The sequence below is a fragment of the Brevibacillus fluminis genome (genome assembly GCF_003710825.1).
Lineage (GTDB): Bacteria > Bacillota > Bacilli > Brevibacillales > Brevibacillaceae > Brevibacillus_D > Brevibacillus_D fluminis.
The window spans coordinates 576,715-692,057 of record NZ_RHHQ01000012.1; the positions used below are offsets into that span (position 1 = coordinate 576,715).

Consider the following 115,343-nt stretch of genomic DNA (forward strand, 5'->3'; position numbering starts at 1 on the left):
GCAGAAAGTGCAAATCACGAGCTCCAAAGCGGCGCTTGACAGCGGCATCTCGATGATCCATCAGGAGCTTCATCCCGTGCCGTTCCGCAATGTGATGGAAAACATCTGGCTGGGCCGTTTTCCGATCAAACAAATCGGACCGTTTCCGTTCGTCGATGAAAAGAAAATGCAGCACGACACGAATGCACTCTTAAAAGAGCTGAATCTGGATGTGAAGCCGACGGATCGGGTTGGCAGCCTATCCGTGTCCAAAATCCAGTCGATCGAGATCGCCAAGGCGGTCTCCTACCATGCGAAAGTAATCGTGATGGACGAACCGACCTCCTCCTTGACTGGCGCAGAAGTGGAGCAGCTGTTTGCCATCATTGAAAAATTAAAAAGCACCGGTGTTTCGATTATTTACATCTCCCACAAGATGGAGGAGATCTTGCGGATATCCGACGATGTGACGATCATGCGCGATGGTAAAAAAATCGGTACCTGGAACGCAGCGGAGCTGACGACGGATATCATCATTGCACGGATGGTCGGGCGCGATTTGTCGCAGCGCTTTCCCGAACGGAGCAATCAGCCGGGCGATGTGCTGCTGAAGGTGGAAGGACTCACGTCGCCATTTCCCCAATCGTTCAAAAACGTCTCATTCGAGCTGCGCGAGGGAGAAATTTTGGGGGTAGGCGGGCTGGTCGGCGCACAGCGGACCGAGCTGATCGAGGCGCTGTTCGGCTTGCGTTCAGTTGTGTCGGGTGAGATTTGGATTCGCGGGAAACGGGTGAAAATCAAGACTCCCATCGATGCAAAAAAGCAAAAAATCGCGCTTTTGACCGAGGAACGTCGCGCCACCGGTATTTTTCCCGTTTTGCCGGTATGGGAGAACACGGTTATGGCCAATCTCGCACGCTACCAGCGCCCTTATTTACTGCTCGATGAGCGGATGCAAAAGCAGCAGGTAGCCAAAAGCATCGATCTCTTGCGCGTCAAGACGCCGTCGATGAAAACGCTCATCAAAAACTTGTCAGGCGGAAACCAGCAAAAGGTGTTGCTTGCGCGATGGCTATTGACGGAGCCGGATATTCTTTTGCTCGATGAACCGACACGGGGCATCGATGTTGGCGCGAAGTATGAGATTTATTCGATCATTGCAGATCTGGCCAAACAAGGGAAAAGCATCATTATGATTTCGTCGGAAATGCCAGAGCTGCTTGGCATGTCAGACCGAATCATGGTGATGTGCGAAGGAAGGCTGACGGGCACCGTGGATGGTAAAAGCGCGACGGAGGAAGACATCATGCGGCTTGCCACTAGGCATTTGGCGTAGGAGGGGAGAAGAAACGGATGAGCAGTGTAAGCGCAAAGCAAGCCAAAGAATTTTTGTTTCAGAATGCGATCTATATCGTGCTGATCGTGCTCATTTTGGGCATCGCCGTCTATGATCCGCGCTTTTTATCGGTTACGACCTTGCGCGATATTTTGCTGCAATCGTCGACGAGAGCGATTATTGCGCTGGGGGCAGCATTCGTGCTGATCACGGGCGGTGTCGATTTGTCTGCTGGACGGGTGGTAGGGCTTACGGCAGTCTTGTCGGCGTCGATGCTGCAGATGCAGGACTACCCGCGCCGCTTCTTTCCCGATCTGCCTGACTTGCCACTTTTGGTGCCAATCGTGCTGGCCATCTTGGCTGGCTTGATCGTCGGCCTGATCAACGGGCTGATCGTCGCCAAGTTCAGCGTTCCACCGTTCATCGCCACGCTGGGCACTATGGTCATCGTCTATGGGGTCAACTCAATCTATTTCGATATGAAGCCGAACGAATCGCAGCCAATCGGCGGGCTCTCCAAGGAGTTCAGCCATTTAGGCACAGGGTTCATCGGACCCAATGGCCCCTACTCGATCCCGTATATCGTCATCATCGCGGTGGTTGTCGCGTTTTTCGTCTGGGTCATTTTCAATAAGACAAGGCTGGGCAAAAACATGTATGCAATCGGCGGCAATATACAAGCCGCGACCGTATCGGGAATCAATGTAGGGTGGAACCTGATGATCATCTATGCGATCGCAGGCGCGTTGTATGGCCTTGCAGGAGTGCTGGAAGCAGGCCGCACGGGTGGTGCCACCAATAACTACGGTAATATGTACGAGCTCGATGCTATTGCGGCGTGCGTCGTCGGGGGCGTTTCCACATCGGGGGGGATCGGCAAAGTATCCGGTATTTTGACCGGCGTGCTGATTTTCGGGGTCATTAACTACGGGCTGACGTTCATCGGTGTAAACCCATACTGGCAGCTTATCATCAAAGGGCTGATCATCATCGCTGCAGTATCGTTCGATATTCGCAAGTATTTGGCCAAAAAATAAGCCGTAAAAATCAATGGAGTGCTGACAACAAACCGTAACCACGGTGAAGAGAAAGGCGGGGGGAGAGTGGTGTGGCTCCCTCACGTCAATCCCTTTGTTGTCAGCACTCCTTCATTGTCCATCCCCTCAAACACGATGGATACTTTCTCATCCATAATTTCTTCAAGCGGCCAGGCACCTTCGCTGCGAACCCAGTCGTACAAAGCATTGTAGTAAATGTTTTCAAGCATGTTGGCAACGACGAGCGGGTTGAATTTCGTCTTGAGCCGCCCTTTATCCTGAGCTTCTTCGATGAGATCAGCAAAAAGCTGGCGCAGCTCAACATTGGCATTCTTTTCCGAATCGAAAATTTGCCGGTGCTTCATCGATGATTCCAGCAGCACCTTCATGAAGTCGTAATTCTGGATATTAACCTCGTTTAAAATTTTATAAATGCGTAGCACGCGCTGCTTGCAGCTATCGCCATAATCCCACTCATCGCGGCGCTCCTCGATTTCCTGCAGCCGGTCATAGCCCCAGTGGGCGAGGATCGCTTCCTTGGAGGCGAAATGCAAAAAAATCGTCCCTCTTGCTACGTCGGCTTCCTCCGAAATCATGTCGATGGTCGTAGATTCGAAGCCGTGTTCTTTAAACAGCTTGATCGCTGCATTGAATATCTTTTGGCGGGTTTCCCGCTTTTTCCGTTCCCGTCGTGTGGTCATTTCGCGCACCTCCATTTTTTGTATTATAGCACATTTGAAAATATCCGCAGAAAAACTGTAGACGAAAAATGCATTAGAATGTATATTTATATAAAACGGTGAATAAATATTCGAAATAGAATGATTCACTGCCCAGAATGGGAACGGGATTTAATCAAGGGGGACTGTGCCATGGCAATGACAAAAACCATTACAGTGCGTCACGCGCTGATTGAAGATTTGGATCAAATGCTGGAAATCATTAATAAGTATGCCCAACAAGGGTTGATGCTGCCGCGCACGAAGCTGTCGGTCTGTGAAAATTTGCAATGCTTCCTGGTCGCCCACGACGGCGAATCGGTCGTAGGTGTCGCTGGCTTGCATATTTTGTGGGAGGATCTCTCGGAAATCCGCTCGCTTGCCATTGCGGAAAATACGAAAGGCTTGGGCATCGGCAAGCAGCTGGTCGAGGCGCTTGTTGAGCATAGCAAACGATTAGGGATCAGACGTGTCCTGTCGCTTACGTATCAGAAAGAGTTTTTTGAAAAATGCGGTTTTACTGTTGTAGCAAAAGAAGGTTTGCCGCAAAAAGTTTGGAAGGATTGCATCAACTGCTCCAAGCTGCCGGTTTGCGACGAGATCGCAATGATCCGCGAGGCGTTCTAACTGTTGCGAGCACATCGATCCATCCATTTTTACCCATCCATATGGTATGATTGTAGAGATGAATGGAGGGATAAGGATGGCAGTACGCAATGAAAGCACTGTATTGCAAAACGGCATCAAAATGCCATGGCTCGGTTTGGGCGTCTGGAAAGTAAAAGAAGGTTCAGAAGTGGTTGATGCTGTGAAAGCGGCGATCGCAACCGGCTACCGGAGCATTGACACCGCTGCGGTTTACGGCAATGAGGACGGCGTTGGCAAAGGAATTGCAGAATCCGGAGTCGCCCGCGATGAGCTGTTCATCACCAGCAAAGTGTGGAATGCCGACCAAGGCTACGACTCTACCCTTCAAGCGTTTGATGCGAGCATGAGCAAGCTTGGCCTAGATGTGCTTGATCTCTATCTCATCCATTGGCCGGTAAAAGGCAAATACAAAGAAACATGGCGTGCGCTGGAAACGTTGTATAAAGAAGGCCGCGTTCGTGCGATTGGCGTGAGCAACTTCCACGTCCATCATCTGGAAGACTTGCTTGATGGCGCAGAGGTGGCGCCGATGGTGGATCAGGTTGAATTCCATCCGCTGCTGAGCCAGGTTGAGCTGCGCACGTTTGCCAAGCAGCACAACATCCAGCTTGAGGCATGGAGCCCGCTTATGCAAGGAAACCTCGATTTGCCACTGCTGACAGAGCTCTCTAGCAAATACGGGAAAACGGCTGCACAGATCGTCCTGCGCTGGGATATTCAGCATGAAGTGGTGACGATTCCAAAATCCATCACGCCTGCTCGTATTGCCGAAAATGCCGATATTTTTGATTTCGCGCTTTCCGCGGAGGATATGGAGAAGATCGATGGCCTCAATCAAAACAAACGATTCGGCCCCGATCCGGATAACTTCAACTTTTAATATGCTTGTACATAAAACCGGCCTAGCGCCGGTTTTTTATTTTTTCAAGGCAGTCGTATTTTTCTCTAATAGTTTCTCAAAAAAAGGGAACACTGAAAGAGAATTTGAGCTTTGACAACCAGACAACTTCTAAAGGAGGAACAGCTGTGAAAAAGTGGATTGCGAGTGCCGTCCTGCTGTGGGCGATTACAGGGAACGGAATGGTGTATGCCACGCCCGAACATGAACACCCGGACAAATCGGCAGGGCAAACGCAAGGCAAAATCGAGAGTGAGACGCAAGGGAAACGGATGGTCTCAATCTATGATGGCAGCGGCAAGGAAATCGGCAAAGCGGTCGTGTTTCAAGAAGGAAACGGCGTGCGTGTCGAAGTAAAAGTCAGCGGGCTTACTCCTGGTCAGCATGGTTTTCATATTCATGAAAAAGCTTTCACCGACTTCGATTTCAAAACGTCTGGCGAGCATTTGAATCCGGGACATCGCCAGCATGGCTTTGATAATCCGAAAGGGTTCCATATGGGCGACATGACCAATCTGGAAGTCAAGGAAGACGGCACTGGCGAAAATAGCTTCCTGATCGAAGGGGCGAATTTGGCGAAAAACAGTCCGCAATCACTGCTCGGACGGTCGATCATTATCCACGCCCAGCCAGATGATTACAAAACCGACCCTGCCGGCAATTCCGGCGAACGTATTGCGGGGGGAAATATCCAATAGCAACAATAGCAAAGCCGGCGACAAAAAAATTGTTGCCGGTTTTTCTTTTTCGATCAGCCTGCATGCATTGACAAGCGGTTTGATGGCACATACAATAAGAAGCATTGCTAGAAAAGGAACTATTTTCTGACTGAAAGGTATGGCCCGCCCTCTATGGATAGTCGTCGTGAGCAGTATATTAAAGAGTTTGAAAGCATTTTTCGAGTTTTCAACCGCAGGTTTCTGCGGGAAATGAATCAAATTTTTGGCGACCGACTGTCCTATTCGGAATTTCTTTATTTGAAATTCTTGGATCAGAAGGGCTCGCAGATGGTTTCTGCTCTGTCCGAAGAGTTTAGCGTATCCGTAAGCCATATTACGGCTGTGATGAACACACTGGTGAGCGAGGGCTATGTAAACAGAGTACGTTCCGAGCAGGATCGGCGTGTGGTGGAATTGACGATCACAGAAGAGGGAAAACGGTTAATTACCGAACTGGACAGTGTGAAAGATGTACATATGCGGAATTCGTTTGAGCCGCTCAGTACGGAAGAAATTGCACAACTACTGGCACTCTATCAAAAATTGTCCACAAAAAACCCTAGTCAGTCTTGAGGCTAGGGTTCTTCTTTTTCTCTTTTGACATGACATCCACACGCTTGTTGCAGGATATTCTTGCGAGAATGTTGAATCATAAGGGAAGGAACCTAGCTGCGGAGGGTACGCAACGTGCAAAAAATCGACTGGGACAACTATTTGCTGCCATTTGAGCAGGCTGTGGAAGAGTTAAAGGTAAAATTCAAAAATTTGCGCAATGAGCTGAAAAAGCGCGATGAACATACACCCATTGAATTCGTCACCGGAAGGGTCAAATCGCTCGCCAGCATTTACAATAAAGCGAAGCGTTTACAAGTGCCAATCAACGAGCAGATCGCTTGGGAACTGCGAGACATCGCGGGCATTCGTGTGATGTGTCAGTTCATCGATGATATTGCTGTCGTTACGGAAATGATTCGCCAACGCAAAGACATGACTGTCTTTTTGGAGAAAGACTACGTCAGCAAGCCGAAGGAAAGCGGCTACCGAGGCTACCATCTGTCCGTAGAATATCCGCTGATGACGGCGCGCGGTCAACTGACCATCCCAGTGGAAATCCAGATTAGGACGCTTGGGATGAACTTTTGGGCGACCATTGAGCATTCGCTGAACTACAAATACGAAGGCGTCATACCGAGCGACATTCGCCAGCGGTTGATCGAAGCGGCCAAGGCATCCTACAAGCTGGATAACGAAATGAACAATATCCGAGAAGAGATCAAGGAAGCGCAAGTGGCGTTTACCCGCAAGGAAGAGCTGGAGGTCGATTCCTTAATCGGCTTGGTCGAGCTTGATCTGGATGCAGACGACGATGAGGATGCGGAGCCATTGAATGTTGAACCTAAGCCAATCGAGGGGAAGGATTGATAGGATGAGCCAACCGGTGATTAACTGGCAAGAAGAGGTAAGCAAGCGGCAGGATGAGCTGCTACTGGCGACGCAGAAATTTTTGCAAATCAAAAGCGTGCTCGATTTTTCGACAGCTTCAGCTGGAGCGCCGTTCGGAAGCGAAATCCGCAAAGCATTGGATTACGTGCTCGATGTTTGTAAGGAAGCGGGCATGGAAATCAAAGATGTCGAGGGATACGCTGGCCATGCCGAATTCGGCGCGGGCGACGAACTGGTCGGGATTTTGAGCCATGTGGATGTAGTTCCAGAGGGAGACGGATGGAGCGTACCGCCGTATGAAGGCCGGATTGTGGATGGCAAGCTCATTGCGCGCGGTGCCATCGATGACAAGGGACCGACAATGGCCGCAATTTATGCCGCCAAAATCGTTAAGGAGCTGGGGCTTCCGCTCGGCAAGCGCGTTCGGCTGATTTTCGGCACCGATGAAGAGACGTCATGGCGCTGTGTAGATCGCTATTTCCAAACGGAGGAAATGCCGACGGTGGCATTTACTCCTGATGCGGACTTTCCGATCATCTATGCGGAAAAAGGCATGACCGATCTCGGTGTAAGCCAGACGCTGGCGGACTGGCAGCAGCTCGGCGTGGCGGAAGAGAATGAGCCGGAAGCGGGCTTGCGCACATTCGATTCGGGCTTGCGTGTCAACATGGTGCCGGATCATGCCAAAGCGGTTCTGCGCTGTGCGAAGCTGTCTGCAGAGAAACTGGTGGCGCGCTACAACGACTATCTCGCACAAGCGAAGCTTACGGGTGAGTCGACAGTAGGGCAAGGCGAGGTGATGTTGAAGCTGGAAGGGCACTCCGCTCACGGTAGCACGCCGGAGCTCGGGGTCAACGCTGGAACCATGCTCGCTCATTTCCTCGCCTCAGTCAAGCTGGACGCGCGGGGAGCGGCGTTCGCTCGTTTCGTAGACCAGTATTTTTATGGCCAGCATTACGGCGAAAACCTCGGCATTGCCGCAAATGACGAGGAAATCGGTCCGCTGACAGTCAATACGGGCGTGTTCCACTATGAAGCAGAGGGCGACGCGAATATGCTGGTCAACATTCGTTATCCGCATTCCGCGCCTTACGAAGCGTGGGAGCCTCGCTTTTTGGAAAAACTGAAACCAGCAGGCTATGCATTGCGTATCAATGAGCATCGCGGGCCACTGTTCGTGGATAAGGAGCATCCGCTGATCACGACACTTTCACGCGTTTGGACGGAGCAGACGGGAAAAGAAGCCGAATTGCTTTCGATTGGCGGAGCGACCTATGGCCGCGCGTTGAAGGTTGGCGTCGCATTCGGACCGCTATTCCCAGGCCGTCCTGATTCCGCGCATCAGAAGGATGAGCATATCATGGTGGAAGATTTGCTCAAGGCGACAGCCCTGTATGCGCAGGCGATTTACGAACTGGCCAAGGAGTAGGCACCAGTCGTTTAGACGAACGGGCCAGCATCAGGAAGGAAGATGTTTTTACATGACGAAATCATTCGCAGCATTCGGATTGCGCACCGAGGTTTTGAAAGGTGTGGAGGATCTTTATTACAAAGAGCCGACGCAGATTCAAACTGAGGCGATCCCGCTGATTATGGAAGGTAAGGATGTGATCGGCCAAGCGCAGACGGGCACCGGTAAAACGGCGGCGTTTGTGCTGCCGATCTTGCACAAGCTCGTACCGGGGAAAAAGGATGTGCAGGCGCTCATCTTGACGCCGACCCGCGAGCTGTCTGTGCAGATCGCTGCCGAGATCGAAAAGCTTGGCAAACACCTCGATGTCAACGTGCTTTCCCTACACGGGGGAACCGACATCGACAAACAGCTTAACCGGCTGAAGGCAAATGTGCAGATTGTTGTTGGGACGCCCGGCCGCATTCTCGATCACTTGAAGCGTGGCTCTCTCCATTTCGGCCGCATTTCGACGCTTGTGTTGGATGAGGCTGACAAAATGCTGGAGATGGGTTTTCTTGATGAGGTTGCGGAAGTGCTGTCGGGCACCCCGCAGCAAAAGCAAGTGCTTCTCTTCTCCGCTACGATGCCGGATGATGTGAAAAAGCTGTCCCAGCAATTCATGCAGCAGCCACCGCACATCAAAATCGAGAACAAGCAGAAAACGGTCGAGCAGATCGAGCAGGTGTTCTATGTCGTCAACCAAAGCGACAAGCAGGATGCACTGATGGATTTGATCGAACAAACCAAACCGTTTTTGGCAATTATCTTTGCCAATACCCAGCAACGTGTGCAACAATTGACAGGACACCTCAAGGAACAAGGATTGAGCGTGGAAGGACTTTACGGTGATTTGTCCCAGAATAAGCGGGAACAGCTGATGAAAAACTTCCGCAACATGAAGTTCCAGTTCCTGGTTGCCACTGATATCGCTGCCAGAGGTCTGGACGTGGAAGGCGTCACCCATGTATTCAACTACGATTTGCCGAATGACATGGAAAGCTATATCCACCGCGTCGGACGCACGGGCCGCGCTGGACAGTCGGGGACGGCAATCTCGCTTGTTTCTCCTCGTCAAAAAAATATCCTGGGCCGGATCGCGAAAAGCACGAAGACGACGATTGAAGAAAAAGTCTTGAGTGCGGGCCGCCATCTGGATGAAGGACGAAAAGAGCGGGCGTCAGAGCGTGAAGCGCACTTCGTGGAATTGCGTAAAGAGAAAAAACGTGAGGAATCCGTACAGCAAAAGAAAAAAGAGACGCCTGTGCTCGAAGCCCTGAAAAAAGCCAAACCAGTCAAGCCGGGCTATAAACGGAAGCTCAAGCAGGAAGTGCAGGAGCTGCAGACTGCGTATGAGCAAAAGCAAAAGCGCGAGGCAGCCAAGGCAGCGCGCAAAAGCGGAGCCAAGGCTGGTGCGGCAGGGGCAAAAGGCCCAAAAGGACCAGCAGGTAAAAACGGCAGCTCGCCTTCTAATAGAGGCACTGGCAACCCAAATCCATATGCCAAAGGACCAAACGGCAGAGGCTCGTTTGGTAAAGGTACCGGCGGCAGAGGAAAAAAATAGTTCATTTTCCAAGAAAATGGGCACCCTACCGATGAAAGGAGCGTGCAGACAGCATGGCGATGAAATGTATCACTGTCTATACAAACAGCTACGAAGCTTTTTCCGATGTATATGAGAAGGTGTTAAATGTAGATTTGGGTGAATACGAAGAGAAAGAAGTAGAAGGAATTACGGTGAGTGATGCGGGCAGCGTGCCTGAGGAGTATATCGAGCGCATGCGCAGCAAGCCGGAAGTTGCAGTTATGTCCATCAAGCGCAAGGGAATCACCATCCTTCAGCATGGCGATGTGTTTGAAATGCTGATCCCGGAAAAAGAAATTGTACATGCCTAACAACTCGTTTATCGAGTTGTTTTTTTTTTTGTCAGGCGACTAAGAACGACAGACTACGTCATTTTTCAACAATAGGACTTTCTCATCAGGAAAACTACGAGTAAAATAGAGAAAACAGTATATCTATTACATATCACCTGAAAGAAACGATTGGCGAAAGGAGTTTTTTATGAGCCAAGGTTGTCCTTATTGCGGCAATGAGCTGCAGAAGCATGAATTTTTCTGCGCGGATTGCGGGCAAGATGAATTTATTTGCTACCGTGCAGTGAAGGATTACCTGCGCAAACATCCGAATTCGAACGCGATGCAGGTTGCCAATGCGACAGGCATTTCCGTATCCAAAATCCTGCAGTATATCCGAGAAGGCTCACTCGCAGTTGTGGAGCAGGAAGGCCGACGGGCAAGGCAGTGAGAAGAGGACACAAACCAGCAACCAAAACAGTCACCATTGTCACATTCGGTTTGTTTATGCTATTCGGCCTACTGTTGCTTTCCTTTGTCACACAAAGGCCCGAAATTGATCCGCCCAAAGCCTTGAACGGTGTACTCGATGCAACGGGCTGGGATTTTGCAAGTCAAGGGAATGTAAAGCTTGAGGGCCAATGGGAGTTTTATCATAGCCAGCTGCTTAGTCCCGCTGATTTTACCCAACGAAATGGTGATGTGAAGCCTTCATTGACGGGCTACATGCCCGTACCGGCACAATGGGAAAGCTACCCGATCCCGAATTCGTCCCCATTCGGCTACGGAACGTTTCGTCTGCGGGTCAAGATGCAAAAGCAGCAAGGGACCATTTTCGGGATCAAACAGTCGATCATTCGGACGGCCCACCGGGTTTTTGTGAACGGCCAAGAAATCGGTAGCCAAGGCGTGCCGGGACGGACCATGGAGGAGACGATACCGAAGAATTTACCGTATACGCGTTTTTTCGCCATCCAGGGTGACCAAGCCGACATCATCGTGCAGATCGCCAACTATGAATACAGTTCAGGCGGATTCAATCAGCCCCTCGTGTTAGGGGTCCAAAAGAAAATCATCACTGAATGGGGAAAAAGCGTGACGTCCGAGCTTTTGATCGCCATCGGCTTTTTGCTGGCAGGAGCCTATTTCCTTGCCTTGTACCTGATGATACGAAAGGAACGCGCATGGCTGTATTTCGGTTTAATTGGTATTTTTGGCTGCATCTACCTGCTTACGCAAGGGGAAAAGCTGATCAATGTGCTGATCCCCGACATTCCGTACGTGTGGTTCACAAAGCTGCAGTGCATATCAGGACTTTGTGCCCAACATTTTATTTTGGTTTATGCCCAGGCTACCTTTCCGGGCATATGTCGAAAAGGGCTCGTGCGAGCGATCCTGCTTTTCAACTTCGTGTTGATGGGCATTGTGCTCTTCACGCCCGTTGTTATTTTTTCACAGCTGCAAAACCTCATTTTTGCAACTGGGGTCTCATGCATTCTATGTATGTTATATGTGATGATCGTCGGGGCGTTCCGGGGCCTCGAGGGCGCAATTTATATGGCGATCGGAGCCTTTTCTCTCCTTGCGATCGACTCCACCAACCTTCTGTACATTTTGGGCTACAGCATTCCGGTCGGGGTGAATCCGATCTTACTGCTTCTCTTAATTTGCTCGCAGGTACTGCTGCTCTCCAAGCGATTCACGAATACATATGTCAAGGTGGAAAAGTTGTCGGAGCAACTGATGGCGATGGACAAGCTGAAGGACGAGTTCCTCGCCAATACGTCGCATGAGTTGAAAACGCCGTTGCATGGCATCGTAAACATTGCGCAATCGCTGATGGAAGGCGCAGCGGGCGAGCTGAACGGCAAGCAGGAAGAAAACATGGCCATTATCGTGTCGGCAGGAAGAAGGATGGCGAACCTCGTCAACGATATTTTGGATCTGGCGAAGCTAAAAAACGATGAGATCGTACTGAAACGCAAGCTGGTTGAGTTACAGCCAGTCGTTCAGGTGATCTTTGAGATGTTCCGACATTTGATTGGACCCAAACCGCTTCGGTTCGTCAGCATGCTGCCGGAATCCCCGTTGCTTGTGTTTGCCGATGAAGATCGGCTTACCCAAATATTGTACAATTTGCTGGGCAATGCGCTTCGCTTCACGGCGGAAGGGGAGATAGTCATCTCCGCCGTACAAAAAAACGGATGGCTGGAAATCTCCGTCCGCGATACAGGAATCGGCATTCCGGAAGAAAACTGGCAGCTGATCTTTAATTCGTTTGAGCAAACGGGAAGTTCTGTAGCGCGGGAATACGGCGGCACTGGGCTTGGGCTGAGCATCACGCGCAGGCTTGTCGAATTGCACGGAGGCAGCATCTGGGTCCATTCGGAAGTAGGGGTAGGCTCGGTCTTCACCTTTACGCTGCCCGTCACGGCGGGGCGCAAGGAAGTACGGGAGGAGCAGCGCAACAAATGGAGCGGGCGGGAAACCGCACTCATTCCGGCGCCGCTGCCAGCTGCTACGCAGATGCATAGCGACGGCTTTACTGTCTTGGTAGTCGACGACGATGCCGCCAATCTGCAAGTGCTGCGGAACATTTTATCGATGGAGCGGTACAACGTCATTGCCGTTTCGAACGGGGAAGAGGCGCTGCGGCAGTTGGAAGAGCGGGGCACGATCGATCTTGTGATTACGGACTTGATGATGCCGGGATTATCGGGAATCGAACTGTGCAAACGGATACGCGAGCACTATTCCCTCTCCGAATTGCCGGTAGTAATGTTGACGGCACGTAATTGGCAGGATGATATTTTGGCCGGATTCGCTGCCGGTGTGAACGATTATCTCGGCAAGCCGGTTGATGCGGGTGAAATGAAGGCACGCATCCGCACGCTGGTGGAGCTGAAAAAATCGGTGCAAGAGCGGATCGGCTCAGAAATCGCCTTTTTGCAGGCGCAAATCAAGCCGCATTTTTTGTTCAATACGTTGAACACGATTTTGGCTGTCAGCGAGAAAAGCTTACCGGAAGCACAGGATCTATTGGCGGAGCTTGGCCACTATTTGCGCGGAAGCTTTGATTTCGAAAACCGGCAGCAGCGCATTCCCATCCGTAAAGAGCTTGAATTGGTCATGTCGTATTTGACCATCGAAAAAGCGAGATTCGGTGAACGGCTGAAGATCATCTATGAGATTGATCCGACGCTCAATACACTGATACCGCCGTTGGTTATCCAGCCGCTTGTGGAGAATGCGGTGCGTCATGGCGTCACCAAAAAAACGGAAGGCGGCACGGTGAAGGTGTCGGTGCAAAGTACCGCTGAGCATGTCGTCATCTCGGTGCAAGATGATGGAGTGGGCATGGATTTGAAAAATCGGCATGCTCAGCCGGTAGAGCGCGGGGCCAAAGCGGGTGTTGGGCTGTACAATGTGGAGCGCCGTCTCAAGGCGATGTACGGCTGCGGCCTTGAAATCAACAGTACCTCTGGAAAGGGGACCAGCGTGACCATGAGACTGAGGAAGGAGGGATTGGATGCTGCGAGCAATGCTGGTGGATGACGAATTGCCATCCCTTACTTGGTTAGAAAAACGGCTGCACGGATTGGACAATGTGGTCATTGTCGGGACGTTCATAAACCCCCACGAGGCATTAGATTCGTTGGCAGACTCTCAACCGGATGTCGTCTTTTTGGATATCGACATGCCGGGCATGAATGGCCTTGAGATGGCGGAGCGAATGATAGAGACCGACCCGCATGTCCATATCGTCTTTGTCACCGCTTATAATTATTACGCCACGGAAGCGTTCGAGCTCAGTGCCATCGACTACGTGCTGAAACCCGTTACGACGGCCCGACTGGAAAAAACGATCAGCCGGATGGCAACCCGGCAGCAGCCAACGAAAGACTTGCAGGAGACGTCTGGGAATGTGGCAATTCACTGCTTTGGTCGCTTCGACGTAGTCGTGGACCAGCAAACGAGCGGAATGAAATGGCGCACCTCGAAGGAACGTGAACTTCTTGCCTTCCTCGTGCACAATCGGAACGAGCTAATTGCCAAGGAGAAAATTTTGGATGAGCTGTGGCCGGAAACACCTCATGAGCAAGCCAAAGCTTACTTGCATACCTGCGTATACAACTTGCGCAAAAAATGGCTCGATCTCGGCTACAAGGAAATTTTGGAATATACGAACGGTTGCTATCGATTGAACACCAGCGGGATTGATTGCGATGTGGATGGTTTTAAGCAGCTGATGTCCGCATGTGCGCAAGTCAATGCGGAAACGATCATGGTGTGCGAACGGATCGTCAAGTTGTACAAAGGCAACTATTTGGAGGAAGACGGGTTCCTCTGGTCGATTGCCATTCAGGAGGATTACAAGGAAAAATACATGAAGCTGGTTATGAAGATGGCCGAATATTACGTAAGGGCAGGGCAGTATCCGCAAGCGGCTTCCAGTTACCGCCAAATCGTCAAGCTCAACCCGTTTCTCGATCACGTCAATGAAATGCTGCTCAAGGTATATGCGCAAATGGGAGATCGGCTCTCCATGGTGCGCCATTACAATGAGTTCACTCAGTTGCTGAAAGATGAACTGGGTATAGCCCCGATGCAATCCACGACACTTTTATACAGCCAGCTTTGCGACGGCTTCATCGACGGCCGGTTGTCCTAATCAGCGTGTTACTAAAACAAAGAGCGGCCTACCAGAGAACGTATTCACTGGTGGGACCGCTCTTTGTTGTTTTTTCCTTAAATAGGGTACTATAGCCAGCGCAGCCCTTTTGGATAATGGTTTTTCAGCTGTTCATCCACCTGCTTGCCCCAGCCCAGGGCAAAACCGTCCACTGTGACGATCGTCCATCCGTTTTGTCCGGAGTGAGTCAAGGATTCACCCTTCAGGTAACGCAAAACCGCTGAATCGGACGATGTGAAATTGGCAGTCCGTGCCGCATCGGTAGGGCGGCAGCCGAGCGCTAACGCATGCGAAGGTTCAAAACGGCCTTTTTTCACGGTGCCCAGATGCCAGCCGGCACGCGCGACTTTGATTCCGGCAAGGTCGATGTAACCTTGCGGAAGCACGTACAGCTGCTCACCAAACAGGATGTAGGCGGAAGGATCTGTTGAAGCTAGGGACAGCCCCGGCAGCGCTTCACGTGCAAACTCGTTCCAGAGGCCAATCGCTTCAGCAAGGCCTGCAGCAGGCTTGGCTGGTTTATTTTTCTTTTTCGCTGCAACCTGCACAGGGGCTATTTCGTCTATACCCTGGATGCCTTCTTGTGACTGCTTTCTGATCCTCGCGATGTAATGTCCTTCCCCATGCAACCGATGTGGCCACAGCCGTGCTGTCTGATGCAAAGCAGGCAGAGCTGGCTCTGCCCAATCCGCTTCTCCAGGCGAGTAGAGCGCATGATGCTTAATCGATTCTACAGTAAACTCGGGATGACGCAGAAGAAAGCTTGCGATCGATTGTTCATTTTCCAAAGGCGCAAAGGTACAGGTGGAGTAAACCAGTACACCACCTGGCTTCAGCATGCGCGCGGCCGCTTCGAGAATGTCCTGCTGCATGCGGCCGCATTCCGCGACCTTATCCTCGGACCAATCTTCAATGGCCTCTGGCAGCTTGCGGAACATACCTTCACCCGAGCAGGGCGCGTCTACAAGAATATGGTCAAAAAACAGTGGAAACCGCTCCATCAGCCGCTCCGGCGTTTCATTGGTCACGATCGCATTGGTGATGCCCAACCGCTCGATGTTTTCTGATAGCGCTTTGACACGGGCGGGATGAATCTCATTCGTGACCAAGAGCCCTTTGCCTTGCATCATGCCACCGATTTGTGTCGATTTACCGCCGGGCGCGGCACACAGATCGAGAATGGTTTCGCCGGGAAGCACATCCAGCGCTTCCGCAGCGGCCATGGCGCTCGGCTCTTGCAGATAGTACAGCCCGCATGCATGGTAAGGATGCTTCCCCGGGCGTTCCTCACCAGCGTACGTGAATCCGGTCGGGCACCACGAAACAGGTGTCAATGAAAAGGGGAGTGACTGTTGCAGGCGCTCTCTGTCTTGAGAAAGCTTTAATGGATTTACCCGCAAACCTTGCCAGGCAGGAAGGGTATAGCTATGGATAAATGCGTCGAATTGATTGTCTAAAAGCGACTCCATCCGTTGGATAAAGCGCTGCGGCAAAGCTTTCATGGAATCGAAAATCCCCCTATGTAATTAAATTGTGAAACGACAGGAAAATGGCGAAATATGGCGAATGAAAGAAAGGAGTGAGGTGAACTGGCATTGAGTAGGTCACGTGCTGAAAAGTATCGCTCACGACGTCGAGTCGACTCGGAAGTTGGCCGATTTTGGGTTCTTGGGCTATTATTCTCCCTGTTGGTATTAGCCGTCGAATTCTTTATCGAAATTCCTTCCAATGCACCATGGCTGCAGGATATGGAAATGGCCCTGTTTTCCGCTAGTTTTACGCTGCTTGCGTTTTATTTGCTGGGATTAACCTTTATCTTTTCCCGCCAGGAGGAGACTGGAAAGGTCAGTCATCAGGTCATCATCTATGTATGGTTAGGAGCAATCCTGTTTCATTTGTTCCTGCTTATCAGCAATATCAGCAATCAGCATGTTTATAAAGCGGGGATCATTCTGTTTCTCGGCCCCTTGTTTCTCACCATCTATCATTTTATCACGTATTTGTCCGCTTTGCGCGAAGCGCAGCGGGAGAGCCAGCTGGCAGCGGCCGTCTCCAATGAGCGGGTCGCCTATCAACTGATTCTCGAAGCGACAAAGGTACATAGTGAGATCAAAAGGCTCGGGGAGTTCTATCCGGAAGTGGAGCAGATGCTAAAGGCCAACGATTTTTATGGCAAAATGGAGCGATACATCTTAGAAATGCAGCAGCATTTGCATGCTGAACGATTTGAGCGCAAAGAAATGGAAATGCTGGAAGGGCATTACTATTATTTGGAAAATCTGCTGACACTGGTGAAACAGCATCCTGGCATTGTGGAATCGCGGCTGTTTACCCATCGTGAGGAGCAGGGGAAATAAAGGGGGATTTACATGTTCTGGAAGAAGAAGGGGAACCAAGAAGCATCTCATGTAGCTGTTATGGATACGCCTGCTGTCGCACAGCAGGAAACCGCAGCGACAAAGCAAGCTTTAGAGCATGAGCTTGCATCACTGTACGAAAAATTGGGACATGTGATTTCGCAGCAGGGTGTTGTGGACAACAAGCATGGAGAACTGGCGAAGCTTGCCGGCAATTTGAAAAACGTCGTGGACACGATTCAAGGCTTGGGCCAGAAATCGGATGATGTCACGGAAAAGCTGCAGGGCCATGGCGAACGTTTGGACCAAATGTCCAAGCAATCGGCAAGCCGGCTGCTCGACGGCAAAAAATCGCTGGAAAACGTCGTGAACGTCGTATCCTTGCTGGAACGCGAATCGGCGAATACTGCTGTTTCCATGAGCCGCTTGGAAGAGCGCTCGTCGGAAATCACCAGCATCGTGCAAGTAATCAGCGACATTGCGAACCAAACCAACCTGTTGGCATTGAACGCGGCTATCGAAGCAGCGCGTGCCGGCGAGCAAGGCAGAGGCTTCGCAGTTGTTGCGGATGAAGTGCGCAAGTTGGCTGAAATGACGGCGAATTCAACCAAAAACATCGCTGCGCTGATCGAGAAAATTCAAGAAGAGACAAAAGAAGCGTTGGCAAACAGCGAAAAGAGCACCAAAGCGATTCATGAGGGCTTGGCTGCCAGCCAAGATGCTGCAGGGAAAATGGAAGCGATCGCAGGTTCTTTCCAAGAAGTTTCCGTGGAAATGCAGCAGGTCGTGGGCGCGATCCAGCAGCAGCGTAACCTGTCCAACAGCTTGGCTGCACAATCCCAGCAAGCAAACGAAGTGTTGGGACAAATGCATGATGGCGTCTTGGCATTTGAGCGTGAGGCGCACGTTGTCAAACAGGACCTTGAAGCGACGCATAAAGGTTTCAAAACGCTTTTGCAATCATAGTATATCAATCGGACAAATCATTGAATGCAAAAAGGGCTCTGCCAGCATGTTTGGCGGAGCCCTGCTGTTTACTGCAGCACGTAGCGTTTAATTCATACGAGACGAACCCCCCTTAGCACCTATAGCGTGCGGAGGGGGTTTTTGCATGGGATATGTTACATTCAGCCTGTTAACAGGAAAGGGGCGGGTCGCTATGCCTTCTTCAGCACGAACAGCGTCATAAAGCTTACCGCCTGCTGCAAATCTTCTGGGAGGGACGCGGCAATTTCCGGGGAAATTGCCTCTTTGTACACAGGAATCATTTCTACGGTTGTAAAACCGTTTTCTTCCGCCAGTTGCTTGGCTTCCCACGGCATCATGGTGTTCTGAATAATGGATTCGTCGTACAGGCGGCGGTAACTGAAAGCACGCGGACCAGCAGTCGGACCCAAAATGCCAAGCAGCAGGTGCCCATTTCGTGGGAGCAAGCGATGGAATTCACGCAATGTTTTAAGTGGAAATGGAGTAAATTCAACTACATTGATCGAAAGAATGCCGGCAAAGGTTTCGTCCGCGAATGGAAGCGAGGAAATGTCCCCTTGCTGGAAATGCAGCTTGGCTCCATCTGTCATGTGTTTTTGCGCCCATTCAATCATTTCAGTCGAAAGGTCTACGCCCTCCACGGTATAGCCTTGAAGGGCGAGCTTCCAACTCGCGTAGCCATCCCCGCATCCCGCATCAAGCAAGGGGCCATCCTCAGGCTTGACGTACGTGGTCAGGAGCGGCAAAATCCTTTTCCGGCTCCCTTTTTCCCAGCGACCAGCACTTTCCTCGTGCCAGCTAGCCGCCCGTTTGTTCCATTCATCTGCTGCTTGTGTAATCCACTCTGAATGTGCCATCTTCTCCTCTACGCTCCTTTTTCGATTGCATCACTTTCATTTTACAGGAAAAAACACCGCCTGAGGGACGGTGTTTGCGAAAGGCACGCGACCGTTGCTGGACAGCCGCAATTGCCTTCTTTTAGTTTTGGGTAAAGGATTGATTCAGGACGCTATCCTGTGCTGCCGCATTGCTGGAAGACGTCGTTTGGTTTTGCAGCAGGGAATGACTGATTGCGGTGTTGCCGCCCTGCGGGGTGCTTGACGCATAGCTCGCATTGGCATTGTTGACATTGGCATAAACGGTTGGGTTCACGCTGCTGCGCACCGTTTCGTAGTTCGGCATGCTTGGCTGCTGCATCGGTTGGTACTGATTATGCCGGGACGCCTCAAAGCTGAGCTGTGCCGTCAGGCTGTAGAGCTGCTGGAGCATCGCGTTTGACTGGTTTTCGGAAGCTGCAAGCGTTTGCAGCTGGTTCGCGATTGCATGGAGCGTGTTGGCTGTATTGCGCTCGTTTTGTTGCAGCTGTGTAATCAGACGCTGTATCTCGTTGGTCAAGCCAGGTGACTGATAATGGTTATACATGTGGGTAAACCTCCTCGGCTTCTCAAGTCGTGTTAGAAAGAAAACAGGGTATTTCTGAACACTAGTCTTTACCTCAAATGGAAAAGTATACAGACACCATCATGAGCGCCGCATCGTACGCTATTTTTGAAACGTGAAACGGCATCATGCGAGATTTTACCCAGTTGAAGGATAAAAGCGTCACTGTTTTTAAGCGTTAGTCGGTGTTCTTGCGAGGGGAAGCGTTTCCATTGTAATCTCATGGTAATGAGCATGAATTTTCCAAATTGGGAGGCAAATCGGCATGAGCACAGATTTTTTTCCGATTCAAGATTGGGACTATGCAGAGTTTTATGTAGGCAATGCGAAGCAGGCTATGCACTACTTCACGAAAGCGTTCGGCTTTGAGGCGTATGCCTACCAAGGATTAGAAACAGGCAGCCGCGACAAAGTTTCGTATGTCGTTAAGCAAAATCACATCCGCTTTGTGCTGACCAGCTCATTGGTGCCGGACAGCCCAATCGCCGAATTCGTCAAAAAGCATGGCGACGGTGTGAAGGATATCGCACTGCGCGTCGAGGACTGTGAGCGCGCGTTCCAGGAAGCGGTTTCGCGCGGGGCAATTCCGGTGATGGAGCCAACGGTCTTCAACGATGAGTTCGGTACAGTCAAAAAGGCATCGATCGCGACGTATGGTGACAATATTCACTCCTTGATCGAGCGCAAAGATTATAAAGGTGTATTTTTCCCAGGTTTCCGCGCGTACGAGTCTGCGGTGAAAGGGGAATCGACGGCGCTGATTGGAATTGACCACATGGTCGGAAACGTGGAAGTGATGGATGAGTGGACAGCCTACTACGAAAAGGTGATGGGCTTTACCTCGCTCCAAAACTTCAGTGACGACGATATCTCTACCGAGTATTCCGCGCTGATGTCCAAAGTGATGCAAAGCGGAACCGGACGGATCAAATTCCCGATCAACGAGCCGGCAGAAGGACGTCGCAAATCGCAAATCCAGGAGTTCCTTGATTTTTACCAAGGGCCAGGGGTTCAGCACATTGCGTTGCTCACCAATGACATCGTGACGACCGTCACCAAGCTGCGTGAAAACGGCGTAGATTTCCTGCATGTGCCGGATACGTATTACGAAGATTTGAAAGAGCGAGTCGGCGATATCGATGAGGACATTGAAACATTGCGTAAGCTTCGCGTCCTGGTTGACCGGGACGATGAAGGCTACCTGCTGCAGCTGTTCAGCAAACCGATTGTCGATCGCCCTACGCTATTCGTAGAAATCATTCAGCGAAAAGGCGCACGCGGTTTTGGCAACGGAAACTTCAAGGCATTGTTTGAATCGCTGGAGCGCGAACAAGAACTGCGTGGCAATCTATAGTGAGTAAGGCAGCGGCCGTCTCTTTCAAGAGGCGGCTTTCTCGTGCAAACGCAGGTACCGCCAAATAGGACGGCGGTAGTCAGGTTTTCAAACAGAAATCAAAGCGGGAGAGCCGCTTCTTTGCTATCATAGAAAAAAATGCAACCAAGCGGCTGGAGTAAAAGAAAGGGAGTGGGCCTTAAGCAATGCGAAAAATCTGGTTTAAGCTGGCGCTGATACTGCTTGCCGTCAGTCTGGGTGGAATCATGCTTTCTACCCTTCTTTCCATTAAAGAGATGGATGATAACTTTTCGGCGTACTTGCACGATGTCAGCCGTAAGCACAATCAGGAAATCGTTCGCTTGCTTGCCGCGAGCCATACGCAGGAGCAGGGATGGGATAAACAGAGCTTTGCGCTGCTGCAGCAAATGGCTGACGTGATCGATCTGCATATTCAGCTGTATGACCAAGACCAGCGATTTTTAGGCGATTTTCACGAGCGTGACGACGGGGTGAAGCATATTTTTGACCCGCGTTCGCTTTTGCCCGTGGAAAGCGGGGGAAGGACGGTCGGCTATGTCAGCATTCAGCATAATGAACAGGCGGAGACAGAGGAGCTGGCGGGGCATTTCCGTTCAGCGCATACGTCAGCACTTGTATGGACGACGCTCTTCGTCTCGCTGCTCGTTGGGGTGATTGGCATTATGGCGGCGCGCAAGTTCGTTAAGCCGGTGGAACGAATCCGAACAGCATCGCTTGCGGCGGCGAGCGGCGATTTGCGCGTGCGCGTGCCAGTCCCGAATGGATCCGATGAGCTGTCGGATTTGGTTCATTCGTTCAATCAGCTGGTAGCGACATTGGAAACGCAAGAGCGTTTGCGCAAACAGCTCACGTCCGATATCGCACATGAGCTGCGAACGCCCCTCAATACGATTTTGGCACAGGTGGAGGGCATGATCGACGGGATTTGGCCCGCCACGCCCGCTCATCTCGAGTCGACAAGATCAGAGGTGCTGCGGTTAAGCCAAATCATTCACGATCTGGATCAGGTGATTCAAGCGGAGCTGGGAACAGGTGGCATGGAGATGGAGGAGCTGGAAGCGGGACAGGCCGTCAACATGCTCGCAGGCTCCATGAGCGCTGCATTTGCCAAAGCGCAGGTTCGCCTTTTGCTAGACATCGCTCCTGAACCGGTTTGGATCGTTGGGAATCTGCAAAAAATTGAGCAGGTTCTGACCAATCTGCTGGCGAATGCGCTGCGGCACACAGGCGTTGGGGGTGAAGTGACCGTATCGCTTGTAAAGACCGATAACCTGTTAGTAATGCAGGTAGCAGACAATGGCACAGGGATTCACCCAGATGATCTGCCGTTTGTGTTTGAACGCTTTTTCCGCGGAGACCGTGCGCGGCAACGGGGGACGGGGAGCGGCTCCGGCCTAGGACTATCAATCGTGAAGGGAATCGTGGAGGCACATGGTGGCGTGATCCACATCGAGAGCAAGCTTGAGGCGGGTACGACTGTTACGATCCGCATGCCTTTGGCAAAATAATAGATCAATCGGGAGAAGGATGGAGCCATGCTGAAAATAATCAACCAGCGTGCAAACGCGATCGTTGTTTTGCATGAAATATACGGGATCAATGCCCATATGGAGGAAGTGTGCGAGCAGTTCGCACAAACGGGATTTGATGTGTTTTGCCCCAACTTGCTTGGGCGTGAGCAGCCTTTCGGTTATGACGAAGAACAAGCTGCCTATCACAATTTCGTAGAGACGGTCGGATTCGATCATGGGTATGAACAGGTGACGGAATTGATTCGCAGCCTGCGCGACCGTTATGAGCATGTTATTGTGACAGGGTACAGCATCGGAGCTACGATCGCATGGCGCTGCAGTGAACAGGCAGGGCTTTGCGACGGGGTTGTCGGCTACTACGGCTCGCGGATCCGGCAGTATCCTGACCTTCAGCCAGCATGCCCGGTTTTGCTCTTTTTGCCGAGTGAAGAAAAGGCGTTTGATGTAAGGGAGCTGTTGGCTGTCCTTCAGCAAAAAGAGATAGTGAAGACATGGCAGCTCGAAGGTCTGCACGGATGCTGTGATCCTCATTCCGCTCATTTTGTGCCCAACGCTTATGAATTCGCATGGGAAAAAACAGCTGCCTTTATCAAAACGATTGCATCAGGACAGAAAACTAACGAGCTGTTGTAGCAGGCATGCAGAGAATGTGATCCCGCTATGTGCGACAGATCGCCTTCTCCTCGTGGGCCAGTATGTTCCTTACTTCACGCGGATGGTAAGCGAAGCTGATTTTTTCTCGAAAGTGAACTGTACTTTTGCACTGCCAGTCTTTTTCGGGGTGAGGATGATGCTGTCTCCCTCCTGTTTGACATCGATGACAGCCGGATTGCTGATGCTTTTTACGAAGGCCTGTGCTGTAACGTTGGCCGTGCTCGCGTCTTTATAGGAGGCTTTGACGATGAGTGAGGCAGGACCGTCCGCCAGCTTGAGCGACATGCTGTTCATTTTCTTTTGATCGGCGGCGTCGCGGATTTCGATCTTATCCAACGCGACAGGGACGCCGGTCGTGCCTTCATCGGCATACGCCTTCAAAGTGACGTTGGCCGTGGAATCGAGAGTCATTACGTCAATCCATCTGTCTCCATTAGCGGAGAAAAAGCTTTGATTTTTGCCGGAGCTCGCTTTGGACGAATAGCCCTTGACCCGGTTCTCCACCGGGATTGGATACTGGTTGCCCGGGACTGTGACTTTGGCGACGACAGCGAAGGAGGTGCCCGCTTTCACCTCTGCCGGATCAGGCAGCTGTACGGTATGGTAGCCCATGTATGCAAGCGTACCTTTGCTAGTGCTCGCCAGGTTCCCTGAGAGCGGTCCTTTTTTCGGATCGACATCGGTATAAACCTTCACTTCATAGGTCGCATCATGCCCGAGCGTATAAAAGCCGGCAGCTTTGATGCGGCCGTCTCGCTGGGCGGGAAAAATGTTGGCGAACCATCCGGTATCCTTGCTTCCTCCCAGACTGCCGGTCAAACCGAGCTCATCGTACTGATAAATGGTCTGGTAGTTATTCGCTGCCTCAGGTTTGACGAAAGCAGTAAATTCGGTCAGCGTCCGATCATAGTATGAGATGTAGAAATACCCTTCATCTCCCCAGTTTGTCCCCCAGCTGTTTTTAGCGATAAAGGCGCCGTTGCCTGGAGGTTTTTTGAGAAAGTTGTCTCTGCTATAATTGTCGTCCCAGCCGACGATGGTCACTGCGTGGTTGGCAACTTCATTGCGCGAGTTGTAATAAGCAGCCCGATTGTCGTTGAATAACGATTCTTGAAACGAAAGGCCGACATACAGGCCACCATTTTGTCTCAGGCTTTCTTTAATGGCCAGATTGTCCAGCGGATTTTCGCGTTCAGGCAAGTACAGTACATCCTGGCTATGCTTTTGCACAGGCAACCCCGTTTTTCGTTTGTTGGATTGATCGGTGTACGGATCATCCGCCTCAAGCACAGGTCCGTTCCATCGCACGAGATTGGCGGTAGAAATGCTGGCGTTACCTCCGGAACAAGGGCTCCAGTCGAAAAGATGGTTGTTGCGCAAATGATTTTCAGAAAAATCCCAGGATTCGTCGGGAAGGAGTGCTGATTCAACTGATGCGAGCGTGGCAAATGTCCAGCATGCCCCACAGGTGCCTTGGTCCCGAACAGGTGAAACGCGATTGAGCGTTCGCAGATCATAGGCGGCAGGCAAGGCAGCCTTCACGCTGCGCGTATGGCAGGACTCACGCGGCAAGGAGAGCACCACCGGACCGGGCCGATAGCCCAGCACATGGTCGTCTGATGTCGCGGAGGAAACTGCATGCACAGTAGTTTTGGCCGCAAATGATGGATTGATAGGGGCGAATTGGAACGTTTCTTTTGAGCTGGCAAACCCCGCTAACGGAAAAAAGGCGGCGACGGCAGCGAGAGAGAGTGTAAGCAGGCGCTTCGGAATGGCGGCCAAGGGTTTTACCTCCTCATCGTTTCTACTACTTTTTATCACTGTATCAAAAGACAGAAAACATGCACAAGTAAAAGATTGCGGACGATTCAAAGCAATGCAAATACAAAAAACCTTGATCGAACGCCTTCATTTGATCGGGAGAACCGTTGCTGAAAAACCCCTCAGCCTGTATCCCTCGGCCAAAGTATGGTAAACTAAAAGACAAATGTTATGGTGTAGGTGGCGATAGGATTGCAATCGTTCCAACTGGAGTCAATCGCGAAGACGGCGAAGGAAGGCGCGCGGATGGCGGGAGAATTGAGCCTCAAGCGCATGAAGCAGCCGTATGAGGTTGAGTATAAGACATCAGCTTCCGACTTGGTCACAGCGGTCGATAAAGAAGTGGAAGAGCAGCTCGTGAAGCTGATTCTGTCACGATTTCCCGATCATGGAATTTTAGGTGAGGAAAGCACGTTTAAGCAAGACCCGAACCAATTCGATACATTGTGGATCATTGATCCGATTGACGGCACTACGAATTTTGTGCATCAGCAGATTAATTTTTCCGTATCGATCTCGGTCTATCATCGGGGGGAAGCGATGGTTGGGGTCGTGTATGATCCATCCCGCGATGAGATGTTTTTTGCGGTTAAAGGAGAAGGCGCTTACTTAAACGATCGCAAGCTGCATCTGGATCGGCAAGTCACGCTTGAAGAAGCACTCCTGTGTACGAGCGTGTTCTGGAACAAGCGGGCGGAGCAGATCGGCATCGATCAGATCGTCAAGAAGCTGGCGGGCAAAGTGCGTGGGATGCGCTTGCTGGGCAGCGCGGCCTTGGAGATGGCCTATGTGGCGGCCGGCCGGCTGGATGGCTATGTGAGCATGTCGCTCAATCCGTGGGATTTCGGGGCAGGACGTCTGCTAGTGGAAGAGGCAGGCGGCATCGCGACCCGCATGACCGGAGAACCGCTGCCGCATGATTCGAAAAGCAGCGTAATGGCATGCAACCCGACTTTTTACGAAGAGCTGAAGCAGTACTTGAACATTAGTAAATAACGGAATCGGAATAGGGGAAAACGGGCCGTCGCCATCGAGCGAGGGCCCGTTTTTTCAGTTTGCTAGACGTGTATACAAGCGTAGCGCTTCATTTTACATAGAGTGGTAAAGAACAACAGGCAGACTCTGATAGAGTATAGTTGCCTGACTTACTTGATAAGGAGGGTACCTTGTATGGGATGCAGTCGTGGTATTTTCGGAGGTCTCGGTAACGGGAGTTTTATCTGGATTATCCTCATTATTTGGCTGTTCTTTGTGATCTGTGAAAACTAACGTGAGTTTTACAAAGAAAAAAGCTCCGTGCTTGCAGTACGGAGCTTTTTTCCTGATTATGCACGAATCTAACGGGCAATCATCTCGAAACATAGCGATCGAGACGATGCTCAATCCGATCTTGAATGGTAGAGAGCACGAGGGAAATCAGCCAGTAAATGAGTGCCGCTTCCGAATAGACAAGCAACGGTTCATAGGTGGAGGCGGTAATTTCCTGCGCCTTACGGAACATCTCGGTCACGAGAATGCCAGCGGCTAGCGATGTATCCTTCACGAGGCTGATGAAAGAGTTGGCCAGTGGCGGCACGGAAACGCGCGCAGCCTGTGGCAATATGATGCGCTGCAAGGCCAGCCGATAGGACATGCCAAGAGAATACGCTGCCTCCCACTGACCTTTGGAAATCGACAAAATCGCAGCCCGTACGATTTCCGAGCCGTACGCCCCCACGGAAAGCGAGAAGCCGATTACTGCGGAAGGAAAAGGGGGGATCGTAATCCCGATGCTTGGCAAGCCGTAAAAGATAATGAAAAGCTGTACCAATAAGGGCGTTCCGCGGATGATGGATACATAGGCGCGCGCGAGTCCGCGAAACGCCTTTGATTTCGATAGGCGTGCGAGAGCGGTCAGAATCGCCAAAAACAGGCCAATCACGAACGAGACTGCAGCGAGCGTGATAGAAAAGGTCAAGGCTCCTTTCGCCAGAGGCCAAAAGGAGCTTTGTGCAATATCAACCAAACGGTTCAACCGCTCGGAATCACCGAAAAGGTTATTTAGAAACATCGGCACCAAACCATTTCTCAGAGATTTTCAGATACGTACCGTCTTTTTGAATCTCGTCAAGGGCTTTGTTGAAAGCGTCGACCAACTCCGTGCTGCCTTTGCGGAACATGAAGCCGTTTTTCGCGACGTTCGGGTCTTTCGCGACGATTTTGATCGGAGTATCAGGCTTTTGCTTCAAGAAGTCGAGCAAGGACAAGCCATCATTGATTGTCACATCAACACGTTTGGAAGTAAGCAGATCGATCGCTTGGTTGAAGCCTTCTACCGCGACGATTTCCGCACCGTTTTTTCGGGCGATATCCGTCAGGTTGCTGGTCAGCGTTTGCGCTGCTTTCAAGCCTTTGATGTCCGCAAAGCCTTTGACTTTGTCATTGTCTTTGCTCGTTACCAATACAGCTGCGGAAACGATGTACGGATTGGAGAAATCGTATTTTTCTTGGCGGTCAGGACGGATGCCGACTTCATTGGCAACCACGTCAAAGCGCTTCGAGTCAAGACCTGCAAACATAGCGTCCCATTGGGTTTCCATGAAAACTGGCTCAACGCCCATGCGTTTGGCGATTTCCGTGACAACCTCTACGTCAAAGCCGGTCAGCTTGCCAGATGCATCGTGGAACGTGAAAGGAGCGTATGTTCCTTCCGTACCGATCACCAGCTTTTTCTCTGCCTTGACTTTATCGAGCAGATTCTGCTCTTTTCCGGCTTCCGGTTGTGCAGCTTGTGAACCATTGGTAGCGTTGTTGCCGCCAGCTTGCGGCTGGGAACCGGATGAACCGCAGCCTGCGAGTGCAACGGTCAAAACTGATGCGAGAAGAAATGATACGAGTTTTTTCATGACTAAACCCCCACTAATCCGATGATATTTGTATGATTTGTAATTTAACGATGTTTTGCCCGATTTGTCAACAATAATTTGCAGATTGCTTCTTTGTTACGATTTACCGCAAATCCAATGATTATCCACAAACGTACGGACGCCAACGCGCAGCCGCACGAACGTGTGAAAGTGAATCGAAGAAACGGGCAAAGGGTGGTACAATAAGAAAGCACTCGTAATTTACGAATCTACCCTGTGTGGTAGGGGAAAGAAGGAACAAAATGAACGATTGGCTCATGTATACAGATGCCAGCGGCGAGCAAAAAAACCATGTCGCCTGGCATGAAGTCTTGAAGGAAATTGCGCAATTAAACGGTACGACCCATACGATGGTTCACGCCGCTTATGGCGACCATGTCGATCTAGTTGTTGCAGGAGGAAACGACGGCCTTGTGCTTGTTCAGTGGAAAGAAAACGATCCAGAACCGCCGCAGCATTTCGTTTTGGCGATGGATCAGTCTGCCGACCAGGTGCGGACGCTTAGTGTGGAAGGGCAAGATGCCGAGCTGCCAATCGGCTGGTGCGTTCCACTCCAGTTGGTCGTTCCCGTGTGCGGCGATATGCTGCGCACCTGTGAAAAAGCCGATCATGAGCAGCTTTTTTGGCTGAATGTCAGCGAATAGGGCAAGGAGGACAGCTGGATGGAAATGGAGCCGCTTTTGACCACCATCTTCGTCATGGGCGTCATGATTGCGATTGGCGCGCTGATCGGCAAACGCATGCCTCTGACTCATGATTCGCGACAACTGATGATTACGCTGATTGTCAATGTAGGACTCCCTTGCATCATCTTGCACGGCTTGTTTCAGCTCCCGATGACGCGGGAGCTATTACTGCAAATTTTCATTGTATTCGGACTAGCGTTTCTGCTAAGCTGCCTAGGCGTTTTTCTCGGATTTTGCGCAGCCAGACTGCAGGGTGTTTCCATGAAAAAAGCATGTGAAATGGCGGTTGTATCCGGCTTCGGCAATACGGGCACGATCGGGTTGCCGCTTTGTGCTGCGTTGTTCGGGCCAAAAGGCGCGGTGCTTGCCGCCGTTTTCGATGCGGGGATGGACTTGTGCCTATGGACGCTTGGCGTCATGCTTTTGCAGGAAAAGCGCCGAGTTACGCTCGCCGGGTTGAAGTCTCTTGTGAACATTCCGATGATGGCGATTGTGCTTGGGCTTCTGCTCGCTTCCCTCGGCTTGACGCCGCCACCTGCTCCCATCAAGCAGCTTACCGCAACATTGGCCGCCATCGCCTCACCGATGGCCATGATTTACATCGGCATGCTGCTGTTTGATTATTTGCGCCAAAAACGGCCGCTGGCAATCTCCCGGATGGGGGCACCTCTTGGTATCAAGCTGGCCGTTTATCCGATCGCTGCAGCGCTCTTGATCACCATATTTCCGCTTTCCCGCGAAATCGTGCAGGTCGTGGCTGTGCAGGTGGCGATGCCGACGATCGCGATCGCTCCGATCGTTTTCGCCCGGTATGGGGCGGATGAGGAGCTGGCCGCGATGATGACCGTTTTTTCCACGTTGCTGTCGCTGGTGACGATTCCACTGGTCATGATGGTCAATCACATGTTTCTATGAAACATAAAAACCATGTTCCTCTGAAACATAAAAACCATGTTCCTCTGAAACATTCTCGCCAAAATGCAGTCAAATGAGTAGAAAGCCAAATGATAAAGGTGGAACGAACATGAGACGTATCACATGGATGGCGGGAATTTTGGTAGGCTTGCAGGTACTTACTGCGATTCCTGCACAAGCAGCAACAGGACCTAGTGTTATTATGAACCAAAAGCAGGTGGAATGGAAAGCAAAACCGCTCATTCTTGCCAATAAAACGTATGTTCCGGCATCCGGGCTGGCAAGCTTGCTGTCAGCCAAGCTTGTAGAAGTCGATGGCAAGCTGACTTTTCAGCGGGGGAGCTTGACGGTTTCGTATAAGCCGACGGCCGGAACACAGGTCCCGAAAGGCTATGCCCCGCTTCGCGAAATGGCGGAGGGTGTTGGTTACAAAGTGGCTTGGGACGGAACGAAGCAAGCGGTCACGATCGTCTCGCAGGTTGATCCTAATAATGGGCAGGGATTCGTCATGGTCGATCCTTTGAAGCTAACTGAAGAAGAGAAAGCATTTGTTGCGCAAAACAAGGCGAATCCAGGTGTGCATAAACAGGGCAATCTCTACATGGTGGCGCTTGGAGCACAGCCGAATCCCGGCTACGGCATCAAGCTTGTGAAAAACGAGCAAAGCTGGGAGCAGCTTTTGGTGCATGTGCAGCGGACAAAACCGGAACCCGGGAAAATGTATCCGCAGATGATTGCCTATCCGTATTTGTTGGGCAGAGCCGATCTTCCTTCTTACACGACGCTGGTCGTCATTGATGATGATACGGGCAAACCGATGATTTTTGCAAAAGACACTGGAAGTAAATGAAAAAATAGACTATACTGGAACTATCTATTTCCAAATGATCGTGAAAGGGGGTGCAGGTACGTGATTAAGTCGATTCAAGCTTGGATATTCGTGGAAGCTGGGGTCCAAACTCATGATTTTTCCTTCAACGGGATCAGTCTGTCCTTTTTTACCCCTACAACCAAGCTGAACGACAAAGGGCGTATCCTGCATCACTAGCCGCACAAAAAGCGCGAAGACTGATGCCGCAGGTATTTGCCTGCGGTTTTTTTGTGCGCTCAAACACGATTAGGAGGAATATAAGATGATTTTGGCAGCGACAAATGCAATGACGAAAAGCTACGGGGCACATCCCGTTTTGGAAAATATCACAATCGAAATTCATGCCGGCGAGCGAGTTGGCATTGTAGGCCCGAATGGGGCAGGCAAGTCAACCCTGTGCAAAATTCTTTGTGGGCAGGAGGTCGCGGACAGCGGCGAAATTTTTAAAGCGAGGGGCAGCCGTTGGTCGTATTTACCTCAAACGCCTGTCTACCCTGACGAGTGGACTGGACGGGACGTGATCGCGTCCGCATTCGCTGAGGTGTCCGCTATCAGCGGAAAAATGCGAGAGCTAGAGCAGCAGATGGGCGGGGCGGCAGAGACCCACGGGCTGTTGGAACAGCTACTGGGAAAATATCAACAGCTGCAGGAGCAGTTCGAGCAGCTTGACGGCTATCGAACGGAGACGGTGATGGCGCAGGTGACGACCGGGCTCGGCATCTCGGAACCGATGCTTGATATGCTGTTTGCCCGTTTGAGCGGAGGCGAACAAACGAAAATCGGCTTGGCAAAGCTCTTGTGCGAGGCGAGCGACGTTCTGCTCCTGGACGAACCGACGAACCATCTGGATGTGGAAGCGATGGAGTGGCTTGAGGAATTCCTTCGCGAATACAAGGGGACCGTGCTGGCGATCTCCCATGACCGTTACTTTCTCGATCGGATCGTTACCTCGATTATCGAAATCGATTGCGGTGAGGCGACGCAGTATCCGGGCAACTATTCCGCTTACGTGACGGAGCGTGAGGAACGGCTGTTGCGCCAGTTCGCCGAATATGAGGAGCAGCAGCGTAAAATCAAGAAAATGCAGGAGACGATCAAACGGCTGAAGGAATGGGGCAACCGATCGAATCCGCCGAATGAAGGCTTTCACCGCCGAGCTAAGAGCATGGAAAAGGCGTTGGCTCGGATCGAGCGGATCGAACGTCCGAAGCTGGAGGCGGACCGGATGGCGCTCGCATTCAAAGCGACCGATCGGAGCGGGACGGATGTGCTGATCGCCGAAGGAGTGGGCAAAACCTTTGAGGGCAAAACGCTGTTCGCCGATGCCGAACTGCTGCTCCGCTACGGAGAGCGCAAAGCGCTATTAGGGCCGAACGGCTGCGGCAAATCGACACTGATGAAAATGCTGATAGGTGATCTGACACCGGACGCGGGAACCGTTCGCCTTGGTGCAAGCGTGCAGGTTGGCTACTTGTCACAAAAAGCGATTGAAGGCGATCCAAATCGGCGTGTCATCGATGCGTTTCGAGAAATCGCTAAGATTACAGAACCGGAGGCGCGCCATCGGTTAGCCAAATTCCTGTTTTACGGAGAACAGGTATACAAGCGGGTCGGACAGCTGAGCGGCGGCGAGCGCATGAGGCTGCGGCTGGCGCAGCTGATGCATCAGCCGATCAATTTGCTGCTGCTCGACGAGCCGACGAACCATCTGGATATCGAGGCGCGCGAAACGCTGGAAGAAGCGATTGCCGAGTTCCGCGGCAGCTTGTTCATCGTCTCCCATGACCGCTACTTTTTGCAAAAAATGGTGGACGGCGTGTTTTGGATCGACGAGAAAAAGATCGTCCGCTACGAGGGGCGTTATGAGGAGGCGCGGGAGCAGCGTAGACGACAGCTTGCGGCGAAACAGGCAGCACTGGTTACAGTGCCCTCCCCGCAAAAACAGGTACAGCCTAAGCCAGCCGCCCAGGAGCCTGCGAGCACGAAGCAGCCGGAAAAGAAGGTGAATCCGTACCAGCTGCAAAAGCTTGAGGAGCAGATCGCACAGCTGGAAGCAGAACGCCTTGCTGCACAGCAGCAGCTCGCCGAAGAGTCGAATGACTACGCGCAGCTGGCGCAATGGCAAACGCAGCTGGAACGAGTGGAAGCTGCATTAGCCGAGAGCTACGACCGGTGGTATGAGCTGCAACCAGAATAAGAAAAAAATCCCCGCACCGCGCTTACGCGGTATGCGGGGATTCTTGTTTCGCCGGGTCAGGATGGGGTTCGGGCAAATATCGTTTGCGCGATTGGAACAAAACCAGCAGCACGATCATCAGGACGCCGCCGATCAAATAAGGAGCGTTCGGATGCCACGCATAGACAGCGCCTCCGGTCAACGGCCCGAGAATGCGGCCCAAGCTGTCCATGGAACTGATTGTGCCCGATGTCACGCCTTGGCCTTGGGTCGTGCGCTGCGACACCATCGCAGTTCCGGTCGTGCGGATCATCCCACCGCCTGCACCGAACAGCGCGAGGATCAAAGCAAAGCTCCAAAAGCCGCTGCCGATCGGTACAGCCAGGAAGCCTACAGCATAAAGCACGATGCCAAGCACAAGCACTTTTGCCTCGCCGAGCTTTTTGACCATTTTGCCGATCATGCCACCTTGCACAAAGGCGCCGACAAAGCCCATGACGAGGAACATGTAGCCCAGCTGCTGCTCGGTCATGCCGTAAAGATCATTGATGTAGAGGGCAAAGGTCGTTTCCAGACCCGCCATAGCGAACGAAACGATGAACAATATGAAGTACAAGAGCGACAAGGCTGAACCAAAAAGCGCTGCGATCGGGTTTTCCCGCTTTTCGCGCTGGATGGCGCCTGTCCGTTTTTCTTTCGGCAAGCTTTCCGGCAAGGCGAACAGCACGAGGAAAAACGTGAGAAACGCGACGGTGCCGGCCGCGAAAAACGGAACCGCAAAGCCGAATGTACCGAGGATGCCGCCGATGGCAGGACCGAACACGAAGCTAAGCCCGATTCCGGCACCGATCATGCCCATCCCTTTTGCGCGCTCCTTCGGCGGAAACAAGTCGGCGACCATCGCGGTGACGGTCGGCATCGCAGCAGCGGAGACAATCCCTCCGATGATCCGATACGCAAGCATTTCGCCGTAGCTGGTGGCGAGCCCGAACAGGATGAACGTAATGGAGAAGCCAAGCAGGCCAAAGCCGATCAAAGGCTTGCGGCCAATCCGGTCTGATACGATTCCCCACAGAGGGGCGAACAGAAACTGCATGATATTGTAGCTGGCGAACAAGGTCCCCAGCATGAACGCATTGACCCCGAGATTTTTGGCAAAATAGGGCATGACGGGAATGATCATGCCAAAGCCGAGCATGATGAGAAAAGCAGTGAAAAACAAGAGGACAAGCTGCTTCTTACCCACTTCGTAAAACCTCTTTCTTATGAAAATTTTCCAGATTCGCGTATCTTTTCACCTTACGTGAAGCATTTCAGTAAGTCAAGTTTATTCGCAGGGGTTAATTTGGGCGACACATGCTATAATGAAGTGTCAAGTTTGGTGAAGGAGTATGAGCCCGATGATTTATTATTTGACCTGGCAGGAAGACGATTGGCTCGATGAAATTATCGACCGGTTTCCCGGCATGAATGCACTGGTGCCAAACGGCAAAAGCTTGCAAGTGATTCGGCAGGCGAAGGCGGCTGGCGAGGTGACTCGTATGGTGATTGTCGTCAATGTTGGCCAAGAGCCGGAGGAAACCAAGCAATTTTTGGATATGCTCGCCGCTGATGGTGATCTCGCCTCCTATCCGTTGTTTCTCGTCGGGGGGGCGCCAGATGTAAAGAGCGAATGGCAAGAAAGCTACCCGCAGGCAGATGTCGTGGCGATTGACTGCCACCCGTTTGAATTCGATTATGACGCTGTGCTTTCCCGCATGGAGCAACGCTTGGAGGAACAAAGGTGAGCGCGCATAAGTCCGATTTTTCGCTGCCTGAGTTTCTGAAGCGCTATTCCATTCACATCTACACGGGTGATCCGGAAGGGGACAGGCTCTTGATCGAAGACGAGCTGAGAGAGATGCGCGAGTTGGGGATGATTGAAAAGGAAGAGTACATGGAAGCTCTCGCCGCCCTGCGTTCACAGAGAAAGACCGTATGACGAGCAAGACGTGCTATGTTATAATCACACTGCCAATAATTAATGAGAGGAAGAGAATCCGATGACAACTACTGGAGCGATTGATCAGCTGGCCGTAAATACACTCAGAACGCTGGCGATCGATGCAATTGAGAAAGCCAATTCCGGACATCCCGGCATGCCGATGGGCGCTTCGCCAATGGCTCACGTGCTGTGGAGCCGCTACATGAAAGTGAATCCACAAAATCCTTCGTGGATTGACCGTGACCGTTTCGTGCTGTCCGCAGGCCATGGTTCGATGCTGCTTTATTCCATGCTGCACCTGATGACATACGATGTTACTATTGAAGATTTGAAAAACTTCCGCCAGTGGGGCAGCCGCACGCCAGGACATCCTGAGTTCGGGCACACTGCAGGCGTCGACGCGACGACAGGTCCGCTTGGACAAGGGATCGCGATGGCTGTCGGTATGGCGATGGCGGAACGCCATATGAGTGCTACATACAATCGGGACAATTTTGACCTGATCAATCACTATACCTATGTCATTTGCGGCGACGGCGACCTGATGGAAGGTGTATCTGGCGAATCGTCCTCGCTAGCAGGACACCTGAAGCTCGGCAAGCTGGTCGTGCTGTACGATTCGAACGATATCTGTCTGGATGGCAAGCTGTCCGTATCCTTCTCGGAAAATGTGGCGCAGCGCTACCAAGCGTATGGCTGGCAATATATCCGTGTGGAAGACGGCACGGACATGGCAGCGATCGATGCAGCGCTGGCAGAAGCGCGCGCTGATTTGGATCGTCCGACATTGATCGAAGTAAAAACCGTCATCGGCCACGGTAGCCCGAACAAAGGCGGTTCCTCCGCTTCTCACGGTGCACCGCTCGGAAAAGATGAAGTGAAGCTGACGAAAAAAAGCTACGCATGGCCGCATGAAGAATTCCATGTGCCTGCGGAAGTGGCTGACTTTTACAAAGGCATCGCACAAGCGGGAACAGCCAAAGAAGCCGAGTGGCAAGCACTGTTTGACCGTTATGCGCAGGCATACCCAGAGCTGGCTGCACAATTCAAGCTGGCTGTGGCAGGCGAACTGCCAGCAGGCTGGAACGCAGAGCTGCCTGTCTATGAAAACGGTGTGAAGCTGGCGACGCGCGTCGCTTCCGGTAACGCGATCAATGCGCTTGCAAAAACCGTTCCGTTCTTCATGGGCGGTTCCGCAGACTTGGCACACTCCAACAACACCTTGATCAAAGGCGCAGGCGATTTCTTGCCAGGCAGCTATGAAGGCCGCAACTTCTGGTTCGGTGTTCGTGAGTTCGCAATGGGCGCTGCTTTGAACGGTATGGCGCTGCATGGTGGCGTGAAAGCATACGGCGGTACGTTCTTCGTGTTCTCCGACTATGTTCGCCCAGCAATCCGTCTGTCCGCGTTGATGAAACAGCCGGTTACGTATGTGTTCACGCATGATTCCATCGCGGTCGGGGAAGATGGCCCAACCCACGAGCCTGTTGAGCATCTGGCTGCACTGCGCGCGATGCCAGGCGTAACAGTGATCCGTCCGGCAGATGCGAATGAAACCAATGCTGCTTGGAGCTATGCGATCGCAAGCAAAGACGAGCCGGTCGTACTGGTGCTTACCCGTCAAAACTTGCCAGCGCTCGAGGAAACCGCTGCATTGGCTGCAGCGAACCTGGACAAAGGCGCTTACGTGCTGGCAGACGCCGAAAACGGCCAGCCGCAAGTCATTCTTTTGGCGACAGGTTCCGAGGTTCCTTTGGTGATGCAAGCCCGTACAGAGCTTGCGAGCCGCGGTATCCAGGCGCGCGTTGTCAGCATGCCGAGCTGGGAGCTGTTCGAGCGTCAACCCAAAGAATACAAAGACTCCGTCATCCCGCCTTCTATCAAAGCGCGCGTCGGCGTAGAGATGGCGATGCCATTTGGATGGGAGCGCTATGTAGGTGATGCTGGCACCATCATCGGCATCAACCATTTCGGCGCATCGGCCCCTGGCGACCGCATCATGAAAGAATACGGCTTCACGGTGGAAAATGTTGTACAAGCGGCAGAAAGCCTTGTGAAATAAACGCTTCAATTGAAGCGAAAAAAAAGCCCATCTTTTCAGGAGATGGGCTTTTTTTCTTTCCTGAGTCTTTCCTCCTGATTTTTAAAAATATTCTTGCAACAATGGTTTTCTTACTTTAGAATTCTATCTGCCGTCATCAAATTTGGGATATTTTAGCGAATTATGTCTATTTTTGCGATGGAGTGAGAGCGATGAAAAGTATAACAACAAGGCTTTTGCTACCGATTGCGGTCACAATGATCGTCATCGGTATCATCAACGGCTTGGTACTGTACCAAAACATGAATCAAGCGGTTGAGAAAACGATTTCGAATTACGCGATGCAGCTTGCCGAGCGGTTCGCAAGCGCGATTCCGGCGGATCAGTACGAGACGTTTTTGCAGAACAAAACGGAGTCGGACCAATACTGGCAGCTTCGCGATCAGCTCAATGCGCTGCGGGAGCATTCGGGTGCACTTTATGTCTACACGCTTGAACTGTCGCCTGACAAGCAAAAAGTGATGAATGTGATCGACGGACAGCCGAAAGACACCGAGTCGGCGGCCAAAATCGGCCAGGAGTCGGCGATGCCGCTTGACGTGATCACACAGGTGATGAATGGCAGCGAGGTGACGACCGATATCGTCAATGATCCTGGATACGGTGACTATGTATCCGCGCTCGTACCGATCAAAAACAAAGGTGGAAGCGTGATCGGCTTGCTTGGCGTCGATATGGGGGCGAAGGAAATTGACTCGATCAGCCAAAAGGTTGTGATCGGGAATTTGCCAGCCATGCTCGCTACAGGTCTCATCATCACGGGGCTTGCGCTACTCTTCTTGTACATAATCATCCGCAGGCGAATCAAGCCGCTGAAAAAGCTGCAGGTGTTGACCAAGCGCATTGCCCAGGGCGATATGAGTCTGATTGGCGAATTGCAGGCGGACAAGGGGATGGCAGACGATGAAATCGGCCAGCTGCAGGAGTCATACCGGCAAATGGTCGTCGACCTGCACGCGATTTTGAGCCAAGTGAAGGATGCATCGACACAAGTGGCGGCGTCCGCTGAGGAGCTTGCGGCGAGTGCAGAGCAGAGTACGGCGATGACGAACCAGATCGTCACAACAACCAAGCAGGTTGCAGGCGCGGCTGATGAACAGCGTCAAAGTCTGGATACTGCGATGCAAGAATTTATGGAAATGAGCCAGGCGATTCAGATGGTGGTTTCAAACAGTGAGGAAACGATGCGGCAGGCGGATCATGCGTCACATGCGTCCAAGGATGGGATGATGCGTGTGGACCTGGTCGTCAAGCAGATGAACGAAATCAACCAGACGGTACAGCAAACGGGGCAAATCGTAGAGAAGCTAAGCGAGCGCTCCTTGGAAATCGGCAACATCGTCAATATGATCACACAAATCGCAGGGCAGACCAACTTGCTTGCACTAAACGCCGCGATCGAAGCGGCAAGAGCTGGGGAGCAGGGGCGTGGGTTTGCCGTCGTTGCGGATGAAGTGCGCAAATTAGCAGAACAATCAGGCACCTTCGCCAATCAAATCACACAGCTCATCGAGTCCATCCAAACGGAGACGAAAAACGCGGTACAAGCGATGCAGAGCGGTGCGAACAAGGTACAGAGCGGGCTTGAGGTGACCAGTCAGGTGAGCGAGTCGTTCCGGGCGATTGAAAAAGCGATCAGTGACATGAGTGAAAAAGCGAGGGAGGCTTCGGAATCCACACACCATATTGCGCAAAGCAGCGAGCGGGTGACACATCTGACCGAAGGAGTGGCAGAAGCCTTCCGGGAGAGCGCCGCTTCCAGCGAACAAAATGTGCGAGCGAGTAAAGAGCAGCTCAGTTCGATGGAGGACATCACCCAATCCTCAGATGCGTTGGCCAAGGTCGCGGAAGAGATGCAAGGCGTTCTTACAAAATTCACGCTATGAAGCAAATCGTGGGCGATATCGTTCTTGCGATTCCGCAGTATTTTTTCGAGGTGTTTTTGTGAAAAATTTATACCTATTGAACTTTTTGAATGGTATTATTTTACTTGGGTGTATTTTGCAAATTACCTCTACCCCCTAGAAGAACAGATGGAGGAGAACGATGAACGTTACGATTTCAAGGAAATTATATGTAAGTTTTTCTTTAATCTTACTCATCATGGCCATCTTTGCAGGCTTGGCGATCGACAAAATGTACACGATCAATTCCAAGTCACAAGAAATCTCCGGCACCTGGCTGCCCGCAGCCAAACATGTGAATGAGATCAATTACCTAGCCGAACACCTTGTGTCGACCGAACTGAAGCACATCTCCTCGACCGACAGCTACGCGATGGACAAATACGAAGCAGACATGAAGAAAACGCTTGAGCAGTTGGATCAAACATTTAAAGAATACGGCAAATTGCTCGTTTCCGCTGAGGAGAAAAAAACGTTCGATCAGTTCCAAAAGGAATGGGAAACCTATACGTCCGTCCATAACAAAATCCTTGAAGCGAGCCGCAATCAGGACAAGCTCGCCAGCATATTGCTGGTAAAGGATGCTGAGGATCGCTTCCAGTATTTGCACGTGTTTATCAACAAGATGGTGCAGCTTAATTTTAACGGAGCTGCCAAAGCGACCAAAGAGAGCGGGGACATCTTCCAAACCGGCATTCGCGATACGGTGGTGATGATTGTGATCGCAGTCGTACTTGGTTTGTTCATCGCGTATACAGTCAGCCGACTGATCGCGCGGCCGATGAAACGGATGACCGCGTTGGCGGGTCAGATTGCCGAAGGTGATTTGACCGGAGAAGACATCATCATCAAAAACCGGGATGAGATCGGAGAACTCGCAAAATCGTTCAACCTGATGAAAAGCAATCTGCGCGACTTGATCGGCGAGTCAAGCGCAAACGCCGAGCATGTTGCCGCTGCCGCAGAACAGCTGCTCGCAAGCGCCGAGCAATCGAGCAAAGCGACGGAGCATATCGCCACGACGATTCAGGAAGTAGCAACCGGTTCCGAGCGGCAAGTATCGAGTGTGGAGGAAGGGGCTCGTGTCGTCGAGGAGCTGTCGCGCGGCACAGAGCAAATCGTCGAGAGTGCCGAGACCGTTTCCGACGCAGCCAATCGGGCGACAGAAGTCGCGGCAGATGGAGCGGAGGCGATTGAGCAGGCGATCCACCAAATCCACGCGATCAGCCAGACCATCAATCAAGTGGCGGAGTCGGTCAAAGGGCTTGGGAACCGCTCACAGGAAATTGGCCAAATTGTCGAGGTCATTGCCGGGATCGCTGCCCAGACCAATCTGTTGGCTTTGAATGCCGCGATTGAGGCAGCGCGTGCGGGTGAACAAGGAAGAGGGTTTGCTGTCGTTGCAGACGAGGTGCGCAAGCTGGCAGAGCAATCCTCTCGTTCTGCAGAACAAATCAGCGTTGTCATCCAATCGATCCAAGTCGAGACAAAGGCAGCGGTGCAATCGATCCAGGTGGGAACCACTGAAATGGAAGGCGGCATCGAGCTGGTCAATGCGGCAGGCCAATCCTTCAGCGATATTCGGGCCTCAATCAATCAGGTTGCGGAACAGATGGAAGGAGTCTCGGCAGCAGCCAAGCAAATGTCAACCTTCACCATGGAGGTTGTAGGCGCCATCGAGCACGTGGCAAGCATCGCCGAGCAGACTGCGAGCAATACGCAAAACGTGTCGGCGTCCGCAGAAGAGCAGTTGGCATCGATGGAAGAAGTCGCGGCATCGTCAGGCGCCCTGTCGCAAAAAGCGGCTGAATTGCAGGAGCTGATCGCCCGCTTCAAGGTATAACGATACAAAAGTGGGACCTAGTCACCAAGCTGCTAGGTCCTATTTTATTTTTCTCTCTTCATTCCGAAAGCTTTCTGTTACAATACTTGGTAAGATAGAGAGAAGAAGTGTAGAAGTGTAGAAGTGTGATGCGAGATGCGAGATGCAGGGGGCGCTTGATAGAATGATCGTTGTGGATGATAAGTGGAAAAAAATGTGCCAATATTATGGAGTGACGGAAGCGGATCTTGCTTTGCTCCATCGACATAAAGCTTTTTTTGTGCAACATGCGGACGAAGTCGTCGATCGATTTTACAAGGAATTGTGGTCGTACAGCAATTTGGCTGAAATGATCCAAACCAACAGCACCGTAGAGCGTCTGAAAAAAACGCAGATTTGGTATTTTCAGTCGCTCGCTAGCGATCGGATCGATGCGGACTATATTGCAGGCAGACAAAAGGTCGGAGCTGTCCATGCCCGTATCGGCTTGTCTGCGGATTGGTTTTTGGGTGGATACACGATTTACTTGCGCCTGATTGCAGAAAAGGCGTCCGGCTTGCCGGAGGCATACGAATTGTATCAAGCTACCTGTAAACGCTTGTACTTTGATTCCGCGATCATTTTGGAGCAGTATATCGGCGATACCCAACGCGAGAATGTGAACTATCGAAAAAACATGGAGATGGTCGCTGAAGAATTGAGCGGGTCCACTCGCGAGGTGACCATCATTGCCAGTGAATATGCGAAATCGGCGACAACCTTGGCTGAATCGCATGAGGAGATCGCCGAATCGATGAGCATTTTGAAAGCGCAAAGTAAAGAAATCGAGAAACTGAGTGATTTCGTCGCGGAAGTTTCATCGCAAACCAACCTTCTCGGACTAAATGCTGCGATTGAGGCGGCGCGGGCAGGCGAGCACGGGCGCGGATTCACGATCGTCGCTAACGAGGTGCGCAAGCTGGCGGACCGGGCCAAAAATTCATCGCAGGAAATTCAACAATCACTGGCGCAAATTTTGGTCCAGATCAACAAGATCGAGGGTCAGATCGAGATGACGGTGGCGTCAACCGAGCAGCAAGCGGCTGCCTCGGAACAGTTGGCAGCGCTAGTGCAGGGATTGGATGAGATTACGAATCGGTTGCATGTGTAGGTTCATCAATGAGTAAATATAGCGACTCTGGCAATAAGGGGCAGCATACCTTATGTCAGGGTCGCTTTTTTTGTGTGCACGTCCAGCACGTTTCTTTCAAATTGTGAATAAAGTATGTTACCTACTCTCTAAAGCTATTAGTAAAACGAAAAAGGGGAAATGTTATGGCAAGCGCAACTGATAGTTTCAATGTAAAGGATTTCGGAGCTACAGGCGGAGGAGTCAATGACGATACCGCTGCAATTTTACAGGCGATTAGCGCAGCGAGCAAAGTGACCAACAGCGTCCTAGTTTTCCCCTCTGGTGTTGGCTATAACATCTCACAACCGATCACCATCCCGGCAGGCATCGATGTCGAGATGGTCGCGCCCTTGATCTATACGGGAACGGATAACATCACCGCTCTCACCGTTGGAAGCGCTTCTCCGTCGAATCTATCACGTAAGATGAGGCTGCAAGTCAAACGGAAATTTACCTCTGACTGGTCGAATGAAAATTCGATCGGAATTAAGCTGATTAATTTTGATCAGTGCAATGTGGAGATCGTTCAGGCAATCGGATTTTGCATCGGGGTCCAGTGCATGGGGTCAAATGGCGGGTTTGCCTATAATAAACTGGTGCTCCAGGATTTATCGAACAACAAGGTCGCTCTTGACCTGACCAATGAGAAAAATGGTTGGTGTAATGAAAATCTGTACCTAAACGGACGCTTTTGGGTTAATTCCGGTGTTAATACCGCGTTGTCACGCTATGGGGTGCGTATTACCTCCAAAGACGGTACCTATACGGAAAATAACAATAACGTCTTCCTCAAGCCATGCTTCGAGCTGCAATACAAACGTGGACAGCAAGCTTGCTTGTGTGCGTTAATCGAGCATGGAACCAACAACCGTTTCCTCTCGATTCGCGCAGAAAACTCTGCCTCTGCATCCGAAGGATGGGATGGTGTGGTTGCCAAAGTCCTCAACGAATCATCGGAAAACTTGTTTGAGATCGGTTTTGGCGGAGGGGAGGCATACCCATTCTCCGTTGATGATCAGAGTAAATTTCCGGTGTCAAAACTTGTGTTGCCACGCAGTTACCTACGTGATGAAGCAAATCTCCCTATCTTCAGCTCCGGTCCACTTCATAGACTAGGTGCATATGCGCGAGGAGACAATGCGCCATATATGCCAACCGTACACGTCGCCCGCTACAATAGCACAGATGTCAACCGTTATGTGTCAGGCACCTATGTGGAGTTAACCCCTGATTATATCGAACTACGGGATGGAACGAGTGTCGGCGTATTCGTCGATACTTCGAATACGAATGTTGCGGGACTAAAGCGCTTTGTAATACGTAAAGATTGTGCAGACGGATTTGGCGGACGAGTAAATGTTGTCTGCTATGATGGAAATGGAGTCATTTTGACAGACGATGGAAATAATCCGTATGTCAAAGGCTACAGTAATTCCCGGCCTTATTGGGTTGGCTCCGAATACGGCGGATGCTACAAAAACGGTCAAGACAGCGAAGGGGATTTTTATTTTGCTATTCGACCCGAAGTGAAAAAAATCAGAGTACTTCTCAGCGACGGTTCCAACAATCTTCGCCTGCGTAGCTTCAGCATTTACCAAGTCGACCCAGATGTCAACGCCACCGTTATGACTGGAGTCGAAGACAGTGTTCCGCTCGGTGTCAACATCGCTGAACAGCCACCGTACAAAGGTAGCTTCAAGGCAGGAAAGCTCTTTTTCAATTCGTTGCCAAGCGTAGGAAGCGCATCGGGATGGATCTGTACGACAGGTGGTATTGCCACGAATAATTCGTGGGTAGCAGGAAAAGCTTACAGCGTTGGAAACCAAGTTAAGGCAAATGGCAACGTTTATCAGGCGATTGTTGCAGGGAAATCAGGCAGTACCGCGCCGTCTGGCACAGGTAGCTCCATTTCAGACGGAACCGTTAAATGGAAGTATGTCGATAAGGTGGCTGTTTTTGCTAGTATTGGTACCATCGGAAAATAGGAAAAAAGAAACAATTGATCGGAATCGTCAGGCAGCGCGGAAAGCGTCTGTCAGACGGTTCCTTTTTTATTACGCTCAGTAAAAGTGGTTGGTTCATCCAAGCTGTTTGGGAAGAACAAATCCAGTTCGAGCCTGTTAAACATGACAAAAATTAACATCGAACTCTAGAGAGAAGGCATCAAAAAAGAGTCAAGTTTTGCAAAGTGGGACATAGGATTGGAGTAGGATTTGTACCAATTTCAGCATCACTTTCTATGGCAGTCGGGACAAGGGGCCCAGAACCATAGACGTATGAGGGCGGAGCGACGATAGCGCTCACCAGCTTGAACAACGCAAACTCGGTGGAGGCTTATGGCTACAGGGGAGTTGGATGGAAGCCAGACGGATAAAATGAGCCGTGTATCATTTACCCCTAGTAATATCATCTCGATTGTTGGAGGTATTGGTGGATTCATGGAGATCCAACTCGCCGATGTGAGAAGAACCATTCGACAGTATTTGGGCAGAATCCTGATTTTGGTGGTACTTGCTGTTTCGGCAGCTGGGGTGCTCAGCTTCTATGTACTGAAACCTCAATATGAGGCGACGGTTACGTTACTCGTCAAAAAACAAAACACGGGTAGCCAAATCGCTTATGATGATTTGATCGCGAGCGAGAAGCTGGTCAAGACGTATGGAGAAATCATGAAAAGCCGACTGGTGATGGCAGAGGTGATTGAGACGCTGAAGCTTCCGCTCACAAATGAACAGTTAAGCAAGCAGATTCAGATCAAGGCCGACAATGAGTCATTAATAACCTCTGTCAGTGTCCGAGATGAGGATTTGGCCCGCGCGGTTGCAATCGCCAATGAATTCGGAAAAGTATCCATGCAAAAGTGGAATGCGATCATGGAAATGAACAGCGTCACGATCATTGATGAAGCGAAACAAGATCAGAATGCGCAGCCTGTTTACCCAAGGCCATATCTTAATATGGGACTTGCATTCGTGCTGTCGCTTCTCGCGGGAATTGGAATTGCGCTCCTACGGGATTACTTTGACAAGACATTAAAAACAGAAGAAGAGGTCGAGGAATTGTTTGCGATTCCCGTGTTGGGTGTAATTCCACACATAAAAGAACAGTAAAGCTCAAGGATTGGCGAGAACAGCTGGAGGTGTCCCCATGAGGTCCAAAAATAGCAGGAACCATTTAATTTGCTTTAATGACCCAAAGTCTCCAATTGCGGAAGCATACCGCACATTACGGACAAATATTCAATTTACTAGCTTTAACAAAGAGCTGCGCTCCATTGTCGTAACCAGCGCCGATCCTGGCGAGGGAAAAACCACCACAATCATCAACCTAGGCATTGTAATGGCCCAGTCGGATCAAAAAGTTCTTTTAGTGGATGCGGATTTACGGCGACCGTCCATTCATTACAAACTACCGTTAAACAACGAAATCGGGCTCTCCAATTTATTGATCAACCAGGTAGAGTGGGAAGAGGCGATTCAGACACCCGCTGATGTCGGATTCGATGTCATTACGTCAGGGCCAATTCCACCTAATCCGGTCGAATTGATCAATTCCAAGCAGATGAAAGAACTGCTGGTCAGGCTGAAAACTCGCTATAATATGATACTAATCGATACGCCCCCCTTACTACCGGTAACCGACGCTCAAGTGCTGTCCAGTTATGTCGATGGCGTACTTCTGGTTATCAGCAGCGGAAAAGCGCTTGGTGACCGCGTGAAAAAGGCAAAGGGCTTGCTTGATCACGTAGGGGGAAAAGTTATCGGAACGATCTTGAACAAAAAGAAGGTATCAGATATGAGCTACTACTGACTCAGAGAAAAAGATAGAGAGAAAAAGTAAAAAGTAGACGAATATCCGGGGGAAAAGAGGATGTCATGATGAACATGATGGTGTCTAGTTCGAGTTCCGTTCATAAATCCGAACTTATTCAAAAAATCCTCAACCGAACAGCTGTTGTGGGGGTTGTCGGTCTAGGGTATGTCGGTTTGCCATTTGCGGTTGAGAAGGCAAAGGTGGGCTTCCATGTCATCGGGATCGAACAAAATCCACAGCGAGCAGACAAGATCAATCGGGGAGAAAATTACATTCAAGACGTATCGTCAGAGGAATTGGCGATTTTGGTTGAGCAGGGTTATTTGAAAGCTGTGACTGACTTTCAACAAGTAGGACAAATGGATGCGATCATCATTTGCGTACCTACCCCCTTAACAAAAAATTTAACGCCTGACCTGCAGTATGTCGAAAATGTAACAAGAGCAATTGCAGGACATCTGCGTCCAGGCCAACTGATTTGCTTGGAATCGACCACGTACCCAGGAACCACGGAAGAGTTAATGCTTCCGATTTTAGAGGAGTCCGGTTTTATCATAGAAGATGAGTTTTTTCTGGCCCATTCCCCGGAACGAGTTGATCCAGGGAATACGCGATACTCCACCAAAAACACCAACAAAATAGTAGGCGGAGTCGGTCCGGATTCAACGGAAGTCGCGGAAACGTTTTACAAGCAGACCGTTGATCAAGTCATCACGGTATCAAGCGCAAAAACGGCAGAATTGGTAAAAGTTTTTGAAAATACATTTCGCGCGGTTAACATCGCGCTCGTTAACGAGTTGATGCTGCTTTGTGACCGGATGGGGCTGAGTGTTTGGGAGGTGCTGGATGCAGCGTTTACGAAGCCGTTCGGAATCATGCCGTTTTACCCCGGTCCCGGTGTCGGAGGACATTGCATTCCTGTCGACCCGCATTATTTGGAATGGAAGGCGCGAGAGCTCAATTTCAGCACACACTTCATTTCACTGGCAGGTGAAATCAACCGTAAAATTCCTCTATTTGTCAAGGAAAAGGTCAACCGCTTGCTCAACAAAAAGGGCAAGCCGATAGCAAGGAGCCAAATTTTGGTTCTCGGCGTCGCCTATAAAAAAGATGTAAGTGATTATCGTGAATCTCCAGCGCTCGATGTGATTCGCTTGCTAAGGGGAGAAGGGGCGACCGTCGTCTACCATGATCCGTATGTGGATGATTTCAAAGATAACGGGCTGACGATGGAATCGTATCCACTCACAGAGGAGCTGCTCCAGTCATGCGACATGGTGGTCATCGCGACCGACCACAGTTTGATCGATTATGAGTTTGTGGTCAAGCATGCTCAGCAAGTGCTGGACACACGCAATGTCTCCAGGTTGCTGGCCGGATCAAAAGAAAGGATCACATTGCTATGACACGAGTGGCAGTTATTGGCGCAGGTAAATGGGGACGCAATTTGGTACGGACATTTGATCGATTGGGAGCGTTGGCTTGCGTCGTGGAGAACAGCCAGAAAATTCAGGAGGAAATCGGCACGCTTTTTCCAGGTGTGCCGATTTTTTCGTCTCTTGAAACGGTTTGGACGAGCGATATTCCCGCGGTGGTGATTGCCACACCTGTGCCCACGCATTTTGCGATCGCGAAAGCAGCTTTGCTCGCAGGTAAGGATGTTTTTGTCGAAAAACCGATTACCATGCAGGTGGAGGAGGCAGAAGAATTATTTCAGATTGCAACTCGCTTGAAGCGGGTTTTAATGGTGGGGCACCTGCTTTTGTATCAACCAGCGATTCGATGGATGGAGGACTATATCAAAAGTGGTGAACTGGGGTGCATTCACAGCTTGCATCAGCGTAGGGCACAGCTTGGACGGGTTCGCCAATTCGAAAATGTACTGTGGAGTCTCGGTGTACATGATATCGCTGTCATGCTCCGACTGATTGGCGAAGCTCCGAAGCATATGATGGTCCATGGTCAGCGTGTCCTTCAGCAAGCGATCGAGGACGATGTTCATCTGCATATGAGCTTCGCCTCGGGTATTTCAGCTCATCTGCATGTTTCTTGGCTATGGCCGCAGCAGGAACGAAAGCTGGTGGTGATCGGTGAGCGCGGCATGCTGGTGTACGACGAAACAGAACAAGAAGTAACGTTACATCGAAAGGGGATTAGATCTGATTTAAGCAAACATGATGATGGGGCTGAGGTTGTCTTTTCGGGGAGCGATGAGCCTTTGAAACTCGAAGCCCTCCATTTCCTTACCTGCATAAGCGAGCGGGCGGTTCCGCTGTCCGATGGAGCGAATGGCGTTGCTGTAATCAGCGTATTGTCCCAAGCTACCGAATTATTGTTGAAAAGGGGGCGTGACGATGAGTGAGGCAGCTTATTTCGCTCATGAAACGGCGCTGATCGATGAGGGAGCTCGCATCGGCGATCACACAAAGATTTGGCATTTTAGCCATGTGATGAAAGGGGCCGACATTGGGGCGCGTTGTTCGCTGGGGCAGAATGTCTTCATCGCTACTAATGTGAAAATTGGCCAAAATGTAAAGCTGCAAAACAATGTTTCCGTGTATGAAGGTGTCATTCTGGAAGATGATGTATTTTGCGGCCCAAGCATGGTATTCACCAATGTGATCAACCCGCGGTCCGCCTTTCCACGCAATACAAGCTCTGATTACCGAACGACATTGGTCAAACGTGGAGGGACCATCGGTGCGAATGCGACCATTGTCTGCGGCACAACAATCGGTGAGTGGGCTTTTATCGCTGCTGGGGCTGTCGTGACAAAAGACGTTCCGGCCTTTGCGAAAATGGCGGGTGTTCCGGCTCGGCGAATTGGTTGGGTTTGCAAATGCGGGGAAGCGCTGCGCTTCATAAATCGCCAGGCTGTGTGCAGAACATGCCGTCGTCAATACGAACAGACTGATCAGGAGCAGGTGCGCTGCTGCACACCAGACTGATTAGCAGAGGAGTTAACCGAGTGGGAAAGAAGGGGTATTGCGTTGCTTCACATCTATCATCCACCAACTTATCAACCGGAACGACAGTATATTTTTGATGTCCTCTTTGCTCAATTTTTGGGACTCGAATATGAAACCATGGTGGAACAGCGAGACGACATCCGCATCTGCCTTGCAGACGATTGCTCGGGCAAATCCATTGTGCTCGCCGATGTTCTCTTCCAACAGCCTCAGGAAAATTGGCTTCAGCAAACCTCCCTGCCCAAGCAACCATTGGAAACATGTGATGCTTTACTCATTCCGCTATCTTTTCCGCTCATTTCGAGACATTTGCCTGTCCTGTACGGAAAGCGTTTGAATAATGGTTTGTTTTTTGAACAAAATCAGTTGACCATTCATTTGGGCATCGATATATTCGGTAGCTCTTTTTTTATGCTGACAAGGTATGAAGAGGTAGTCAAAACAGAGAGGGACAAGCGAGGGCGCTTTCAAGCATCCGCGTCACTAGCGAGTCAGGAAGGTTTTCTCGATCGTCCTATCGTGAACGAATATGTAGAGTTGTTGTGGGCGTGCATCCATTTTTTATGGCCGGGCTCCTCTCGCAAGAAACGAGAATTCAGAATCGTTCCGAGTCATGATGTGGACTCGCCACTCGGAGTCGCATTGAGCACGCCGGGTCAGGTGCTGCGCAATATGGCGGGTGATGTGCTCATGCGAAAAAGCGTAGAATTAGCAGTCCGACGCATGCGTTCACTGGTACTGGTACGTCAGGGAAGAGTCGATGCGGATCTGCACAATACGTTTCATTGGATTATGACACAAAGTGAACGAATTGGATTGCGTAGTTCCTTTTACTTTATCGCAGACCATCCTGCTGGCAGGATTGATGGCGTGTATGAGCTCGATAGTCCGTGGATTAAGAGGCTGCTGCGTGAGATTCATCAGCGCGGGCATGAGATCGGCTTACACCCGAGCTACAGTACGTACCGCGATCCAGCTCAATTGCAACGGGAACTGGCAAGATTACATGCGACATTGGAACAGATCGGGATTGACCAGCCCGTTTCCGGCGGTAGGCAACATTACTTACGGTGGGAAGCGCCGACGACATGGCAGTTGTGGGAGGATGCCGGCCTTGTCTATGACAGCACGCTCAGCTTTGCGGATCGGGCGGGTTTTCGTTGTGGCACTTGCTACGAATACACCGTGTTTAATGTGAAGACGCGGCGGCCGCTGCGCCTACGCGAACGACCTTTGATTGCGATGGAAGGCTCGCTGTTAGACATTCAATATATGCATTTAACGAGAGAGGAAGCGAGGCACGAGCTAGAGCTGCTTAAAGAACGGTGTCGTCTCTTTCAAGGGGACTTTACTTTATTGTGGCACAACTGCACATTGATCCATTTCCACGATGCAAAGCTGTACCAATCAGCGATAGGTGGAGGGAACAAGTAAGGAACAGCTTGAGTCTGGATGGGGAGGATTACGATGAAAAGGACCCATTGCACATTGGTTTTAGGCGGCTCGGTGGCGGGCTATTCAATCATCCGTGAGTTACACGAAAAAGGCTTGCGAGAAATTGTGCTGTTCGATACGGAGAAGAGGCTGGCAGCGTACAGCAATCGTCTCTGCAAATTTGTCCATGTTGATGACTCGACAGAAGCATTGTTCGCTGCAATCGAATCGCTTCATCAGGAATACGAACACATCATTATTTTCCCAACGGGGGACAAGCAAATCGAACAGCTTGATGATCTGTATGAACGGATCGAAAGCTATTGCTTTCTGCCCTTCAACCACGATAATCTCCGCATTTTCGTCAATAAAATGAATCAATATCATCATTGCGAAATGGTGGGCATTCCTTATCCGAAGACGATCATTTTGCATGATCCTGCTGAAACGGAATCGATTTTGCAGATTCCATTTCCTTTGCTGCTGAAGCCGTCTAAACAAGATTCGCGTGCATTTAAAAATCTCGTGCTTCACTCTGCTGATGATTTCTGGAGAGAGGAGGCACAGATTCGGCAATTTTTGCACGCGGGGATCTCTTTTCTCGTCTCCGAAATGATTCCCGGTGATTCTTCACAGGTTTACGCGTATATGGCCTATCGAAATAAGCAAGGAAAAATTCTTAATGAGTGGACGGGCAAAAAGCTGTCTCAGTACCCCAATCATTTTGGGGTGTTTTCCAGTGCCTCCAATCAATCTGATCAAACTGTCCTTGAACAGGGCAGAAAGCTGGTTGAAACGATGAATCTCTTTGGGATTTGCGAACCAGAATTCAAGTATGATTCGCGGGATGGCACTTACAAGCTGACCGAGGTGAACCTCAGATCGATGATGTGGAATCGGATGGGCAATCTGTCAGGGGTGAACCTACAATACACTCAATATTTGGATGCGATCGGCCAAGCGACTGAACGGCAGCAGCAGGATCAGACAAGAAAAATTCACTATGTGTACAGTAAGCACGAGATTTTTGGCTTGTTGAATGGGACAATCCCGTTCCAAACCTTTTGGCACAATTTGTTTGATTCGGACAAGACGTATTTTGCCGTATTTGATCCACAGGATATCAAGCCGTTTTTAGCCGATTCCGTGGCAAATGTCAGAGGATTATTCCGCAAAATGGGTGAGAGTGGATTCCTTTCGAGCTGGATGAATAGAAACGGTTGGAAACGGAAGGGGCATGCGTGATGAAAATACCGATGTTAGACCTCAATCCAGAAATTGATTTGCTCTGGGAAGAGTTGATGCAGGCCATGCAGCAGGTGCTGCGTTCCGGCCATTTCATTATGGGATCACAGGGAAAAGCTTTTGAATCGGAGGTTGCCCGTTATCTTGGGTGCAAGCATGCGATCGGGCTCAACTCGGGTACAGATGCTTTAGTCATCGCCTTGCGCGCCGCTGGTATTGGCCCGGGGGATGAGGTGATTACAACACCGTTTACGTTCTTTGCGACAGCGGAGGCGATCTCGCACGTAGGGGCAGTTCCGGTGTTCGTCGATGTTGTGCAAGAGACGTTAAACCTTGATGCAAAAGCGCTTGAGCAGGCAATCACCCCGCGAACGAAAGCGGTTATTCCCGTTCATTTGTATGGCAACCCATGTGATCTTGAGCCGATCATGGCGATCGCAAGTCAGCATGGCCTACGAGTCATCGAAGATGTGGCCCAAGCATTTGGAGGCGAATATCGAGGGAGAAAGGTAGGGACGTGGGGCGATGCAGGCTGCTTTTCGTTTTTCCCTACCAAAAATCTCGGGGCTTATGGTGATGGAGGGCTTTTGGTCACGGATGATGACGAGTTGGCAGAGCAGGCGAGAATGCTTCGCCAGCACGGTGCGAAAAGGAAATATTTCAATGAGGTGATCGGATACAATTCGCGGCTTGATGAGCTGCAGGCTGCAATTTTGCGGGTGAAACTCCAGCGGATCGAGGAATTTAATGAGGGGCGCATTCAGGCAGCCAGCTATTACCGCAAGCTACTAGAGGGAGTGGCCGGGATCAAATGCTTGGACGAACAGTCTGACAGCCGGCATGTCTATCATCAGATGACGGTGTTAATCACGAACGACATGCGCGATCAGGTGCAAAAACGACTGGCAGAAGAGGGAATCGATACGATGATCTACTATCCGGTTCCTGTCCATAAGCTACCGGTTTATCAAGGCCTCGGCTACCAATTGCCGATCGCTGAGCGTGCAGCGAATCAGGCGCTTTCCCTGCCCATTTGGCCGCAGATTGGCAGGAATATACAGGAGCATGTGATCGACAAGCTGAAGGAAGCATTGGTATGAATGCATTTTTTTTGCGAATCAACACGATGTTTTCCAAAGGAAATCTCGTGCGAAACGTAGCCCTTCTAGTGGGGGGCAACGTCATGGGCCAAGGCCTTCTTATCATTGCTTCACCAATCATCACTCGGCTTTACTCACCTGATGATTTTGGCACATTGACCTTATATACAACGCTTCTATCACTTATATCCATGGTTGTGGCGCTACGATATGACCTAGCCATACCGTTGCCGGTGGAGGATCAAAGCGCGGCAAATCTTCTGGCGCTTGCGATCATGATCGTCACCGGAGTAAGCGGAAGTGTGGGAGTGGGCATCTATTTCTTTGCCGATGAGATTGCCGATTTGGTCAATGCCCCATATTTGGCATCCTATTTGTGGCTGTTGCCCTTCAGTCTGTTCGGGATTGGGGTATATCAAACGTTGAATTTCTGGGCGCTGCGAAAGCAGGCATATCAAGAGATCGCCAAGACCAAGCTGTCTCAGAGCATCAGCTTAATTTCTCTTCAGCTTCTATTCGGCTGGCTGCAGTTTAAGCCGCTAGGTCTCCTACTCGGTGACGTAGCCGGACGTATGGGCGGTAGCGGATCGCTCTGTGCACTCATTTTGCGCAAAGATCGTGCGGTATTACGTGGGGTAAGCTGGCACGGGATCCGCCAAGAAGCGAGACGGTACCGCCGCTTTCCGCTGATCTCTAGTTGGGGCACTCTCGTTCAAAGCGCGGTTTTGCAATGTCCGCCGCTCATTCTCGCGTTTTATTACGAGACGGAGGTTGTTGGGTGGTTCGGAATCGGGGAACGGGTCATTGGTCTACCGATGACAATGCTTGGAGCCTCAATTTCGCAAGTGCTCCTGGTCGAATTGGCCACACTCGCGAAAACGGACCCCGACCGACTTCCGGAGCTTTTCGGCAAAATATTGAAGATTATGCTGGGGATCGGATTGGTGGTCGTGGCTCCGCTCGTATTGGTGGCGCCGTGGTTGTTTACCTACGTATTTGGTGATGAATGGGGGCAGTCGGGACTTTATTTGCAAATTTTATCGATCTCGATCATCCTTCAATTTGCGGCAAGCCCGTTGCGTTGGTTTTTGGAGGTACTGGAGCGCCAGGATTTGTTTATGAAAAGAGAAGTAGTCAAAGCGCTGCTGATGGTCGGGGTTACTATCCTGATCCACGTGTACGAATGCCAGGCGGTCACCGCAATCGTGCTATTTTCCACCGCGATCTCCATGGGACATGCATACGGCATTTTTTTAGGCTGGAGGGCGATCAAATGCGCCAGATTTCAAAAGAACATGCTTGAGGAGCCAGCATGAGCAAATTGACAAACTGGATGGATGGAAAAGCGATCGCTTTCGCCCTATTCCTGTTCGCCGGCAATTTAAAAGCCGACCCACGATTGGCTTGGCTGCCGATTGATTTTACGCTGTTGTTTGCGTTCCTGACGGCCGTTTTTGTGATACGTGAATGGATTCGAGATGAAGGACGGTTTCCAAGAGAGTTGTTCTGGGTTTTGCTGTTGTTTTTTTCTTTTGCGATCCCGATCTTTTGGACAGAGTTTACACCGTACGCAGTAGAAAAAGTCAGCCGGCTGTTCACCCTCACATTACTCGTCGCAGTTGCCCCGATGTTTTTGTTCCGGACTGATGGTGAATTGAGACGGTTGTTCAACGTGCTGACGATTCTCGGACTTCTTATGGGCATCGACTCCATCATTACACTCTTTACAAACGGTAGGCTGGAAATCAATCCGAATCTTTCGACAGGAATCACTGCTTTCGGTTCCAATACGATCGCGTTGGGCAGGTCCGCGGGATTGGCGTTCATCTGGATTGCGGTGTTAGCGCTGGAAAAGCGGCTCAAGCTGCTTCCGTCACTCGGACTTTTGGGCATTTTAGTCGTGGTTCTGCTGGGTTCAGGGTCCCGAGGGCCACTTCTGACAGCTGTGGCTAGTTTGATCTTGCTCGGCCTGCTTTTCTATTGGAAAAAGCAAGCGTACGGCTGGCGCTTTACCGGGGTGCTCGTCATTTTGATTCTTGTGGGTGCCTACAGCGTCACCATCGCACCGGAAACGGCATCCCAGCGGATCGAAGCGTTTTTACAAGGGAATTTCACTCACTCGGAACAAATGCGTATGCTGGCATACGCTCGTTCATGGGACATGATTGTGCAGACCCCACTTGGCATCGGATGGGGAGGATTCGTCGAGCATATCAACCTGTGGTTCGGCGCAACGAAGCAGTATCCACATAACATTTTTCTGGAGACGCTGCTAGAGGGGGGATGGTTGGTTGGACTCTGTCTGATCATCATTCCGCTGCTTGCACTGTTTCGTATTTATCGGAGAGCCACCTCTATGGAAGCGAGGGTTTTGTTTGCACTGCTGTTCTTCTTCCTCACCAACGCGATGGTAAGTGGAGATATCAATGACAACAAGGAATTCTTTGCCTTTATGGCCTTATCGCTGGTTTACCGGGAGAGAACTCTGTAAATCCAATGATTGCAAGCGAAAGGGGATAAGGATGAGAAAATTGTTGCAAAAACTAGGCAGCATGGCAAAGACGGTGGGCTATCGGGTGTACTCCGACTTTTTGATGCCGTCTCGGCTCGCAACGTTTGAAAATTTGTTGAACCAGGCGATTGAATGCGACTATGAGGTTCATTCTGTCGCATCGTTTTGGGAGGTAATCAAAGCGGGTGGGCCTGTATCAGGGAAACGCTACCTGATCCTCAGACATGATGTCGATACGGATATTGCGACGGCTCGCGAGATGTGGACAATCGAGCAGCGACTGGGAGTTCGGGCTTCCTTCTACTTTCGGTTATCAACGATTGATATTCCGCTGATGCGTCAAATCCATGAAGAAGGCGGAGAAGCCAGCTACCATTATGAAGAAATTGCGACCATCGGAAAAGAAAAAGCGTTATCGACTGAGCAGCAAATTGTCCGTGAGCTCCCGCTTATGAGACATTCCTTTGCTCAAACACTTTTTCGGTTAAGGAAGCTGACAGGCTTACCGATGCATACGGTCGCGTCTCATGGCGATTTTTTCAACCGAAAGCTCGGCATTGCGAATCATGAGCTCCTCGCCGAGTCAAAGCTGCGTAAAGAGACGGCTGTTGAGCTGGAAACGTACGATGAGACGATGATGAAATACGTCACCAGTCGTCACAGCGACACATTGGCCCCCGCCTTTTGGAAGCCCAATGACCCATTTGAGGCAATTTCCCGTAAAGAAGCTGTGATTTATTTGCTTACGCATCCGCGTCATTGGCGCACCGATCCATACGGCAACCTGCTGGATAACATTAAGCGGCTATGGGAAGGCGTGCTTTTTGCGATGCGCAAAAATGGGAAGTTTTCCATGGTTCCGGGGAGCATTTTGTCCCATCTGTCTGTTTTGACGGTAGAAGGCGAGTGGGCAAATGCGATGGTATCACTGGTTGTGGCATGAGTGAGGGCATGAGGAGGAGCACAGGGTGGAGAGAAGAAAGATCGCTCATTTGACATCCGTACACGAGCCAACCGACACGCGCATTCTTCATAAAGAATGCCGAACGTTAGCGCAAGCAGGGTACGATGTCGTTCTTATCGCACCGCATGATCGTGACGAATGGCTCAACGGGGTGCGTATTCGTGCGATCCCGCAGCCTAAGAGCCGATTGGGGCGAATGCTGCAGACCACTTGGCAGGTTTATCGCACGGCGGTAAAGGAAAACGCAAGCGTGTATCATTTCCATGATCCCGAGTTGATCGGGGTGGGTGTGATGCTCAAAACGCTTGGAAAAAAGGTTATCTATGATGTACATGAAGATTTGCCGCGGCAAATTCTAAGCAAAGAGTGGATTCCCAAATGGCTTCGCCACGGATTAGCAGTTGTGAGCGAAGCAGTGGAGGGGACGGCAGCGAGAATTTTTGACCGGATCGTCACGGTAACGTCGACCATCGCCGAGCGGTTTCCCGCTGAAAAGACGGTGATTGTCAAAAACTACCCGATTCTGGGGGAGTTGACGACGATAACGGCATGCCCTCATGTCGAACGTCCGCTATGCGTCACCTATGTGGCGGCTGGGATCACTACCGTGCGAGGAATTCTCGAAATGGTACATGCGATGGGGATCCTTCAGCATTCCGGAATCCGCCTCATTTTGGCTGGGCACATATCTCCAATTGAATTGCGTGATAAGGTTGCAACGTATCCGGGGTGGCAATGCGTGGAGGAAGCGGGCTATTTGAATCGAGAACAGGTCGGATCGCTTCTAAACAATGTACGAGCAGGGCTGGTCACGCATCATCCCATCGTGAATTATGTGGATTCGTTGCCTGTGAAAATGTTTGAATACATGGCAGCTGGCATTCCGGTCATCGCTTCCGATTTTCCGCTTTGGAGGGAAATTGTCGAAGGAAGCGATTGCGGCTTATGCGTCGACCCGCTTTCTCCGGAACAAATTGCGGAAGCGATTCAGTGGATCGTCGAGCATCCAGTGGAAGCGCACCGGATGGGGGAAAACGGCCAACGAGCGGTTGCAGATCGATACAACTGGGATCGGGAAGCAAACAAATTGCTTTCTGTTTATGAAGAGCTGTCGGCAGTGCACGAAAAGACGCAAGTGACACAGGTGAGGTGAAGGTATGACATTTGAAAAGATTTTGGTATTGGCTCCTCATACCGACGATGCAGAACTAGGATGCGGCGGCCTGATTGCCCGCAGCATCGAGGAGGGACGGCAAGTTTTTGTGGCGACCTTTTCCACAGCGGAGGAGTCGGTGCCGGAGGGAGCGCCTCGCGATTTGCTGAAGCACGAATTTTTTCGCGCCATATCCGTATTGGAAGTGCCAAATGACAATTTGTTTTTGTTCCAATACCCTGTCCGTCGATTTTCTTCCTTTCGTCAGGATATCTTGGAAGATTTGGTGAAGCTTCGTAAAAAGATACAGCCTAACCTGGTGCTGTTACCGTCTGCACATGACTTGCATCAGGATCATCAAGTGCTCAGCCAGGAAGGGTTACGGGCATGCAAAGATGCTTCTGTATGGGGATATGAAATGCCATGGAACAACGTTTCCTTCCATGCGCAGGCGTTTGTCACGTTAGAAGAACGTTTTGTCCGTAGAAAATGGGAGGCGCTGCAGGCTTATCAATCGCAAATCGAGCTGGGGCGGCCTTATTTTACCGAGGAATTCATAACGGGCTTAGCTAAGCTGCGGGGGACGCAAATCAAGACGGAGTGGGCGGAAGCATTCGAAGTGCTGCGGGTGATCGTATGATAGTGACGATCCATCAGCCAAACTTCCTTCCGTGGCTTGGTTTTTTCGACAAAATGGCGTGCGCAGACGTGTTCGTGCTATTGGATCAGGTTCAATTTACGCGACGTGGCTATCAAAACAGGGTACAGATCAAAGGGAGCAGCGGTGTTCAATGGCTGACAGTACCAGTAAAGACGAAGGGAAAATACTACCAGCTGACGAGCGAAGTTGAGATCGATGGTGAGGCAGACTGGAAAAAAGACCATCTTCGTACCTTGCATACTTTATATAGCGGAACCGCGGGCTATGCGAATACGATAGCTGCCGTAGAGGAGCTTTACACCCCGCAGTTACGAAAACTAACCGATTTGACGATTCCGGGGATCACACTCATCGCTGAACGGTTGGGAATCAGCCCTAGACTGATCCGTGCTTCCGAGCTGAATGTGTCAGGCAGCCGTTCTGAATTGCTCGCCAATTTGGTGGCAGCTGTTGGGGGAAACACCTATTTATCAGGTCCAAGCGGGAAGCAGTATTTGGACGAAGGGGTGTTTGCGGAAAGAGGAATCCGGGTTGAGTACCATCATTTTGAGCCTAAACCATACCCGCAGCGATTCGGACCTTTTATCGCCGGATTAAGCGGTTTGGATTATTTGTTTCATGATCCGACTCTCTCGGTTTGGAAGATGATGCGGGGAGATCACGTACAGTGAGGAGGGGACGACAATGAACATCATGTTTATTAATCCATACGCTGGATCGATGCGGTACGGGATGCAGTTGCGTCCCTATTATCTGGCGAAAAAATGGGTCAAGATCGGTCATCAGGTGACAATCGTTGCGGCTACCTATGCTCATGTCCGCACGCATCAACCAAATCCGTCCGGAGGCATCGCTGAGGAAGAAGAGGATGGAATCCGCTACGTTTGGCTGCCGACCATGGAATACGAAGGAAATGGTCTGAAGCGTGTCATCAATATGATGCAGTTCTCTTGGGCGCTGCTGCGCTTGCGTAAGCAGCTTGCGGAGCGCTATCAACCCGATGTGGTGGTTGCTTCCTCGCCACACCCGTTCAGTATTTTTGGAGCAGAAAAGATAGCGCGGCAAACAGGCGCGAAGCTTGTGTTTGAAGTACGTGACCTATGGCCGCTGACGTTGATCGAGCTCGGCCACAAATCACCGTGGCATCCATTTATCATGCTGATGCAGTATGCGGAAAATTACGCCTATCGCAAAGCAGATAAGGTGGTTTCGCTGCTGCCAAAAGCGGATCGCTACATGATCTTGCATGGTATGGAACCGCACAAATTCACGTATTTGCCAAATGGCATCGATGTGGATGAGTGGCAGCAGGTGTTAGAGGGTGGCGTGCCTGAGTTACATCGAGAGACAATCGCTCGCTACAAGGCAGAAGGTCGCTTTTTACTTGCTTATACAGGTTCGCACGGGCTGGCTGACTCGCTTCATCATTTGGTTGCTGCTGCTGATGAATTGCGTGATCAGCCCGTCGGCTTTCTATGTGTCGGCCATGGTCCCGAAAAACCAGCGCTTGAACAGCTTGCCGTCGAACGTGGTTTGGACAATGTGGCGTTTTTGCCACCGGTATCAAAAGCCGCTTTACTCGAGCTGCTCACGCAAATGGATGTACTCTACATCGGCTGGAAACGCGAGGAGATGTATCGGTTCGGTGTTTCTCCGAATAAGCTGTTTGATTACATGATGGCGGCAAAACCGGTCATCCACGCAATTGAGGCTGGAAACGACCCCGTTGCTGCAAGTGGTTGCGGCATCACCATACCGCCTGAAGATCCACAAGCGATCGCGCAGGCGATTAGCACGTTGCGGGCAATGAGCGGTAAGGAGCGTGCTGAAATGGGCATGAGGGGAAGGGAGTATGTACTGGCGGAGCACAACCTGGAGCAACTGGCTGCCCGCTTTCTCGCCGATATGTAGACGTGAGTTGCTCAACCGTATCCCAAGAGAGATGACGATCCGTGGAAAGGATTTGGATAAGCATGAAGATTCCGTTTTGTTTGCCGCATATCGGCGATGAGGAGATTCAGGAGGTCGTCTCCGCGATCAAATCCAATTGGCTGAGCAAAGGACCAAAAACATTGGAATTCGAGGGCGAATTCGCCAAGTTTGTCGGCGTCTCGCATGCGGTTGGACTCAATTCTTGCACGGCTGGCTTGCATCTTGCCCAATTAGCGATTGGTATCGGACCGGGCGATGAGGTGATCACGAGCCCCTATACGTTTGTCGCTACCGCCAACACGATTCTGCATTGCGGGGCGACCCCCGTCTTTGTAGATATCGACCCGCTCACGCTCAATCTGTCGCCAGAGTTAATTGAGCAGGCGATTACACCGAGAACGAAGGCAATTATTCCCGTGCATTTTGCCGGTTATCCGTGCGAGATGGATCGAATCGTTGACATTGCCCGTCATTATCACCTTTCCATTATTGAGGATGCGGCCCATGCTGTTTACACGAGGTACCGGGAACGAAACATCGGCAGCATCGGCGATATCACGTGCTTCAGCTTTTATGCAACAAAAAATTTGACCACAGGGGAAGGCGGCATGGTTACCACCAGCGACGAGGAATTGGCTGCACGCATTCGCATGTTGAGCCTACACGGCATGAGTAAAAACGCCTGGAACCGCTATGCCGAAAAGGGGACCTGGTATTATGAGGTCGAGCATGCGGGCTATAAATATAACATGACCGATGTGCAAGCCGCGTTTGGTCTGTTGCAATTGCAAAAGCTCGAAGCAATGCAGCAAAGGCGCGCCCAAATCGCAGCGCTCTATACGTCGATTTTGTCAGAGTGTGAGGGGGTGGTCCTTCCATACGATTCTGCTGAGCATCGGCATGCTTGGCACCTTTATAGCATCCGGATCGATCCAGAGCGTTTGGCTATTAGCCGCGAAGCGTTTATCACCAAGCTGTCTGCTGTTGGAGTTGGTACTTCCGTCCACTTCATCCCCATCCCTCATCATCCTCACTACAAAAGGCTCGGCTACAATCTCCACGAATATCCGCAAACGCGAAAAGTCTACGAAGGCACGATTTCGCTACCGCTCTATCCAGGACTGACCGACGACCAGGTTGCCTATGTAGCGGCAGCGGTTTGCGATATCGCTTCAAGACACAGAAAATGATGATGAAACGCCGCTATTTGTACATCAAGCGTCTTGTTGATCTCTGCTGCTCGATTGTGGGACTCGTGCTCATCAGCCCGTTGTTTCTCGTTCTCTCGATTTGGATAAAGCTCGATTCCAGCGGCCCTGTTTTTTTTCGCCAAAAACGGATCGGAAAAGGAGGGCATGTATTTCTCATCTATAAATTCCGTACGATGATCGTCGATGCCGAAAAACAAGGAAAGCAGATTACCGTTGGAGATGACCGACGCATTACGAGATGCGGAACAATCTTGCGAAAATACAAGTTAGACGAGCTACCGCAACTGATCAATGTGATCAGGGGGGAAATGAGCCTTGTTGGGCCGCGCCCAGAGGTACCAGCTTATGTGGAACTGTATGATGACCAGCAAAGGCGGGTGTTTACCGTGAGTCCCGGTTTGACGGATGAGGCTTCGATCAAGTACCGCCATGAGAATCAATTGCTGCAAGTCGCTGAGGATGCCGAGCGCACGTATATCGAGGTTATCATGCCTGACAAGCTGCGGATCAATTTGCGTTATCTAGAAACAGCCTCCATAAGAAAAGATTTAGGGATCATCCTCAAGACGTTGTTTGCAGTGGTAAAACGATAGTGGGAGGATAGGACGTATGACCTTTCGTCAACGGTTGCTCTTTTTGGGAACGCTGGATGCCCTGATCGTGACTGCTTCCGTCTTAACTGTCTACTTGCTGCGATTTGAATTTGCCGTTCCCCAAGCGGAAAAGCGACTGCTGCCTTACGTGATCATCTCCCATGTGATTTTAAATTTGCTTGGGTTTCATTGGATGAAGCTGTATCATCGGCTGCTTCAGTACGCCAGCATGGCTGAGGTCATAGCCATTGTGAAAGCAGTCACCATAGCTGAACTCGGATGCTTTTTTCTCTTTCGATCGGTAGCAGCCGTATTTCCCGATATGACGGTGCCGAAATCCATTTACATTGCATGGGCGTTGATCATTCTGGGCGTCGGTGGCTCACGCATAGCATGGCGATTGTTTCGTGATACGTATTTGCTTGAGCCGACAGGGATGAAAAGGCGGAATGTGCTCATCATTGGAGCAGGACAGGCGGGAGTGCTGGTCACAAAAGAGTTGCGCTATGCCAAAGATTCAACCCTGCAACCGGTCGCTTTTATCGACGATGACCGAAAGAGACATCGGCTGGAGTTGATGGGTTTGCCCGTCGTTGGAGGGCGGGAAGCCATTCATACAGCTGTCGAGCGCTACGACATTCAGGATATCGTGATTGCGCTGCCCTCTGTGTCACAGGCGGAAATTGCCAAAATCATCGATATTTGCAAAACAACGACTGCTAGTGTAAAAATACTCCCGAGTATCGCGGATGTGATCAAGGGAAAAGTGTCAATTGGGATGATCCGTGACGTGCAAGTAGAAGATTTACTCGGCAGAGAGCCAGTAAAGTTGGATCTCGACGGTATTGCAGGCTATGTCTCGAACGAGGTTGTGCTTGTGACTGGTGCTGGAGGGTCAATCGGATCGGAGCTGTGCCGCCAGCTGTTGCGTTTTTCTCCCAAAAAATTGCTGCTTTTAGGGCATGGTGAAAACAGCATATACGAAATCGATATGGAGCTAAGGCGAACGTTCCATGAAGCGGTCCTCGTACCTGTGATTGCTGATGTGCAGGATCGCCGCCGACTGGAGGAGATTTTTGCGCAGCACCGCCCAAGCGTAATCTTTCATGCTGCGGCGCATAAGCATGTTCCGCTCATGGAGCTAAATCCCGCGGAAGCAATTAAAAACAACGTGTTGGGAACAAGAAATGTGGCTGAGTGCGCCCATCGATTCGGTGCGTCACATTTCGTGATGGTGTCAACCGATAAGGCGGTCAATCCGACCAGTGTCATGGGAGTGACCAAGCGACTAGCGGAGCTGCTGGTGCAAGGCATGGGCCGCTACAGCACGACCAAGTACGTGGCGGTCCGGTTCGGCAATGTGCTAGGTAGCCGCGGGAGCGTCATACCTGCTTTCAAAAAGCAAATTGGCCACGGTGGTCCTGTCACAGTCACTCATCCAGACATGATTCGGTACTTCATGACAATTCCTGAAGCGGTTCAGCTTGTCATCCAAGCAGGTTCACTTGCCAATGGCGGAGAGATTTTTATCCTCGATATGGGAAAGCCGGTGAAAATTGTTCAGTTGGCGAGAGATCTCATTTCCTTATCGGGTTTCAAGCCGGAAGTGGATATTAAGATCGAGTACACGGGAATTCGTCCGGGCGAGAAGTTATATGAGGAGCTGCTGACCCGTGAAGAAGGGATCACTGCTACCAAGCACGATCGCATTTTCATCAGCCAGCCGATACCGTTGGAATGGGAAGCGTTTATGGAACAAATAAATATGCTCGAACAGTATGTGCAGAAGCCGGAATCGATCGAGTCGAGGGATCTCCATGATCTTGTATTCCACCTTTTGTCATCGCATCAAGATCAGACGCAGAGTGAACGCTCCGAAACAAAAGCGCCCGTGCTTTTGTAAAGTCAAATGAGATAAGCATTGCGAATGCGCTATGATTCGAGAACAAGGGAGAGGGTAGTGGATATGAAGCCAATACGTGAGTGGAAAAAACGGACAAAATGGATCGTGGGTAGCTCAACGTTCCTACTCCTCTTCCTTTTCGGTATGATTGGATACACGGCTTGGCAGTTGTATGATACGGCCAAGGCAATGTATCAACCTGTCGAACGTCTCCCTTCGCTTCCTAGGCAGGAGGCACTAGCGCAGGAAAAAGAGCAGGCGGTGGATGAAGAGCAATCTGTTGTCGATCAGCGAGACAATGCAGCATCAGGGTCTTCAGCAACACCTCAAGCAGCAACGAAGAAAGAGCCGATTCAGACGACAGCCTTTTTACTATTGGGCGTAGATCATGATTCTGCAGCGACTGATACAGGCAGAACCGATGTCATTATGCTTGCGATTCTGAACGGAAAATCAGGTAAACTGACGCTGACCTCCATTCCACGTGATACCTATGTCCAGATCGCGGGAAAGAACCATAAAGATAAAATCAATGCAGCTTTTCATTCAGGGGTGGAGACAACGATCGCCACAGTAGAAAATTTCACTGGCGTCATCGTCGATCATTACGTACTTTTTAATTTCGACGGCTTTGTCAAGGCGATTGACAGCATGGGTGGAATTCAACTTGATGTGGATGCCAATGCGGCAGTCGAATTGAAGGTACAGGCCGGGCTGCAGCATTTGGCAGGAGCCCCCGCTCTGGAGTATGCGCGCTTTCGCAGCGATGCGCGGGGCGATTTTGGTCGCAATGAACGCCAGCAGAAAGTAATGAAGGCCGTACTGGAGGAGAGCAAGGGACTGCGTTCGCCTGACAAAATCAAGCAGATTCTTGATACAGTGGGCAAAGATGTGCGAACAGACCTCACGTTTTCCCAGATGGTGACATTCGCAGCGCATTTGGACGACTTCTCGGCGGACAATGTCGATCAGATTGTTTACTCGGCTAGCACCGCGAGATTCGGTCCGCAAAATCTCAGCTATGTATTAATCGATGATACGGAGCGAAAACGCGTCACGAACTTGTTAAAGGCGACAATTGGGGCTGCAAAATAGGGAAAACGTGCATTGTCTGTCCAAACGGCATATTGTAGGATAGAAAATATTTGCTACAACGAGAGCGAGCTGACTGTAAAGATGTCTTATATGCAGGAGTATTATCGATGGTTGGCGCACGGTGATATGTCGACCGAATTAAAGGAAGAACTTGAGCATATCCGATCCTTGCCGGCTGAAATTGAAGATCGTTTCCACAAAGAGCTGGAATTCGGGACCGCCGGGTTAAGGGGCTTGATCGGGGCGGGAACGAACAGGATGAATCGATATACCGTACGGAAGGCTGCGCTTGGATTCGCGCAGTATATCTGCAGGCAAGGTGAAGCCGCGAAACGGCAAGGCGTCGTAATCGCTTATGATTCGCGGTTGAATTCGTATTCCTTCGCGGACGAAATCAAGCAGATACTGGTGCAGCGAGGCATATCTGTTTGGTTTTTTCAAGAGCTTGCACCCACTCCTCTTTTGTCATTTGCAATCCGTTATTACGGGGCTTTTGCCGGAATTGTCGTGACGGCAAGCCACAATCCTCCTGAATACAATGGGCTAAAGGTCTATACTCAATATGGTGGACAAATGACGGATCATATCGCTTCCGAGGTGTATCGGGATATTCAGCAGGTTGGGGATACACTTGTGATGGACACGTCTAGCGATTGGTTATGCTCATCAGGACGAGGCGAGATCAGAATGATCGGCGACGAACTATTTGCAGCGTATGGGGTACAGGTCGAACGATTGCTTGTACAACGCCAGTTGATTGAATCTGCAGGTGACGAACTGTGCATTGTATACACGCCGCTGCACGGAACTGGGAAAAAAGTCGTGAGACAGCTTCTTGCAAATAGCGGCTTTCGTAACGTTCATCTTGTATCGGAACAGGCAGAGCCGGACTCGCGTTTTCCGACCGTGATGGCACCAAATCCGGAGGATCCTGCGGTGTTTGAAAGCGCGCTGCGGCTCGCACAAGAAAAGCAGGCGGATCTGGTGATCGCAACGGACCCTGATGCTGATCGACTTGGGGTCATGGTCAAAACAGGTGATGGATTTCGGATGTTGAACGGTAATCAATTGGGTGTGCTCTTGCTTCACTATCGTTTGGATCAGTTGTCCGAAAAGGGGCAGCTACCGTCAAACGGGCGTTTCATAAAAACGATCGTAACATCGGATCTCGGGGAAAAGATCGCAAATAAATATAAGGTCGTTACGGAAAATACGCTAACCGGCTTCAAATATATCGGTGAAAAAATGGAAGCGTATGAACAAGAAGGGACAGGACGCTTCCTGTTTGGTTACGAAGAGAGCTTTGGCTATTTAGCCGGAGATTTTGTCCGTGACAAGGATGCGGTTCAGATCGCGGCCATCGTCGCGGAAATGGTGTTGGTCTATAAGCGGGCAGGGAAACATTTGTTCCGCGTCTTGGAGGAGATTTACGTAGAATTCGGGTATTATACCGAAGAGTTGCTTTCCGTTACGCTGCTCGGAAAACAGGGTCAAGAACTGATTCAGGAACAGCTTGCCGCATTACGTCAAAATCTACCTACCGAAATTGGAGGCATTCAAGTACGGCTGGTGGAAGATTACAAGACGGGCCAGAGAATTAATAGAAAAACGAGTGAAATGACGAAACTTCCTTTGCCTCCGTCCAACGTGATCAAATTGATCATGGTTGACGGTTCCTGGCTGACAATCCGCCCTTCAGGTACCGAACCCAAAATGAAAGTCTATCTAAGCGCAAACGCGGCTCAATCCGAACAGGATGCAAATGAAAAGCTGCAGCGACTCAAAGCAGGGATTAAACAGCTGATAAGACTCACGTAAAGAATGAGGGTGCACATTGGAAAAGAGACAAATAAAAAAAGCGATTATTCCGGCTGCCGGCCTCGGCACGCGTTTCCTCCCTGCAACCAAAGCGATGCCCAAAGAAATGCTGCCGATCGTCGACAAACCAGCCATTCAATATATTGTGGAAGAAGCGGTTGATGCAGGCATCGAGGACATACTTATCGTGACGGGAAAAGGCAAACGTGCGATCGAAGATCACTTTGACAAAGCGATTGAGTTGGAACAGCAGTTGGAGCAGAAGCAGAAGCACGAATTGCTCCAGCAAGTGCGTCAATCATCAAAAATGGCAACGATTCATTATATCAGGCAGCAAGAACCGCTTGGATTGGGGCATGCTGTATGGTGTGCCCGTAAATTCATCGGTGATGAGCCGTTCGCGGTGCTGCTGGGTGACGACATTGTCATAGCAGACAAGCCCTGCATCAAGCAGTTGTGTGAAATATACGCGGAGACGAATGGCTCGGTCATTGGCGTGCAGGAAGTGGCGGATGAACAATTACCGCGCTATGGTGTCGTCGATCCATTTTCTGAAAGAGGGCGCTTGTATCAGATTCGCAGCCTTATCGAGAAGCCACCTTTAGGAACGGCTCCATCCAATCTCGCCATCATGGGCCGCTACATCTTAACGCCTGGCATTTTCGCTTTTTTGGACAAGCACGAGAAAGGCGCTGGCGGTGAAATTCAACTAACAGACGCCATTCAGAAGCTGAGTGGGCAGGAGAACGTGCATGCCTATCGCTTCGAAGGTGTCCGCTATGATGTGGGAGACAAGCTGGGCTATATTACTACCTCAATCGAGTTCGCACTGCGAAATGCGGAACTGCGCGAGCCTTTACTAAACTTCATCGAGTCGGTTCTAATGGAGGAAAAAGCCAACGATCGTTAAGAAGCATGCGTGGGGGCTGGCTACGGCTAGCTCCCTCTTGACGATAATCCAGCCTGCTATAGATAATGAAAGTGCCCTAACTGGTAGGGCAATTGTTCTGGCGAAAGGAGACATTCCATGGAGCCATTATTCCATCCTCTCACCATTTCGTTGGCTGAGCGTGCGGCTTTATTGGTTGTGGCAGCACTGCTGCTCACTCGAGTAAAAGCGTTTCGCAGCATTCTCCATCACAGGGCGACGTTGAAAGAAAAACTGATCATGGTGCTGATTTTTTCGGGCATCTCGATTTATGGTACCTATTTGGGCATCCCGTACCAAGACGCCATCGCCAATTCACGTGTGATCGGAACGGTTATGTCCGGCCTGCTGGCAGGGCCGTGGGTAGGCGCCTTCACCGGCGTGATTGCCGGCATCCATCGTTATTCGCTGGGCGGCTTCACCGCGCTTTCATGCGCTGTGTCCACGGTGACCGAAGGCGTACTGGCGGGGCTGGTCTATCATGCCTTGCGCAAAAAACGCGATGTCACCTGGCAGGCGGCGCTCGTGGTCGGCTTCATCGCGGAATGGATGCAGATGGGGATCATTCTGTTGTTTTCTCGCCCCTTTGATCAGGCGTTGGACCTGGTCAAAACGATTTCCATCCCGATGTCTCTCGTGAATTCTCTGGGAATTGCTATTTTTATGATTATTGTCGGCTTGGTGCGGACGGAGGAAGATCGGATCGGGGCGCTGCAAGCCCAGCGTACGCTGCGGGTTGCGGACAGGACGCTGTCCTTTTTGCGGGAAGGCTTGACGACTGAGGCGGCGGGTTCGGTGGCAGAGGAGATTTTGCGCACGACCAATGTCGCAGCGGTCGCGATCTGCGATACCAAAAAGGTGTTGGCACATGTTGGCATAGGTTCCTCGCACCATCTGCCAGGGCGGGAGATTATTACAAACGCCACTCGCGAGGTGCTGGAAAAGCAAGAGGTAAAGATCGCCCAAACGAAGGAAGAGATCGGGTGCACGGAGAAAAATTGCACACTCCGTTCGGCGATTATTGTGCCGCTTTTGACAAAGCGAGGCGCGGTGGGTGTGCTGAAGCTGTATCAGGATCGTACGCGCAAGCTGTCCGCGGTAGACCTGGAGCTGGTTCGCGGCTTGGGCGCACTGATTTCGACGCAGCTTCAGATCGCGGAGCTAGAAAAGCAATCGCGCCTGTTGGCCACCGCAGAAATTAAGGCGCTACACGCGCAGATCAACCCCCATTTTTTGTTCAATGCACTGAATACGATCGTGTCCTTCATCCGCTTTCGGCCGGAAAAAGCGAGAGAGCTCTTGATCTATTTAAGCGATTATTTCCGGCGCAATCTGCACGACAGCGGCGGTTTCGTGACGCTGGCGCAGGAGATTGAGCACATCGAAGCGTACGTCGCGATTGAGCGGGCCCGTTTTGATGAAAAGCTCAAGGTGCATGTGGAAATTGAAAGCGGTGTCGAGCAGACAATCGTGCCAGGACTGGTGCTGCAGCCGCTGGTGGAAAACGCCATCAAGCACGGCTTGCTTCCCAAACGCGAAGGCGGAAGCGTTTCCATTCGGGCGAGGCGTGTCCAGAACAGTCTGGAGCTGACGGTCGCTGACGACGGGATCGGGATGGAGCGCGATCCGTTTGCCCCGCTAACACAGACGCGGGAAAGGGCGGATCGGTTGTCCGGAATCGGCCTCGCCAATGTGAAGGGCAGGCTGCATTCCATCTATGGGCCCCCGTATGGCATCGCGATCCAAAGCGAAAAAGGGAACGGGACGATCTGTACCATCACACTGCCGTTGGGAGGGGAAAGCGTTGCTCAAAGTGTTTATCGTGGATGATGAAATGCCGGCACGCGCGGAGTTGCGCTATTTGCTGCAGCAGTATGAAGACATCGAGGTGATCGGCGAAGCAGCGAGTGGCGAGGAGGCGTTGGAGCGAATTCCGGATCTTGCGCCGGATGCCGTCTTTTTGGACATCCAGCTGCATGACCGCGATGGCGTCGATGTGGCAATCCATTTGCAGAGCACGCAGGAAAATCCGCCCGTCATCGTTTTTGCCACTGCCTATGAGATGCATGCGGTGCGCGCTTTTGAAGCGGAGGCGGAAGATTACTTGGTTAAGCCAATCAACGAGGTGCGCCTGGACAAGGCGATCCGCCGACTACGCAAGACGGTTGGCAGGACCGGGGAAAAAAGCGGGGAGGACGTCGGGCTGACCATCGAGCAAGTGACGGCTCTCGTGCAAAGCGCGTTGGAGGAGCATAAGCCAAAGCGGATTCCGGTCGAGAAAAGCGGCAAAATATTGCTCATCGATCAGCAGGAGATCGTCTATGCCACCGTAGATGGTCGATATGCCAGCATTTACACTGATTGCGAGCAGTATGCGACGTCGTTTACGCTGCAGGAGCTGGAGTTGAAGCTGCCAGCGAATCAATTTTACCGGACACACCGCGCCTTCATCGTCAATTTGGCGAAGACGGGGGAGCTTATTCCCTGGTTTAAAGGCTCCGTCCATCTGATTATGAAGGACAAGGAAAAAACGGAGATACCCGTCTCACGCAATGCGGTTAAAGAAGTAAAGCGCCTACTTGGCTTTTAGCCAGGGGCGCTTTTTTCGCGTGAATATTTACCGTTTATCGTGAAATCGGTTTCATTTTCAAACGCCTATAGTGCCATTCACGTTTGAATTTTGACTGTTTAGCCAATTTCCATTTTTTCTCTCCCGGATCTTTCGTACACTTCTGACAAATCATTATTCTTCCATTCTCGTTATCGGAAAGGAGTTAAAAGGATGAAACGAGGACTTCTCTCAATCTTCATCTGGGCGGCCATCGCGGCGGCGGGTGCGGCAGGGTTCGGTGCACTTGCACTTTCGCGGGGCGAATCGGTCAATACGATTTGGTTATTGCTCGCCGCTGTCTGTACGTATGCATTCGGGTATCGCTTCTACAGTCGCTTCATCGCGAACAAAGTGATGGGGCTCAATGACAGGCGTGCAACGCCTGCGGAAATCAACAATGACGGCAAAGATTTCGTGCCGACGAACAAATGGGTGCTGTTCGGCCATCATTTTGCCGCGATCGCTGGAGCGGGGCCGCTGGTTGGTCCGACGCTTGCCGCGCAAATGGGCTATTTGCCCGGAACCATTTGGATCATCGTCGGAGCCGTTTTGGGCGGCTGTGTACAAGACTTCGTGATTTTGTTTGCGTCGATGCGCCGGAACGGCAAAAGCCTGGGGCAAATCGCCAAGGAAGAGATCGGGCCTGTCGGCGGGGCGCTGGCATTGGTCGGGATTCTGGCCATCATGATCATTTTGATTGCTGTTTTGGCGATGGTTGTTGTAAACGCTTTAGCAGAATCGCCATGGGCGACCTTTACGATTTTCATGACGATCCCGATCGCCCTCTTGATGGGCGTCTACATGCGATTTATCCGGCCGGGGCGCGTCATGGAGGCCTCCATTATAGGGCTAGTCTTGCTGTTCTTCTCGCTTTACCTGGGGCAGGCTGTAGCGGCTTCGCCGACATGGGGTCCTGCCTTCACGTTTGGCAAAGTGCAGCTGGCGCTGATGATCATCATCTACGGCTTCATCGCATCCGTGCTGCCGGTATGGCTGCTGCTGGCACCGCGTGATTACCTCAGTTCGTTTCTTAAGGTGGGCACCATTGCGGTGTTGGCCGTCGGCATTATCTTGACGCTGCCGCCGCTGCACATGCCAGCCTTCACCCGATTCGTCGATGGCACAGGGCCAGTGTTTGCAGGTAATCTGTTCCCGTTCTTGTTTATCACGATCGCGTGCGGTGCGATTTCGGGCTTCCACTCGCTCGTCTCTTCTGGTACGACGCCGAAAATGATCGCCAAGGAGTCCCATGCGACGGCGATCGGCTACGGCGGGATGCTGATGGAATCGATGGTCGCGATCATGGCGATGATCGCCGCTTGCGTGCTGACGCCGGGTATGTACTTTGCCGTTAATGCGCCAGCCGCCGCAATCGGTGTGGATGCTGCCGCTGCGGCCGAGGCGATCAGCAAATGGGGCTTTGTGGTTACGCCTGACCAAATCACCGCGCTTGCCGCAGATGTGGGAGAAAAGACTATCCTGTCGAGGACGGGCGGTGCGCCATCGCTCGCAATTGGAATGGCGACCATTTTCTCCGCGATCGTGGGCGGCAAGGCGCTCATGGCGTTCTGGTATCATTTTGCGATCTTGTTTGAAGCTGTTTTCATCCTAACGACAATTGATGCCGGAACTCGTGTCGGACGCTTCATGGTGCAAGATTTGCTGGGGAACGTGATTCCGAAAATGAAACAGATCGATTGGCTCCCGGGCAACCTCGTCGGTTCCGCCGTTATCACGGCAGGCTGGGGCTACTTCCTTTATCAAGGGGTAACCGATCCGTTAGGTGGCATTTATACGCTGTGGCCGCTGTTTGGCATCGCCAACCAGATGCTTGCAATCATCGCGTTTGTCGTCGGCACGACGATTATCTTAAAAATGGGCAAGGCGCGCTACGCATGGGTGACCTTGTTACCGATGGCATGGCTCGCATCGGCGACAATGTACGCGGGCTGGCTCAAAGTGTTCTCCTCCGATGTCAAAATCGGGTTCTGGGCTCACTCCAAAGCGTTCGCTGCCAAGCTAGCGGCGGGCGAGCTGCCAGCAGGAGTGAAGACGGCCGAGGCGGCGAAAAAGATGATCTTTAATGATCAGATCGATACTGTGGTATGCGTCATCTTTATGGTGATTACGCTGGCTGTCGTCATCGATGCTTTGCGCCTGTGGTTCACTATCCTACGCGGCGGAAAATATTCTCTGCAAGAATCGCCGTACGTCGAATCGAAGGGCGACCCTGTCGAGACGGGCCATCATGTGGCATGAGATACCAGCGAAGGAATCTAAAAACGCTGCTGCGGAGAATCCGGACCGTGATTAAGACCGTTTTCGGCATGCCTGACTACGACCGCTATCTCGATCACTGGTACCGTACCCACGCCAAGCCGGGCGAATTCCCGATGTCGGAAAAAGAATATTACGTGTGTGCGCTAAAAGACCGCTACGAACGCGGCGGCGTATCGCGCTGCTGCTGACGGATGGATAATCGAAAGCAGCTCAAATGCTGGAGGCCTTGTAGAAGGGCCTCTTTTTTTGCCTACACCACCGTTGTTTCCGTTCCATTTGACAAACGGCCCGTGATCAAGTAACCTGAAAAAAATATTGTACTATATAAACTAGTACATCTAGAACAAGAGGTGGGAGCCGTGTGGTTCCAAATCGATCAGCGGTCCAGCACACCCCTGTACGCACAAATTATCAACGGGGTAAAGGAGGCGGCGGCAAAGGGAATCATCACGCCCGGGGACAAATTGCCGACCGTGCGCGAGCTTGCTTCCTCTATCATGATTAACCCCAATACCGTTGCCAAAGCGTATCAGGAGCTGGAGCGTGAAGGCATCATTGTGACGATGCGCGGCCGTGGAACGTTTTTGGCAACGCAAGAACAGCGGCTGTCTATGGAAGAGAAAGCGGCAGCGATCGCACCGTTTTTGGAAAAATTGCTTGTTGAAACACACCATTTGCAGATGACAGAGAGCGAGCTGCTCGACATGCTGACAGCGGGCGTTCGCGATTGGTACGAAGAGAGGAGGAAGCAGCGATGACACAGTTGGCGATTCATACGCAGCGGCTGACGAAGCGATACGGCGGTGTGACTGCCGTAGACAACGTGAATCTTGCCATTGAACATGGCGGCGTCTACGGGCTGCTTGGCCCCAATGGTGCGGGCAAAACAAGCCTGTTGAAAATGCTGCTCGGCATGGTCCTGCCGTCAGAAGGCGAGGGGTACTTGTTCGGCAGGAAAATGGATGATACGACTGGCGAGGTACGGCAGCGCGTCAGTTTCGTGCTGGAGCCTCAGACTATGTATCCAGATCTGAAGGCAGACGAGCTGATCCGTTTATGCGCCGGACTGTATCCCACTTGGGACGATGAACGTTGCCGCAAGCTGAAGCAGATTTTCGCCCTGCCGTGGAACCGCCGCATCCGTTCCTTTTCAAAGGGGATGAAGACTCAGCTGGCCCTCTTGATCGCGCTGTCTTCCAGGCCGCGGCTGCTCATCGCAGATGAGCTGACCAGCGCACTCGATCCAATCGTCAGACAGACCTGCCTGCAGCTGGTCATGCAGGAAGTCGCTTCCGGTGATACCACTGTGCTATTTGCTACCCATCAAGTCCATGAGATCGAGCGGATGGCGGATCATGTCGGGTTTCTCTTCAACGGGAGGTTGATCGTCGATCGATCGCTCGATGTGCTGAAGACGTCCTCGCGAATGATCCAGGCCGTCTTTTTGGCAGGGGTTCCCGCAGAGGTTCGCCAAATGGAGGATGTCATCCGGATTCAGGAAGAGGGCAAATTTTGCACGATAACGGTCTCGGGCAAGTGGGAGGATTGCTTGGAGAGGGTGAAAGCCACCCAGCCCGCACATGTGGACGTAATGGATGTTGGACTGGAGGAGCTGTTCATTCATGTTGCGCAAAAGGAGGGGTATCGGTATGAGCCGCTCCACTTGGATTAAGCCGCTCCTGCGTAAGGAATGGATTCAAAATCGGCTGCTGTTCGTCGTCACCTTTCTTTTGCTCAGCCTGTATCCGACTATGTCCGGGCTGCTGTACTGGCTCGGGATGGCGTACGAGGGACGCACGTTGACAGGGTGGGCGCGCGCATTGGAAAAAATGCTCTTACACAACGATGGCAGCACGCTGACGTTTCTCGGCATCTTTTTGATCCCGACGATCGCAATCCGTTTGCTTGGGGATGAACGGCGGGAGCATACATTGGAGTTTTTGGTTGCATTGCCGATCAGCAGAACACAGATTGCGCTGGCGAAATATATGGCCGGGCTGTTGTTCGTTTGGATCACGGTGTTTGCCAATATGCTGTTCGTCGTGATCATGACCTATCTGATCCCGGCCGCTTATCAGATCGGCGACGCCTTCCGATGGCATGTCGCGACGGGCATGGTGCTGACGGCCCTATACAGCCTCGGATTTCTTTGTGCAACCGTGACCGGCAGACGGATGTCAGCGTATTTGCTCACGGCACTCGTGCTGTTTTTCCCCAAGCTACTGGCCGCCATTATGCTGAATATTTGGTGGAGCGATGCGGAGCCATTGGCTGTCATGCAATTTAATGAGTGGACGGACAGTCTTTCCCTTCATGCCTATCTGTTTATGGTAAGCGGCAATTTGCACGAGGGGACGACGTTTGCGCTAAATGCCGTCATGGCGCTCATCAGCGCAGCTTTCCTGACGCTCTCGCTTGTGCTGTTCCGGCGCAATCAGCTGGAACGAAACGGACATGTCATGATATTCACGTCCAAGTAACGCAAAAAAACCAGCCGGTCATGGCTGGTTTTTTTGTACAGATAAGAATGTAAAACAATTCTTATCCAGTATAAGGGCAACAAGGGCTGCGCTAAAGGCTTGGCGCAGCCAAGTTTTCTAATGACTCATTTGAACACCGCGTCCTTCGGTGTCATTATTGCAATTTCAATTCCGACCAGATGCGGTCGAGCTCTTGCGATTTTTCGCCCAGATCGATCATGTATTGACCGCGCTTCATATCTTCTTGCGGAGGATAAACAGCAGGATCTTCCAAAATAGCTTTGTCCATCAGCTTGTGCGCTTCCATGTTCGGATTCGCATAAGGGAACTCCTTGGAAATTTCCGCGCTGATTTCAGGCTGCAAAATGAAGTTGATGAACGCTTCAGCTGTTTTCTTGTGCGGGCTGTTTTTCGGTATGACGAAATCGTCTTGCCACAGCTCAAAGCCTTCCTCAGGCAAAATCGTTTTAATCGACGGATTTTCGCGGCGTGCCAAGGAAGCTTCTGCGCCGTACATGATCCCGGCGGTCGCCTCGCCATTGAGCAAGAGCGTTTTCGGGCTGTCGCTGTCGAATGCCTTCACGTTCGGCTTCAGGTCAATCAACAGCTGCTTTGATTTTTGCAAGACGGCGGAGTCGGTCTCATTGATCGATTTGCCCTGCATGATATTCGCGAGTCCGATCATCGAGCGCGCGTCATCGAGGACGACGAGCTGCTGCTTCAGCTCAGGGTTGAACAAATCTTTGTAGCCTTTGATCGGAATCTTCACTTTGTCGGTGTTCACTGCGATGACGACGTTGCCCCACAGATAAGGAACGGAAAATTTCGACTCTGGATCGGATGGGGTTGTCAAAAACTCTTTGCCGACGTTTTTCAGATTCGGAATGTTCGCATGATCGATTTCCGCAAGCAGATTTTGTTTTTTCATGGCTTCGACCATATAGCCGCTGGCAACGGACAAGTCATAGCTGGAGGAATCGACTGCCAGCTTGGCAAACATCTCTTCATTAGATGCGTAGGTTGCGTAGTTGATTTTGACGCCATACTTTTGCTGGAATTGATCGAGCACGCTTTGCGGAATGTACTCGGACCAGATGAACAGGTTGAGCTCTTTGGATAGACCTTCGTCTTTGGTACCAGCAGCTGCACCTTTACCTGCATCGCTCGCTGTTTCGTTCGGAGTGCTGCCGGACGAACAGCCGGCAATGAGGGAAGCGCCGAGCAGCATCGTGGCAGCCAGGCTTGTCCATTTTTTCAGATTCTTTTTCACAAATACCTTCCTTCCGTCATGTAGTGGTAGGTTACCAAATTCGATGTTGGGATTACCTCTAACTATCCATCATACCTGTCAGTTCTTACATAAGCAAGGGATATGCCATTATTGTCATCAAAACGAAAAACCTTGCCGCCCAAGGGATTTGCGAAAAACAACGGCAAACGAAAGCGATCACAACTTCTCGATTTAGAGAATGTACGACTTATTTGTGGGAATATTTCGATGTGTCTTACTGTTTCGCTTCTCAGATTCCTTTAATGACAAACAGTGTGACATGTGAAATGATAGTATCGGGACGGCGACTGCCCTGAAACTTTTTCACAGATGATTCGTCTATATTGGTTGTATAGAGGATAGAAACCAGGAGGTCACAAATGGCAGCAAATAAAACCAAGAGAAAAAAGAAGAGCAAGTTGCCGCTTTTGGTCATCTCGTTTTTCGTCTTTCTTCTCTTGAGCATCTTTGGGGGATACTTCGCGTTACTGTATGCAGGTCAGCAACTGATTGACCCGCAAAAACTGGAGGATATCAAAACAGAAGCTTCAGTGATTTATGACAAAAATGGAAAACAGGTTGGCACGTTGGCGGTTCAGGAGACACGCGACTATGTGCCGATCAGCAAAATGCCGCCGAACCTGATCAACGCATTCGTTTCCGTGGAAGACAGACGATTCTTCGAGCATAACGGCGTTGACTTGTTCCGGGTGGGAGGAGCGATCCTCAAAGACGTTCAGCAAGGCTCGATGGCTGAAGGGGGAAGTACAATCACCCAGCAGCTGGCGAAAAACGTGTTTCTCTCTCATGAGAAAACATTCTGGCGAAAAACGAAAGAGATGAGCATCGCCATCAGTTTGGAGCGTAAATACTCCAAGGATGAAATCATGGAGATGTATTTGAATAAAATTTACTTGGGGCATGGTGTCTACGGCGTCGAAGCCGCCTCCCAGCTTTATTTCAACAAGCACGTTGAAGATCTTGATAACGCTGAAGTGGCCATGCTCGCTGCGATTCCAAAAGCGCCGTCCACCTATTCGCCGTTTGCCAAGCCGGCATTGGCGAAAGAGCGCCGCGACACCATCTTGCGGCTGATGAGCGAGCAAGGGTACATTACAGCAGAGCAAAAGCAGCAAGCGCAAGCCGAGCCGCTGCCGACACGTAAAAACCCGACGGAAGCCGGTATCAAGCCTGGCTATGAAGCGTACGTCGATTACGTGGTACAGGAAGCCGAAGACAAATACGGCGTGCCGGAAGAGATGCTGTACCGCGGCGGATGGGACATTTACACCGCGCTCGACACCAAGGTGCAGGATGCCATGATCAAGCAGTTCAAGAACAGCGACAACTTCCCGGCCGATGGACCGAAGCAACAGGTCGAGGGCGCGATGGTCGTGCTTGATCAGCATACAGGCGGGATCGCCGGCTTAATGGGCGGCCGCAGCTATGTGCACAAAGGCTTCAGCCATGCGACCGATATGCGCAGACAGCCGGGGTCGACCTTTAAACCGCTCGCTGTGTATGCGCCGGCGATCGATATGGGGAAAGCCAACCTGTACAGCCAATTGAATAACATGCGGCAAAATTTCAATGGTTATGAACCGCGAAATTACAATAACCAATACAGCAAGACGATCTCCATCCAGGATGCGGTGGCACAGTCCATCAACGTGCCTGCTGTGTCGCTGCTGAATGATGTCGGAATCAGCAATTCGCTCGATTACTTGAAAAAATTCGGCATTCAGCTCGACCCGCAAAATGACCGCAACCTGGCCATCGCGCTCGGTGGTTTGAGCAAAGGGACATCGCCGCTGGAAATGGCGCAAGCGTATTCCGCTTTTGCCGATGGGGGCAAAATGTCCAAAGGCTATGTGATCACGAAGATTTCGAATGATAAGATGGGCTTTGAAAAATCGGTGGCACCAGAGCAATCGCAAGTCATTTCTGCTCAAACCGCTTGGGATATGCACCAACTGCTGGCAGGCGTCGTACAATACGGAACCGGGAAAAACGCCCGGATCAAAGGCTTCGATGTCGTCGGGAAAACGGGAACCACGCAGTCGACATTAGTCAACGGTGCTGACAAGGACGCATGGTTCGTGGGATATACACCAGAATATTTGGGCGCAGTTTGGATGGGCTTCGATACCGAAGATAAGAGCCATGTCATGCGCAAGGAAAGCGGCATTCCAGCGAAAATGTTCTCCAAGGTTATGTCGGAGGCATTAGAAGGGGTCAAATCCAAAGGATTTACCCGACCGGATGGTGCGAAAGATGAGCAGCCGCCGGAACAGGAAGTGGCTGGACCACAGCTTGCAGCGGATTTGACAATCGATGGCGATAAGCTGAAAGTGGTGTTGAGCTGGATTGGCAACGAGGGCTCGGACGTAACGTATGATATTTACCGTTTCGCCGACTCGATCGATAAGAAAGAGCTGATCGCAGCAGACGTGAAGGACACGTCCTATGTCGACACGTTGACACAACCGACGATGTACTCGTATTTGGTAGTCCGGCGCGATGCTCAAGGCGTGGAAGGTCCTCCATCCAATGTGGCCAAAATCGATACAGCCAAGCTGGATAAATTGCTGGAAGATGCGAAGCAGCATGATGACCAGAATCAAGGCGACGGCCAAGGGGATCAACAGCCGCCATTGGATAACCAGGGGCAACAGACGGGCGACCCGAATCAGCCGTCAGATGGCAGCCAAACGGGACAGCCGGGTATGGACAATCAAGGGCAGCCGATTCCGCCGACTGGCGGAGATACGCAGCCGCCGGCCGATTTCCAGCAACCGCCGAATGAAACGCCGGACAGCAGTACACAGCAAGAGCAATCAACAGACCAGCAGCCGCCGGAAAAAGAGAAGGGCAAGAAGAAGCACAAGAATAACGACAACTAGGACACAAATTAGCAAGCATCTTCTATTTTCAGCTAAGCCGCCACATGCTACAATAAAGAAAAAAGTAGGAATGTACGACGGGAGGGAATAGCGATGGCAGACCTTGCAAAAGTGAATCTAAACGAATTCTTTGGAGAAAAATTAGCGTCAGCAAAGATATACTTTGAACGTGCGCTTGATTGCAAACATACCGAATTCGATGATTTGTACCCTTATATGAATGAGCAACCTCAGTTCTTCTGGTACAAACGTTATGTTGCATGGGCAGAGCTGCTTACCGTCGTCAAGCTTGCCGATCAATTGGGCATTGACTGGACACCGCAATTTTCCGAGGCGCAGGCCGAGTTCATCCGCGGCAAAGTGCTGCAAGGAAAAGTGCTGGATCATTGGTATCCCGAAGGGGATAACAAGCAAGAAGAAGAGCTTAGCGAAATGAAAGAATAAGCTGACATACAAAAGGGCTAGTCCGCAGTCATCAAGCATGACGACGGGGTAGCCCTTTTTTTGCATGCTTTGGCTGCTCCCTTTTCTCATCAATTCAACCAATGATAGACGATACCAGGCGTCTCTTCATCAGCATCCGTCGGCAAATAAAACCGGAACGGATTTTTCCAATTCAGCTGCGGCTTCGGTTGATCGGAGATGATGACCTCTGTCCCGGGCGACGCAAACGAGTACAGCTCCTCAACATCCGCATTGTGCAGCCGGATACAGCCTAGCGAGACGTCGTGCCCGATGCTCTCCGGCTTGTTGGTGCCGTGGATGGCATGGTTGGCGCTCGTGAACACCATGCCGCGCGTCCCGTACGCATTGGTCGCACTGCCGGGCTGGCTGATTTTTTGCAGGATGGAAAAGTAACCCTCGGGCGTCCGTTCCTCTCTGCCGATTCCGATCGGATATTGCCGCACCAGGTGTGGACCACTCATCACTTGCAGCTTGAACATTTTTTGCTGGACAAAAAGCTGCATCGGCTCGAGCGGGATGGCCGGCTCCGGATAAAAAGGAAGAGGGAGCACCGCGCTCATGCTTTTCCAGACGTTGTCGCCCACGAGCGCATCGGGATGATACGGAAAATCAATGTACCTCGCTTCACCCGGCAGCGCACCCTGTGATGCGCCGCCCCCTAGCTGCTTCGGAGGAACCAGGAGCTGAGGAATTGCCGGTAGGCTGTTCGCCGGATAGGGACGGGCCAGGTCATCTAATCGCTCGGGCAGTTTTCCCGTGCGCTGGTAGGTGCGGTACAGGGCATTGCGGAGCGTCAGCGTCTCTTCCAGCGCAACGCGCTCTTCATGGTACGCCTTGCGCGCGCTCGCTGCCAGCGGATCATCGCCGCAATCGCAAGCGGCGTGAAACCATTTTTCAGCCGTAATCGTATCACTAGAAGGATCATAGGTCACGATACCGCGCATCCGCTGCGGTTGGTAAAAGAGCAAAGGGGTATAAAGCGGAACGCCTTCTTCCTCCGGAACGGCGATGACCGTATACGGATGGTCGTAATACGTGCGGCGCGATTGCAAATATCGCTTCATTTGTTCGGCGAGCTGGTCGTTGGAGACAGAACCGGACACTGCGATGACTTCCGTATGGCGCAGTGACGTTTTTTTGACGGGCGCCTGTTCCACGCTTGAGGTAGCAGGAAGAGATGGCGTTGCTTCCCCGCTACGGTTTGCTGCAGGGAGCAAGACGACTGCAAGCAAAGTGAACAAGGTCAACAGGCCACGTCTTAGCCACACCCAGGCTGATCTGCGCTTCTCTTTTCGCTTGCGCAGCATCGTCTGGTACGCATCGCGGGCTTCCTCGCTAAAGGAATTACGCTCCCGGCTGTGCATAGCCCGCCGATACGCATCGAAGGCTTTATCGGGCTCACCACGCTTTTCAAGCTCGCGTCCAAGCATCAGCCAGCCGATCGCAAGCGTCGGGTGAGCCGTCACAAAATGCGTGTAAAAGGTGAATTCATCCGCTGTGGGATTGGCGATTAAATACGTAGCTTTAGCTTGGAGAAAATCGGTTTTGGTCACCAGCTATCCCCCCTACCGAAAGTATCGGAAAGAATTGGTAACATGTTTAGGCGAGGAGGAAGGAAACAGATGTACTTAAAAAGCGTAACGATTTTGCGGGAGCAATTCCCCAAGAAAAATCGGGACTATCCGTTCACGATCCCGTCGTTGGCGAAAATCGATACGATTGAATTCCCCCGCAACGTCACGTTTTTTGTCGGGGAGAACGGATCGGGCAAATCGACGCTGCTGGAGGCGATCGCTTACCAGTGCGAGTTCAACACCGGGAGCGGGGGGCGCAACAATTATTATCATGTTGACCGCGGGGAAGCGGCGTTTGGCGACTACATCAGGCTATCCTGGCTGCCGAAAATGACGCAAGGCTTCTTTTTGCGGGCGGAGAGCTTTTATCAATTTGCCAGCCATGTCGATGAAACGGCACGGTTAGCCTTAAGACCCTATGAAGCGTATGGCGGTAAGTCGCTGCACGAACAGTCGCATGGGGAAGCATTTTTGGCGTTGTTCACACATCGTTTCGGGAAAAAGGGAATTTATTTGTTGGACGAGCCGGAGGCGGCGCTTTCGCCAGCGCGACAGCTTTCCTTGCTCGCAGTCATGCGGAGATTGGAGAGGGAGGGAGGATCGCAATTCATCATTGCGACCCATTCTCCGATATTATTGGGGTATCCGGGGGCGCAGATTCTTTCCTTTGATTCGGCGCCCCTGCGAGAGATCGCCTACGAAGAGACGGATCACTATCAGATTACGCGCCGCTTTCTGGAGAATCGGCAGCGGTTTTTGACAGAACTGTTTGACGAGGTGTAGCGAACGCTTCGGTGCGATAAATACGTTGGCCGCGTTCGGAAAAACGCTGCTCATATTCGGTCATCACATTGCCTTCTGCCTGTGCGGACTGATGTAGGTCGAAGGTGATGTTGTGCAGCTGAAAGCCTTCGTTGGCAAATTGGTTGAGTGAAAACTCGAACAAGCTTTCGTTATCGGTTTTCAGCTCGATGTGGCCGTCTGTTGCAAGCACGCTGCGGTACAGCTCAAGAAACGTTTTATAGGTGAGACGACGCTTGTAATGGCGCGCCTTTGGCCACGGATCGCTGAAGTTGAGATAAATGCAGGTGAGCTCACCTTCCGCAAACAGGTCGGACAGCATTGCCGCATTGTACTGAACCATCGCCAAATTGGGAATGGTCTGCATCTCGGTTTTCTGCGCAGCGCGCAAAATCACCTCAGCCTTTAACTCGATGGCGATGAAATTACATTCCGGATGGCGCTCGGCCAGCGTCGTGATGAAACGACCTTTACCGCAGCCGATTTCTACATGGATCGGGTTGTCATTGCCAAAATGCTCGCGCCACTTCCCTTTCAACAAGGTCGGGTTGGCGACAAATACAGGGTATTGGCGCAATGTTTCTTCAGCGCCTGGAATATTTCGTAAACGCATAAGTTCCTCCTTAACTGCCTCACTATCTATACCAATTTATAATCTAAGCTTATCTGATTGCAAGACAAAAGATTTGGCTTTGATGTGGTACAATAGATGGGGTATGACGATGGAAGGGGAGAAGCTTCATGGCATTTCAATTAAATAGAGACGAATTGCAAAAAAATGGACGGGTCCATTTCGGTGATTGGGTAGAGCCGGCATTGGTTCAAATAGAGCACGCGATTCAACAGCTAGAAGAGGAAGGCGGACAGCAGGTGGTGCAGTCCGGGCGCATCATCGCGCTGCGGGCCACCGACACGAATAGGGCTTATTCCGCGTTCAAAGCGGCGCTGTATTTGGGCAAATACGATGATATGGCGAACAAAGAGCGTTTCCTCACCAAAATGGTCAAGGCGCACCATTCGTATGAACCGATTCGCGGCGAATCGATCCTGTTCATGTTCGTCGGCGTGGGCAAGCCGGTGTACGATCACATGGTGACGTATACGGTGGGACGTCCATCGCGCATTGCAGGTGGGCAGCGCGCCAATTTGCCATGGGGCTATGAAGTTCCCGCGGAGGCAAAAGACCCGCAAGCCTACATCGACCGTGCGATGCCGATGATTCAGGAAGTTGTTGAATTGACCAAACGCGATGCAGAGCGTCCTTCCGAGCAGCTCCAGGCTGCGCGTTCGCTCTTGCCAGTCGGCTACATCATGCCGCCGTTTTTGATGGAATTCAGCGAAGAAGCACTGATCAAAAACGTGTTCCGCCAACGCTTGTTCGAGCGCGGCGCACAAGGCGCAACCGTTGATGTCGTCGGCGACATGTTCGAATGCTGCCTCAAGCTCGACCGCAATAAATGGGAGACGCTGCGCGATTACCATGGCCCGCACACGGTCGCATGGGAAAAGGCGATGCGTACACTGCGGGACAAGCAGCTGACGATCGATGACCTTTTCACGCTGGCGGAGCGCAACCTATCCCCGGAAGAGCGCGGCAACACCAATCTGTACGAGCTCTTGATGCAAACCGTAGGAAAAGAAGCCCCGACCATGTGGGAAAAAATGAACAAATAACATAACAGAAAAAATTTCCCCCCTTACGCAACATCGGGGTGATTCATGGAAAAACTTCTATTGAAGATCATTTCAATAGAAGTTTTTTTGTTTTTTGTGCAAAGAGAGGAGCGTGGATTAGAAAAAAACAGCAGCAAAGGGATTTTCGGAAATAAGTGGAGCTGCGCCTTTACGATGCCCGCCAGGCGCAGCGGAAAAAGGGAAACGTCTATTGCGCCACATATCATCATCGAAATACTCCCGCCGCGCAGCGTGTGGCTTTGGGGCGCAGTTTCCCTTTTTCCGCGGAGCCGGTCATCCTCGGCCCCCAGCAGGCATCGTAACAGCGCAGCGCAACTTATTTCCGAAAATCCCCGGGCCTCCACATCAGCTACTATTTATTTTTTTGAAGAAAGTGTAATATCCGAAACATGGTATCGTCTAATTCCATACCAACCAATTAACAAGGTGGAGGAACAAGTGGACAGACAAGAATCAATCAAGCGATTGTTTGAGCTCTACTGTGATGACGTATTCCGGTACTTGGTATATTACACAGGCAGCAGAGACGTGGAAGATATGGTGCAAGAAGTGTTTATTAAAGCGCTCAAAGCCTATGAGACGTTTGCGGGGCGTTCCCATCCCAAAACATGGCTGCTGACGATTGCGCGAAATACGGCAATCGACTTTGCGCGAAAAAATCGCAGGTGGAGCTTGCTGCCCGAAAGCTGGCTAACAAATGTACAGGCAAATGAGCAAACCCCTGATGAAATCGTGACCCAAGGCGAGGAGAAGGAGCAGCTGTATGCAGCCTTGTCCCGGCTCAAGCCAAACTATCGTGAGGTGCTGATCCTGCGTGGAATCAAGGAGCTGTCAGCGGCCCAAACTGCTGAAATTTTGGACTGTAGCGAGAACAAAGTCAACGTTACGATGCACCGCGCGATGAAAGCATTGAGAGCACAGATGGGCGATTATGCGGATGAAAGGGAGTTGATCAAGCATGTCCGATAAGACAGACCAAGAATTGCTGCAAAAGCTTCGAGAACTGCCGGGATTTTCACTGGACAAGGAAAAAAAGCAACAAATACTGGAAAACGTCATGCAGGAGGAAAAACGCTACATGAGACAGACGCGCACGAGAGGATCGTTCTCTCTCCTCGGCAAAGGCATCGCGGTATGCGCGCTCGTCGGCGCGGTATGGGTCGGTGCGTCCGTGATGAAGCATCAAGACCAGCAGGTGGCGCAATCGCCGCTACCGGATTCGGTCACCGGGAAACAGCCTGACCCGACGCTTGCGACGACGCCATCGCCTATGCCAACGCAAAATCAGGTGCCACCGGCTCAATCCGATCCGGCAGCCCCAATCGCAACCGCTGAAAGAGACGGCTCGCTGCTCAAGCAGCTGTTTGAGCTGTCGCGCCAAGGACAGGTGGAGAAGGGCGGCATTTCCGTTGAGAACTCGGTGATTGACACGTATGAAAAGCAATGGGGCAAGCCTGACGCGACGCGATTTGAAGACGGCCTCAGCTACTACACCTACAACAAGAAAGGGCTGGATATCGGTTTTAACAAAGGCATGCAGGTAGTCGAGATTCGGTACCACACCCCGGCCATAACGAAATTGACGATGAAGCAGACTAAGCAAGCGTTGGGGTTGACGCATAGCATTCATACCACGATCAACGACCAGACCGTCTTTGTCTATAAGCCGAATGACAAGTATTTGTTCGAGGTTGTATTCCCTGCGGCAACCAAGCAACAGCCTGATCCTGCGATCCAATACGTGGTTGTTCGCTATCCGCAAGGCGAGATCAATCTGATGGCACAGCGGGCGCCAGATGAGCTGCTGGGTGAGCTGAAGACGAACGCGGCAAAAGGCCAGCTGCTTCAAGTTCCTGTTACGGTAGGCAAGTCGATGATCGATGAGCTGCAAAGGGAATGGGGCAAGCCGTCTCGCCAAGATTTCGTTAATGGCTTGCTGTACTCGGTTTTCCCTGACAAAAGCGTCGTGCTGGCCAGCAACAAAGGGGACCAAATCGTCGAGATTCGTTCGTACGATTACCAGCTCCGTCAAATCACGAAATCGCAAGCGTTGAAGACGCTGGGCAAGCCGACGGAAACCGTCAAGATCGGCGATCAGCAAATCGAGGTTTACCAAGTTAGCCCGGATTATCAGCTCAAGGTGGTATTCCCGCTGCCGACCCAAGAGATTCCTGACCCGACGATTGACCATGTGAACGTCCTCTACCCGAGGGGAACGGTCAATCAGATGGCGCAATAAGCAACAAACGGAAAAAAGCTGTCGAGCGAACCTGCCCGACAGCTTTTGCGCGTCATGGAAAAGAAAAACCCCTGGTTCCCGCCAAACAGGTTGGCAAGACCCGGGGTTTGCTGTAGTAAAGACAGCTTTAGATTTTCAGGACGCCGCCTTTGCTTGCATTTGTTACGAGTTTGGAGTAGCGTGCGAGCAAGCCGGTTTTGACTTTTGGCTCAAAGCCTTTCCATTCCGCTTTACGGCTCGCCATTTCTTCCTCGGAGATTTTCAGCTCGATGGAACGGGTTTCCATATCGATGCTGACGATGTCTCCGTCGTTTACGAATGCGATCGGGCCGCCTTCAGCAGCTTCCGGCGATACGTGACCAATGCTGATCCCGCGGGATGCACCAGAGAAACGTCCGTCTGTGACCAAAGCAACTTTGGCACCGAGTCCCATACCAACGATTTGTGAGGTAGGGGCGAGCATTTCCGGCATACCTGGGCCGCCTTTTGGACCTTCGTAACGGATGATGACGACGTGTCCTTCTTTTACTTTGCCGTTGGCGATGCCAGCCAGCGCTTCATCTTGCGAATCGAAGCAGATCGCTGGACCTTCATGGCGACGGATAGATGGATCAACCGCGCCCGTTTTGAGGATGGATCCTTCTGGTGCAAGGTTACCGAACAGAACGGCTAGACCGCCTTTCGGGCTGTATGGATTGTCGAGGCTGCGGATAACGTCACGATCCGTCACGTCTTTGCCAGCCACGTTTTCCCGCAGTGTTTTGCCGGTGACGGTAATGCGGTCGAGATGGAGCGCACCGTCGCGCTTGGAGAGCTCGTTCATAACGGCGGTCACGCCACCTGCGTTATGGCAATCCTCGATATGGTAGTCAGAGGCCGGAGCTAGCTTGCAAATGTGTGGAACGCGTTCTGCAACCTCATTAATGCGCTCGATCGGGTAGTCGATGCCGGCTTCATGCGCAATCGCCAATGTATGAAGAACCGTGTTGGTGGAACCGCCCATCGCCATATCCAGCGCGAATGCGTCGTCGATTGCTTCCAGCGTGACGATATCGCGCGGCTTGATGTCGCGATCGATCATTTCCATCAAATATTTTGCTGTCGATTTGATCAGCTCGCGGCGTTCTTCGGAAATCGCAAGAATCGTTCCGTTTCCTGGCAGAGCCAGTCCCAGCGCTTCGCACAGGCAGTTCATCGAGTTGGCGGTGAACATGCCAGAGCAGGAGCCGCATGTTGGACAGCCGAATTGCTCCAGCTCTTCCAGCTGTGCGTCATTGATTTTACCTGCTTGGTACGCGCCAACGCCTTCGAATACGGAGGAAAGCGAAATGGAGCGGCCATCGCTTGTTTTACCAGCTTTCATCGGACCGCCGGAAACAAACAGCGTCGGGATGTTGACGCGCAGGGCGCCCATGATCATGCCCGGCGTGATTTTGTCGCAGTTCGGAATACAGATCATTCCGTCAAACCAGTGCGCAGCGACAACGGTTTCCAAGCTGTCCGCGATGATGTCACGGCTAGGCAATGAGTAGCGCATGCCGATGTGGCCCATGGCGATTCCGTCGTCAACGCCGATCGTATTGAATTCAAACGGCACACCGCCCGCTTCGCGAACCGCTTCTTTTACCAGCTTGCCGAATTCTTGCAAGTGGACATGGCCAGGAATGATGTCGATATAAGAGTTGCAGATCGCAATAAATGGTTTGTCGAAATCTTCGTCTTTTACGCCGGCAGCACGCAGCAAGCTACGGTGCGGTGCACGGTCAAAGCCTTTTTTGATCATATCGCTTCTACGTTTTGGCATAATGGTTAACTTCCTTTCCTATTTGGCGAATCCGGTTTTTCAAATTATCTTACCACTTTAAAGTACTGCGTAACAACCTAAAAAATCTGAACATTCGTTCAGGACAGGCCGCCAAACGGGCTGTTCCGTTTGGGTGTAGCGAGAGGGTTATCAGTGGACAAACTGCAATTCGCCTGAGTTTTTCAGCGTCGCTTTCACTTCGATTTTTTCGAGGGAAGCGGGCGTCAGTTGCAGTTGACCGTCTTTTTGTAATGTTTTCCACAGCTTCACATTTCGGCGGTACATGATATTGGAAAAGGAGAAAATGTCTGCGTGCAGCTTCAGGCCATGCAAATACGTATCGCGGATTTGCTTCTCGATAAGCTTTGCCGATTCTTTTTCCAGTTTGCTCACACTCGTTTGCTGGTTCAAATCACTCAGGCCACCCGATACCTCCACTTTGATCGTGAAATAAGGCTTGCCGTCTTTCATGCGATAGGTGATGGTTTGGCGTGGGTCCTCAAAGACGAGATCGGCGATCGGCTTTTTCCCTTCAAACAGGTTGACGGGCGTGCGGACCGTTTTGGTTGACATCCATCGCAGGCCGCTTACCTGCGCAGTGGAAAGGCAGCCCAGCCATTTCCGGTTGTGTAGCACGCATACGCCGCGGCGTGAGAGCACCGGCCGTACATGTTTTTTCGAGGTCGAGTAAACCTTTCCAGTCACTGAGGAGAGGTTCGGCAAGATTGTCGTCACGCTTTTTTCGTACAGCTGCGCCTCGAATCGATTGAGCATGACGGGTTGGATATAAGAGTATTGGCGATAGATGGTCGTTGGATCACCCAATCGTGAAAAAATCGCGGGGGTGTTCATCGTCGGATAGAGCAGCAGCAATTGCTTCACATCGCCTTGCGTCGTGAATGTCCACCACGTATGCCGGAACTCCCCGTAGCGCGAAAAATTGTCCAGAAACACATCCAGCCCCAGCCTGAGCGCCCCCTCCCCAAAAATCACTGCGCGGATATGGCTCCAGTTCACGCGCTGCTGGGTATACGAGTATATGTTGAAGGCGGCCTCGTCCAAGGACCGTCCGACACCTTTGAACACGACCATGTCTTGCTCCGAGCGTCGGCCGCCGCCCTCCATTTTCGCGATGACGGAAATATCAACGAGCTGCAGGTACATCTCGTATTGGTTGTTGCGGTAATCAATCCCGAGAGCTGTGGGATAACGAAGATGTTCGATCTCCTTGGAATTCCAGCAGCCCCCTAAAAAAAGTGCCGAACAGAGGAGGAGCACAAAGGTGATTTTGTGACGATTGGTCATCACTCATTCTCCTTGTCTTGTTTGATCGGTCGGTCGGAGCAGCTTCGGGCGGTAATTCAACAGCTTGGTTGGAATCGTCAGGATCGCGCGGAACAGATCTTGCCAGATCAACGGCGAGAACGGCGCGAGATAAGGGACTCCGAAGGAACGCAAATTGACTAGATATGTGATAATCGCCATCAAGGCGAGCAAGAAGCCATACATGCCAAGTGCAGAGGAGAGCAGCAGGACGAAAAGACGGACGATGCTCATCGAACCGACAATCGATTGGCTGGTGAACGTGAATGTCGCCACCGTGCTCGCTGCCACGACGACCAGCATAACAGAAGATGCGAGACCGGCGCTGATCGCCGCCTGGCCGATGATGAGTCCACCTACCACAGACAAGGTTTGGCCGACCGCGAGCGGCAAACGCAGTCCGGCTTCTTTAAAGAGCTCAAACAAAATGATGATGAGCAGCGCCTCCAGCGGAACGGGCATCGGGATTCCTTGCCGCGCCACGACAACGGTGGCAAGCAAGGTGAATGGCAGCTGATCCTGATGGTAGGTGGATAACGCAACCCAAAAGCCGGGCAGGAAAACGGCAAGGATGAAGCCGAGAAAGCGAAGCAGCCTTTCCAGCCAAACGAAATAAAAGAAGCTATGCGTATCCTCAGGCGAGGACAGTAGATAAGTAAAGTTCGCAGGTGCGATCAAGACGGTGGGGGAGCCATCCACCAAAATCAGCACGCGTCCGGCCATCAGGGAGCTGACGGCATAGTCCGGGCGTCCGGTATACGCAACCTCGGGAAAAAACGAATAGGTTCGCTTGACCAAAAACTCTTCGATATTGGTCGAGGAAATGACGGCGTCGATTTGAAACTGGTTGAGGCGCTCGCGAATTTTCTCGACGAGATCGGGGGCGCATATGTCATGGACGTACATAATCCCGACGCGCGTCTGGCTCCGCTTGCCGATAATGAACTGTTGGTAGTGCAGCGAATTGCTGCGAACCCGTTGGCGGATCAGGCCGATATTGACACCGATTTGCTCAATAAAGCCATCTTTCGCCCCGCGGATCGAAATTTCCGTATTCGGCTCTTCCGGCGATCGTTTTGGGTGATTGGCCATGTCGAGACTCATCAGCCGATCGATATGACTCCAGTAAATCAGCAGCTCTCCCGCGAAGACGCGGTCCACGATCTCATGCTCCAGGTCATCCGGGTCAAACATGCGGAGGGGCAAGGAAATCGATTGTTCGATATCGGACAATGTCGGGGGCAATTGCTGCTCGGAAAGCCGTCGCATGGCCGGAAAGATCAACCGGTTGACCTGTTCCAGATCGCAAAGGCTATCGCAGTAGATGATCAGGGCAGACGCATGATCGTTCTCAAAACCCATTTTCAACTGGCTGAAGGAAACATCTTCACAACCGTCAAACAGCTCGAAGAGCAGCTGATCGTTCATGAGCTGACGGTCCTTTTATTTTTGGCGAACACAACCATCACGAAGAGAGTGACGGCGAGCGTAAACGAGAGGACCATACTGACTGGAAGAATCGTGCTGAGCGCTTTGACAAACATAACATCGTTATAAGGCAAATAAATCGTTACCGCCAAAAGCAAAAAGAGCCCGCCCATGATCACTGTGCGTTTTTTGCTCACAGGAACCATGTACAGATCGGGAATCAGAAACATCGTCAGGGAAATTCGCGTATAGGCGCCGGACAGCCACTGATAGATCGAGAGAAAGTCCAGATGCTCGATATAACGGCCGAGACTGACCAAGCGCCACTCTTCGTAGGCAGGATAGCGCATCGTTTGGGAACGATCCAAACCGAATTCGCTGATGGAGCCAAGCAAAGGGCCGACAATCAGACCAGCCAGCATCACGCTAAGGAACAGGAGTCCGCCCGTCCTCGGCAGTTTGCGCAGGTGGTGCTGCTGGAATAGCACGATCGTCAATTCGGCAAGACCGGAACAGACGAACAAGACACCGTGCCAAATCGGGTCCCATCCGTTCTCAAGCATCGGCAAGATATTCTTGTAGTCTTTGTGCTGCATGTTGGCTGACATAACAAAAAAGCCGAAAAGAACGACGAGGGGAAGAGTGATCCCCGCGGAAAGCGCGATACTGCGAATGCCGCTATGCGCGTTGTAAAAGCAGAGGCCAACAAGCAAGATCGCCAAAAAAATAGCAGGTGACTGCGGAAAATAAGAAATTCGCGTCCAATTGACGGTGTCCGCCAACGTGAGTGCTGCCATCCAGAACAAGTACAAGCTGGCGAGGGTCGCGTACAAACGAGCGACAAACGCTCCGAAGCGAGCTCTCAACCATTCATAGGGATGCTGCCTCTGCAATTTGCTCATTGTGAAATAGAGCAGTAGGATATAAGGGACCAGCAATCCCAGCCCGATGATAACCGAGAGCCAGCCATCTCGCCCCGCTGCATCCAGAAGCAAGGGGATAATGATGACATGATTCAATAAACCGATTGTCAGCATCAATAGCGTACCGAGTTGATAGGGAGAGATGGTATCTTGTTTCATGGGCACGACCTCGTTGGGAGAATTCGCGCGATGCGCGCAGATGCAATCGCTAGTAGCGTATCCCAAAAGCGGCAGCTTCATTAAATTTTTACAGTTTTGGAGGTAGAAGGATGATTGAAGAATTATCTGAGGTAGTGGAAAATGGGGAGGAGGATGAAAAAGCGTTGCTCGCAATCGCGCTGCAGGCAATCCGGCAGAAACGGGAGCGAAACAGCTCGCTATTGTCAGGGATGCTGGGCCTGCAGGGGAGGTTCATCGACGAAAAGACCTATCAGTTCATCGTTCCGATCACTCCGTTTATGTACAATTCGCTTGGCATCGTGCACGGCGGCATGACGGCGACGATCTTGGATTCGGTTATGGGCTCCATGGTCAATCGTTCTTTGCCTCAAGGGCAATACGCGGTTACGACCGATTTGAAAACAAATTACATTCGGGGGGCGAAAACAGGGAATCTTCGTGCAGAAGCAACGATTTTACATAGAGGAAGGACGCTGGCGGTGGTGACAGGCAGCATTTACGATGATCGTGACAGACTGATCGCGCATGGGACCGGAACGTTTATGGTATTGGGGAGCCCGCAGGACTAAATGGCCTGCAAGCCGCCAAAATCGGAAATATAGGCAAGCATTTTCGATGAGAGCGGAACGATGAATTCCATGTTCTCCCGCTCAACGACACCGGAGCGCGTGACGATCCGAACCCATTTTGCTGTCAGTTTGTAATAGTCGGAAGAAAATTCCGATCGAACAAATTCGGACTGATGCCGAAACGACACATTTTGGGATGGGACGGTAACGGGCAGCATACTCAATATATCAGCCAGAAAAAGATGGTACGTGGTGTGCGGCTTTTGGAATACTAGCTCTTTACTGGTTACGGAGCATGATAAGCTGTTCGTCATATGCGTCAGCTTTAACTCACCTTCCAAGTTTTTCAAACGAATAAAATCTGCGTTCATCGGCGCTTCCCTCCTTCAGTCAGGCTGATGATCTCTCCATCATAGCGAATGACAGAAAGGGTGTGCAAGGGAAATGATTGAGAGAAAAGGTAAAGGAGTCCTGACTATGATTGAAATTGCGATACAGGCAGCACGTGAAGCCGGAAGCTATTTGAAAGAATGTTTCAATGAAAAATCGATCCCGGATGAAGAGCTGCACAACGATGTGAAGCTGCCTGAGGATAAGGAAAGTGAACGGCGCATCATCGAAGTGCTGCACCGGCATTTTCCTACCCATTCGATCTATTCGGAAGAAGTCGGCGCGGTGGATCGGGAGGAAGAATATTTGTGGATCATTGATCCACTCGACGGAACGAACAATTACTTTATCGGCTATCCGTATTTTTCCGTTTCCATCGCGTTGCAGCACGCGGGGGAGATCGTTCTCGGCGTGGTTTATAATCCAATCGCTGACCAGATGTTTTGGGCGGAGAAAGGCAAAGGCGCGTACCTCAATGGCAATCCACTTAACGTAAATGAGCGCACTGAGCTGAAGATGGCTGTGGGCACGTATGTACGCGGCCGCCATTCAGTGACGCGTGAGCAGGAGCTGGCATTTACGGAGCCGTTCATGCTGGAAACGAAGCGGCTGATGCGCAACGTCGGCCCAGCGCTCGACTGGTGCCTTCTGGCGCGCGGATGGATTGACTATGTTGTGATGCAAAAATCCGGCATTATGGATGTGGCAGCCGGCATTTTAATCGCCCAAGAAGCGAATGCACGCGTGACATATTGGGACGGTTCGCTGTATCAGCATCAGCCGTTTGACGAGACCCATCTGCCATCGCTTCTGGCTACGAACGGCGTTTTGCATGATGAACTGCGGAAATTGATTGCGGATTAAGAGAAGAACCCGAGCTTTGCTAACACGGCAGTGCTCGGGTTTTTCATTTTTCCAGCACCCAACGAAAATGAGAAGGATTGCGTGAGCACCAAAGTACGATGGAATGCTTGCTGGTGTGGGCAACGAGGACAGCGCGGCAGATGGGACAGAACTCCAGTTGTTTATCTTTCATCTCTATCATCCTCTGTTAAGAAAGCTGACATATGAAGTATTGTAACAAAAAAACAGCTGCCGGTATATGCCGGACAGCTGTTTTTCTAAAGATCGAACCGATTATTTTGTTGGCGCTGGTGGTGCAGGAGTGGTTACTGGGTCTATTTCACCTTCGTCGCTATAAAGATCGTCCCAGTATTCTTGCTCCGCGTCATGATCTTCCTTTACGGATTTCAGGATCGCGTACAGGTAGCCTTTGTCATTGAAGTTGCTGAGCGCTTTTTCATCGTTGTAAATCGTATCGAGCGTGACAGCCTCAGTTGCCTTCGGATAGGCAATTTGCGGAGCTTTGCCGTAATTCCATACCAAGCTGTTGGACTCAAATCCGATCGTGATCGGCTCTTTGACGGTCTCCACTTTTGGATCGAACGTCACTTTCACCGTTGCTTTTTGGCTGACAGGAAGTTTGTCGGAGCCAATCAGGTAATCAAAGTCCAGATTTACAGCGAGCAGGCCTTCTTGTTTCGCCAATTCTACGACTTTGTCCACTGGGTAATCTTTTTGTGTCTGAGCCAGCCAGCCTTTCAGATAAGCGATGCCCATGTCGACGGAGGTTGTTGCTTCCGCTCGCAATTGTGCATCCGTCAGCGGCTTTTCTGTCGGGTATTGGTCTTGTTGGAACTTGCTGAACAGTGTAGCAACATCGATTGCAAATGCGCGCACATCTGCGTTTGCAGTTGCATCATTTGCGGTATAGTAGAACATTTTGATCAGTTCTTTCAGGTCGAGCGAAATAGCGATGTGTGTCGCTTGTACGGATTCGCCATTTGGCAGCTTAACGGTTTCCGTACCCAGGTTTTTCACTTGGGACAGCGTGTAGCCGTATTTGGAGATGTACTTTTTCATGAATTCGAGCGTCAGCTTGTTCAGCTGATCTTGGAAATCTTTGAATTTCTTCGCGTCGATCCCCGTTTCATTCAACGGGCTTGTGTTGTCAATCAACAAATATTTCGCATCGATCGGCGATTTGACATACAGCTTGTTGTCATCGATCAACAGATCAGCCGCTGCTTTTTTGTCACCTGTCCAGAAACCTTTATCGCGAAGCGGTTTGTCGTCGTTTGCAGTAAAGGTGATTTTTGCGTGGTGCAAATCGTTTTGTACGCCTTGAAGCGTCACGCCTGCTGCCAGCGCGCGAAGCACGGTGGTCATTTCCTTTTTTTCATCACTTGACATGGAAGTGTCTGGCAGTTTCTCCAGTTTGTCTACATCGGCTAGCAGCTTCAATGTGCCTTGGAATTCATAGTTTGGCTTGTCGATGGTCGCAACGACAGAATCGCGGACAAGCGCTGCTTGTCCCGAACAACCTGTCAAGAGCAGCAACATCGCCAGGAGTAGTAAACTCCCTTTTTTGAGCATAGGTCTTCCTCCTTCTCTATGTAACGCAAAATGAAACCCGCGCCAACCACATTGGCGGGGCCGAGGCTGAAATAAGCCTTCTCTTATTACTACGGCATTTTGAATAAAATGTTTCACATTTTGTGAAAAAAAGGGAAAAGGATGAGAATGCTGACTTTCCCCACTTTTGTGTACTCATTCGCATAATTGCGTTATGATTATACTGAAATTTGCGGATTTCAAGGGGTAAATTGAGGCAAAATGCCGAATTCATAGAGCAAGGAAGTAATTGTTAGAGGGGCGTAGCACATGTGGACGTGGTTAAAAAACTTATTGAATTCAATGCGTGGCGAGGAGTGGGAGGACGAGCAGCAAGAGATGCAAGTCCGGACGCAGCAACCGGTGCAGCATACGCAAAATGTGCAAAATTTACGGGTTCAAGCGAAATCGAAAAGCATTTATCCGAAGGAAAGGCAAGGAAGTGCGCAATCTGAGAGCAGACTGCCGGAAAAGCAACGGCAATTCCGCTTTCCAGTCATTCCTGATGCGAAAAAGGAGTCAAGGATGGCTGCGGACGTGACAGCGTCTCAAGAGAAGGAGGATTCCTTTGGTGGACGAGAGCGGTCGCGCCCAGTCGAAAAGGAAGGACAGACTGATCATCAACGTCGCGTATCCGAGCGAACAAATGCCGGAGATCGCCAAAGAACGGCAGAGCGCGAGGCGGCACGGGAACGGCAGCGGAAGCACGAGCCAACGAGCCCGTTTGAGCAGCAGCGGATGCTCCAGCAGCAAAAGCGGGAAGCTGAGCAGGTAGCGGAGCAGCTGACAAGTCCGCAAGTCTTTGCACAGTCCCGCAATCAGTCGGAAGCGAAGAAGCCGTACAAGCCGACAGAAATTTTTTCGCCGATCTATGGCAAAGTGGATCCGCGGCCGCCAAAAAAGAGGACGCCGGACGAAACGCAGCGTAGACAAGAGAGAGAAGAGGCACAGCGGAGAGAAGAAAAGCCGTTGCAGCCGATCTGGCCCATTAAAAAATCGAGTGAAAAAATCGAAGAACAGACCGATGCCCGAAAGGATGAAGCGGTAGCCGCAGTGCAGTCGGGTGTGGGGCAGTTTGAAAACAACGGGGAGCAAACGGATGGCCATGCGATGCAGCAGGTCAATGCAGGACATATGATCGAGGCGCACAGCCCGGATATGCAAGAAGGGCCAAGCGTAGCGTTTGCGTCTGAAACGGAGAAATCTCCTGTTTTGGAACATGAGGAGCTACAAAAGCTAACACATCTGGAAACGGAACTGCTAGTAGACAGCGCGGTGGATCGTCAGCCTATGGTACAAGCGGGGAATACAGAAGATGAAGAAACGGAAGCAAGCCAATTGGTTCAGCCGTTGGTGGAAACGGACACGCATGGTGCGTCGACGCAACCGAACCAACAAACAGATGGGCTCGAGCACGGGCGGCTCCAACCGCCGGAACCGTTGCAAATTCATATCGGTAAGCTGTTTGAAAGCGAACCGCTCGCAGCCCATGAAGGGGAGCAGCCTGCGGAAGACGAGCTGAATCAGCCAGCCGAATTGGCGCGCCTTGAAGCAGGTACAGAGGAGCTGACGGTTGAGGCGGTAAGTGAGTCGAAAGTTGGTGTGGAAGAAGACGCAGCGATTATTCGCCAGGCCATAGATGAAGTTGCAGCAGTTCGCCTCGAATCGATCGATGGGGAACAGGTAACAGCTGGTGTAGAATCGGCATCCTTACCATTTGAACCGCTTATGACGGAAGTCGCCGGTCATGATGAGCTTGTGAAAGAAGCTCCGTCGTCTGAGGTGGCTTCCGAACTTCCAGATGAAATCACTGAGGAGAATCCGCAGTCGGCGTTTACGGAACCTCACCCCTACAATGCGATGAAGGAAATCGAGACACCGGAGCAGCAGAAAGAACACGGAGAGGAATCTTATTCAACTTCACCAGCGCTTCACCAGCAAGCTGCAGCGGAAGCGACACAGCTTGCGGAACAAGCCGCTACGGTTCAACCATTCCCTGTACTTTCGGCAGATCACCAGGACGCTGCTATGCAGGAGGTTTCTCCCGTGATTCCGGTAGTAGCTGCCGAGTCAACCGAGGCCGATGCGCCGAAGCCGACTTATCATCCGCCACAGCTTGATTTGTTGATACCGAGCCCAGAAGCGACAGAGGATGATTTGGAATACACGCTGGAACAAAAACTGCTCCTTGAAGAGACGCTCGGTAATTTTAACGTAAACGCGAACGTGGTTGGCATCGTCAAAGGGCCGTCCGTCACGCGCTTTGAATTGCAGCCTGCACCAGGGGTGAAGGTGAACAAAATCACGGGATTGTCAGATGACATCAAGCTGAATCTGTCAGCCAAAGACATCCGCATCGAGGCGCCTATACCTGGGCGCAATGCCGTGGGCATTGAGGTGCCAAACCAGAAGAGCGAGCCGGTGTTCATCAGCCGGATCATCGGATCAGAAAAATTCCGCAACCATCCGTCACCGTTGGCGATAGCGCTCGGGATGGACATCGGTGGAGAGCCGATCGTGGCAGACATCAAAAAAATGCCGCACGGACTGATCGCGGGCTCAACTGGATCGGGGAAAAGCGTCTGCATCAACTCGATCATCGTCAGCCTCTTGTTCAAGGCAAGTCCGGAACAGGTCAGACTCTTGCTGATCGACCCGAAAATGGTCGAGCTGGCACCATACAATCACCTGCCGCATCTGATCACGCCGGTCGTCACAGAAGCGAAGCAGGCGACAGCCTCGCTCAAATGGGCGGTGGAGGAGATGGAGCGCCGCTACACGGCTTTCGTTGAAGCTGGCGTGCGCGACATCGAGCGTTATAACACGACGACAGACGAGCCGTTGCCATACATCGTCATCATCATCGACGAGCTGGCTGACCTGATGATGGTTTCTCCGCAGGATGTGGAGGACTGCATTATCCGCATTGCGCAGAAGGCGCGCGCCTGCGGAATCCATTTGCTGCTGGCGACACAGCGTCCGTCCGTCGATGTCATAACGGGGAATATCAAGGCGAATGTGCCGACACGGCTTGCTTTTGCGGTCTTTTCGCAGATCGATTCGCGGACGATTCTCGACCAGTCGGGTGCGGAGCGGTTGCTAGGACGTGGGGATATGCTCTTTTTGGAAAGCGGCACGACGCCAGTCCGACTACAGGGGAATTTCGTCTCCGATGATGAGATCGAGCAGGTAACCCAGATGATCAAAAAGCAGCGCAAGCCGAATTATTTTTTCAGCAAGGAAGATTTGGAGCAGCAAGTCCAGTCATTCGATGCAGGAGATGACCCGCTTTATTTAGAGGCACTGTTGTTTGTCGCGGACCAGGGACAAGCATCGGCTTCCGCACTGCAGCGCCGTTTTCGGGTTGGATACAACCGGGCGGCTCGCCTGATCGAGATGATGGAGGCGGAAGGCCATGTGGCCGGGCAGTCCGGCGGAAAGCCGCGGGCGGTATTGATCACGCGCGAAGATGCTCAGGCATTAACAGAAGGAACCAGTCTGTTATAGAATAGGATTATCGTGTTCTACTTTTGGATAAGGTGGTTAATGCCTGATGGATCATGTGACCAAAAAGTACCATGTGATAACCGACGAGCTCGTGCTGTTTAACGATGAATATTATGTGACCGTGTTGCGCGTGTCGCTGGACAGCATGGGTGCAGCGAGTCTGAGTGAAATCTTCAATGAGCTTTATGCCTTCTCCCATGCGGATGTGGAGCTTGAGATCGATATTTCCGAAGAGCAGCAAGGAACCTGGTATCTACAATTCCTGGTTCCTTACATGCTCACGCTGTCGGACACCGCAATCAAGCGGATTACCCGCGGTTCCGAAGCGTTGCAAAGCTATCTGGACGAGCGGAGCATCAGCCTCAATGTGGAGCTCTTGCGTGGCTCCGACATTTTTGCCTACATGAAGCGTTACAATCCGGGCCTTGCTGAAGTGAAGAAGTAACAGTTTGGAAAAAGCCTCACTTGATCTATTACAGTCGTGTAGCGTATACTGAATTTTAGAACAAGATTTCACTAGATGAAACGGAAAGAACAGTTGAGTGGACATAAGAGTGGAGTGGTACGGATGGATGAGCAAAAATCGACGGTTCGCGCCGTGGAGCGGGCACTGGATATCATGCTCTGTTTTACGGACGCCACCGAGTTGAGCCTGAGCGAGATTGCCAAGCGGATTTCCTTGCACAAAAGTACGGTGCACCGGCTGCTTGCCTCTTTGGAAAGCAAGGGCTTTGTACTACGCGATTCGCAAACGGATAAGTATCGACTTGGGTTCCGCGTGTGGGAGCTATCGGCCAACCTGACTCATTCGGACGACCCCGCAACGATATTGCTGTCGGAAATGGAGCGTTTGCGCGAAGTGCTGGGCGAAACAATCAGCCTGTATGTTCGGGATGGGTTGGAGCGCATTCGGATTCAAGCGGTTCAGAGCAACCAGGCGATCCGCCGGGTAGCGCCGATCGGAGCGAGAATGCCGCTTGCAGTCGGGGCATCGAGCAAGGTGCTGGTTGCCTTTGATGAACGTACAGTGCTGGAGAGTGTGCTGGCCGATCCGAATTGGCCGGAAAACGTAAATCGCCAAGGGTATCAGGAGCAGCTCGCAGAGATCCTCCAGCTCGGCTATGCGATGAGCGTGGAGGAGCGGGAATTGGGCGCAGCTGCGATTTCTGCCCCGATCTTTAATCGGAATGGCAAACTTGTCGCGGCAGTGGCGGTATCGGGGCCGTCCAACCGAATGACGACAGAAGTGATGAAAGAGTTTGCCGAGCCGATTATGGAAGCGGCGAAGCGAATGGGGAAAATGCTGAAGTAACAAAAAAAGGGTGGCCGTTGTGTTATAACAACAGCCAGCCTTTTTTCGGTTTCGCATGTTTCAACAGACCCATCAGTCATTCATGTTCCAATGGAGAGGGGCTTTTTCACACAAACGCCCTTCTACCGCGCCGCCTTCGCGCCGCCAATACTCGATCCCACCGATCAGCTCCTTCACGGGAAAGCCGAGCGAGGCAAAACGCGCGGCCGCTTTGGTCGAAGAATTGCACGCAGGGCCCCAGCAGTAAGTGACGATCAGCTTGTCAGACGGAAGTGCAGCGGTTGTGTCGCTGTTGATCTGACGTGCAGGCAAATTGATTGCACCGGGGATGTGGCAGTCTGCATACGCTTCTTGGCTGCGCACATCGACGAGGATGAAGGAGTCGTTACCCCGACGCAAATCGAGCGCCACATCGGCGACATCGGTTTCGACGGAAAGCTTTGCAAGAAAATGCCGGCGCGCCTCTTCCGGGCTGGCTGCTGGCGTTTCGAGCACCAAGGAAAAGTTTGATTTTTTGGTCATGGGAAGGCCTCCTGTCAGAAATCTCATGGAAGTTATAAATGTTCTGAAGGTAATGTAACACGGCCTTTTCTATTGGTGTTATCTATAGTATTTTATAAGAACTATCAAAAATATTTATAGTTAGGTGATTGCAGTGGAATTGGTTTATTTGCAGACGTTTTGCGAGGTGGTCAAATGGGGTAGCTATTCCAAAGCCGCCGAGAAGCTGGGTTACTCGCAGCCGAGCGTGACGACACAGATCAAACGGCTGGAGGAATCCTATGGCGTCGTCTTGCTAACGCGAATTGGTCGCGGTATGAAGCTGACGGCATCGGGTGAGGCTCTATTGCCCTATGCCCAGGAGATGCTGCGGCTGCATGCTGAATCGAAAGAGGTTGTCTCGCAGCAAGGGACCGGCACGATGACGATCGGAACGATTGAAACGCTAGCGGCCTATTTCTTGCCTGCGATGCTCCAGCAGTTTCAAGTAAAGTACCCCGGGATCACGCTTTCGCTTTTGCCTGGCAACGAGCCGTCGATCATTCGGGCGGTAAAAGAAGGGGAGCAGGATTTCGGCTTCATTTTGGATGAGCGCTTTACAGATCCGGAGCTGGTCACGCGTCCGATTCGTGAGGAAGCTTTTGTGATCATCGCCAAACCGGGTCATCGCTTTCAAGCGCTTTCACAGGTGGGGGCGGCGGATTTGGCCGGGGAATCCTTGATTTTGACTGAGTCCGGCTGCACCTATCGCGCTTTTTTGCTGGAGCTGCTCAAAACCAAGGACATCCCGCATCGCATACATTTTGAATTCGGCAGCATTGAGGCGATCAAGCAATGCGTGCTGCACGGGTGGGGCGTCGCCTTACTCCCACGCTTTGCGGTGGAAAGCGACCTCATCCATCGTGATTTGGTGGCGGTGCCGTTCGTTGACGAGGCTCTTTCATTTCAGACGCAATTGATCTATTCCAATCGGCGCTGGATGCCAAAAGCGTTCCTTTCATTCATCGAGATGATGGTGGAGGAAAACGGTACGGTATCCTGATCGCGCGCAGGGGCACGCCGATTTCCGCTTCCAGCTTGGCAATGATTTGGCTCAACGCGGGTTGGGCGATCGACAGCTCTTTTGCCGCACGGGTCACATGCTCGTGACGGGCGAGCGTCTGAAAATATTTCAGGTGAAGCAGCTCCATGACCAACCAATCCTTTATCCAGTGAAATGATAAGCATAATTATATCAAGTGATAGGAAAATATCTATTTTTTTAAATCAGCAATCACAAGTAGAATGGAGTTGCTTTTACGAAGAAACTCGGCAAAGAGGTGCGGCATGAACGACAAAATTACGATGCCGATATGGGCAGGCGGCAACTTTTTGGTGGTGATGAACACGACGATGTTCAACGTGTCGCTGCCAACGGTCATCGATCAGCTCCACATAACGGCAGGGCTAGGTTCCTGGATTGTCTCCGGGTATTCCATTATGTTTGCGCTGGCGACGATCATTTTCAGCAGATTGTCTGATTTTATTCCGATCCGCAAGCTAATATCGATCGGGCTGCTTTTACTCGGCGTATCGTCTGTGCTCGGGTATGCGGCGGACAGCTTTGGTGTCGTGCTGCTCGCACGACTGCTTCAAGCGAGCGGGGCAGGCGCCATGCCCGGACTCGGCATGGTGCTGGCGAGCCGCTACGTGCCGTATGAACGGCGGGGCAGGGCGATTTCGATGATCGCATCCAGCAGTGCTCTAGCGTTCGGACTCGGGCCGGTATTCGGCGGTGCAATCACAGAGTATCTTGGTTGGCATGAGCTGTTTTTGGTCACATGTATGGTCATCGGGCTGATTCCGGTCTTGTGGCGCTTGTTGCCGAAAGAAGTGCAGCACCCGGTCCACTTTGATTTTGTCGGGGCGGGGCTAACGGTGATAGCTTCGGCTGCCTTACTGCTTGCAATCACACAGCTTTCCCTTCTGTATTTGGGCGTTGGCGTCGTTGCGATTCTCGCCTTGGTCCAGCAGCTGCGCAAAGCGGGACGTCCGTTTATCCATCCGGCTTTGTTCGGCAATACCGGCTACCGCAAGCTGGTCATGATCGCCTTCCTGGTGTTTATCCTTAACATGTCGATGCTGTTTTTGATGCCGCTGATCTTAGCGGATGTATTCGGCAAAGGAGCGGCGACGATCGGTATGGTCATCTTTCCGGGGGCAATCTTCTCAGCGGTTTTGATGAAATGGGTAGGGCGCTGGATTGACCGCTACGGCAATTTCCGCTTTTTGCTAGGTGGCAAGCTAATGCTCGGAGCCGCGATTCTCTTGATGGCGACTATGCTGCATGAATCGATGTATATCGTTCTCGCGGCGTATGTGCTGTTTGCACCGTCATTATCAGCGGTCACGTCGTCTCTGTCCAACGAAGTCTCACGCATCTTACCAAAGGAGCTGATCGGCTCCGACATGGGCCTCTCCCAGCTGTCCCAATATCTCGGTGGCTCCTTCGCAGTGGCCGGGTGCGGTCTGTTGATGGTCTGGCAAAAAGAAATACCCGTTGCGAACGCGTTCCAACACATCTACCTGCTGCTGATTGCCGTATTGGCGATCGCTTTGGGATTGCTGTACCAATATCGAAAATCGCAATACCCTTTAAAACGAACGGCGAAGCAGGACCTACAGCAGGTCAGTAATTGACTTGCTGTATTTTTTGACTATGAAGGGTTGGGCGACGTTCCAACCTACGCAGCGAAGGATTTTTGCAAAAAAAGCGGCACGCAGCCTTGGCAATGCCCACCCAGGCTCCGCTGAAAAAGGGAACGGCTTTCGCACCCCACATCATCTGTGAGATACACCCGCCGCGCAGCGTGTGGCTTTGGGGCGCGGTTCCCTTTTTCAGCGGAGCCGGACTCCCCGACCAACAGCAGGCATTGTCAGAGCGGAGTGACACTTTTTTTGCAAAAATCCCGACCGACCACCGCAGCCAAAAAAATCCCCCGCCCCAACATTCAGAATATTGACGAATGCCCCAAAATTACGTATGATACTTACTAAAGTTGTTGGAGAAACTTTTTCTACCCGCAACACGATCGAATGTGAGAGGAAAACATGCTGATGCGCAGGACTGGTGATTCCAAACTCATCCAAGAGCTCAACCGCTTTATCATCCTTGATATGATCCGCAAGCACGGTCCGATCTCGCGCAGTGAAATCGCCAAACGCAACGGCATCAGCCCGACTACGGTCACATCGGCGGTAGGGGAGCTGATCCGCGACGGATTGGTGTGCGAGGACGGCATCGGAGAATCAAGCGGTGGGCGGAAGCCGATTATGCTCCGGTTTTATCCGGACGGACAATTCCTGATCGGAATTTCGCTGACGAACACCGCGGTTACCATCGCAGAGCTGAATCTGGAGGCGAACGTGCGCCACAAAGAGCGCTTCGCCTATGACAAACCGCTTTCAGGCGATGATGTAATCGCTTACCTATTCGCTTCTCTGGAGCAATTTTTGTCCCGTTATGACGATCGGTCCAAATGCCTCGGCATTTCTATCATCGTCCCCGGGATCGTCGATGCCGCTAATGGCGCGATTCGCTACAATTCCAAGCTCAATTTAAAAAATGTCCCGCTCAAAGAGCTGGTGGAGGCAAAATTCGGCCTCAAAACATGGCTGGAAAACGACGCCAATGCGATTGCGCTGGCGGAGAATAGCTTTGGACGCGGTACGCACAGTGACAACATGCTGTACGTGACCGTCGGCGAAGGGGTCGGGATGGGCATCATCGTCAACGGCGCCATCTTCCGCGGACATAACGGAGGCGCAGGCGAGTTCGGCCATACAGTCGTTCAGCAGACAGGCACCCGCTGCGATTGCGGCAATATCGGTTGTCTGGAGAACAATGTAGGCTGGCCGGAGATTTACTCGCGCATCTTGTCCGCCCACGCTAAAGGCAAGCAAACCGTCATCATCGAACTGGCGGGAGGAGATGTCACACGCATTTCGCCGGCATTGTTCCGCGCCGCACTGCAACAAAACGATCAGGTCTGTCTCGACATCATGGAGGAAATCGCAGCGACGCTTTCCATCGGCATCGTCAATCTGGTCAACCTGTTCAACCCGAGCCTCATCATATTAGGGGGAGAGATTGTTCGTGACAACCCGCTGTTCGTCAAACGGGTTCGCGAGCAAGTGATGGACAAAGCGCTCTTTATTTTGACAGACGGCCTGGAGATTCATGCCACGGCGCTGGGGGAAGAGTTCCCGATGGTCGCGGCGGCGGCCGTATTGCTGCAGGATGTGTTTCATTTTTCCCTGTAGCTTTTTCATCCCCACTTAATAAAGTCATTGGAGAAAGAAAGTTACAACCCGATCTCGTTATTACCCTTGATGAAGCGTGCAGAATGAGGGGGGAGCAAAAAGAAAGCGCTTCAATCAGTTCATCCGATTATAGAGAGTGCCAATTATTAAAAGAAAGATGGAGGGGTTTTTCGATGAAAAAGAAGTTGCTTTCAATCAGCATGGTGGCAGCACTGATGGCGTTAGCGGGCTGTTCCGGCCAATCCGCGGGCAATACCGCACCGACTACAGACAACAATGCGCAGGCGGGCAATCAGTCGGCGGCAAGCGGGGAAAAGGTCGACCTGACATACGCGGTCTGGGATAAAAACCAGCTTCCGGCGATGGAGGAAATCGCGAAAAAATTCAATGAATCGCATGGCAACATCAATGTGAAAGTGGAGCTGACACCGTACAAGCAGTACTTCACCAAGATGGACGCCGCTGCACAAGGCGACAGCTTGCCTGACGTGTTCTGGATGAATGGACCGAACATCGTCAAATACGCTTCCAATGACATGCTGCTGCCGCTCGACGACCAGATTAAGGCAGACGGTGTTGACTTGAACAACTACCCGAAAGCATTGGTTGACATTTATACAGTGGATGGAAAAACGTACGGCTTGCCGAAAGACTTTGACACGATCGGCCTGTGGTACAACAAAAAAATGTTCGACGATGCCAAAATCCCTTACCCTGACGCTTCCTGGGATTGGGCGAAGCTGAAGGAAGCCGCAGCCAAGCTGACGGACAAAAACAAAGGCGTATGGGGCTTTGCATCCCGTCCTTGGGGCCAAGAAAACTTCTATAACGTCATCGCGCAAAACGGCGGCTTTGTGATCTCCGACGACAAAAAGACGTCCGGCTATGACAAACCGGAAACGATCCAGGCACTCAACTTCCTGGTTGACTTCATAAAGGACGGCACGTCCCCGACCGCGCAGCAAATGGATGAAACTTCCGCTCCACAGCTGTTTGAATCCGGCAAGCTGGCGATGCTGTATGACGGAGCTTGGATGGTAAGCGAATTCGCGCAAAACGATTACACCAAAGACAAAGTGAACGTAGCAGTGCTTCCAAAAGGCAAAGAAAACACGAGCGTCATCCACGGTTTGGCGAACGTAGTCGCAGCGAAAACGAAGCATCCAAAAGAAGCATGGGAGTTCGTCAAATACTTGGGCGGTAAGGACGCTGCTGAGATCCAAGCGAGCAAAGGTGCAGCGATTCCAGCGCTCAACGGCACGCAAGATGCGTTCATCAAATCAAATCCAAACTTTGATTTGAAAATTTTCGTTGACCAAGCGGCGACAGCGAAGCCGTACCCAATCTCCAAAAACACATCCAAATGGGTGCAAGCAGAGACTGAGTACATGACCAAAGCGTGGAGCGGCGAGATTACCGTCGACGCAGCGGCGAAAGAGCTTGCGCAAAAAATGAACGAAATGCTTTCGCAAGAGTAGTAAATAAGCGGTAGGTACGGTTGGCAACGGCTTTGTCAAAGCGACGGGGCCGTGCCGCCGACCAACTGATAGAGAGGGGACAGAATGTGAACACTTCCGTAAAGACGAAAACGTCAACTCGGATGAAGCGTACGGATATGCTATGGGCTTATGCCATGATTGCTCCCACGTTACTCGGACTTGTCGTTTTCTATATCTGGCCGCTCTTGCAAACCATTTATCTCAGCTTTACCAAGTGGGGCGCATTTGGCAAATACAAATGGATCGGCTTGCAAAACTATGAAAAATTGTTCTCAGATGTGCAGCTGTTGACTGCCTTGAAAAATACGCTGATTTACACCGTTCTGTCTGTACCGTTCAGCATCGCGTTTTCCATCCTGGCAGCCGTGCTGTTGAATCAGAAGATCAAGGGCGTTTCGTTTTACCGCACGCTTTACTTCCTGCCGGTCGTCACGATGGCAGCAGCGGTGGCGATGGTGTGGCGCTGGCTGTTCAACGCCGATTTCGGCCTGATCAACTATTTCCTCGGATTGTTTTCCATTCAAGGTCCCCGCTGGATTACCGACCCGTCCATTGCGCTCTATGCCGTGGTGATCGTCGCGATCTGGAGCTCGGTCGGATACAACATGGTCATCTTTTTGGCCGGCTTGCAAGGGATCCCGCGCATGTATTACGAGGCAGCTGAACTGGATGGCGCGAGCCGCCTCCGCCAGTTTTTTACCATCACCTTGCCGCTCTTGACGCCGTCGATCTTTTTCGTCAGCATCACGTCGCTGATCGGCGCGTTCCAGGTGTTCGACCTGATCTACATGATGGTTGGGAACTCCGCGTTGGAGAAGACGCAGACGATCGCCTATCTGTTCTACAAATATGCATTCGTGACCGGGGAAGGCGGCTATGCGGCTGCGATTGCGGTGCTGCTTTTGGCGATCATCCTGTTGGTGACTGTTGTGCAGGTCAAAATGCAGAAGCGCTGGGTTCATTATGATTAAGGAGGGACGCTTGTGAATGAGGGGCGCCTTGGCCGCGGTCCAAAGCTGCTGGTCCATATTCTTTTGATTCTCGGGGCCTTGCTGATGGTCGGTCCTTTTCTCTGGATGATCCTGACCTCGCTCAAAACATTGGGTGAATCCCAGCAGGTGCCGCCGGTCATTTTTCCAACGGTCGCGCAGTGGAAAAACTACGCGGAAGTGTTGACGACCATTCCGATGCTGCAATTTTATTGGAACACAATCATCACGACGATCTTGAAAGTGGTGGGACAGGTATTCCTTTGCTCACTCGCCGCTTACGCATTCGCGCGCATCGAGTTTCCGGGACGGAATATTCTGTTCATGCTGTTCCTGTCGGTGTTGATGGTGCCGGGGCAAGTGTTTTTGATTCCGCAATTTTTGATCATGAAAGATTTAGGCTGGTTGAACACGTTGACGGCATTGATCGTTCCGGGCTTGTTCAGTGCCTTCGGTACGTTTTTGCTGCGCCAGTTCTTCATGTCATTGCCTAAGGAGTTGGAGGAAGCGGCTAAGCTGGACGGCTGCAACCATTTCCAAATTTACTGGCGCATCATGCTGCCGCTGGCAAAACCAGGTTTGATCGCACTCGCGATTTTCGTCACGCTCTGGTCGTGGAACGATCTGATGTGGCCGCTTATCGTCAACACGTCGCCTGACAAGCTGACGCTGTCTGCCGGCCTGGCCTCGTTGCAAGGGCAGCATCAGACGAACTACCCGATCTTGATGGCAGGCTCGGTTTTGGCGATCTGGCCGATGATTCTGGTCTTTGTGTTCATGCAGAAGCACTTTGTTGAAGGGATTTCGCTTAGCGGCTCTAAATAATGAGGGTAAATGAAAAGGAGTGGAAACATATGCATCATGTTCTGTTACTGGGCGCAGGAACGATGGGCAGCGTCCATGCGCGTTCCTATGCGGCGATGGAGAATGTTACGCTTGTGGGCATCGTAGAGGTCCGCAAAGAAAAAGCGGAGGAGCTGGGGCTGGGCGTGCCGGTGTTCGGCTCATATGAAGAAGCGATGGCAAGCCTTCCGCGCGTCGATATCGTCGATGTCTGCTTGCCTACGTACATGCACAAGACTTACGTGAAAAAGGCGGCGAATGACGGCAAGCATGTTATCTGCGAAAAGCCGCTCGCCCGCCATCTGGCCGATGCGCGCGAAATGATCGACTATTGCAAAGAGAAGAACGTGAAGCTGTTTGTCGGCCATGTGCTGCGCTTCTTCCCCGAATATGAAAAAAGCCGCGCCCTTGTACATAAAGGGGAGATCGGCGATGTTGCGGTTGCCCGCACGTTCCGCGGCGGCATTTTCCCGACGGCGTGGAATGACTGGTATGCCGATCACCAAAACAGCGGCGGCCTCGTGCTCGATATGATCATCCACGACTTCGACTTTTTGCGCTGGAGCTTCGGCGATGTGGAGCGGGTGTACGCCAAAAGCCTGCTCGGCCGCGGTTTCGCCCGGATGGATTACGCGCTGGTCACACTGCGCTTCAAAAGCGGCATGATCGCCCACGTGGAAGGTTCTTGGGCACATGAAGGCTTTGCGATGAAAATGGAGCTGGCAGGCAAATCTGGCATTATCAACTACGACAGCTCGCAGGAAAAACCGCTGATTGCGGTGAGCCGCGCCAAGCAGCAAGGGGTTGGCGGCGTAGCCGTGCCAGAAAGCCCGCTGAACGAAAATCCGTACTTCCGCGAGCTGAAACACTTCATCCATTGCATCGAAACGGGCGGCGATTCACTCGTGACGGCAGAGGATGCCTACAAAGCGATGGAGATCGCGCTGGCCGCGATCAAGTCGATCGAAACTGGTGAAGTTGTGACGTTATCCTAAGGGAGGGAAAAAGTGATGAAACTAGGGATCATCAGCTTTGCACATATGCATGCATACAGTTACGCACAAGCGATTGAAAAAATCGAAGGGGCCGAACTCATCGGGATCGCCGATGAAGATGAAGCGCGCGGCAAGGCAGCTGCAGAAAAGCTTCATACAACGTACTATGCAGACTATCAGGAGCTGCTCAAGCAATCCATCGATGCGGTGATCGTCACCTCGGAAAACATGAAACACAAAGAGCATGTTGTGGCGGCGGCGAAAGCGGGCAAGCACGTCCTGTGCGAAAAACCGCTGGCGACGAATGTGGCGGATGCTGAAGAGATGATCGCTGCTTGCCGCGAGAACGGTGTGAAGCTGCAAACGGCTTTCCCTGTTCGGTTCCATCCGGCAGTCCGTCGTGCGAAGCAGATGGTGGAGGCAGGCAAGGTCGGCCGCATCATGGCGATCCGTGGCACCAACCGCGGTAAAAATCCGGGCGGCTGGTTTATCGATCGAGCCAAATCAGGCGGCGGCGCAGTGATCGACCATACCGTGCACGTTGTCGACCTGATGCGCTGGTTCATGGGTGCTGAGGTGAAGGAAGTGTATGCGGAAGTCGACAATTTGCTTTGTGACACGCCGATCGACGACTGCGGCATTTTGACCATGGAGTTCGATAACGGTGTGTATGCGACGCTCGACTGCAGCTGGTCGCGCAACAAATCGTTCCCGACATGGGGCGATGTGACGATGGAGATCATCGGTACCGACGGGACGCTGTCGCTCAACACGTTCGGTCAAAAGCTCGACGTCTACAACGATGACAAAGGCTTGACGTGGGCCTATTGGGGCGACGACATGGACGGCGCACTGGTGAGCGATTTCCTGGCTTCTATCAAGGAAGGCAAGGCACCATCGATCACAGGCGAAGACGGCATGAGGGCCGTTGAGGTTGCATTGGCTGCGTACCAATCCTCCGAAAACAAGCAGCCGGTCAAACTCGGGTAAGCGCCATGGCAGCGAATAAAGTGAGAGTCGGAATGGTTGGCACAGGTGGCATAGGTCGTGTCCATCTGGCTAATGTCAATAAAATCGAACAAGCGCAACTGGTCGCGGTTTGTGATGTGAATGAGGCGAGCGTAGCCGAGATTTGCGAAACATACGGCGTAGCCGGGTATATGGATTACGAGGCGATGCTTGCGGCCGAACAGCTTGATGCGCTGTTCATCTGTGTGCCGCCGTTTGCGCAAGGAACGTTGGTAGAGCAAGCGGCAGCGCGCGGCATTCACCTGCTGGTAGAAAAGCCGATCGGGCTTGCAATGGAAGAGGTCGAGCACAAGCTGAAGGCGATTCAAGACGCGCAGATTCTTACCTCCACCGGGTATTGCTTGCGGTATTTGGACATCGTTGCCCAGGCCAAAGCGTATTTGGCAAACAAAACGATCGCAATGGTTCGCGGGCACTACCTGACGTCTTTCGTGCAAACCCCATGGTGGCGCGAACAGGCGAAATCGGGCGGCCAGCTGGTGGAGCAGGCAACCCACACACTGGACATGATGCGCTACTTGGTGGGAGATGTATCCAAGGTCTACGCGAATGCGGCATTGCGCGTGATGGAGGACGTGCCAGGGCTCGATATTCCGGACGTAACATCGGTAAGCCTCGCATTTTCCTCGGGTGCGATCGGAACGCTCGACACGACGTTCACTCAACCAGATCATCGCACAGGTGTCGAAGTGCTGGGCAAAGGCTTCCGGTTGCAGATCAGCAGTCGGGACCTGACGATCGTCGACGCGGAGGGCACGCACTCATATAGCAGCACGCTTGATTTTTACCTGGCACAAGATGCTGCGTTCATTCGCGCAGTGGCAACGGGAGATGAAACACTGATCCTCGCGCCGTACGCGCAGGCGTTACAAACGTTGAAGGTCACACTGGCTGCGAACGAATCTGCAAAATCGGGATCGCCAGTCACGTTGTAAACGATCGTTTTTGCAACGACATGAAGCAAGGAAGGTGTAGGGCATGAATTGGAAAAAAGGAATCAACGCATGGTGCTTTCCGGCTAACATCGAGCTGGTCGAGATGTTCCGCCAAGCCAGTGCGCATGGATATACGGGTGTTGAACTGAATTTGGCTGATCAAGGTGAAGGCGCGTTTCATCTGGGAGCGTCAGAAGATGAGCTGCAGGCGATCGGGCAGTTGGCCGGTCAAAACGGCTTGGAGCTGCCGAGCGTCTCGACTGCGCTCTTGTGGAAATATCCGTTGACACATGAGGATGAGATGGTTCGCCAGCAAGGGATGCTCGTGGTGGAAAAAATGATTGAAGCGGCGGCGGTTTTCGGTGCCAAAACCGTATTGGTTGTGCCGGGACTCGTTACTCCGGACGTCAGCTACGATGTCGCATATGACCGCGCCCTTGAGGCAGTACGCAAGCTTGCCAAAAAAGCAGAGGCGTACGGCGTCAAGATCGGGATTGAGAACGTGTGGAACAAGTTTTTGTTGAGCCCGCTGGAAATGAAGCGGTTTGTCGATGAGATCGACAGCCCGTGGGTAGGCGCTTATTTTGATATCGGAAATGTGGTCCAATTTGGCTTTCCGGAGCAATGGATTCGCATATTGGGCAAACGCATCATCGCGTTGCATGTGAAAGATTTCAAAACGTCCGCTGGAAATGGGACGGGATTCGTGCCTCTTTTGGCAGGCGATACGCCGTTTGAACGCGTGGTTGAGGCAATTGAAGAGATCGGCTACGAGGGCTACATCATGCCGGAAATCACGCCGTACGGCCGCCATCCAGAGCAGCTGATCAGCCAGACATCCCAAGCGATGGACGCAATATTTGGCAAGTAATAATGAACTCGTTTGTAAGGATGTGCAAAAGCGATGATCCAGGAGAAAAACTACGCAATTGGGCTGGATCTCGGCGGAACCAAAATACTGGCTGCCTTGATCGATGAACAAGGGCGGATCGTCCACAAAACGACGTGTCCAACGCTTGCAGCCGAAGGGCAGGAGGCGGTTATCGGCCGTATCCTGTCCTCGGTGGAAACCGTGCTGACGGAAAGCGGCATCACAGTAACATCGGTTCGCGGTGTCGGGATCGCTACGGCTGGCGTGATTGATACGAAAGCCAACAAAGTGCTGTACGCGAACAATTTGGGCTGGGAGCACGTCGCGATCGGCCAGATCGTATCCGAGCGCTTTGGCCTGCCTGTCCAATTGATCAATGACGCGAATGCCGCAGCGGTAGCAGAATGGGTGTTCGGTGCAGGCAAAGGCACCGACAACGTCATTTATGTCACGGTAAGCACAGGGGTCGGCGCGGGATTCATCAGCGACGGCCGTTTAATAACAGGCAAAGGGGACAGCGCGGGCGAGTTCGGTCATATTTCCATCGATCCGGATGGACCACCGTGTGCCTGTGGGAATCGAGGCTGCCTGGAAAACTACGTGTCAGGGCCCACATTGGCAAAAATCGCGCGCACGAGGCTTGCGAACGGCGAGAAAAGTGCATTTCTTAGCCAGTACCCGCTTGAGCAAATCACAGCAAAGGAGATCGGAGAAGGCGTCATGCAAGGCGATCCGCTCTGTAAGGATATTCACCTTCGCGCTTCCCGCGACTTGGGAGCGGGCATCACCAGTCTGATCCATTTGTTCAACCCGGAGCTGATCGTCGTGGGTGGCGGCGTCATGACCACCGGTGACTACTTGTTCGCAGAAACGGAGAAGGTTGTGCGTGAGCGTGCGATCTCCCGCATGGCGGAGCAAGTGCGTCTTGTACGCAGCAGCTTGGGCGGCGAGGCGGGTGTGCTCGGTGCGGCTGGGTTATTCCTGCATCGCAATCACCAACCGGTACGTGCATTGACCCAGCTGCAAACATAAAGAAAATACACCACAGTTCAAATAGGCGAGAAACTCAGTCATCGACACAGAGGATCTCGTCTATTTTTTATACAGATAAGAATTTAAAAATTCTTATCCAGTATAAGTGCAACCGCGGCTCCGCCAAAAGCATGGCGTAGCCAGGTTTTCTAATGTTCGACAATGATTTCATCGGCGTATAAACAATTGCTAGATTTACCATAAAAGCGGTAATATATAGGATGGTAAATTCTATCATTTCGTCTTTTTGGGAGGCCATAGAATGGAAAGATCACTTTTTCGCCGTAAATGGACGACCGTCGATTTTGTCCTGATCGTCGTCACAGCGGCGCTATATGCAGTCGCCTTGATTATGCTGGCACAGGTGAAGCTGATTCCGCAGGTGCCGATCCGTCCAGCCAATGCGCTGCAACCGGTCTTTGGCATGCTGTTTGGAATTCCTGGCTGCCTAGGCTTGGCTTTTGGCAATCTGGTTAGCGATTTGATGACGGGCAGTGCTGCGCCACACATTTTGACTACGGGCTTTGTCTCCAACTTTTTGGGGGGATTTATCGGCTATGTGCTAGTGAAAGATCCTTCGCTGAAACGCGGTCGCAGCTATGTTGAATATTACTTGTTTGTGGTGCTGTTCGCTTCGCTTGTCGTCGCATGCTCCATTCTGATCAACGTAGCGCTTGGCTTTACCCCGAAAGAAGTGGCAGCAGGTTTCATTCCTGCAGTTTTCATGAACCAAGCGATTTCCACCGCCATTTTGGGGCCGATTCTTCTGAAGCTGCTGTACCCATTCGTAAAACGGGCGGGTTTGTACCGTGGACGCCAGATCGGCAGCGGCTATGATTTGCCTGCCAGAAAGGTATTTTAAGTGAGTTCGGTACTATCGCTATCAGACGTCTGCTGGCGCTATGAGGATGGGGCAAGCTGGACGCTTGCGGGAATCGATCTGTCCTTGACGGAAGGTGAGGTCGTCGGCTTGGTTGGCCTCTCGGGCGCTGGCAAAACGACGTTGCTGCTCGCGATGGCCGGATTGATCCCGGCGAATTATGCAGGTCAATTCAGTGGAAGGTGCAGCGTGCAAGGCGAGCTGGGGATCGTGTTTCAAGATCCGGAAACGCAATTCATAGGGTTGACGGTAGAAGAGGAGATCGCGTTTTCGTTGGAAAATCGGGGGCAAGACGACCGGGCGATCGAGCGTCGAATTGAGGACGTGCTGGCGCTGGTCGGCTTGTCCGGCTTTGCCAGCCGCTCGCCGTTTGAGCTTTCTGGGGGTGAAAAGCAGCGCGTGGCGATCGCATCGGCACTCGCACATGCGCCAAAATTGTTGCTTTTGGATGAGCCGACGTCCGAGCTCGATCCGAAAGGCGCTCGCGAGGTGTTCTCCCTTATTCGCCGATTGAAAGAGGAAGAACGGATGACCATCTTGGTCGCGTCCCATGCGACGGAGGAATTGGCCCAATTTTGCGACCGCATGCTGTTGATTGCCGATGGTGCGATTGTGATGGACATGCCGGCAGACGCATTTTTTTCTCAGGTGGCTTCTCTCGATGCGCACGGAATTCACGTCCCAGATATGGTTCGACTGTATCATGCGCTCTGCACAGAGGGCGTCCTGGACGAAAAGACGACGCCATGCCCGCGCACGGTAGAGGATATGCTGACACTGTGGCAGTCGCTCGTACGCAAAGGTGAGGTGGCGATTCCGTGATGCAAGAACAACAGCGGCCTTTGATTCAGTTTGAACGAGTGGAATACGGCTATGAAAAAGGAAAACCGGTCTTGCGCGGCATCGACCTATCGATCAGGCAGGGAGAGTTTATCGCGCTGATCGGCGGCAACGGTTCAGGCAAAACGACGCTGGCCAAGCATTGCAACGGCTTGTACAAGCCGACTTCCGGCACCGTACGTGTTGAGGGGAAGGACACTGTGACGATGTCTGTCGCGGAAATGGCAGGCGTCGTTTCATACTGCTACCAAAATCCCGATCATCAAATTTTTCAGTCGACAGTCGAGGCGGAAGTGGCGTTTGGTCCGCGGAACATGGGGCTCTCCGAAACCGAGATTCAAGGGCGGGTCGAAGAAGCGCTAGCCGCAATAGGGCTCATCCAATTGCGCAAGGAGGAGCCTTACTTCATGGGAAAAGGGACGCGTCAAAAGATTGCGGTCGCTTCCGTTTTAGCCATGAAGCCACGGGTAATCGTGCTCGACGAGCCGACAACAGGTCTCGATCACCACGGAGTTCGCGAGATGATGGCTCTGATCGCAGCGCTGCACAGGGCAGGGCATACCATCGTGGCGATTACACATGACATGAGGCTAGTTGCCGAATATGCCGAACGGGTCGTAGTCATGCGCCAAGGGGAGATCATTTGCGATGATGTGCCTGCACGCGTCTTTGCCCAGCCTGAACGGTTGGCAGAGGCGCAGGTCGAGCCGCCAGCCTTATCCCGGTTTGCACTTGAAGCAGGATTGACGGAACCGCTGCCGCTCACCTTTGATTCCCTTTACGTGCAGATGGCGAAAAAACTGCAGGAAAGGGGCGGGAGGTAGAGTCATGCGGCAGGATACACAATCGTACCGCTCTGCTTTGTTTGCAGACAGGCACCCGAGTTTTGCTTTGCTGTTTTTCATAATGGTGGGGATGTTGCCTTTCCTGTTTCAGGACCCGCGTTTTTTGCTCCCGCTCTTTTTGCTCAATCTGCTTTTTGTGCGCAAGGGCAACTGGACGGGGATGCTGCGAAAAGCCTACCTGGTTGTCGGTGGCATCGGCGGGCTGTTTACGCTGCTCTCCTGGCTGCCGCTTACGCAAGTCGGCTATGCGTACTGGCAGAGCGAAATTCCGCTGATCCATTATCCTGTGCAAATTACGGACACCGGGGTGTTATGGGCTTGCGGCATGGGGCTACGCATCGCCAATGTCGCCTTGTTGTCGATGTATTACTTGATGAGTACATCACCGAGACAACTGGCGATGGGACTGCGCGGGATTGGTGTCCCGTATTCCATCGGCTTTTTGCTCTCGCTCATCTTCCGGTTCATCCCGCTGATCAAGCATGACTTGGGCACGATTCGGGAGGCGCAGATGGTCAGAGGGATGGCTTTTGAACGAGGAAATCTTGTCCGAAAGCTGAAACAATACGTCGTCTTACTGGTCCCGCTGATTTTCACCTCGCTGAAGCGGGTGCAGCTGATCGCCAATGCGCTCGACGCCAAAGACTTCCGGATGCGCAATCCACAGCATCGCTTTTACCGGATGCCACGCTGGCAGCCCATAGAATGGCTTGCGCTTGGAGCATGCTTTTGCGCCGTTCTAGCACTCGCTTATATGGCCCG

General features: G+C 51.7%; 104 protein-coding genes and 1 pseudogene (2 of these 105 only partly in view). 85 read left to right on the plus strand and 20 right to left on the minus strand.

Going from position 1 to position 115,343, the window contains the following annotated elements; all coding sequences use genetic code 11:
- Together EDM56_RS16820 and mglC are read left to right on the plus strand one after the other, a co-directional pair.
- A protein-coding gene (locus EDM56_RS16820) for a sugar ABC transporter ATP-binding protein (protein ID WP_221175985.1) crosses the window boundary here: on the plus strand, positions 1–1,315 show its 3' portion. The gene continues 197 nt to the left of window position 1, outside the view; only the last 1,315 of its 1,512 coding nucleotides appear in the window; the start codon falls outside the window, past its left edge; its stop codon occupies positions 1,313–1,315.
- A 17-nt stretch (positions 1,316–1,332) separates the two neighbouring features.
- Positions 1,333–2,352, plus strand: coding sequence for a galactose/methyl galactoside ABC transporter permease MglC (gene mglC, locus EDM56_RS16825; protein ID WP_122919025.1), 1,020 nt, complete (start codon positions 1,333–1,335; stop codon positions 2,350–2,352).
- 80 nt (positions 2,353–2,432) lie between these two features.
- Here the strand turns inward: mglC and EDM56_RS16830 are convergent, their stop codons facing one another.
- Complete coding sequence (locus tag EDM56_RS16830) at positions 2,433–3,053, minus strand: TetR/AcrR family transcriptional regulator (RefSeq protein ID WP_122919026.1); 621 nt, start codon at positions 3,051–3,053, stop codon at positions 2,433–2,435.
- 171 nt (positions 3,054–3,224) lie between these two features.
- Between EDM56_RS16830 and EDM56_RS16835 the strand changes: the two genes are divergently transcribed.
- The 11 genes from EDM56_RS16835 (at position 3,225) to EDM56_RS16885 (ending at position 14,758) form a co-directional block, all read left to right on the plus strand.
- Positions 3,225–3,698 carry an N-acetyltransferase gene (locus EDM56_RS16835; RefSeq protein ID WP_122919027.1) on the plus strand — a complete coding sequence of 158 codons (474 nt, stop codon included), beginning with the start codon at positions 3,225–3,227 and terminating at the stop codon, positions 3,696–3,698.
- Positions 3,699–3,774: 76 nt separating this feature from the next.
- Positions 3,775–4,599, plus strand: coding sequence for an aldo/keto reductase (locus EDM56_RS16840; RefSeq protein WP_122919028.1), 825 nt, complete (start codon positions 3,775–3,777; stop codon positions 4,597–4,599).
- 146 nt (positions 4,600–4,745) lie between these two features.
- A complete protein-coding gene (locus tag EDM56_RS16845) occupies positions 4,746–5,315 on the plus strand; it encodes a superoxide dismutase family protein (protein ID WP_122919029.1) in 570 nt (189 codons plus the stop codon).
- Between the two features lie 231 nt (positions 5,316–5,546).
- Positions 5,547–5,909, plus strand: coding sequence for a MarR family winged helix-turn-helix transcriptional regulator (locus tag EDM56_RS16850; protein ID WP_183192476.1), 363 nt, complete (start codon positions 5,547–5,549; stop codon positions 5,907–5,909).
- Positions 5,910–6,023: 114 nt separating this feature from the next.
- Positions 6,024–6,758 (plus strand): GTP pyrophosphokinase, encoded by a 735-nt coding sequence (locus EDM56_RS16855; RefSeq protein ID WP_122919031.1) that lies wholly within the window; start codon positions 6,024–6,026, stop codon positions 6,756–6,758.
- Between the two features lie 4 nt (positions 6,759–6,762).
- Positions 6,763–8,208 carry a dipeptidase PepV gene (gene pepV, locus EDM56_RS16860; protein ID WP_122919032.1) on the plus strand — a complete coding sequence of 482 codons (1,446 nt, stop codon included), beginning with the start codon at positions 6,763–6,765 and terminating at the stop codon, positions 8,206–8,208.
- A 52-nt stretch (positions 8,209–8,260) separates the two neighbouring features.
- Positions 8,261–9,793: a DEAD/DEAH box helicase gene (locus EDM56_RS16865; protein WP_122919033.1), complete on the plus strand. Its 1,533-nt coding sequence runs from the start codon at positions 8,261–8,263 to the stop codon at positions 9,791–9,793.
- Between the two features lie 59 nt (positions 9,794–9,852).
- Positions 9,853–10,125 carry an NAD/NADP transhydrogenase alpha subunit gene (locus tag EDM56_RS16870; protein WP_122919218.1) on the plus strand — a complete coding sequence of 91 codons (273 nt, stop codon included), beginning with the start codon at positions 9,853–9,855 and terminating at the stop codon, positions 10,123–10,125.
- A gap of 169 nt (positions 10,126–10,294) precedes the next feature.
- Positions 10,295–10,537 (plus strand): hypothetical protein, encoded by a 243-nt coding sequence (locus tag EDM56_RS16875; RefSeq protein WP_122919034.1) that lies wholly within the window; start codon positions 10,295–10,297, stop codon positions 10,535–10,537.
- Positions 10,534–13,641, plus strand: coding sequence for an ATP-binding protein (locus EDM56_RS16880; protein WP_122919035.1), 3,108 nt, complete (start codon positions 10,534–10,536; stop codon positions 13,639–13,641). The genes EDM56_RS16875 and EDM56_RS16880 overlap by 4 nt, the downstream gene beginning before the upstream one ends.
- On the plus strand, positions 13,616–14,758 hold the full coding sequence (locus EDM56_RS16885) for a response regulator (RefSeq protein WP_122919036.1): 1,143 nt from the start codon (positions 13,616–13,618) through the stop codon (positions 14,756–14,758). The genes EDM56_RS16880 and EDM56_RS16885 overlap by 26 nt, the downstream gene beginning before the upstream one ends.
- 89 nt (positions 14,759–14,847) lie before the next feature.
- Here EDM56_RS16885 and EDM56_RS16890 read toward each other — a convergent pair whose 3' ends face one another.
- A complete protein-coding gene (locus EDM56_RS16890; RefSeq protein ID WP_122919037.1) occupies positions 14,848–16,281 on the minus strand; it encodes an RsmF rRNA methyltransferase first C-terminal domain-containing protein in 1,434 nt (477 codons plus the stop codon).
- Between the two features lie 93 nt (positions 16,282–16,374).
- Here EDM56_RS16890 and EDM56_RS16895 point away from each other — a divergent pair, with 93 nt between their 5' ends.
- Both EDM56_RS16895 and EDM56_RS32090 read left to right on the plus strand, forming a co-directional pair.
- Complete coding sequence (locus EDM56_RS16895; protein WP_122919038.1) at positions 16,375–17,136, plus strand: hypothetical protein; 762 nt, start codon at positions 16,375–16,377, stop codon at positions 17,134–17,136.
- A 12-nt stretch (positions 17,137–17,148) separates the two neighbouring features.
- A complete protein-coding gene (locus EDM56_RS32090) occupies positions 17,149–18,102 on the plus strand; it encodes a methyl-accepting chemotaxis protein (RefSeq protein ID WP_122919039.1) in 954 nt (317 codons plus the stop codon).
- A 191-nt stretch (positions 18,103–18,293) separates the two neighbouring features.
- Here EDM56_RS32090 and EDM56_RS16905 read toward each other — a convergent pair whose 3' ends face one another.
- Both EDM56_RS16905 and EDM56_RS16910 read right to left on the minus strand, forming a co-directional pair.
- Positions 18,294–18,980, minus strand: a complete 687-nt coding sequence (locus EDM56_RS16905) for a class I SAM-dependent methyltransferase (protein WP_122919040.1) — start codon at positions 18,978–18,980, stop codon at positions 18,294–18,296.
- Positions 18,981–19,101: 121 nt separating this feature from the next.
- Positions 19,102–19,545, minus strand: coding sequence for a hypothetical protein (locus EDM56_RS16910; RefSeq protein ID WP_122919041.1), 444 nt, complete (start codon positions 19,543–19,545; stop codon positions 19,102–19,104).
- Positions 19,546–19,828: 283 nt separating this feature from the next.
- Between EDM56_RS16910 and hppD the strand changes: the two genes are divergently transcribed.
- The 3 genes from hppD (at position 19,829) to EDM56_RS16925 (ending at position 23,103) form a co-directional block, all read left to right on the plus strand.
- Positions 19,829–20,917 (plus strand): 4-hydroxyphenylpyruvate dioxygenase, encoded by a 1,089-nt coding sequence (hppD, locus tag EDM56_RS16915; RefSeq protein ID WP_122919042.1) that lies wholly within the window; start codon positions 19,829–19,831, stop codon positions 20,915–20,917.
- A 185-nt stretch (positions 20,918–21,102) separates the two neighbouring features.
- On the plus strand, positions 21,103–22,446 hold the full coding sequence (locus EDM56_RS16920; RefSeq protein WP_122919043.1) for a sensor histidine kinase: 1,344 nt from the start codon (positions 21,103–21,105) through the stop codon (positions 22,444–22,446).
- Between the two features lie 27 nt (positions 22,447–22,473).
- The gene (locus EDM56_RS16925; protein WP_122919044.1) at positions 22,474–23,103 is read left to right on the plus strand and encodes a dienelactone hydrolase family protein; all 630 of its coding nucleotides are present in this window, start codon (positions 22,474–22,476) and stop codon (positions 23,101–23,103) included.
- A gap of 69 nt (positions 23,104–23,172) precedes the next feature.
- Here the strand turns inward: EDM56_RS16925 and EDM56_RS16930 are convergent, their stop codons facing one another.
- Positions 23,173–24,906, minus strand: coding sequence for a C1 family peptidase (locus tag EDM56_RS16930; RefSeq protein WP_183192477.1), 1,734 nt, complete (start codon positions 24,904–24,906; stop codon positions 23,173–23,175).
- 225 nt (positions 24,907–25,131) lie between these two features.
- On the opposite strand from EDM56_RS16930, the gene EDM56_RS16935 reads away from it, so the two are divergent.
- Positions 25,132–25,941 carry an inositol monophosphatase family protein gene (locus EDM56_RS16935; RefSeq protein WP_425456325.1) on the plus strand — a complete coding sequence of 270 codons (810 nt, stop codon included), beginning with the start codon at positions 25,132–25,134 and terminating at the stop codon, positions 25,939–25,941.
- Between the two features lie 352 nt (positions 25,942–26,293).
- On the opposite strand, the gene EDM56_RS16940 is transcribed toward EDM56_RS16935, so the two are convergent.
- Both EDM56_RS16940 and EDM56_RS16945 read right to left on the minus strand, forming a co-directional pair.
- Positions 26,294–26,995: an amino acid ABC transporter permease gene (locus EDM56_RS16940; protein WP_122919047.1), complete on the minus strand. Its 702-nt coding sequence runs from the start codon at positions 26,993–26,995 to the stop codon at positions 26,294–26,296.
- Positions 26,982–27,830 (minus strand): amino acid ABC transporter substrate-binding protein, encoded by an 849-nt coding sequence (locus EDM56_RS16945; RefSeq protein WP_122919048.1) that lies wholly within the window; start codon positions 27,828–27,830, stop codon positions 26,982–26,984. The genes EDM56_RS16940 and EDM56_RS16945 overlap by 14 nt, the downstream gene beginning before the upstream one ends.
- A gap of 263 nt (positions 27,831–28,093) precedes the next feature.
- Here EDM56_RS16945 and EDM56_RS16950 point away from each other — a divergent pair, with 263 nt between their 5' ends.
- The 5 genes from EDM56_RS16950 to abc-f all read left to right on the plus strand — a co-directional run bounded on the left by EDM56_RS16950 (position 28,094) and on the right by abc-f (position 32,520).
- Positions 28,094–28,495 carry a hypothetical protein gene (locus EDM56_RS16950; RefSeq protein ID WP_122919049.1) on the plus strand — a complete coding sequence of 134 codons (402 nt, stop codon included), beginning with the start codon at positions 28,094–28,096 and terminating at the stop codon, positions 28,493–28,495.
- An 18-nt stretch (positions 28,496–28,513) separates the two neighbouring features.
- Positions 28,514–29,452: an AEC family transporter gene (locus EDM56_RS16955; protein WP_122919050.1), complete on the plus strand. Its 939-nt coding sequence runs from the start codon at positions 28,514–28,516 to the stop codon at positions 29,450–29,452.
- A gap of 109 nt (positions 29,453–29,561) precedes the next feature.
- Entirely contained in the window at positions 29,562–30,302 is a 741-nt protein-coding gene (locus EDM56_RS16960; RefSeq protein WP_183192478.1) for a protease complex subunit PrcB family protein, read from the plus strand.
- Positions 30,303–30,362: 60 nt separating this feature from the next.
- The gene (locus EDM56_RS31515) at positions 30,363–30,500 is read left to right on the plus strand and encodes a hypothetical protein (protein ID WP_183192479.1); all 138 of its coding nucleotides are present in this window, start codon (positions 30,363–30,365) and stop codon (positions 30,498–30,500) included.
- Between the two features lie 85 nt (positions 30,501–30,585).
- Positions 30,586–32,520 (plus strand): ribosomal protection-like ABC-F family protein, encoded by a 1,935-nt coding sequence (gene abc-f / locus EDM56_RS16965; protein WP_122919052.1) that lies wholly within the window; start codon positions 30,586–30,588, stop codon positions 32,518–32,520.
- A gap of 22 nt (positions 32,521–32,542) precedes the next feature.
- Here abc-f and EDM56_RS16970 read toward each other — a convergent pair whose 3' ends face one another.
- Positions 32,543–33,745, minus strand: coding sequence for an MFS transporter (locus tag EDM56_RS16970; protein ID WP_122919053.1), 1,203 nt, complete (start codon positions 33,743–33,745; stop codon positions 32,543–32,545).
- A 154-nt stretch (positions 33,746–33,899) separates the two neighbouring features.
- On the opposite strand from EDM56_RS16970, the gene EDM56_RS16975 reads away from it, so the two are divergent.
- From EDM56_RS16975 to EDM56_RS17145, 35 genes are all read left to right on the plus strand, one after another.
- Positions 33,900–34,286, plus strand: coding sequence for a hypothetical protein (locus EDM56_RS16975; protein ID WP_122919054.1), 387 nt, complete (start codon positions 33,900–33,902; stop codon positions 34,284–34,286).
- Complete coding sequence (locus EDM56_RS16980; protein ID WP_122919055.1) at positions 34,283–34,480, plus strand: YqgQ family protein; 198 nt, start codon at positions 34,283–34,285, stop codon at positions 34,478–34,480. The genes EDM56_RS16975 and EDM56_RS16980 overlap by 4 nt, the downstream gene beginning before the upstream one ends.
- Before the next feature lie 61 nt (positions 34,481–34,541).
- Positions 34,542–36,545 (plus strand): transketolase, encoded by a 2,004-nt coding sequence (gene tkt / locus EDM56_RS16985; RefSeq protein WP_122919056.1) that lies wholly within the window; start codon positions 34,542–34,544, stop codon positions 36,543–36,545.
- 191 nt (positions 36,546–36,736) lie between these two features.
- On the plus strand, positions 36,737–38,470 hold the full coding sequence (locus EDM56_RS16990; RefSeq protein ID WP_122919057.1) for a methyl-accepting chemotaxis protein: 1,734 nt from the start codon (positions 36,737–36,739) through the stop codon (positions 38,468–38,470).
- A gap of 160 nt (positions 38,471–38,630) precedes the next feature.
- A complete protein-coding gene (locus EDM56_RS16995) occupies positions 38,631–40,331 on the plus strand; it encodes a HAMP domain-containing methyl-accepting chemotaxis protein (protein WP_122919058.1) in 1,701 nt (566 codons plus the stop codon).
- Positions 40,332–40,494: 163 nt separating this feature from the next.
- Complete coding sequence (locus EDM56_RS17000) at positions 40,495–41,460, plus strand: globin-coupled sensor protein (protein WP_122919059.1); 966 nt, start codon at positions 40,495–40,497, stop codon at positions 41,458–41,460.
- 164 nt (positions 41,461–41,624) lie between these two features.
- Entirely contained in the window at positions 41,625–43,466 is a 1,842-nt protein-coding gene (locus EDM56_RS17005) for a glycosyl hydrolase family 28-related protein (RefSeq protein ID WP_122919060.1), read from the plus strand.
- Between the two features lie 351 nt (positions 43,467–43,817).
- Entirely contained in the window at positions 43,818–44,591 is a 774-nt protein-coding gene (locus EDM56_RS17010; protein ID WP_122919061.1) for a YveK family protein, read from the plus strand.
- 37 nt (positions 44,592–44,628) lie between these two features.
- Entirely contained in the window at positions 44,629–45,291 is a 663-nt protein-coding gene (locus EDM56_RS17015) for a CpsD/CapB family tyrosine-protein kinase (RefSeq protein ID WP_122919062.1), read from the plus strand.
- A 68-nt stretch (positions 45,292–45,359) separates the two neighbouring features.
- Positions 45,360–46,700 (plus strand): nucleotide sugar dehydrogenase, encoded by a 1,341-nt coding sequence (locus tag EDM56_RS17020; RefSeq protein ID WP_221175991.1) that lies wholly within the window; start codon positions 45,360–45,362, stop codon positions 46,698–46,700.
- Positions 46,697–47,656 carry a Gfo/Idh/MocA family protein gene (locus EDM56_RS17025; RefSeq protein ID WP_122919063.1) on the plus strand — a complete coding sequence of 320 codons (960 nt, stop codon included), beginning with the start codon at positions 46,697–46,699 and terminating at the stop codon, positions 47,654–47,656. The genes EDM56_RS17020 and EDM56_RS17025 overlap by 4 nt, the downstream gene beginning before the upstream one ends.
- A complete protein-coding gene (locus EDM56_RS17030) occupies positions 47,649–48,242 on the plus strand; it encodes an acyltransferase (protein ID WP_122919064.1) in 594 nt (197 codons plus the stop codon). Before EDM56_RS17025 ends, EDM56_RS17030 begins: the two co-directional genes overlap by 8 nt.
- Positions 48,243–48,284: 42 nt before the next feature.
- Positions 48,285–49,697, plus strand: a complete 1,413-nt coding sequence (locus EDM56_RS17035; protein ID WP_183192480.1) for a polysaccharide deacetylase family protein — start codon at positions 48,285–48,287, stop codon at positions 49,695–49,697.
- Between the two features lie 33 nt (positions 49,698–49,730).
- Positions 49,731–50,942, plus strand: coding sequence for a carboxylate--amine ligase (locus EDM56_RS17040; protein WP_122919065.1), 1,212 nt, complete (start codon positions 49,731–49,733; stop codon positions 50,940–50,942).
- On the plus strand, positions 50,942–52,042 hold the full coding sequence (locus EDM56_RS17045; RefSeq protein WP_122919066.1) for a DegT/DnrJ/EryC1/StrS family aminotransferase: 1,101 nt from the start codon (positions 50,942–50,944) through the stop codon (positions 52,040–52,042). Before EDM56_RS17040 ends, EDM56_RS17045 begins: the two co-directional genes overlap by 1 nt.
- Entirely contained in the window at positions 52,039–53,358 is a 1,320-nt protein-coding gene (locus tag EDM56_RS17050) for a lipopolysaccharide biosynthesis protein (RefSeq protein WP_122919067.1), read from the plus strand. The genes EDM56_RS17045 and EDM56_RS17050 overlap by 4 nt, the downstream gene beginning before the upstream one ends.
- The gene (locus EDM56_RS17055; RefSeq protein WP_122919068.1) at positions 53,355–54,533 is read left to right on the plus strand and encodes an O-antigen ligase family protein; all 1,179 of its coding nucleotides are present in this window, start codon (positions 53,355–53,357) and stop codon (positions 54,531–54,533) included. Before EDM56_RS17050 ends, EDM56_RS17055 begins: the two co-directional genes overlap by 4 nt.
- Positions 54,534–54,564: 31 nt before the next feature.
- Positions 54,565–55,497, plus strand: a complete 933-nt coding sequence (locus EDM56_RS17060; RefSeq protein WP_122919069.1) for a polysaccharide deacetylase family protein — start codon at positions 54,565–54,567, stop codon at positions 55,495–55,497.
- Between the two features lie 25 nt (positions 55,498–55,522).
- Positions 55,523–56,671 (plus strand): glycosyltransferase family 4 protein, encoded by a 1,149-nt coding sequence (locus EDM56_RS17065; RefSeq protein WP_122919070.1) that lies wholly within the window; start codon positions 55,523–55,525, stop codon positions 56,669–56,671.
- A gap of 4 nt (positions 56,672–56,675) precedes the next feature.
- On the plus strand, positions 56,676–57,311 hold the full coding sequence (locus EDM56_RS17070) for a PIG-L deacetylase family protein (protein ID WP_122919071.1): 636 nt from the start codon (positions 56,676–56,678) through the stop codon (positions 57,309–57,311).
- Positions 57,308–58,003, plus strand: a complete 696-nt coding sequence (locus EDM56_RS17075) for a WbqC family protein (RefSeq protein ID WP_122919072.1) — start codon at positions 57,308–57,310, stop codon at positions 58,001–58,003. The genes EDM56_RS17070 and EDM56_RS17075 overlap by 4 nt, the downstream gene beginning before the upstream one ends.
- A 13-nt stretch (positions 58,004–58,016) precedes the next feature.
- Positions 58,017–59,243, plus strand: coding sequence for a glycosyltransferase family 4 protein (locus EDM56_RS17080; RefSeq protein ID WP_122919073.1), 1,227 nt, complete (start codon positions 58,017–58,019; stop codon positions 59,241–59,243).
- 62 nt (positions 59,244–59,305) lie between these two features.
- Positions 59,306–60,454, plus strand: a complete 1,149-nt coding sequence (locus EDM56_RS17085; protein ID WP_122919074.1) for a DegT/DnrJ/EryC1/StrS family aminotransferase — start codon at positions 59,306–59,308, stop codon at positions 60,452–60,454.
- Positions 60,451–61,068 carry a sugar transferase gene (locus tag EDM56_RS17090; RefSeq protein WP_246009418.1) on the plus strand — a complete coding sequence of 206 codons (618 nt, stop codon included), beginning with the start codon at positions 60,451–60,453 and terminating at the stop codon, positions 61,066–61,068. The genes EDM56_RS17085 and EDM56_RS17090 overlap by 4 nt, the downstream gene beginning before the upstream one ends.
- Positions 61,069–61,084: 16 nt before the next feature.
- Positions 61,085–62,971 (plus strand): polysaccharide biosynthesis protein, encoded by a 1,887-nt coding sequence (locus EDM56_RS17095; RefSeq protein WP_122919076.1) that lies wholly within the window; start codon positions 61,085–61,087, stop codon positions 62,969–62,971.
- 63 nt (positions 62,972–63,034) lie between these two features.
- Positions 63,035–64,066, plus strand: coding sequence for an LCP family protein (locus EDM56_RS17100; protein WP_183192481.1), 1,032 nt, complete (start codon positions 63,035–63,037; stop codon positions 64,064–64,066).
- Between the two features lie 111 nt (positions 64,067–64,177).
- On the plus strand, positions 64,178–65,884 hold the full coding sequence (locus EDM56_RS17105) for a phospho-sugar mutase (protein WP_183192482.1): 1,707 nt from the start codon (positions 64,178–64,180) through the stop codon (positions 65,882–65,884).
- 16 nt (positions 65,885–65,900) lie between these two features.
- Positions 65,901–66,794 carry a UTP--glucose-1-phosphate uridylyltransferase GalU gene (galU, locus tag EDM56_RS17110; protein WP_122919079.1) on the plus strand — a complete coding sequence of 298 codons (894 nt, stop codon included), beginning with the start codon at positions 65,901–65,903 and terminating at the stop codon, positions 66,792–66,794.
- 117 nt (positions 66,795–66,911) lie between these two features.
- Complete coding sequence (locus EDM56_RS17115) at positions 66,912–68,642, plus strand: sensor histidine kinase (RefSeq protein WP_122919080.1); 1,731 nt, start codon at positions 66,912–66,914, stop codon at positions 68,640–68,642.
- Positions 68,617–69,402, plus strand: coding sequence for a LytR/AlgR family response regulator transcription factor (locus EDM56_RS17120; RefSeq protein ID WP_122919081.1), 786 nt, complete (start codon positions 68,617–68,619; stop codon positions 69,400–69,402). The genes EDM56_RS17115 and EDM56_RS17120 overlap by 26 nt, the downstream gene beginning before the upstream one ends.
- 192 nt (positions 69,403–69,594) lie before the next feature.
- The gene (locus EDM56_RS17125; RefSeq protein ID WP_122919082.1) at positions 69,595–71,682 is read left to right on the plus strand and encodes a carbon starvation CstA family protein; all 2,088 of its coding nucleotides are present in this window, start codon (positions 69,595–69,597) and stop codon (positions 71,680–71,682) included.
- The gene (locus EDM56_RS17130) at positions 71,679–71,891 is read left to right on the plus strand and encodes a CstA-like transporter-associated (seleno)protein (RefSeq protein ID WP_122919083.1); all 213 of its coding nucleotides are present in this window, start codon (positions 71,679–71,681) and stop codon (positions 71,889–71,891) included. The genes EDM56_RS17125 and EDM56_RS17130 overlap by 4 nt, the downstream gene beginning before the upstream one ends.
- 171 nt (positions 71,892–72,062) lie before the next feature.
- Positions 72,063–72,461 carry a GntR family transcriptional regulator gene (locus EDM56_RS17135; RefSeq protein ID WP_221175986.1) on the plus strand — a complete coding sequence of 133 codons (399 nt, stop codon included), beginning with the start codon at positions 72,063–72,065 and terminating at the stop codon, positions 72,459–72,461.
- Positions 72,458–73,375 (plus strand): ABC transporter ATP-binding protein, encoded by a 918-nt coding sequence (locus EDM56_RS17140; protein WP_122919085.1) that lies wholly within the window; start codon positions 72,458–72,460, stop codon positions 73,373–73,375. Before EDM56_RS17135 ends, EDM56_RS17140 begins: the two co-directional genes overlap by 4 nt.
- Positions 73,353–74,183, plus strand: a complete 831-nt coding sequence (locus EDM56_RS17145; protein WP_183192483.1) for an ABC transporter permease — start codon at positions 73,353–73,355, stop codon at positions 74,181–74,183. The genes EDM56_RS17140 and EDM56_RS17145 overlap by 23 nt, the downstream gene beginning before the upstream one ends.
- A 154-nt stretch (positions 74,184–74,337) precedes the next feature.
- On the opposite strand, the gene EDM56_RS17150 is transcribed toward EDM56_RS17145, so the two are convergent.
- On the minus strand, positions 74,338–75,453 hold the full coding sequence (locus EDM56_RS17150; protein WP_246009419.1) for a polyamine ABC transporter substrate-binding protein: 1,116 nt from the start codon (positions 75,451–75,453) through the stop codon (positions 74,338–74,340).
- A gap of 380 nt (positions 75,454–75,833) precedes the next feature.
- On the opposite strand from EDM56_RS17150, the gene EDM56_RS17155 reads away from it, so the two are divergent.
- Positions 75,834–78,356, plus strand: coding sequence for a PBP1A family penicillin-binding protein (locus EDM56_RS17155; protein ID WP_122919086.1), 2,523 nt, complete (start codon positions 75,834–75,836; stop codon positions 78,354–78,356).
- 93 nt (positions 78,357–78,449) lie between these two features.
- Entirely contained in the window at positions 78,450–78,800 is a 351-nt protein-coding gene (locus tag EDM56_RS17160) for a hypothetical protein (protein WP_122919087.1), read from the plus strand.
- Between the two features lie 89 nt (positions 78,801–78,889).
- Here the strand turns inward: EDM56_RS17160 and EDM56_RS17165 are convergent, their stop codons facing one another.
- Complete coding sequence (locus EDM56_RS17165) at positions 78,890–80,374, minus strand: L,D-transpeptidase family protein (protein WP_122919088.1); 1,485 nt, start codon at positions 80,372–80,374, stop codon at positions 78,890–78,892.
- 69 nt (positions 80,375–80,443) lie between these two features.
- On the opposite strand from EDM56_RS17165, the gene EDM56_RS17170 reads away from it, so the two are divergent.
- Positions 80,444–81,178, plus strand: coding sequence for an AAA family ATPase (locus tag EDM56_RS17170; protein WP_122919089.1), 735 nt, complete (start codon positions 80,444–80,446; stop codon positions 81,176–81,178).
- On the opposite strand, the gene trmB is transcribed toward EDM56_RS17170, so the two are convergent.
- Positions 81,117–81,809, minus strand: a complete 693-nt coding sequence (trmB, locus tag EDM56_RS17175; protein ID WP_122919090.1) for a tRNA (guanosine(46)-N7)-methyltransferase TrmB — start codon at positions 81,807–81,809, stop codon at positions 81,117–81,119. The two genes, EDM56_RS17170 and trmB, sit on opposite strands and share 62 nt — an antisense overlap.
- Before the next feature lie 128 nt (positions 81,810–81,937).
- Between trmB and EDM56_RS17180 the strand changes: the two genes are divergently transcribed.
- Entirely contained in the window at positions 81,938–82,870 is a 933-nt protein-coding gene (locus EDM56_RS17180; protein WP_122919091.1) for a hypothetical protein, read from the plus strand.
- Positions 82,871–82,893: 23 nt separating this feature from the next.
- On the opposite strand, the gene EDM56_RS31520 is transcribed toward EDM56_RS17180, so the two are convergent.
- Complete coding sequence (locus EDM56_RS31520) at positions 82,894–83,100, minus strand: hypothetical protein (protein WP_183192484.1); 207 nt, start codon at positions 83,098–83,100, stop codon at positions 82,894–82,896.
- 229 nt (positions 83,101–83,329) lie between these two features.
- On the opposite strand from EDM56_RS31520, the gene EDM56_RS17185 reads away from it, so the two are divergent.
- A complete protein-coding gene (locus EDM56_RS17185) occupies positions 83,330–83,860 on the plus strand; it encodes an RNA polymerase sigma factor (RefSeq protein WP_183192485.1) in 531 nt (176 codons plus the stop codon).
- Positions 83,850–85,130: a DUF4309 domain-containing protein gene (locus EDM56_RS17190; RefSeq protein ID WP_122919092.1), complete on the plus strand. Its 1,281-nt coding sequence runs from the start codon at positions 83,850–83,852 to the stop codon at positions 85,128–85,130. Before EDM56_RS17185 ends, EDM56_RS17190 begins: the two co-directional genes overlap by 11 nt.
- Positions 85,131–85,257: 127 nt before the next feature.
- Here the strand turns inward: EDM56_RS17190 and ilvD are convergent, their stop codons facing one another.
- From ilvD to EDM56_RS17210, 4 genes are all read right to left on the minus strand, one after another.
- Positions 85,258–86,934 (minus strand): dihydroxy-acid dehydratase, encoded by a 1,677-nt coding sequence (gene ilvD / locus EDM56_RS17195; protein WP_122919093.1) that lies wholly within the window; start codon positions 86,932–86,934, stop codon positions 85,258–85,260.
- Between the two features lie 150 nt (positions 86,935–87,084).
- Positions 87,085–88,239, minus strand: a complete 1,155-nt coding sequence (locus tag EDM56_RS17200) for a Ger(x)C family spore germination protein (RefSeq protein WP_122919094.1) — start codon at positions 88,237–88,239, stop codon at positions 87,085–87,087.
- A gap of 3 nt (positions 88,240–88,242) precedes the next feature.
- Positions 88,243–89,685: a spore germination protein gene (locus EDM56_RS17205; RefSeq protein WP_122919095.1), complete on the minus strand. Its 1,443-nt coding sequence runs from the start codon at positions 89,683–89,685 to the stop codon at positions 88,243–88,245.
- Positions 89,682–90,767, minus strand: coding sequence for a GerAB/ArcD/ProY family transporter (locus EDM56_RS17210; protein ID WP_183192486.1), 1,086 nt, complete (start codon positions 90,765–90,767; stop codon positions 89,682–89,684). The genes EDM56_RS17205 and EDM56_RS17210 overlap by 4 nt, the downstream gene beginning before the upstream one ends.
- Positions 90,768–90,877: 110 nt before the next feature.
- Between EDM56_RS17210 and EDM56_RS17215 the strand changes: the two genes are divergently transcribed.
- Positions 90,878–91,357, plus strand: a complete 480-nt coding sequence (locus EDM56_RS17215; RefSeq protein WP_122919097.1) for a PaaI family thioesterase — start codon at positions 90,878–90,880, stop codon at positions 91,355–91,357.
- Here the strand turns inward: EDM56_RS17215 and EDM56_RS17220 are convergent.
- Complete coding sequence (locus tag EDM56_RS17220; RefSeq protein ID WP_122919098.1) at positions 91,354–91,728, minus strand: hypothetical protein; 375 nt, start codon at positions 91,726–91,728, stop codon at positions 91,354–91,356. The genes EDM56_RS17215 and EDM56_RS17220 overlap by 4 nt on opposite strands.
- 106 nt (positions 91,729–91,834) lie before the next feature.
- Here EDM56_RS17220 and EDM56_RS17225 point away from each other — a divergent pair, with 106 nt between their 5' ends.
- The gene (locus EDM56_RS17225) at positions 91,835–92,611 is read left to right on the plus strand and encodes an inositol monophosphatase family protein (protein ID WP_122919099.1); all 777 of its coding nucleotides are present in this window, start codon (positions 91,835–91,837) and stop codon (positions 92,609–92,611) included.
- Between the two features lie 273 nt (positions 92,612–92,884).
- On the opposite strand, the gene EDM56_RS17230 is transcribed toward EDM56_RS17225, so the two are convergent.
- Positions 92,885–94,183: a hypothetical protein gene (locus tag EDM56_RS17230; protein ID WP_183192487.1), complete on the minus strand. Its 1,299-nt coding sequence runs from the start codon at positions 94,181–94,183 to the stop codon at positions 92,885–92,887.
- A 288-nt stretch (positions 94,184–94,471) separates the two neighbouring features.
- Here EDM56_RS17230 and EDM56_RS17235 point away from each other — a divergent pair, with 288 nt between their 5' ends.
- The 3 genes from EDM56_RS17235 (at position 94,472) to EDM56_RS17245 (ending at position 99,020) form a co-directional block, all read left to right on the plus strand.
- Entirely contained in the window at positions 94,472–97,708 is a 3,237-nt protein-coding gene (locus tag EDM56_RS17235) for a DNA translocase FtsK (RefSeq protein WP_122919100.1), read from the plus strand.
- Between the two features lie 46 nt (positions 97,709–97,754).
- Positions 97,755–98,153 (plus strand): hypothetical protein, encoded by a 399-nt coding sequence (locus tag EDM56_RS17240; RefSeq protein ID WP_122919101.1) that lies wholly within the window; start codon positions 97,755–97,757, stop codon positions 98,151–98,153.
- Between the two features lie 123 nt (positions 98,154–98,276).
- A complete protein-coding gene (locus EDM56_RS17245) occupies positions 98,277–99,020 on the plus strand; it encodes an IclR family transcriptional regulator (protein ID WP_122919102.1) in 744 nt (247 codons plus the stop codon).
- Positions 99,021–99,092: 72 nt separating this feature from the next.
- On the opposite strand, the gene EDM56_RS17250 is transcribed toward EDM56_RS17245, so the two are convergent.
- Positions 99,093–99,542: a rhodanese-like domain-containing protein gene (locus EDM56_RS17250; RefSeq protein ID WP_122919103.1), complete on the minus strand. Its 450-nt coding sequence runs from the start codon at positions 99,540–99,542 to the stop codon at positions 99,093–99,095.
- A gap of 133 nt (positions 99,543–99,675) precedes the next feature.
- Here EDM56_RS17250 and EDM56_RS17255 point away from each other — a divergent pair, with 133 nt between their 5' ends.
- On the plus strand, positions 99,676–100,563 hold the full coding sequence (locus EDM56_RS17255) for a LysR family transcriptional regulator (protein ID WP_122919104.1): 888 nt from the start codon (positions 99,676–99,678) through the stop codon (positions 100,561–100,563).
- A 7-nt stretch (positions 100,564–100,570) separates the two neighbouring features.
- On the opposite strand, the pseudogene EDM56_RS17260 reads toward EDM56_RS17255, so the two are convergent.
- Positions 100,571–100,711, minus strand: a pseudogene (locus EDM56_RS17260) (helix-turn-helix domain-containing protein); the annotation flags it as partial.
- Between the two features lie 136 nt (positions 100,712–100,847).
- Between EDM56_RS17260 and EDM56_RS17265 the strand changes: the two are divergent.
- From EDM56_RS17265 to EDM56_RS17330, 14 genes are all read left to right on the plus strand, one after another.
- Entirely contained in the window at positions 100,848–102,200 is a 1,353-nt protein-coding gene (locus EDM56_RS17265; RefSeq protein WP_122919106.1) for an MFS transporter, read from the plus strand.
- Positions 102,201–102,611: 411 nt separating this feature from the next.
- Positions 102,612–103,823, plus strand: a complete 1,212-nt coding sequence (locus EDM56_RS17270; RefSeq protein ID WP_246009420.1) for an ROK family transcriptional regulator — start codon at positions 102,612–102,614, stop codon at positions 103,821–103,823.
- Positions 103,824–103,996: 173 nt separating this feature from the next.
- A complete protein-coding gene (locus EDM56_RS17275) occupies positions 103,997–105,301 on the plus strand; it encodes an ABC transporter substrate-binding protein (protein WP_122919107.1) in 1,305 nt (434 codons plus the stop codon).
- Between the two features lie 122 nt (positions 105,302–105,423).
- Positions 105,424–106,293 carry a carbohydrate ABC transporter permease gene (locus EDM56_RS17280; protein WP_122919224.1) on the plus strand — a complete coding sequence of 290 codons (870 nt, stop codon included), beginning with the start codon at positions 105,424–105,426 and terminating at the stop codon, positions 106,291–106,293.
- A gap of 84 nt (positions 106,294–106,377) precedes the next feature.
- Entirely contained in the window at positions 106,378–107,136 is a 759-nt protein-coding gene (locus EDM56_RS17285) for a carbohydrate ABC transporter permease (RefSeq protein WP_122919225.1), read from the plus strand.
- Positions 107,137–107,165: 29 nt separating this feature from the next.
- Complete coding sequence (locus EDM56_RS17290) at positions 107,166–108,149, plus strand: Gfo/Idh/MocA family protein (protein WP_122919108.1); 984 nt, start codon at positions 107,166–107,168, stop codon at positions 108,147–108,149.
- Between the two features lie 15 nt (positions 108,150–108,164).
- Entirely contained in the window at positions 108,165–109,139 is a 975-nt protein-coding gene (locus EDM56_RS17295; protein WP_122919109.1) for a Gfo/Idh/MocA family protein, read from the plus strand.
- 5 nt (positions 109,140–109,144) lie between these two features.
- A complete protein-coding gene (locus EDM56_RS17300; protein WP_246009421.1) occupies positions 109,145–110,113 on the plus strand; it encodes a Gfo/Idh/MocA family protein in 969 nt (322 codons plus the stop codon).
- A 43-nt stretch (positions 110,114–110,156) separates the two neighbouring features.
- Positions 110,157–110,984 (plus strand): sugar phosphate isomerase/epimerase family protein, encoded by an 828-nt coding sequence (locus tag EDM56_RS17305; protein ID WP_122919111.1) that lies wholly within the window; start codon positions 110,157–110,159, stop codon positions 110,982–110,984.
- 33 nt (positions 110,985–111,017) lie between these two features.
- Entirely contained in the window at positions 111,018–112,016 is a 999-nt protein-coding gene (locus tag EDM56_RS17310) for an ROK family protein (protein ID WP_122919112.1), read from the plus strand.
- Positions 112,017–112,278: 262 nt separating this feature from the next.
- Positions 112,279–112,878 carry a QueT transporter family protein gene (locus EDM56_RS17315; protein WP_122919113.1) on the plus strand — a complete coding sequence of 200 codons (600 nt, stop codon included), beginning with the start codon at positions 112,279–112,281 and terminating at the stop codon, positions 112,876–112,878.
- Positions 112,879–113,718 (plus strand): energy-coupling factor ABC transporter ATP-binding protein, encoded by an 840-nt coding sequence (locus EDM56_RS17320; protein ID WP_122919114.1) that lies wholly within the window; start codon positions 112,879–112,881, stop codon positions 113,716–113,718.
- Complete coding sequence (locus EDM56_RS17325) at positions 113,718–114,560, plus strand: energy-coupling factor ABC transporter ATP-binding protein (RefSeq protein ID WP_122919115.1); 843 nt, start codon at positions 113,718–113,720, stop codon at positions 114,558–114,560. Before EDM56_RS17320 ends, EDM56_RS17325 begins: the two co-directional genes overlap by 1 nt.
- 4 nt (positions 114,561–114,564) lie before the next feature.
- Positions 114,565–115,343, plus strand: partial view of an energy-coupling factor transporter transmembrane component T gene (locus tag EDM56_RS17330; RefSeq protein ID WP_122919116.1) — the 5' portion only. The gene runs 46 nt beyond the window's last position; 779 of the gene's 825 nt are visible here — the first part of the coding sequence; it begins with the start codon at positions 114,565–114,567; its stop codon lies beyond the right edge, outside the window.

Excerpts from the sequence above, each read along its gene's own strand:
- EDM56_RS17070 (WP_122919071.1), top strand. The coding sequence starts at position 56,676 with ATGACATTTGAAAAGATTTTGGTATTGGCTCCTCATACCGACGATGCA.
- EDM56_RS16925 (WP_122919044.1), top strand. The coding sequence starts at position 22,474 with ATGCTGAAAATAATCAACCAGCGTGCAAACGCGATCGTTGTTTTGCAT.
- EDM56_RS17090 (WP_246009418.1), top strand. The coding sequence starts at position 60,451 with ATGATGATGAAACGCCGCTATTTGTACATCAAGCGTCTTGTTGATCTC.
- EDM56_RS17275 (WP_122919107.1), top strand. The coding sequence starts at position 103,997 with ATGAAAAAGAAGTTGCTTTCAATCAGCATGGTGGCAGCACTGATGGCG.
- EDM56_RS17020 (WP_221175991.1), top strand. The coding sequence starts at position 45,360 with ATGAACATGATGGTGTCTAGTTCGAGTTCCGTTCATAAATCCGAACTT.
- EDM56_RS16850 (WP_183192476.1), top strand. The coding sequence starts at position 5,547 with ATGAATCAAATTTTTGGCGACCGACTGTCCTATTCGGAATTTCTTTAT.
- EDM56_RS16910 (WP_122919041.1), bottom strand. The coding sequence starts at position 19,545 with ATGTATAACCATTATCAGTCACCTGGCTTGACCAACGAGATACAGCGT.
- EDM56_RS16830 (WP_122919026.1), bottom strand. The coding sequence starts at position 3,053 with ATGACCACACGACGGGAACGGAAAAAGCGGGAAACCCGCCAAAAGATA.
- EDM56_RS17290 (WP_122919108.1), top strand. The coding sequence starts at position 107,166 with ATGCATCATGTTCTGTTACTGGGCGCAGGAACGATGGGCAGCGTCCAT.
- EDM56_RS16920 (WP_122919043.1), top strand. The coding sequence starts at position 21,103 with ATGCGAAAAATCTGGTTTAAGCTGGCGCTGATACTGCTTGCCGTCAGT.
- EDM56_RS17285 (WP_122919225.1), top strand. The coding sequence starts at position 106,378 with ATGGTCGGTCCTTTTCTCTGGATGATCCTGACCTCGCTCAAAACATTG.
- EDM56_RS16870 (WP_122919218.1), top strand. The coding sequence starts at position 9,853 with ATGAAATGTATCACTGTCTATACAAACAGCTACGAAGCTTTTTCCGAT.
- hppD (WP_122919042.1), top strand. The coding sequence starts at position 19,829 with ATGAGCACAGATTTTTTTCCGATTCAAGATTGGGACTATGCAGAGTTT.
- EDM56_RS17100 (WP_183192481.1), top strand. The coding sequence starts at position 63,035 with ATGAAGCCAATACGTGAGTGGAAAAAACGGACAAAATGGATCGTGGGT.
- EDM56_RS17130 (WP_122919083.1), top strand. The coding sequence starts at position 71,679 with ATGAGATACCAGCGAAGGAATCTAAAAACGCTGCTGCGGAGAATCCGG.
- EDM56_RS17030 (WP_122919064.1), top strand. The coding sequence starts at position 47,649 with ATGAGTGAGGCAGCTTATTTCGCTCATGAAACGGCGCTGATCGATGAG.
- EDM56_RS16950 (WP_122919049.1), top strand. The coding sequence starts at position 28,094 with ATGAACGATTGGCTCATGTATACAGATGCCAGCGGCGAGCAAAAAAAC.
- EDM56_RS16885 (WP_122919036.1), top strand. The coding sequence starts at position 13,616 with ATGCTGCGAGCAATGCTGGTGGATGACGAATTGCCATCCCTTACTTGG.
- EDM56_RS17270 (WP_246009420.1), top strand. The coding sequence starts at position 102,612 with ATGCTGATGCGCAGGACTGGTGATTCCAAACTCATCCAAGAGCTCAAC.
- EDM56_RS17225 (WP_122919099.1), top strand. The coding sequence starts at position 91,835 with ATGATTGAAATTGCGATACAGGCAGCACGTGAAGCCGGAAGCTATTTG.
- EDM56_RS17300 (WP_246009421.1), top strand. The coding sequence starts at position 109,145 with ATGGCAGCGAATAAAGTGAGAGTCGGAATGGTTGGCACAGGTGGCATA.
- EDM56_RS17250 (WP_122919103.1), bottom strand. The coding sequence starts at position 99,542 with ATGACCAAAAAATCAAACTTTTCCTTGGTGCTCGAAACGCCAGCAGCC.
- EDM56_RS16995 (WP_122919058.1), top strand. The coding sequence starts at position 38,631 with ATGAACGTTACGATTTCAAGGAAATTATATGTAAGTTTTTCTTTAATC.
- EDM56_RS17145 (WP_183192483.1), top strand. The coding sequence starts at position 73,353 with ATGAGCCGCTCCACTTGGATTAAGCCGCTCCTGCGTAAGGAATGGATT.
- EDM56_RS17040 (WP_122919065.1), top strand. The coding sequence starts at position 49,731 with ATGAAAAGGACCCATTGCACATTGGTTTTAGGCGGCTCGGTGGCGGGC.
- EDM56_RS17325 (WP_122919115.1), top strand. The coding sequence starts at position 113,718 with ATGCAAGAACAACAGCGGCCTTTGATTCAGTTTGAACGAGTGGAATAC.
- EDM56_RS16960 (WP_183192478.1), top strand. The coding sequence starts at position 29,562 with ATGAGACGTATCACATGGATGGCGGGAATTTTGGTAGGCTTGCAGGTA.
- EDM56_RS16890 (WP_122919037.1), bottom strand. The coding sequence starts at position 16,281 with ATGAAAGCTTTGCCGCAGCGCTTTATCCAACGGATGGAGTCGCTTTTA.
- EDM56_RS17310 (WP_122919112.1), top strand. The coding sequence starts at position 111,018 with ATGATCCAGGAGAAAAACTACGCAATTGGGCTGGATCTCGGCGGAACC.
- pepV (WP_122919032.1), top strand. The coding sequence starts at position 6,763 with ATGAGCCAACCGGTGATTAACTGGCAAGAAGAGGTAAGCAAGCGGCAG.
- EDM56_RS17295 (WP_122919109.1), top strand. The coding sequence starts at position 108,165 with ATGAAACTAGGGATCATCAGCTTTGCACATATGCATGCATACAGTTAC.
- EDM56_RS17265 (WP_122919106.1), top strand. The coding sequence starts at position 100,848 with ATGAACGACAAAATTACGATGCCGATATGGGCAGGCGGCAACTTTTTG.
- EDM56_RS17125 (WP_122919082.1), top strand. The coding sequence starts at position 69,595 with ATGAAACGAGGACTTCTCTCAATCTTCATCTGGGCGGCCATCGCGGCG.
- EDM56_RS17230 (WP_183192487.1), bottom strand. The coding sequence starts at position 94,183 with ATGCTCAAAAAAGGGAGTTTACTACTCCTGGCGATGTTGCTGCTCTTG.
- EDM56_RS16945 (WP_122919048.1), bottom strand. The coding sequence starts at position 27,830 with ATGAAAAAACTCGTATCATTTCTTCTCGCATCAGTTTTGACCGTTGCA.
- ilvD (WP_122919093.1), bottom strand. The coding sequence starts at position 86,934 with ATGCCAAAACGTAGAAGCGATATGATCAAAAAAGGCTTTGACCGTGCA.
- EDM56_RS17155 (WP_122919086.1), top strand. The coding sequence starts at position 75,834 with ATGGCAGCAAATAAAACCAAGAGAAAAAAGAAGAGCAAGTTGCCGCTT.
- EDM56_RS17180 (WP_122919091.1), top strand. The coding sequence starts at position 81,938 with ATGGCATTTCAATTAAATAGAGACGAATTGCAAAAAAATGGACGGGTC.
- EDM56_RS17200 (WP_122919094.1), bottom strand. The coding sequence starts at position 88,239 with ATGACCAATCGTCACAAAATCACCTTTGTGCTCCTCCTCTGTTCGGCA.
- EDM56_RS17025 (WP_122919063.1), top strand. The coding sequence starts at position 46,697 with ATGACACGAGTGGCAGTTATTGGCGCAGGTAAATGGGGACGCAATTTG.
- EDM56_RS17095 (WP_122919076.1), top strand. The coding sequence starts at position 61,085 with ATGACCTTTCGTCAACGGTTGCTCTTTTTGGGAACGCTGGATGCCCTG.
- EDM56_RS16875 (WP_122919034.1), top strand. The coding sequence starts at position 10,295 with ATGAGCCAAGGTTGTCCTTATTGCGGCAATGAGCTGCAGAAGCATGAA.
- tkt (WP_122919056.1), top strand. The coding sequence starts at position 34,542 with ATGACAACTACTGGAGCGATTGATCAGCTGGCCGTAAATACACTCAGA.
- EDM56_RS17075 (WP_122919072.1), top strand. The coding sequence starts at position 57,308 with ATGATAGTGACGATCCATCAGCCAAACTTCCTTCCGTGGCTTGGTTTT.
- EDM56_RS17000 (WP_122919059.1), top strand. The coding sequence starts at position 40,495 with ATGATCGTTGTGGATGATAAGTGGAAAAAAATGTGCCAATATTATGGA.
- mglC (WP_122919025.1), top strand. The coding sequence starts at position 1,333 with ATGAGCAGTGTAAGCGCAAAGCAAGCCAAAGAATTTTTGTTTCAGAAT.
- EDM56_RS17045 (WP_122919066.1), top strand. The coding sequence starts at position 50,942 with ATGAAAATACCGATGTTAGACCTCAATCCAGAAATTGATTTGCTCTGG.
- EDM56_RS17280 (WP_122919224.1), top strand. The coding sequence starts at position 105,424 with ATGAAGCGTACGGATATGCTATGGGCTTATGCCATGATTGCTCCCACG.
- EDM56_RS17005 (WP_122919060.1), top strand. The coding sequence starts at position 41,625 with ATGGCAAGCGCAACTGATAGTTTCAATGTAAAGGATTTCGGAGCTACA.
- EDM56_RS17015 (WP_122919062.1), top strand. The coding sequence starts at position 44,629 with ATGAGGTCCAAAAATAGCAGGAACCATTTAATTTGCTTTAATGACCCA.
- EDM56_RS17170 (WP_122919089.1), top strand. The coding sequence starts at position 80,444 with ATGTACTTAAAAAGCGTAACGATTTTGCGGGAGCAATTCCCCAAGAAA.
- EDM56_RS17245 (WP_122919102.1), top strand. The coding sequence starts at position 98,277 with ATGGATGAGCAAAAATCGACGGTTCGCGCCGTGGAGCGGGCACTGGAT.
- EDM56_RS16835 (WP_122919027.1), top strand. The coding sequence starts at position 3,225 with ATGGCAATGACAAAAACCATTACAGTGCGTCACGCGCTGATTGAAGAT.
- EDM56_RS17305 (WP_122919111.1), top strand. The coding sequence starts at position 110,157 with ATGAATTGGAAAAAAGGAATCAACGCATGGTGCTTTCCGGCTAACATC.
- EDM56_RS16940 (WP_122919047.1), bottom strand. The coding sequence starts at position 26,995 with ATGTTTCTAAATAACCTTTTCGGTGATTCCGAGCGGTTGAACCGTTTG.
- EDM56_RS17240 (WP_122919101.1), top strand. The coding sequence starts at position 97,755 with ATGGATCATGTGACCAAAAAGTACCATGTGATAACCGACGAGCTCGTG.
- EDM56_RS16990 (WP_122919057.1), top strand. The coding sequence starts at position 36,737 with ATGAAAAGTATAACAACAAGGCTTTTGCTACCGATTGCGGTCACAATG.
- EDM56_RS17080 (WP_122919073.1), top strand. The coding sequence starts at position 58,017 with ATGAACATCATGTTTATTAATCCATACGCTGGATCGATGCGGTACGGG.
- EDM56_RS32090 (WP_122919039.1), top strand. The coding sequence starts at position 17,149 with ATGTTCTGGAAGAAGAAGGGGAACCAAGAAGCATCTCATGTAGCTGTT.
- EDM56_RS16840 (WP_122919028.1), top strand. The coding sequence starts at position 3,775 with ATGGCAGTACGCAATGAAAGCACTGTATTGCAAAACGGCATCAAAATG.
- EDM56_RS31520 (WP_183192484.1), bottom strand. The coding sequence starts at position 83,100 with ATGATGATATGTGGCGCAATAGACGTTTCCCTTTTTCCGCTGCGCCTG.
- EDM56_RS17160 (WP_122919087.1), top strand. The coding sequence starts at position 78,450 with ATGGCAGACCTTGCAAAAGTGAATCTAAACGAATTCTTTGGAGAAAAA.
- EDM56_RS17315 (WP_122919113.1), top strand. The coding sequence starts at position 112,279 with ATGGAAAGATCACTTTTTCGCCGTAAATGGACGACCGTCGATTTTGTC.
- trmB (WP_122919090.1), bottom strand. The coding sequence starts at position 81,809 with ATGCGTTTACGAAATATTCCAGGCGCTGAAGAAACATTGCGCCAATAC.
- EDM56_RS17210 (WP_183192486.1), bottom strand. The coding sequence starts at position 90,767 with ATGAAACAAGATACCATCTCTCCCTATCAACTCGGTACGCTATTGATG.
- EDM56_RS17190 (WP_122919092.1), top strand. The coding sequence starts at position 83,850 with ATGTCCGATAAGACAGACCAAGAATTGCTGCAAAAGCTTCGAGAACTG.
- EDM56_RS17215 (WP_122919097.1), top strand. The coding sequence starts at position 90,878 with ATGATTGAAGAATTATCTGAGGTAGTGGAAAATGGGGAGGAGGATGAA.
- EDM56_RS17220 (WP_122919098.1), bottom strand. The coding sequence starts at position 91,728 with ATGAACGCAGATTTTATTCGTTTGAAAAACTTGGAAGGTGAGTTAAAG.
- EDM56_RS17140 (WP_122919085.1), top strand. The coding sequence starts at position 72,458 with ATGACACAGTTGGCGATTCATACGCAGCGGCTGACGAAGCGATACGGC.
- EDM56_RS17115 (WP_122919080.1), top strand. The coding sequence starts at position 66,912 with ATGGAGCCATTATTCCATCCTCTCACCATTTCGTTGGCTGAGCGTGCG.
- EDM56_RS16955 (WP_122919050.1), top strand. The coding sequence starts at position 28,514 with ATGGAAATGGAGCCGCTTTTGACCACCATCTTCGTCATGGGCGTCATG.
- EDM56_RS17085 (WP_122919074.1), top strand. The coding sequence starts at position 59,306 with ATGAAGATTCCGTTTTGTTTGCCGCATATCGGCGATGAGGAGATTCAG.
- EDM56_RS17060 (WP_122919069.1), top strand. The coding sequence starts at position 54,565 with ATGAGAAAATTGTTGCAAAAACTAGGCAGCATGGCAAAGACGGTGGGC.
- EDM56_RS17205 (WP_122919095.1), bottom strand. The coding sequence starts at position 89,685 with ATGAACGATCAGCTGCTCTTCGAGCTGTTTGACGGTTGTGAAGATGTT.
- EDM56_RS16865 (WP_122919033.1), top strand. The coding sequence starts at position 8,261 with ATGACGAAATCATTCGCAGCATTCGGATTGCGCACCGAGGTTTTGAAA.
- EDM56_RS17235 (WP_122919100.1), top strand. The coding sequence starts at position 94,472 with ATGTGGACGTGGTTAAAAAACTTATTGAATTCAATGCGTGGCGAGGAG.
- EDM56_RS17010 (WP_122919061.1), top strand. The coding sequence starts at position 43,818 with ATGGCTACAGGGGAGTTGGATGGAAGCCAGACGGATAAAATGAGCCGT.
- EDM56_RS17050 (WP_122919067.1), top strand. The coding sequence starts at position 52,039 with ATGAATGCATTTTTTTTGCGAATCAACACGATGTTTTCCAAAGGAAAT.
- EDM56_RS17055 (WP_122919068.1), top strand. The coding sequence starts at position 53,355 with ATGAGCAAATTGACAAACTGGATGGATGGAAAAGCGATCGCTTTCGCC.
- EDM56_RS16975 (WP_122919054.1), top strand. The coding sequence starts at position 33,900 with ATGATTTATTATTTGACCTGGCAGGAAGACGATTGGCTCGATGAAATT.
- EDM56_RS16905 (WP_122919040.1), bottom strand. The coding sequence starts at position 18,980 with ATGGCACATTCAGAGTGGATTACACAAGCAGCAGATGAATGGAACAAA.
- abc-f (WP_122919052.1), top strand. The coding sequence starts at position 30,586 with ATGATTTTGGCAGCGACAAATGCAATGACGAAAAGCTACGGGGCACAT.